Origin of the sequence: Dulcicalothrix desertica PCC 7102, from assembly GCF_003991905.1 — a bacterium.
Lineage (GTDB): Bacteria > Cyanobacteriota > Cyanobacteriia > Cyanobacteriales > Nostocaceae > Dulcicalothrix > Dulcicalothrix desertica.
The window spans coordinates 198,146-295,619 of record NZ_RSCL01000002.1 but is presented as its reverse complement, the minus strand read 5'-3'; the positions used below and the strand labels follow the sequence as shown (position 1 = coordinate 295,619).

The window sequence follows — 97,474 nt, the reverse complement described above, 5'->3', positions numbered from 1 at the left end:
ATAATAGCTCTAAGATAAGCACAGCAAAGATTTAAACCTGATTTTTCAACAGATTTAGCACGTAAAGTACGGAAGAGCCGTTACGCTCGGTGTAACCAGATGCATCTAATAATATGCGTAATTCCTTAAGTTGTGCCCTTGTAAGTTCGCGCGGGCGTTGGGTAACTACTATCAAAGCAGGTATTTTATTAAGGTTATCCCGCAGGAATGCTGTAAAGCTGTCTAGATAATCTTCAGGTTTCTGGGCGCCACCATAACCCCTTTCTACCCGTCTCAGTTCATCAGCATGTCGAGATATAAGTACAGGTTTTCTACCTCCATCCTTAGCATCTAGTATTTGAGCTATTCCTTTACGCTTGTTAAACCATTCTTTTAATTGCTGTGGTGAAGACTGGCGCCAGTAATTTATTAATTCTTCAAATAGCATCCCTGCCGAAATTTCTAATCGTCGTTGAATATCATCATTACCAGTTTGGTACATTACACCTTCTTCACCAACCTTCGCATTTTCCCCTCTCCTCGCAGGATACTGCTGGCGATTCGGGGGTGGCGCCCATCATTTCACACAAACAAAGGTGTAGAGACGCGAAATTTACCTTCGGTACACTCCGTGAACGCGTCTCTACATTCCTAGAAACAATGCAAAATCGTGATACCGAGGGGTAAGACCCACCATTCGCCAGCAGCATCCTCGCAGGAGAGGGGTTAGGGGTGAGGTTAGAATTAATCCGGCGCCGTAATTTAGCAATAAGCTGGTCAACAACAGTATTAGTATCTTCCACTGTAATAATCTCTTCTACCAATTGAGTAAAAGTAATATTCGGTCTTACCGCAACAGGTTTCATTGTAGAAACATCTTTCAATGCATCGTACAAATTTACAGCGTCATATATTCTAAATACTTCTTTACCTATATCATCACATCGTCGTGTAGCCCTTCCTAACATTTGTTCGTACAATATCCGAGAATTAACACGACGAATAAACATTAAATTACATATAGCTGGAACGTCTATCCCAGTGGTGAGTAAGTCTACTGTAACGGCTATTTTGGGATTTTGTTCGTTTCTAAAGCGTCTAATTAATTGTAGTGGTTTATCTGCGGCGCCTGTTATTTTAATAACGGCATCATCTTCAACGCTACCATATTGATTTTGTAGTGCTAGTTTCAGCAAATTAACTACTATATCCGCGTGGGAGTCGGTGACACAGAATATTAATGTTTTCTCTGGTTGTAACGGGTCGATATTAAGAGCCAAATATTCACACACTACCCGATTAAACTCTTCAGTTACAACCCTTCTATTAAAACTTTCTACCTCAATTCTGACTTCCGGAAGGTGCATGAACCAAATCAATATTACCTGTCAACGGGTCAAAATATTCCATCTCCTGACCAGCTTCCCAAACAATACCATCCTCTGAAAGCGCAGTAGTAATTTTGTATGGTGGTTCATAATCTATTAACCAACCTTCTAAAACTGCTTCTCTATAAGAATATGTATATACAGGTTCACCAAATATTTGTGTGGTGTGGAGTGCGGGTGTAGCAGTCAAACCAATTTTGACAGCATCAAAATGGTCTAACACCCTCCGGTATTTTGATACATAGTCATTAAAGTCTCTAAACGTTAACTCGCTGTCGCTAAGTTCTTTATCCAGTAAATAACCCCTATGGCGCTCGTCAACTACTATACAATCATATTGGTCAGCCGTAGGTATGGAACTGTCATCACTAGGATATAGAATCCGTTTTACAAATCCTTGAACTGTGGATATGTGTACCTTTGTATCACGGTCAGGCGCCACCGAATCCAAATCTTTCAAATCAAATATATCAGCAAACGTTTGTAAGTTCTCTATGCGAGTTTCTTTGATCAGATTTGATGCTTGCTCTCCCAATGCAGTGCGGTCAACTAAGAATAAGACACGACGGAAACGTTTTGTTTTAAGAAGCCTATAAACCAGTGCAATAGTAGTTTTAGTTTTACCCGTCCCGGTTGCCATTGCAATTAATATTTTTCTAGCATCATCTGACAATGCAGCTTCTACTTTTTGTATTGCCTTAATTTGGTAGTCACGCAGTGTCAAATTATAATTAAAACCTTCCTGCTGTAACTTCTGATGTGCAGTTTCGGTATCAACAGCCAATAAATCTTGTAAACCCTGTGGTGAATACCATGTACTCAGGGAACGGCGAAGATCTGACGGTTTGCGTACATCACAAAACCATATCCCACTCTTTGTTTCCAACTGTCTTAAAAACGGGCGCCCATTGGTTGCGAACACAAACGGCACTTTATATTCCCCCCACGGACTACCTGGTAAAATCTCATTACCTCTAACTATGTAACCGCGACTATAACGCTTCGCTTGGTCAATGGCGCCAGATACATCAGTACTTTGGCGTTTAGCTTCAACGACTGCTACTACCTGTAAACCCACACATAATATATAGTCAGCGCGACCATCACCAGTAGGAACTTCAGCAATAGCCAGATTTTTACCCTTAGTCGGACGAACACCTTTACCGTAGGTGATATTCTCCGAATCTGCTTCCCATCCAGCTTGTCGTAACTGCACATCGATGAGGCGCCGAGTTTCCCGCTCATCCAGGTCAATATTATCAGAAGCAACCTGCGCCCTTTCTATAATTTCCTGAATATCTTGTTTAGACTCGTTTTGTGCAGCCGCTTGACGACAACTCCCGCAACGCCCATAACGCCCATAACGCTCACACGCTTGAAGCCTGGGGCTTTGTTCAATTAGCCGCACCATTTGGTGTGGCGGGTTTCGGGGTTTTGCAATGACTCGGTATCCTACCTGGAGAGGACTATTAAGGGGACTAAAACCACTCTTCCCCCTTAGTAACTCTGGCTAGGGGGGATTAAATAAGGCTATAATTTAATAGTATACTTCTCAAATATCCTCTAAATAGTTAGTTCGCGATTAAATAAATCAAGCGCGCGCTGGCACTGCATAAAAATATAGTTAAGTGCTGCAAATAATTTGTCTATATCAGATAATGTGTATGATTTGATTTCTCTGGTGTAGATATTGCCCTTTAATTTACCAAATTGCCAAAATTGTCCGTTGGATACAATTCCATATATATCTTGTTCTAAATTTTGATTAATTTTTTGAATTGCTACCATTTCAGCTAAACACTGTCCCCACCCTTTAATAAAATCATCGCGTTTAGCTTCAACGGCAATTAAGAAGGGTTTTTCAAAAACTTCCTTACCTAATGGTGATTTATTAGCCAGAATATAATCAGGTATTCCAGTAAGATTTACATCATATGTAAGCGTTTTATGACTCCATAGTGTAAAATTTTCTCGGTAATTACGGTAGACTTCTCTCAAGATTGGAAAAACTACAGCTTCACAGATCGCATACTCTGAGTCTTCAAAAGTAAACTCTCGTAGAGAAAAGCTTAATTCTTCCCTAAAAGTTTCTCTAATATCAAATTTAGTTTCAACAAGAAAACTTGCTTCCGATGATGTTATATTAAATTCCTGTAGAACTTGAGCGATGTTTCTGTATGACTCGAATGACATAATTTTTCCTTATTATTTAGTGATTATGGTATTTTTGATTAATTAGTGAAAATGATGTTTATATGATTAACCACAAAGGCACATTATCCGTTAACGAAGTTTTCCCGCAGGGTAGGATTTCCCGAAGGGTAGGGCACAAAGGAAGAGAGGAAGAGTGTCATATTAATGATTTTCATGTAACTTAATGCTTAATAAGTACATTTGGTTGCCTGTTATAAAGCTATTATAATGCTAAGACTAGATACGTTATAAAGCAGTCAGGTATTTATGAAAATCGCAGTATTTAGTACTAAAGCATTTGACCGTCAATTTCTCGAAGCTGCAACTTCAGACAAGCAACATGATTTAATCTTCTTTGACCCGCATCTAAACAAAGACACAGCTATTCTTGCAGCAGATTTTCCTGTTGTTTGTATTTTCGTTAATGACCAAGCTGATGCAGCGACTCTCGAAGTTCTTGCTTCACGTGGAACTAAGTTACTTGCTCTTAGATGTGCTGGTTTTAACAATGTTGATTTAAAAGCTGCTGCTGAGTTGGGAATTTCTGTGGTGCGGGTTCCTGCGTATTCACCAGAAGCAGTTGCTGAGTATACCATTGCGATGATATTAACGCTTAATCGTAAGCTTTACCGTGCATATAACCGTGTTAGGGAAGGTAACTTTTCTCTAGATGGTTTAATGGGGTTTAATTTACATGGACGCACTGTTGGTATTATTGGCACAGGTAGGATAGGCGCCATTGTTACTCAAATACTCAAAGGATTTGGGTGTAATTTATTAGTTTACGATGTTTACCGAAATCCTGAAATTGAAGCACTGGGAATAAAATACGTTGGGTTATCAGAAATTTTTACAAAATCTGATATTATCTCGTTGCATTGCCCGCTAACTTCCGAAACGCATCACCTTATCGATGCTGATGCAATCGACCAAATGAAATCTGGGGTAATGTTAATTAATACTAGTCGAGGCGCCTTGATTAATGCCAAAGCCGTAACTAGGGGATTAAAATCGGGTAAAATCGGTTCTCTAGGTTTAGACGTGTATGAAAAAGAATCCGATTTATTCTTCGAGGATTTATCAGGAACTATTATCCAAGACGATGTTTTTCTGCGTCTCACAACTTTTCCCAATGTGCTAATCACTGGACACCAGGCATTTTTCACAGAAGAAGCGCTTCGCAATATTGCCGAGACAACGATAACCAATATCACTGAGTTTGAACAAACTGGGGATAGTAAGAACTTAATCAAGTAAAACCACGACCAAAATTCCTAGAGGATAAGTTCGATACATATATATCCTCTAGGAAAATTCCCATATGGTGCCGAAATTAAAGCGAAGATAATTTAGATACATATATATCCTTGCTTGTAAATCTCAAACTGTTTCCAAATATTGAGTTTTAACGAATATTCTCTGTAGAGACGCGATTAATCGCGTCTCTACGTGTGTATGTGGTAAAAATTATGTGTACAAAGCTATTTCTGTAAAGCTCCTTGTAAAAAATACTGTCGAATCTCTTGAATAAATTCAAACAAGGATTTTCTTCGAGGTTCATTCACAAACACAACCGGAATTAAAGCAACCAGTCGGAAAATACACGAAAGAGCAAACAAACCTGGTAAACCGCCAAAGATGTTATTTTGTACAATAAACCCACCAATTGTAGTACCTAAAGCACCACAGGCGCCTGCAACTGCTGCGGCAATGGCAAAATAACTTGATTGGTTGCGTATTGGCGCCACTCCTATTTGTAAGTTATTGTTACATAAATCAATTGCTGCCCAAGTTCCACCAGTAAGGATATGTAAAAGCGGTAGCCATAACCATAAATCTATATTATGAGTACCTACTCCTAGCCATAATAAAGGTGTTATTGCAACTAAAATTCCTACTAAAGCAAGAATTGGACGATTTCCAAATCGGTCTGCTAAACGTCCCCAAAGTACCATTAAGAACAGATTGGCGCCTGCTTGAATACTACCGTAAAATGTTACCCAGCTAACATCTAATGCCAGTGTATCCAACATATAAAGGTTGAAAAACGGCATACTTAAATTAACAGCGAACATCCATAAACCAAAGTACAGTATGAAAGTTAAGAAATTTGAGTCTTTAAAAATACTTAAAACCGAAAATTGGGGTGGAGCAGTATTTGTTACTGTACTAATGGGTTCTTGCTGTGATGCTGAAACACATGCAGACACTATACTGTTTTGTTCTTGCGGATTAATATCTACTTTAAAACACTGACATGCGAGACTTATAAAACCGAATAAAATCCCAATTGACAGTACAACACCGTAACCTTGTAATGTTCCACCACTCCAAGTCGATACTATAACCCCTGCTATAGGAACACAAATCAAGTTCGTTAAACTAGATACGCTATTACGAATACCAAAGTATCTACCTCTTAGGCGCCTTGGTACAATCATAGCTAACCAACTTAACCAAGAGGCGCCTCCAAATCCTCCTAACAAGTTTGTAGCTAAAACTATAAGTAAAGTTAAATTTATAAGTTGATGTGAATCAATCAAACCCCCATAAGCCATGAAGACTCCCACTGCTAGCACTGCCCACAAGCAACGTGAAGTTCCGTATATCCACATTGAATAACGAAAACGACTCGTTGTCTGTTCGCTAAGGTAGGCGCCTAGTGGTTGAATTAAATTCACTAACATTGGAATTGAAGAAAGCATCCCAAAGGCTACAGCGTCAGCTCCCAATTGCACTAAAAAATTACTTAGTAAAATTCCAGTAGTTGTGATTGAGAAAATTGTTGCAAAAACAGAATCCACCGTAGAAGCTCGCAGAGAAGTGCGAATTTTATCTTTAGGTATTTTAAGATTTTTATTTGTAATTTGGTTTGTAAGATTTTGATCAGTTGTAACTTCTAAATCAATAACGGAACTTGCAGGTGCATCAGTTATCGTGTCCAAAGCAGGGATTTCAAGCTGAATGGAGTTCATGGGGGTATTGGTCGGTGGTGCTTAGATATTATTTTGAAGTAGCCAAGGATTTCGTTTTATTGTCGTAGCATCTAATAACAATCAAACGTAGTAGGCGTGTAGCTGAGGTATTCCGCATTACTTCGTTTCCCCACGAATCGCTTCGTTTTGTTAGCTAGCCACGCAGAGTGCCAAGTTATTGTAATATTAACTTATATTCTTAAATAATTCTTCATACTTAGTGAATATATCTTAATCAGTCTCGACTTGTAGCTCTTACTAAAATTCTATGGCTACCATAAGTTTATGCGCCACGTAAGCTTACTGTTAGTGTTACAAATTTTACTATGACAAAAAAATGACCATTACATTAGTTTGTACAAAATCTTTCAGTTCTCAATAAAATTTTACACTTTCAAGTTATTTATCTAGCTTCCTTAACGCTATATGTAGGTTAAGAGATAGTCTTTTGTCTTACTAGAATGAGAAAAACTGTGTTCAACTTTTTAGGATTAGTAGTTGCAATCGCAATTAGCATGGTAGGGTGTCAAAGTTTACCGACACTAACAGCACAGAATGCACCTGTTGCGACTACTGTAAAACTTAGTGGTTGGGGAGCTTCTCCTGCTGAACAAAAGCTGTTAACAGGTGTGTTACGTGACTTTGAAGCACAGCATCCTACGATTAAAGTTAAATATGAGCAAATCGCAGACCAGTATATGGATGTGATGAAAACCCGTTTGGTTGGTGATGCTGCTCCTGATGTCTTTTATCTCGATGCACTTGAGGCGCCTTTTTTAATGAGTCAAAATGTGCTAGAACCTCTTGATGGTTATATTAAACCTGAATTTGAGTTAACAGATTTTGAACCAACCTTACTTGATACGTTTAAATATAGGGCTACTATTTATGGTTTACCTAAAGATTATTCGACGTTAGCACTGTTCTATAACAAACAAGCTTTTGCCAATGCTGGTCTAGAAAATCCTCCTCAAACTTGGGAAGAACTACGGGCATATGCGAAAAAACTAACTATTGATGCAAATAAAGACGGTAGAATTGATCAATACGGCTTTGGGGAAAACCCAGAATTAGCTCGACAAGTTTATCAAATCAAAGCTTACGGTGGTCAAGTTGTTGACCGTGAAAGTCGCGCGGCATTTGCAGAACAAGCTCGTTTACAGGGTTTACAATCAGTTGTTGACCAGTATAGAAACGAACGTTCATCTGCTCAAAAATCGGATGTTGGCACAAATTCAGGCAGCGAAATGTTTGGTCAAGGTAAAGCTGCAATGGTTATTGAAGGTAACTGGGCAATTCCTTATTTGAGAGATACATATCCTAAACTAGACTTTGCCACAGCAGAAATACCTACTATCAATGGTCAACGCAGCACAATGTTGTTTACCGTTGCCTATGTCATGAATAAACAAAGCAAACATAAACCCGAAGCTTGGGAGTTAATTAAATATCTAACAGGAAAAGAAGGAATGCAAAAATGGACTGGTACAGGTTTTGCTTTACCCACTCGTAGGTCTGTAGCTACTAATTTAGGATATGACCAAGATAACTTACGGTCTTCATTAGTAGCAGGTGTCAATTACGGTATACCTTGGCAAGTAGGTAAATATCCTGCTGCTATTATGAATAATTTTGACAATCAATTTGTTAGCGCGTTACTAGGTGAACAACCTTTACCTCAAGCAATGCAACGCGCACAAACTCAAGCTAATCAACTTATTCAAGCACTCGATTAACTAGTAATTCTTGATACGCTGTAGCACAGGCCGGAAAGCCTGTGCAGTATATTCAATCCCCAGCCATTTGCAAGTGCTTAGAATGAATCCAACCAGGAGCATCAGCAAGTTTTACCCAATCGCGAGAAGATTTCCTCACCCTGACATTAACATCGTATTGATAAGGAATGGTGCCAATTTTTTTATAGTTAGAACCAGGGCCAGAGCGGATGTTAACTCCAACTCGTGCAGTTACTAATACAGTACAAACAGGATTAATTCCTGGTCGTAACCGACATAGCTTCTCGGCTGGGGTTTGAGCTTGAGCCGCAACAACTGGTAAAGTTCCACCAGTTGCGATTAGTGTTGAAAATGCTATAGCTGTTAGTTTTTTGTTAAAGTTGAACATAATTTTACGTGAGTTCGATTTGAATTTATGCAATTGCACAAAAGAATGCACTTAATTCTTTCCTAAGCGCTTGACATAATTTCATTATTTGTATTTATTAATTTATATTCAATTTTTGCGTCAGTGTCAAATGTAATTAATTACACACTCGCGTTAAATATTGCTGGCGCCATATGTTAGAACAGATATGCTATTATATGCCAAAACTAATGACATAGACCACTAGTAATTTGTTAACCTTGCTTCAATCCAATCTTTATCAGCTTGACTCAATGCAGGTGGAGGCGGTAGTTGATGATAATCTATAGATAAATCATACCCTGCTTCATCATAAATTTTATTTAGAGCATTTTGTAAATCTAAAACTGCATCAGGGTCTGGTTCTTTTAAAGGAATAGGAATTATTGGAAGTGTATCTTGTAACTTCAAAGGCCACAATTCAATAACTCCTGAAGCAGCACGAGTAAGTGTTATTAAGTAACTCACATCTGGAATACGGGGATGATTAAAAGGACGAGTTCCCCTGCGTAGCAAATCAATTTCGATTAAGTGAACATTCGCGTTATATAAGCGTTGACGTTTTTTGCGGTACTCGCTTAAATTGGGTTCTCGCTTGTTTACAGGTGAAAGTATTTCAATACAACTTACGAGCGTATTACTTGCTACATCCCTAATTTCGATGTTAGGTATTCGTACTTGAATCGGTTGAATTACTGGTAGAGTGAGCGGCGCCGGAGTTGTAGCAATATTAGATGATTGACTGGATAATTTTATTGAATCTCTTGTGGGGTAGGCGTCCTCGCCTGCCCTGTATATTATATATGAGAATATGAGACGGGCAAGGATGCCCGTTCCACAAGATATTTCCACAAGATATAAAGATATCTTTGTTTTATATTATAAGCATCTACACTACTTGTATCTGTTTGCGTTTGCGCTTGTAGAACGAACTTAATCCGAAAGCACTTAATAGTAAGGCGCCTATTATTGTACTTGGTTCGCTGACTTTTGCTTTCGATTCAATTCGTAAAACTTGACCAAGTGAAGCTCTATCACCTTTATTGGCAATATAAATCGCACCATCGGGACTAACGGTAAGTGCAGTTGCTGACTCTAATCCATTACCACTAGCTAACACAGTTCGGGCGCCATTTGGAGCAATTTGAATTACTGAAGCATCGCTAACACCTTCCCATTGTGGCGAGTTGCCATATTGTAGAGCATATAAATTGCCTTGTTTATCAAATTCTAAATCTGCTAATTGTGTAAAACCATCAGCATACACAGTTGTGGCGCCATCCAAACCAACTCGAAAAATACGCGCTTTACCTTCAGGGAAAGGAAAACCTGTAAATTCACTCACATATAATGCACCATCAGGGCCAACAACAACACCTGTGGGAACTGATTCAATTTGTAGTACATCGGGAATTTGACCTGGTGGTGGTGCATCTGGGGGTAGTACTTGTCCTGGTGCAGGAGTCGGAAAAACAGGATTCGTTATTGTTTGCGTAGGAAGTACTACAAACGACTTCAAGTTACTACCATCGAGTCCTACACTTAAAATATTGTTTGCTGCTGCATCAACAACATAAGCTGTATTATCTTTGATTGTAAAAGCATAGGGGTTGCTAGCAATTTCACCACTAACATCAAGCGTTTCTTCCCCGTCAGCATTATTTGCCAATTCATATTTTCCAAAATCAGCAATGCTTGTGAGGAAACCACTATTAAAGTCTACCTTATAAAGTTGTCCCCAACTAGGTGAGTTTTCACCGAAATCGCGAATAGTTGGATGACCAGCATACCCAATTAAAAGATAAGCATTTCCTTTCTCATCAAATTGAATATCTTGTGGGCCTGTACCTGTATCACCAGTTGGTCTTAATGCAATAGATGGTAATCCTGTTAGCGCTTGCTCAATTTTACCATCTTTCACACGGGTAACGGCACCGCTTGTACCAGCACATGATAACAAACCCTCCAAAGAAGGGCCTGGAATACATCGTCCATCACCTCCAACACCTGACTCGGTAATATATAAACTACCGTCTGGAGCAAAGTTCAAACCTCGAACATTATTAAGACCATCGGCTACTACACTTAATGAAGCTGCTGTTGCTGGTTGTATTCTTGCTCCAACAGTTAGACAAAGACTCAGAACTGAAAGATGAAGAAAGGATTTTGAGAGCAAATGTGAAGGCATGGTATAAAAAATTAGGTCACGAACACGTGTTTATAACCACAGCCTATAGAATTATGAGGGGCGATAGCAATTAGTAATCTTTCGCTCTTGTTTGACATTTATTTCGCCATTAGTAGACTTTGCCAAAATCCTTGAATTAGCTCAATAAAAGCGCCTGCAACCGCTGTATTAATAGCAAAATAATTCGCGAATGTTACGTATTAGGTTTCGTCCTATTTCTGATGACCCCAATGGCTACATTAATGGGCATATTACCAATTGCACTTGGAGTGAGTGCAGGTTCGGAAGTTAGGTGCCCATTTAATACTACTCGGCGCGCGAATATTTGTAGGTTGGGTTCCGCACTCGCGCTCCACCCAACCTACGAATTCTCATATTTTTAGCTTAACCGAGCAGTATTGGGCGCCCATTAGGTATTGCTTTAGTAGAAGGATTAGTATTTTCAAAAATATTAACGCTATATATAACACCCGTATTCTTTACTTACATGGAAGCGACACGTAAGTATTTTATTAAGAGGAATAAACAGCTGCATGACGCTGCATAGTATAATGATAAGTAATTTTATTAAAAGGTAGAACTATGACTTTACACGAACAAACTGTATCGAAACTGCAAGAGTTACCAGAATCTTTAGTTAAAGAAGTTAGTGATTATATTGACTACTTACTTTGGAAACATGATAGTCAAAATTCATTTTCATCTCAAGAATCCTTAGAATTAGTTAATTCAGACTTTTCTAACTATTTGTCAAATTTAGAAGATTATGAAAATCGCTTAGTTCGTGGAGAAATTAAGTGGTAGAGATTAAACGTGGAGATATTATTTTATGTGACTTAAATCCTGTTATTGGTACAGAACAAGCAGGTATTAGACCTGTAGTAGTTTTACAAATAGACCGAGCAAACAATGCAAGTCTTCATACAATTATAGCACCATTTACTTCTAAAATTAGACGTGCGCTGTTACCATCTCATGTGTTTGTCCCATCTGGAACTGGTGGGTTAAGTCAAGACTCTGTATTACTTTGTGAACAAATACGAGTTATTGATAAATCTAGAATAATCAGAGTTATTAGTCATCTTGATAATGATTATATGACGCAAGTGCAAGCAGCTTTGTGTAATATTTTAGGTTTATTCAGTGCTAATGATACTGAAAATTAGCTCTGTGTTCTCTGCGTCTCCGTGGTAAATATCTTTTTTTCACCACAGAGGTACAAAGTTCGCAGAGAGAGGAGAATAATAATAATGAACATATCAGAATTATTTGTCCTGCACCCAGTGATGACTGATGACGATACTCACAATGGTAGGTATTGTCATCTTTGGGTTCTAGCTTTCAACATATTTTTCTGCGCCTATCTTAGCTCGGAAACGTTTAATCTTTGCCAAAATCCTTGAATTAGCTCAATAAAAGATTTCCGACGTGGTTCGTTAATAAATACCAGTGGAACTAAAGCCACTAATCGAAAAATGCTAGAAATAATAAATAAACCAGATAAACCACCAAAGTAACCATTCTGAACAATAAAACCGCCAATAGTTGTACCCAATGCTCCACTGGCGCCTGCAACCGCTGCACTAATAGCAAAATAATTCGCTTGGTTACGTATCGGCGCCACTCCTAATTGCAAATTATTGTTGCACAAATCGCTTGCTGCTGAAGTTCCACCTGTTAAAACATGTATCATGGGCAACCACAACCACAAGTCTAAATTACTAGTCCCAACTCCCAACCATAAAAATGGTATAATTACTAATATAATTCCGACAAAAGCTAATATTAAACGATTGCCAAAACGGTCTGCTAAACGACCCCAAATTACAAAAAATAGTAGATTTATCGCCGCTTGAATACTTGCATATATTGTTACCCAACTAACATCTAATGATAGTGTATCTAACATGTAAAGATTAAAAAATGGTAAACTTAAGTTAATGGCGAACATCGATAAGCCAAAGTAAAATAAAAACTTTAAAAAGTTAAAATCTTTAAATATTTCCAAAATCGAAGAGGGTTCTGCCGTTGATGTCACAGCTTCTTTATTTCCATGCTCTGGCGCCCAGTTATGATGCTGTGGATTTATATCATACTTAAAATATTGACACCCCAAACTAATATATCCAGATATTATTCCCACAGCCATTGCAATACCGAAACCTTGAAGTGTTCCACCATGCCAAGTTGAAACTGCAATTCCTGCTAGCGGTACACAAATCAAATTTGTAAGACTTCCCACACTATTGCGAAAACCAAAATATCTACCTCGTAAGCGATGAGGCACTATTATTGCCAACCAACTTAACCAAGATGCACCACCAAATCCTTCGAGTAAGCGCGTTACTAAAACTATTACTAATGTTATATTAACCAAATCATATGAATTTATTAAACCCCTGTTAGCCAAAAATATTGCAATTGCTAAAATGACCCAAAGAGAACGAGCAGTCCCAAATATCAACAGTGAGTAACGAAACCTACTCGTAGTCTTTTCAGAAAAATAGGCGCCTAATGGTTGAACAAGATTTACCAGCATTGGAATTGACGATAGCATTCCAAATGCTATGGGACTAGCACCTAATTCTACAACAAAATTACTTAATAAAATTCCACTCGTTGGAATAGCAAAAATATTAGCAAAAACTACATCTATCGTTGAAGCACGTAGCGATGTACGAATTGCCTCTTTCGGTATTTTAAGCGGAGAATTTAACGTTACTTTTGTTTTATCAACAATAACTATTTCGGGTATATCTGCTAAATCTAAGTTTTTTAATTCGGTAGAATCCATAGAGAATACACAGCTTTGTGTTGTTAATCTTACACAGTGTTAGTATATTCTTGGAGTATAAAAAAAGCTTGTATACTTTAATACGATAATAAAATAAATGAATTATCTTTTGATTAAATTGACTTTTATTTTGCTTAACCTGTTATTTTGAGTTAAAAGCATCATTTCTCATTACTATAAAAAATATTTATTAATACATCTATCTAAAGCAGTAAAATATATAATCATGCATCATCGTTAATTAGATTAAAAATGATGTGTGATAGACCGGAGGTTATGTAGTGGTTCAATTAAGAAAACAGCGTACTTTTGCAGGCTGGTACCTTTCAGAAAATTTGGCGGGCTATATATTTATGGCGCCGACTATATTAGTGTTAGGGGTTTTTGTTGTATTACCCATTCTTTTTGCTGTGTACCTGTCGCTGCACAAGGTTCGACTATTGGGTGGTATTGAGTATCGATTTGTAGGTATAGAGAATTTTGCGAATTTGGGTACCGATGAAAGAGTATGGATAGCACTGCGAAATACACTTGAGTATGTAATCATTGTTGTGCCATTACAAACTATTTTAGCTTTGATTTTGGCGGTAACGCTTAATTCGGGTATTCACGGTAAAAATTGGTGGCGAATTCTTTACTTTTTACCGACTGTAACTTCTTCTGCTGTACTAACGCTAATTTTCATGTGGATATACAACAGCAACGGACTCTTAAATAATGTTCTGGCATTCCTTGGACTGCCTACTTATAACTGGTTGGGAGACCCTGCTGTTGCACTCAAAGGTATTATGTTAATGAATATCTGGTCAACGGCGCCGTTCTTCATGGTAATTTATTTGGCAGCGTTACAAGATATCCCACAGTCACTATACGAAGCCGCCGAACTCGATGGCGCCAACGGTTGGCAAAAGTTTATAAATATTACAGTCCCCATTTTACGTCCAGTAACATTTTTCGTATTATCAATGGGAATTATTGGTACGTTTCAATTATTCGACCAATCTTATATTTTCTCTAATGGTACCGGAGGACCCAACAACGCTACACTCACCGTTGTATTACTTATATACCAATCTGTGTTTCGTTACTTACAAATGGGTTATGGCGCCGCTATCGCATTTTTACTTGCTATCGTTATTATTATGGCTACATTAATTCAACGTCGCTTCTTTGGAGAAAAAGCGTAAGGTTTAGTTTGCCCGATTACCACGTATCATTCCTTTGGCAATAGCTATTGTTACAGCCTCGGTGCGCGTACTAGCTCCAAGTTTGTGTAAAATAGCGTGGACATGTACTCTCACTGTTCCAGGTGTGATATAAAGTTTATCGGCTATTTGCTGATTCGTTTGATTTGCTGCGATTAAAATCAAAATTTCTTGCTCGCGTTGGGTAAGTATATTTTGTACTGGTGAAGATTTAATTACATCAGGTTGTGCCCGCGCTGCAAACGCAAAACGTATTTCTTGAGTAGCTTTTTCATCCCACCATGAGGCGCCACTTGCTACCGAACGCAACGCTAGTACTAACTTTTCTGGATTTATACCTTTAAGGCAGTATCCTTGGGCGCCTGCTTCAATAATTTGCATTAGCAGTGATTGTTCGGAGTGGGAAGATAAAATTAATACTGGCAATTGAGGATGATTTTGCTTGATAATCCGACATGTTTCCATTCCTCCAATTCCAGGTAAACCAATATCTAGCAAAACAACATCAAGCTGGTAAGAATTTACTAGTTCAATGGCGGTTTCACCATCAGTAGCTTCAGCAACAATTTCTAAATTTTCTTCTTGCTGTAACCTGACCTGTAATCCCAGACGGAATAACTCATCGTCTTCAACCAAGAGAACTTTTATTTTTAAAGGCGCCATTTGATGAAAAGGGTTCACACTCCCCCATTTTACACTTTTTGAGAACGCGAACGATTATTGGGCGAGCTTGCTCTAAAACAGCTAAAAAGCATAAACTGGTAGTTTGAAACCAAAAATAGCTCCACTGTTTGTACTACTTGCACTAAAGGAACTAATTTTTGCTGACTCACGGTTTTCAGCCCAAATTATACCGCCATGTGCTTCGACTATTTGACGCGAAAGATAAAGTCCTAGCCCAAACCCTTTCGCACGTCTGTCGCTGTTACCTTGGTAAAACCGCTCAAATAAATTTGGAAATTGTTCTGGTTGAATTCCAGCACCTGTATCTAATATCTTCACGACTTGGTAAGATGGTTGTGGCTCTAAAACAACTTCTACAATACCACCTCGCTGCGAGTGATTAATTGCATTGACTAATAAATTGGTAAAAACACGCTCTAATTGTAAAGCATCACCTTTGACCCATAATGATGAGCGAAAATCTGAGTCTCCATGCCGAAATGAAATAAATACACGACGTGAAGCTGCTAAATCTGTCAAAGTACTAGTCGCTTGCTCTGCAATAGCAACTAAATCTAATACTTCTAAGTTAAGTTTTAACCCTTCTGTGTCATTGCGATAAATATCGAGTAATGTTTCAAGCAATTGCAGTGAACCATCATGACTACGCACCATTGTCGCTAAAACTTTCTGTTGTGGTTCGGAAACGGCGCCAAATTTTTCTTGCTGAAAGGCTTTTAACGTTTCGATTGCTCCTAAAAGAGGTGTTTTTAAATCGTGGGTAAGGGTACTCGCAAAGTCTTCACGCAATTGTACCAGTTTTTGCTGTGCTTCCAACTTCGCTTTGGTTAAGTTAATAGCTTCTTCTGAACGTCGCAACCGTTGACTAAGAAAACCCGTAACTATTAACGATATCGATGCAATAATTCGGTTTGTAAGGGTAGAAGTCGTGATCAGACTTCCTACAGGTATCCACACATTTAACATCGTTAGAAAGACTGCAACAAATGTGGCTTTAAACGTGGCACGAGAACCAAACCAAGACCCAGCAAGCAAAATTGGTACTGTATAAACATATCCAAAAACGAAGTCTGGTGGTGTAGCAAACTCAAATATAAATAGAATTAAGAATAGCGCTGCGATAATTAAATAACTACCGTTACGTAAATATTTTGATTTTGCTCTAGCTTGAGATGATGTCATTGTTGAAACTATCCTACATATGTTTGACAAAGAGATGTTATGAGTTAAGAGCGTCTATACAACAACTTTACTATTTTTCTTCTGACTGCGGTATATAAATGCTGTTTAAGCTTGCGTTTAGCCAAGTTTAGTATATCTAAACAAATTAAACGTTTGTGTTTAGTTGTTCTAAACGCTTCTATATCTTCGCTTTATTTTGTTTAAGGCTAACTGAATTGTGTCCCCATCACAATAACAGCTTGGTCTAGTAAACGCTAAATTATACCTACTATATCTAGCTATATTTTCAAAAAAAAATCATAATTTATATATTGATTTATTTGATTCATACTCTATTTGGAGTAAAATTAATTCATGTTAGAAGGATGGATTCAAATTGCCTTAACGCTACTTATAGTAGTGGCAATAACTCCCTTTTTTGGTAAATATATTGCGCGCGTCTTTTTGGGAGAAAGCACAATTCTCGACCCAATTTTAAATCCGCTTGAACGAATAATTTTGTCTTTGATGGGTGTTTCAATTCGAGAAAATATGACGGGTTGGCAATATGCACGCGCCATCATTTACAGCAATATTGTAATGGCACTGCTGATATTTTTCATCATTCTGAATCAAGGTTGGCTACCTTTCAACCCAACAAAAGTTCCGGCGCCAACTTGGGATACAGCATTACACACCACAATATCTTTTATCACCAACACCAATCAACAGCATTATTCTGGTGAAACATATTTAAGCTATGCTAGCCAAGTTTTTGGACTCGGTTATCATATGTTTGTTTCTGCGGCAACTGGTTTAGCTGTGGGAATTGCTTTTATTCGCGGGTTGACTGGTCGGTCGTTGGGTAATTTTTACGTTGATTTAACTCGTGCGATTACACGAATATTATTACCCATCAGCATTGTCGGCGCCATTGTCTTAATTGCTGCTGGTGTTCCAGAAACGTTAGCAGGCCCTGCAATAGTTAGCACGTTAGAAGACCCTAATATTAGCCAAGCAATAGCACGCGGTCCCGTTGCTCACTTCGAGATAATTAAGGAATTAGGTGAAAACGGTGGTGGCTTTTTTGCGATAAACTCAGCACACCCCTTTGAAAATCCTAATGCTTTTACAAACTTACTTCAGATAGTCGCAATATTATCTATCCCCACTTCCTTAATTTACGCTTACGGTGTATTCGCCAATAATATTAAGCAAGCTTGGTTAGTATACGGCATGGTATTCACCTTGTTTGTAATATTTATTGCAGTAGTAGGTGTAGGAGAATATAACGGTAATCCTGCTGTCAATGCATTACTAGGTAGTCAGCAACCAAACTTAGAAGGTAAAGAAGTCAGATTTGGATGGGCACAGTCAGCATTGTATGCTGTAGCAACAACAGGCACAATGACAGGCGCCGTTAATAGTTTGCATGATTCATTCATGCCAAATGGCGGTTTTATTACCTTGTCGAATATGTTCTTACAAATTATGTGGGGTGGACAAGGTACAGGAACTGCTTACTTGTTTGCGTACTTAATATTGGCAGTATTCGTTACAGGTTTGATGGTAGGACGTACACCAGAATTTTTAGGACGCAAAATCGAAAAGCGTGAAGTTGTCTTAGCAAGTTTCCTAATTTTACTCGTTCACCCAATTGCCATTTTAATCCCCGCAGGTATTACGCTTGCATTTCCTGACCAATTAGCTGGTATTAGTAACCCAGGTTTCCACGGGTTTTCACAAGTAATCTACGAATATGCTTCTGCCGCAGCTAATAATGGTTCGGGTTTTGAAGGTTTAGGTGACTCTCAACCATCTCCAATTGCTATTGCCACAGGTGCAACGACAACCGCAACTGCATTGTGGTGGAATTTAAGCACATGTTTCAGTTTACTTGCAGGACGTTATGTTCCAATTACGGGTTTACTGTTCTTGGCTGATAGTATGTCTCGCAAACAACCTGTACCAATGAATGTAGGTACACTCCGTACCGACACTGGATTATTTACAGGTGTAACAGCAGGTGTAATTTTAATTTTAGGCGCCTTGACATTTTTCCCAGTACTAGCTCTAGGTCCCATTGCCGAAGCATTTCAAATAGCTAAATTCTATGCAAACTAATATTAACCCATCTTCAAAACCTGCATCGCAAGGCACTAGAGATTCGCGCAGGCACACGCCTAAAGCTGATATGCGTGGACTGTATCAAAGGGCGATCAAGGAGTCATTCATAAAACTTAACCCAAAAGTCGCCGTCAGAAACCCAGTTATGTTTATTGTCTGGGTCGGCACAATTGTTACTTTACTCGTAACTATAAATCCGAATTTATTCGGTACAGTGCAAGCGGATATTAACCAACAACGCTTATTAAACGGAATTATTACTTTCATTTTGTTTTTCACCGTTGTTTTTGCGAACTTTGCAGAAGCAGTTGCCGAAGGACGAGGTAAAGCACAAGCAGATTCGTTAAGGTCAACTCGTTCTGATACCGTCGCTAAAAAAGTCTTACCTGATGGCACAATTGTAGATACAAATTCAACCGAACTTAGACGCGGAGATATTATTCGAGTTTCAGCCGGTGAAATGATTGCTGCTGACGGTGATGTTATTGCTGGTCTTGGTTCAGTTGATGAATCGGCAATAACAGGAGAGTCGGCGCCTGTACTTAAGCAACCTGGAACAGATATTGCAAGTTCCGTCACAGGTGGTACACGCTTACTTTCTGATGAACTAACTGTTCGTATTTCTGCTGACCCAGGTCAAGGTTTTATTGACCGAATGATTTCTTTAGTAGAAGGCGCCGAACGTTCTAAAACACCAAACGAAATCGCTTTAACTGTATTACTCGCCGTACTAACACAAGTATTCTTAATCGTAGTTTCCACGGTTCCACCTTTTGCCGGCTACATTGCTAACTTTGTCAGCACAATATATGGTGAAGCAGCAGCAAACAACTTACGCACAGGCGCCAGCATTGCAATCTTAATATCATTATTAGTCGCCCTAATTCCTACAACTATTGGTGGTTTACTAAGTGCAATAGGTATCGCGGGGATGGATAGAGTCGCACAATTTAATGTTGTTGCCACCTCTGGACGTGCAGTAGAAGCTTGTGGTGATATCAATACTCTAGTACTAGACAAAACAGGTACAATTACATTAGGAAATCGGTTAGCGAATGAATTTATTCCCGTAAACGGTCACTCAGTTCAAGAAGTTGCACAAGCTTCATTAGAAGCTAGTTTGTTCGATGAAACACCAGAAGGTCGTTCGATTGTAGCGTTAGCAGAAAAGTCACAAGCGACATTAGATTTTAATACAAAAAGTGCAGAAGGGATAGAATTTTCTGCCAAAACCCGAATGAGCGGAACTAATTTACCCGATGGTCGTGAACTTCGTAAAGGCGCCGTTGATGCAATTAAAGGATTTGTACGTTCGCGCGGTGGTAATGTACCTGCTCAATTAGACGAAGCTTTCGAGCGTGTATCTCGATTAGGAGGCACACCACTAGCAGTTTGTCAAGATAACGATATTTATGGTGTAATTTACCTCAAAGATATAGTCAAACCAGGTTTACGTGAACGTTTTGACCAACTGCGACGCATGGGAGTAAAAACAATCATGCTCACAGGAGACAACAGAATTACAGCATCGGTTATTGCTGAAGAAGCAGGAGTTGATGACTTTATTGCAGAAGCAACACCCGAAGACAAAATTGACGTAATTCGTAACGAACAAAGTCAAGGTAAACTCGTAGCCATGACCGGAGATGGAACAAACGACGCACCTGCACTAGCACAAGCAAATGTTGGTGTAGCGATGAACTCAGGAACACAAGCAGCCAAAGAAGCAGCCAACATGGTGGACTTAGACTCCGACCCCACCAAATTAATAGACCTAGTAACTATTGGTAAACAGTTACTAATTACTCGTGGCGCCTTAACAACATTCTCAGTAGCCAACGACATCGCCAAATATTTCGCAATTATTCCTACTATTTTTGGTGCCGCAGGAATAGGCGCCTTAAACATCATGCAATTAAAAAGCGCACAATCAGCAATAGTCAGTGCCCTAATTTACAACGCCTTAATTATTCCAGTACTAATACCCCTAGCACTAAAAGGAGTAAAATTCCGCCCCCTAACCGCCGACCAACTTCTAAAACGTAACATTCTCATCTACGGACTAGGTGGTATCATCGCTCCCTTTATTGCTATCAAACTAATCGACATCATTTTACCTTTATCATGACGAATCCCCCCTAGCCCCCCTTAATAAGCAGGGCCGTTTCATTCCCTCTCAAACCGGATTTGTCAAGATGGTTAGCGAGAAAAATCCTAAGTATAGGTAACGATGAAACACACTTTTAAGCACACAGGTATAAGTGTGATTGTTCATTTTATCGGCGCCTTGGTAGCAAAATTACCAATAAAGATTTGCGCGAAACCCTTGATTTTTCAAGCTTTTTAGGGAATGAATCAGCCCTGCCTTAATAAGGGGGGAACAAAAGGCGGGATTTAGCCCCCTTATTAAGGGGGGTTGGGGGGATTAAACCAAGAAATAATGTTAATTATCAAAACCCAAACACCGATGAAACTAACACACAAAAAATCCCAAATTTACCCACGCACCGTTGAAACAGTAATAGAAATCTGGACTACTTGGCGCCGTCAAAAATTCCCGTTATACATATTTATCGCCATGTGCCTCAACGTAATAGTGGCGCCAGTAGTATACGCAGCAACCGATGAAAAATTCTCTCATGTTCAAGCATGGTCATTAGGACTATTAGGACTAACAGCATTAGGACTTTCTACATATCTATTTTTTGTAATGTTTGTACCCGAAAGATTTTAAAAGGAAGGATTATATATGAGTTTTGCACGCGAAGCTAATCGAGCCATACGTTCTACAATTGTATTATGGGTACTAACAGCAGTAATTTACCCTTTTCTCATGATTGGCATAGGACAAGTAGTATTTCCATCACAAGCAAACGGTAGCCTAATTCCAAATGCCCAAAATCAAGTAGTTGGTTCAGCCTTAATAGGTCAACCTTTTACATCCGACCGTTATTTTAACAGTCGTCCTAGCACCACCAGTTACAGTACTGCCGACCCTAAAAAAGACGAAGCTAAAGTATTACAAACAGGAGTTTCTGGCGCCAGTAACCTTGCCCCCAGTAACCCAGCATTAATGGAACGCATCAAAGGAAAAACAGACCCAGACCCAAGCAAAAATATCGAAGGTGACTACAACCGTTTGAAAAAAGCAGGAGTACAACCTACAGCAGACTTAGTATACACCTCCGGCTCCAGCTTAGACCCCCATATAACCCCTCAAGCCGCTTCTTCACAAATAGCAAGAGTCGCCAAAGTGCGCGGACTCCAACCAAACCAGCTAGACTCACTCATTGCCCAAAACACCGACGGTCGCTTTCTAGGTATCTTCGGTGAACCAGGAGTAAACGTCTTAAAGCTAAACATCGCCCTAGACAAACTAAAACCAGCCACATAAAATCATTATCTTGTACATCTTGTGGAACAGGCATCCCTGCCTGTTCTTAATAACTGGACAGGCAAGGATGCCTATCCTACAACAAACAAACAACTCTATAATAGATAAGCTGCTGTTTAATTAGCCACAAAAACCTGCTAATATATATAAACATATACTAAAAATTAGCAGGTTTTTAGAAAAACTTACAAGTATTTATAAGGAAAGGAGAAAAACTGAAGCGTACAGTTAAGTAGGTGGGCGGAAATAAAGCACACTTGTTTTCTTCTGATTAAGAGCGCTAAAGTCAAACTGTGAGGGGATTACAGTAGTTTTACATTTCGTTACATAGCGGTAAATTTTTCCGTTCACCTACTTAAAACGCTCAGATTTTAGGACTCTAAAGGTATTTTACCAACGTAAACAGCTAGTAGTGGTCATCATTTCTAATTTCCCTAAAGAGCGGGAAGACATAAAGCTCTACGATACATGTACATATCTCGCTTGTGCAGAGCGTAATGTACCGCACTATAAACGCAATTTGGTTACCTACTTAATAAATTTTATAATATCTAATGTATTTGATACATACTTTCAGTTACAGATTTTTGGGTTTGATGAAAATATAATTAACAAATTTATCTGCCGAATTTAATGATAGAAATACTTGTCATCGGAGAAAATATTATGATAATATTATAGTGATAAACTCAGAGGTGTATCATGATTAAATTTAGCGATTTAACTAGAAAAAGTACATCCAAATCTGGTGGCGTAGAAACTAGACGATTTTTGGTAGGAATTGAAACTAAAATTAAAAGTGTTGAGCCTCAAATTTTAGATTTTTTTGAAGAGTGGGGGGCTTTGTATCAAAAGATAGTTAGATGGTGTACTAAAAGACTTTTACAGGGTAGATGTAAGAATGAATTGTTACCAAGTGTCCAATTTACATTTAATATAGATTGGGCATGGGCAGACAGTATTTTAACAGATGCTTGTGCAACTATCAAGTCAGCAGAAGAAATACGTAAACTAAATATAGAGAACATCGAATTAGATATTAAATCTGGTATAGAAAAAGTTGAAAATATGATTGATGAATACAATCAATTCATACTTAATGATGAGCATTATAAAGCGAAAAGACAAGCATTTCAAATAAATAATAAGTTGGCACGTCTAGAAAGACGTACCGAAAGGCTAGTTCAGCTAAAAAACTCCAAATTGAGTATAACTTTTGGTACTAAAGAGCTTGCAACAAAACAGCACTTTTTATCAGAAAATAATTTTTCAAATCATTCCGAATGGCTGAAAAAGTGGAGATTAGCTAGAAGTGGAAATTTTAGCTCTGTAGGCAACGCAAACTCTACAGGTAAAAATAGAGTTATGAAAACTTTCCATAAACAAGATAATATTTTTATATTAAAAATTATTGTACCTAAGTGCTTAACTAAAAAGTACTCTCAAGAACTAAGCTTAGAATTTAGTGTTGCTTCAAGAAGATTACCAGACCTACTTTATGCTGTAGACCCTAAAAATTTGCGTGCGTCTGAATCAAAGCAACCAATAACGGTTCGTTGTTTCATCCGGGAGCATAAAAAGAATGCTTGGTATTTGCACTTCTCAACTTATGTCCCAGAAGTGCCTAGCTTAAACCAGAATAATGGAACTTTAGGTATAGACTTAAATGCAAATACAATAGATATTGCTTACGTTTCTCAAGATGGGAATATCAAGAAGTCATTGGTTAAATCATTTCCTATCCCTGTAGGTACAACTGGACAAGTAAATGCTTTGATGAGAGATATTGTTAATGATATAGTTAGTGTAGCATCTGATATTGGATGCTCTATTTCTATAGAAAATTTAGATTTTAAGGATAAAAAAGCAACATTAAGGCATTCAGGCTCAAGAAATTATAATCGAATGTTATCTGGTTTTGTCTATTCTAAGTTTCGAGAATTCTTAGTTGTTTGTTGCGAAAAAAAAGGCATCAGAGTTAATTTAGTTAATCCAGCATTAACAAGCACAATAGGGCTTTTCAAATATACAAAATCTTATGGATTAAGTAGTGGTTTCGCAGCAGCGCTAGTAATAGGTAGAAGAGCATTAGGTTTTAATGAGGCATTAAACACGGATTCTAAAACGTTGTTAACTTGTTCTGGGAAGAAAGAAATTATTCCTAGAGATAAGTCGAAAAATTTGAAGCTTTGGAATAAGGTTCATAGAAAAATGAAAGAATCTAAAATAGGTAGAACTCGATTTTATGAGCCAAGCATTTCAACCATAATTATTGCTGAAATTAATAGCTTACAAAAATCAAAAAAAAGAAGAAAGGCTATTTATAACTAATAGAAAATATGTTAGTATTTATATATGAGGGAAACAACCAGAGCGATTGCCAACCTCATACTCCCAGCACGTAAACTAAGTAGGGATTGCAAGAGCATTTCTTCAGTACGAAAAGGTTGATTTAAAAATTAACTCAAGTAGGAAAGAGAAGGACAACCGCTCGAAAGAGAAACGTGCTATGTACAAAGAGTCGAACGGGTAACACTCACCGGACAACCCCGACTTCTGCTACTTGGTACTAGTTATCAGATATTAGCAGTTTATTTGTAGGTGATGCGCTTACTCAATCACATCGATATTCATATTATCTCAGCAGAACAATAGCTTGGAGATGGATAATCAAAAAATCTCAATCTGGAAAATATTGTTATATGTACTGCTGACAGTCTATGCAGTTATTACGCTGATACCTTTTTTATGGGCACTTTCTGCTTCATTTAAAACGCTTGCAGAAATTAGCAGTGGTGAAGCAAATTTTTTACCCAAGAACTTTACCCTAGATAATTATAAGCAAATATTTTTCCAGCAGCCGTTATTCTTTCGCTGGTTGTTCAACAGTATATTTATAGCATTCAGCGTTACAGTCTTAAACTTGCTTTTCAACACAATGGCAGGTTATGCCTTAGCAAGACTAAACTTTGCAGGTAAACAATTTTGGTTTTTGCTGATTCTGGCAGTACTAGCGGTACCCTTACAAATAACGCTTATCCCGACTTTTTTGATATTAAAAGCTGTTGGTTGGCTAAATTCCTATCAAGGAATGATAGTCCCAAGTATGGTTAATGCCACATTCATCTTTATGATGCGGCAGTTTTTTGTTAATTTTCCTAAAGAACTTGAAGAAGCAGGCGCCCTTGATGGGTTAACTCAATTTGGTATTTTTCGGAGAATAGTATTACCACTGGCAAAACCCGCACTCGCAGCCCAAACGATATTTGTATTTATGGGTAGCTGGAATAATTTTTTACTACCCGTAGTGATTCTATTTAATCCAGAAATGTTTACATTGCCTCTAGGTCTAAATACCTTTAAAGGTCAATACATCAGTTACTGGAACTATATCATGGCAGCATCAATGGTATTCACTCTACCTGCACTGTGTATTTATGCCTTCTTCAACCGCTACTTCATCCAAGGTGTCACATTTACAGGTGGCAAAGGATAACCACTCACCACTTTTGTAGTTTTGGCGACCATTTGCACTCTCTTCATGATATTTGTATAACAGTAGCTCAATTGAGATTGAGCGCGACATATTACCTAGCTGTGTTGAGCGTCGAAATCTTTAAGGGGAAAGATGTTAAAAAGATTTATTGGCATATTTGTGGCAACTGTGTTGCTAACGTTCCAATTTGTTATCGGCAGTGCTAATGCGGTGGAACTATCTAAAGAAGTTCGTACCGTAGCTGCTAACGATGCGGGAGATACCACAGTTCTCAGTCTTAAACAAATAAAAGAAGGTAAACGACTATTTCAGTATGCTTGTGCCCAATGTCATGCTGGTGGTGTTACTAAAACTAACCAAAACGTTGGTTTAGAACCAGAAGCTTTGGCAGGCGCCACACCTAACCGCAATAGTATTAGTGGCTTGGTGGATTATATGAAGAATCCTACTACATACGATGGTGAGGAAGAAATTTCTGAATTACACCCTAGCACCAAAAGCGCTGATATCTTTACTGAAATGCGGAACCTTACCGACAAAGACCTAGAAGCTATTGCTGGATATATCCTCCTACAACCCAAGATTGTTGGTTCTCAGTGGGGCGGCGGTAAAATTTACTACTAATTTTACTTGTGCCTGTTTATATAAGATATAACTTTATACAGCAGAGGATAAGAAGATATTTCTTCCAAAGGCGCCTCTGCTTTTTTGTAGAAACCAGAAACCTGGTTTCTACCCATAATCGTTGTTTTTATTTCAGTCTCGATAAAGAAACCAGGTTTCTTCCGGTTTCTAAGTAAAACTTATCATTTAACACATTAGCTATACTAATTAGTAATATAAAACTCAAAAAATTAAATATGACAAGCTGTCGTATTTCGTCGTAAAATGAAAGAACATTAAGAATAAAGTAATTTTTCAGGAGATAGCCATGAAGTCTATAGCAGCAATTCTGCGACGCTTTAGCTTGGTAGCAGTAACATTATTTTTGGTTGTAAGCAGCTTTGTTGTTTTTGCACCTGGCGCCTCAGCTGAGACCGTTACGATTAAGTTAGGTAGCGATAAAGGTATGCTAGCGTTTGAGCCAGCCAAGGTGACAATCAAACCTGGTGACACCATTAAATGGGTTAATAATAAAGTGCCTCCCCACAACGTTGTGTTTGATGCGAGCAAAAATGCTGCGAAAAGCGCTGATTTTGCAAAAGCATTATCTCACAAACAATTAATGATGAACCCTGGTCAGTCAACTGAAACAACTTTCCCCGCAGATGCTCCTGCTGGTGATTATACTTTTTACTGTGAACCTCACCGTGGTGCTGGCATGGTTGGTAAAATTACCGTTGAAGGATAATTCTCTATTACACAACGGCGCCGTTTGGCACATGTATTTTTGGTAATAACTCGATAAATTTGATATCGAGCAATCTTAAAATCAAGGTGGTTAGTTTGTTTAGTTACGTGCAAGACAAACTAACCACCTTAAACTTTTATGCCGTGTAAATATACTTAGTAATTATTAAAAACGCTTAAATTTACTCAAAAATGTTTGATACAACTCCCGCAAAGCTTTGCTGCAACTTTAGAATAGTTATAATCGTGCTTGATTTATAGTTATATGCTAATTTACAGGGAGATTGATAATTGAGATTTATTCATAAACTACTATTAGCAGTAGTAATAATACTGCTTTCTTTCGCATGGACAAGCCCAGTATTTGCCGATAATAACGGAGATAGAATTTTTACAAATAATTGTTCTTCTTGTCACCTTGGTGGTGGGAATATATTGATAGCCAATAAGACTTTACACAAAGAAGCTTTATCTCAGTACTTAGATAATTATAATACTGAATCAATACAGGCAATTATACACCAAATCAAAAATGGCAAAGGCGCCATGCCTGCTTTTAAAAATAAGTTGAACGAGGAAGAAATTCTAGAAGTCGCTGCTTATGTTTTTCAAAAAGCCGAACAAGGATGGTAATATTCAACCTTTAATTTTTATAAAAGACGTGCATTTAATGTGCGCGTCTTTTATTTACTATTAAATGTCAAATCGATTTACTTATGGATTAGCATTTTCTCGGTTTGCATTTTCACGCTCTTGTTTAACTTTACGTAATTTCTCAATAACAGACATTTTACTGTCATCTGTAGATGATTCAGTATTACGTAATTTGGTAACTAAAGCATTTCTTGATGGTTGAGATGTTGTATTATCAGCTTGCGTTTCGCGAGCTGCTATACTCGGTTTCACTTGGGGTGCTGGCTGAACATTACGCAGTGTTTGAGGTAAATCAGTTGTCGAAGCTGGTTTTTGTAAAGGCAACTTCGGTAAAACTGTTTGTTGTCCCTGTGGTAGCGTTCCACCTGCTGGTTTTAGAGGCCCAGGTAGTGATGGAGGTAATACTGGTAGTTGGGTTGAATTTGTGGTTCTATTTATATTGTTTGTTGGACTATTAGTTGAACTATTAGTTGAACTATTAACTGTTGGGTTATTAACTACGGGCGCCGTAACCGCTTGATTCGCATTTGGCTGCGTACCCGATAAACGGTTGAAAATGTTATTGGTTGTTGCAGTTGGTGCCGCAAGTGGGGTTTGATTATTTTGCAGTGCGTTATTATTACTCAGTTGAGTTGAATTTACTGAACCGGGTGAAACTACAAAACTGAATAGCGCACCCTTGCCTCTTGTAGAAGTTGGATTTTCTTTAAAATACTGCTGTAAGCGTTCGCGAATTGCTTGTTGAGATGGAAATGGCAGTTTTGCTGCATCACCTAATAGTTTCAAATCAGCAATTTTATTTTCTCCATCCATTACCAACGAAACTTTCACGTTGCTATCAAGCTTCGCTGTGTCCATCGTCAAATTAATAGGCGCCCGCAATTCTCCTTGTGGAAATTCTTTTTTGAAATCCCCAAATATTCTTGCGTCAGAAAGCTTGTCATCGGTATTTTGCTGTGTTGCACCACCAGTTGGCGCCACACTTGTTCCAGGTATGTTAGTCGGTCTATTTAAATTATCTAATGGTCCACCAGGTTGTGGCTGATAAGTTGGTAAGGGTGTACCTGCCGCCAGATTAAACTTCTGATTCCCTACAGTCTGATTTTGGTCGATTGGGGCAATATACTGCCCACCTGTTGGTTCTACTCGCTCGTTTCCTGGCTGTGCTGCGCTTACGTTACCGTAATTATTACCGTAATTACCTGTGTTACCCATTGGTGGAGATGCCATGTCTGTCGGTGGCAATGCTGGTGGATATACAGGTAAATTTGTTGGCGCCGATACAGGTAATTCACTTAATCCAGACGGACGCGATGCTTGAAGTTGTTGCCCAGAATATCCAGCACCAATGTTATAGTTCCGACTTGCTGCATTATTTCTTCCCAATGAAAGTTCTGGTGTAACTCTAGAACTCATCGTTGGTGCTGAACTAAATCTTGAAGTGTCTGTCTTAAACAAGTCATTACGAAATCTCTGTACAGAACTTCCTCCCCTTGGTAGTCCTGCAATGCTCAACCCAGAAGCTCTTTCTAAAGGTGTAAACGCCGAACTATTAGAACCACCCGGTAGCACTAATGAACTACTAGAACCGAGAGGAGGTGAAGGAGGTAAACCTGTTGGGGCGCCATTAAGGTTTAAAGGAATTTGCTGCTGTGCAGGAAGTCCTGATATTTGACTGGGTAATGGTGGCAGTTGTGATTGAACACCAGGTTGATTTGGCAATTTTTGAGGAATGCGACTTTGCTCACTGCTGCTCAATTCCGACAAACCAATTGGCTTTGTTGGTGTCGCTGCTTGCTTATTACTTTTAGCAGACTCAACTGGCATTAACGGCAGTATAAATGCAATAGCACCGTGAATACCAAGCGATGCTAACGCAGCAATTCCAGTTGGCTGACTTAGTATTTCTGGCACATTTTTCAGAAACGATGCATAAGACATAGCAATTTTCACTCACTCAGAAGACCGTTTATATAGACTAGCAATTTTATTGTTTAAAGTTAAATATCGTAGCTTATATTATTACCTCTACAAATCATAACTTCCTGACAAACGGAGCTATAACAGGAAAAGTCTTAAATCTTCAACGATACTTCATCTTTTTTATCATGTGTATTATATCCACGACTTTCTGGTATATAAATTACATTTGCAAATCAATTCATTTTAATTTTATTTACTGTATATACTTTAATCGCTATTTAATACCATCTTTTGCTCAAAACATGTACGATTTCACCTTTTTCATTTAGACGAAAGTCTACATTTTGAGTTTCCCATCTCACTATTTGTGTCACTAAATACACATTCACACTGTTATCTCTATTAATCGCATATAGTACTAGTCAGTACAATTTATAATTTTATAATTTTGACCAATCTGGTGTTACCCATAATTATCGTACCAGGATATTGAGAAAGTGGCGCCATCATATATGTTGGTGTTTTGCCGAACTTGTCTACTTTTTGATTTAAACTCTGGGAAATCTTAACATTTCTTAGTTAAAATGTAATAAAAGTATACATATTATCTTCAACCGTTATGCTGACCACTCAATTCGACAAGACTTTACGGCGAGTAAGCACTATATTATCTGTAGTACTTCTGACTTTGTTTTTTATCGGCGCCAGTACAGGAATTTTGTTATCTTTCTACTATGAGCCTGGAGCAGGTGCTGCATATACTTCGCTTTCTAAAATAAATACGTCCGTCGGGTATGGATGGTTATTCCATAAAGCGCACAGCATTGCTGGCAACGGCATGATAGTTGTGAGTTTGGTACAAATCGTAGTAATGTTTTTGAGCAGACAATTCCGCAAGAGTTGGTTAATTGCTTGGGTCAGCGGAATATTTTTGACTTTAGCTGCAATTGGACTTGATTGGACTGCGATAATTTTGGGTTGGACTCAAGATGGTTACTGGCGCTTTAGTATTGAACTTGGCACTATTGAATCAATACCCCTCGTTGGTCATTTGCTACGTGATATTTTAACTGGTGGGGGTGCAACGGATAGCGTAACCGTACAGCACCTATATACAATACACAGCTATATTGTTTCAGTCTTTGCTCTCGTATTTGCCATAGTGCATTTAGTTGGTGTCTTAAAGCAAGAAAAAGAAATGTATGCAACAAGCACCAACGAAGCTACAGAATTACAACCACAAGCGTTAGAAGTTGGCAACGGATGATAAACGGATGTAACGGATAAATTTTGTTTACAACGAATAAGTCATCCGTTATATCCGTTCTATCCGTTGCAAGTTAGTTGCTGAAAGTTGAGCTAGTCTAGAAAGTGGTACTTCTTCAACTTCTGGGAGATTAGTTAGTGTCAAACGAGTTGACTCTTTAGCATCTGACAACCTCTTGAGTAAATTTGGTCTTGGGTCATGCAGCAAGTAAATAATTCTGTCGCCAATTTCCCATTCTTGTGCTGCGGGTATTACCTGTAAATTATCATCACGCTCAAATAATAATGGCACTAATTCACCTGTTCTAATTAGTGCTTGTAAATGTATTTGCTGGTTACTAAAATCGACTTCGTTCAAAGTTGTTTTTCCTAATTTGACCTGCCCATCGTTAAGGTACTCATTCCAATTCTTTATAGTTAATTCTGGAATAAATGCTTGGCTGACTTTTTGGTTAGTTGCACCGTTTATTTGTGCGATACGTGGGAAAACAGCTAAAACCCTTGGTGGATTAAATTCTTCTGCTGCGCGTTGTGCTAATACATAATTCACTTCACCGTTATTTGTCATTGCCAAGAAAGTACCTACTGAACTCAACCCAGCTTCTTCTAACACTCCTGTATCAAGCGCACTGCTCGCAATAACTTGTAAATTCTCAGCTTCAGCAGCTTGGCATGATTCGGGGTCTGTATCAATCATGACAATTTTTTCACCTCGTTGCTGGAATAAACGGGCAATTAACAAGCTCAAAGGGTTACAGCCAACAATTACTGCTCCTTTCGTTTCTTTGGAAGTAATTTGTAAAAAGTTTGCCACCCATCCAGCAGTTAATCCTTGGCAAACTACAGTCATAATAATTGTCAAAAAAACCAGCGCTTTGATTGCTTCTCCACCGTTAACACCATGCTGCGTTAAAGAAATTGCAAATAACGAAGCTACCGACGCACAAACAATTCCTCTTGGTGCTATCCAACTTAAAAAGATTTTTTGGCGCCAGTTAAGGTCACTATTCCAAGTACAGCATAAAATATTAATCGGTCTTACTACAAACATTAGTACTAAAACTGTAAATAAACTACCCCAACCAAGGGCAAATACGCTTTTTAGAGATAAGTCGGCGGCGAGTAATATAAATAGAACTGATACGCTTAAAATTGTGAGTTGTCCTTTAAAGCGTCGTAATAACCGTTCTTCTGGAACTGATGAATTGGCAAAAACGGCGCCAGCGACGACTGTGGTCATAACTCCTGATTCAGTACGGATAGTTTGTGCTAAAACAAACAATCCCCATAGAACAGCGAGGACAACAAGATTTTTGAGTTCATAAGATAAAGAGTTAGCGTGCTTAAAGATTAAGCTCATTAAGTAGCCACCAAAGGCACCAATTAAAGCTCCAATAGAAAGACGGACGAATAAACCAATAATTGCGATTTTGGGGTCAGCTTCGCCGTCTAATATAGTATCGAGAACGACGAAAGCCAAAATGGCGCCAACTGGGTCAATAAGAACTCCCTCACCTTCGAGTAGTGTGGCAACTTGCCTATCTACGTTGATTTGTTTGAGTAGAGGACTAATGACGGTGGGACCTGTGACTACAATGACAGAAGCGTACAGAAACGCGATAGCCCAAGGAAACTCGCCAAGCCAATGAGCAGCAAGAGTTCCACCCACGAGTGTAATGAGTGTTCCTAGAGTAACGAGTAGTTGTAAGGTTAGGGAGACTTTGCCCAATTCACGCAAATCTAAATTCAGCCCACCTTCAAATAAAATTATTGCGGTTGCCAAGCCAACAATCACTTCTAACCCGGTACCCAGAACATGCGGATGTAATAACCCAATTACATCTGAACCTAATAAAATACCGAACAGTAATAAAAACACAATGCTTGGTACCTGACTGTAAGCAGCCAACACCTGGGCGCCAATTCCGGCAATAACGGTAATCACCATTTGAAGGGTGATATCAAGAGATGCTTCCATGTTATAGATTTTGAGTGAACGGTTTCAAAATCTGGAGTAAAGAATAGTAGTTACTAAACTTATGCCAGCGAACATTACACCCAACTATTTTTACCAAATAGATACTTATTTCCATATGTAGTTAACTATCTTACGATATTTACGCTAATCTGCTGTGGAAACTCTGTAACACTCTCAAGAGTAATAAATGTACTAACTTTTACGCACGCGTTCTGGTGAGTGACATTTTCTCGTCCCCTACCATATTGCCTTGCAAAACTTTTTTTGTCCAAAGGTATTGACATCTTTTAGAGAAACCGTTAATTTATATATTGTTGAGTCCAATGCGCCCCCATCGTCTAGAGGCCTAGGACACCTCCCTTTCACGGAGGTAACGGGGATTCGAATTCCCCTGGGGGTATATCAAAAAATGTAGAGACGCGATTAATCGCGTCTCTACTGCTATTTACAAAAAAAAAGGCGCCACACACATTCGAGGCGCCATATATATATTATGTTATTCAGATTCAACATGCTTTTTAATAGCGTGTAAATTGACTCTTAAACCTTTGCCTAAGCGTTGTTCAATAAGGCTTACAGGCATTAAGCGTTTAGGATGGACAGTAAGGGTATAGCACAGATTAGTAGTTGATTGGTCATTATCACACGGTTGTAATACCCAGCTCCCCGAATATTCCTTAAAATCTCCTTCAACCATTTGGAAACTAATTTCTGTAGGGAAGGACTCGAATAAGTCAAGGACAACACGCGCATTGAAGTTTAACTTTAATAACCGTTCTCGACCAATTTGTTCAACACGAATACCTCCAGGTTGTGGATGTTCGAGTCGTTTACTCGAATGTAGACTTGGAACAAATTCAGGTAGTGCTTCGTAATTAGTCAAAACCTTCCAAACAATTTCTGGTGGTCGTGAAATTTCTACCTTAGCAGTTATTTGGCGCCTGCGTTCAGCAATTTTCTCGACGACTACCTCAATGGCTTCCAATTCAGGTTCAGGTGCCATATCTTGTTCGTAATGGTCATTCGTATCCTCTTCGGATGCTGCGTTGTATTGTTGAGTCACTGTTTCAGTGTTATGAGTTAATATCATCAGAAAATTGAGGCAAATTGAGAGTAAAACAAATTTCGCTCATGTCAGAACCCTCAACAGTATTGCTAGTGACAGCAATATCTCCATTTAAGTGCTGCACCAAGGACTTGACGAGTGCGAGTCCAAGACCAGTACCGGGAGTCCATCGTCCTCGACCACGACGGAATTTGTCGAATATATAAGTTGCTTCTTCTTGTGAGATGCCACGTCCGACATTAGTAATTTCTATAATAACCCGGTCAATTTGCTCTTTAACTGTTTGGCTAACTCTTAAATTAACTGTGGTGTCGGGTTCAGTATATTTAGTTGTATTAGTAAGTAATTCCTGAAGAATTCTATCAAAGCTTTCGATTTCGGTTTCGAGTGTTAGTGGTATATCGGTTAATTCAACATTTATGCTGATATTTTTTTCAGACAGCTTTTTCTCAAACGGACTGATTAAGCTTTGCAGTCGATTATTTAAATCTATTTTTTCCAACTGTGGACGTGAGGAATGTGTCTCTAGTTTTTGGAGTGTGAGTAAGTCGTTAATCAAGTTAATTTCTTTATCACATTCTTGTTCAAGAATATCAAGATACATTGCTTGACGTTCGGGTTTAATTTCCGGTCGTCGTAAGTTACGCATTGCCATTCGCATGTTGGTGAGGGGATAGCGAAGTCTATCGCTCATGTTACTCAAAAATTCGTCTTTGAGTTCATTGAGTTCGCGTAACTGTTCAACGTATTGACGTGTTTTTTCGTACAATTTTGCTTGTACTTCTAAACTTCGCTGTAGTTGTGCTGTGCGTTCATCAACTAGCGTTTGCACTTGCCGCAATGTTTGAGATTGAATAATGGAGTTGCTAAGTTGCGCGCAAACCATTTCGACTATATTTGTTTCTGCGGTTTGCCAAGACCGTGGTGCTGCTTGTTGAAGCACCACAAACCCTAATATTCTGCCTTGACTTTCTAAAGGCATCATTAATATAGCTGGTAATCTATATACTTCAAATAAAGGCGCCGCAGTTGTAATTTCGGCAATTTCAGCAATATCTTTAATAATAATAGGTTTACCAGACTCAGTAAATATACGCTGGCATAATCCACAGTCGGATGTCATGAAATAATCATCTAACTGCGGCTGTGTACTATTAGGAAATTCAGCCTCGTTTATCCACTTAGAGTTTACAGTGGCTTTAGCGTTGGGAATTTGTCTTCGTTGTCGAATTCTAAATAAAGGGTCAGTATATTTAAGTAATATTAATAAAGCGCGGTCAACTTGAAGGGCTTCAGCAGTAGAAGTAATAACAAGCTGAAGAGTTTGGTTTAATTCTAAGTTGCTACGACCTAATATAGATAATTGTTTAATTAAACTTTGATGTTGGGCACAGGTTTGAACGTATTGATGCTGTGAAGTAATAACCAACTGCTGAAGAAGAACCGAAAACGCAATAGCACATGAAGGTTCAAGGTCTTTGAGCATTTGCTTTTCGCTATTGCCCCACTCGTGCTGCTGTAACTTGACCAAGGTAACTACACCGTTTTTCTGACCACCAAACTTGATAGGAATAGCTAAAACGGTTTTAATACTGAGATGTAAATTTTGAAATCCAGCTATTAAACTTTTCTCTATAGTCGAAATATCATCGATTGTCAATGTTTCGGACGCGCATTGAATAACAGGCAAATTAACCTGTTCCATTGATAGCATCTCCGAAGAGTATGCAGCTAACTGTTCGGGGTCTTCTTTGAACCAACTGTTGCTAACTGGTTCACTTCCTTTACCCAATAGCGTTACCAAGCAGCAATCTACATCAAATGCAGCTCCTAGAACCTGAGCAATCAAATGCAGCATGTCTAAAATAGGTGAGACGCTTGACGGTGCGAGCTTTTGACCCGTCATATCGAACCCAAAGGATGCATGATTGGCGACGATTTGATTTATTTGTTGTGCCAGTTGATGAACTGGCTGTTCTGACTGCTGCATCAGCTTTGTATACGGGTTATTACTTATTCGGGCAATTTCGTCTAAATCTTGTAAAGGCGATGAAAAACGCTTTTTCATCCCTGATGCGCTGTTAAATATCGAACCCATTTTCTTGTTAACCACCCTCCTGACATATGGTTCACCCTATATCGTCTGTTGCACCCTTTTGGAAAATGTATGAGCGTATAAAACTTTCTCTCACCTGTTATAGCCCCTTTTTTTCAAGATGACAAAATATCATAAGCGTTTTTGGTAAACGCATTAAAGATATAAGGCCACAATGCGTGAAAGATAATCGTGACTCAATTTAAGAGAATCGAAGTAAAGGTTTTACGCTTTTGACTTACATACTCTGACTTAGAATATCCTTTCTAAAACTCTACACAAACCGTAATTATGCTATATTTCAGACGAGTAACTCGTGAACTATATCCGCGTTAATACTGAGGAATTACAGAATGTACTGAGCATATTTGGAACATTATGATCAGTGGTGCCGTTGGAGGGATTGTCGAGACCCGAAGTAAAGCTGATGATAAAGCTAATAAATTTTAATCAGTGCTTATTCTAATCAGTGTTTACCCTTGGTACCAAGAAAATATTTATCTGAATTTCAAGAATAGGTTAAGAGAGATTAGGGTATAGGTTTACTCCTTGTGTGTAACATTACACTTACTTTGTTAAATATAAGACTATTGAATGTCAAGAGGTGTGTAGCCCTCTGCTTGAGTAAAAGTATATTAGTCCTAGAGCTATATAGGATAAATGAAAATTGACCAAAAAAACATTTAATTAACTAATATTAACTTAAATTAAATATTATTTCTTCGTATAAAAATAAGGTGCGCGCAGTCTTGGTAGAATCAAAGACTGCTGACTGCGCGCGGGTTTTCGATACTAATCGGCTAAACTCTCGGCACTTAGCGGTACCATTTCGCCATTTCTTGTCAAGCCCAGCAGCATAGGTTGTTGTGGTTGAATAAGTTGACCTGTAAGTACGCAGCGTTCTTCTTGCTGTGCCGTAGCGGCGATGCTAGCTCGTATATCAGTACGCGAAAATCTCGGTTTCCACTCACCTGATTTTTGCTGGACGTAATTCCATAAAATGTCCCGAATAAGCGCCTGATATCCTTGATTCCCTGATAGGTCTTTGAGTTTCTCTTTGAGTTCTCGCTCTAAACGGATGCTGGTAACTTCCATATCGGTGGTTGGGGTGCGAGCGATAGTATGCATGATTTTCTCCTTAAAAGTATAGACAGGATAGTATTACAAGTGTAGTATGTTTATAGGAATGTTCAATAGGTGAAATTTTCTGTGATTACTTTTTCCCCAAACTCTACTTCTACGCGCGGCTGTGGCGCCCATCTAAATTGGGAATCATGGTGTGTGGAGGTGGAGTATTTATTTATGGGCACATCCCATAGATATCAGGAGCGGAACACAGATAGTAATCGAGATTATGGATATGCCCGAATTAGCATATTTAGTCAAATGTTGGATTTAGCTATAAATCTAGTTTTCAATCTAGGGTCAAAACCGAACAATAGAAGCGGGAGGTACAGGAATAACAGTGCTGTACCAAAATAGGGAAAGAGACAACAACGTCAACCTTTAACCCCCGCTTCACCAAATACAGGAGAAGCGGGGGTTAATTTTATGAGGAGTCAAGCTGTGACGAACCCGACAAGTAGGCAAGTGTTAGAACAGTCAGTGGTAGTATTTTCGCAAAACTACCTACCACTATGTCGCGTCAATATTAAACGTGCGATTGTGTTGCTGGTTACAGAAAAAGCGGAACCTCTCGATATGCTTTCTGAAGTTGGTTGGATGGTGTACTCTCCGAGCTTAGTACTTCATGTACCGAAACACATTCGCTTGAAAATAGCTTCTTTTGAGAGAACATGGAAAGTGCCACCAGTAAATCGACGAGAAGTTTTAAAACGCGACCACTACACTTGTCAATATTGCGGTAGCAGCAAACATTTAACGCTAGACCACGTAATTCCTCGGTCGCGAGGTGGTTTACATACATGGGATAACGTAGTAACTGCATGTGAGAGATGTAACTCTAAGAAGGGAGACAAAACACTTCACGAAGCAGGAATGCAACTGCGTCACAAGCTAAAAGCACCAATCCATCCAACAATAGCTTTTGCCGAAAAGTTTTGGACGGAACAACCTAAAAGCCTGGAGTAACGGGAGCGCATGGATAATGCTGAAATTAACGTACACGGAAACTGGCTTTCACCTTGAATGTATAAATCAGTCTATCGAGGACTGGATACAAACGCGCGTGCTTTTATCACTTCGCGCGGGTCAAAGCCTCTGCGTCGAACCCAGCACCGCATCATTTTTGCTTCCTGTTGATTTACCGGGAGTAGAGGTGCTAAAAGCTCAAACCAAATGCAGCGACAAAGAAATTATCACCGTCTGTGTTTGCGACGCTGAATATTTAGAAGTCACGCTACGCGGTTCATGGATGTCTAGCACTTGCGACGAAGCAACAGGCATTTTTGTAACCACAATTAGCGACCGCATCGAGTTCTTTTTGCACAAACTCTGGCAAGAAGCGCAAGCTTGTATTAGTGCTGAGTGCTGAGTTGTGAGTGCTGAGTAGGAAATTAAGAGTTAGGAGTTAATAATTAGGAGTTAGGAGTTAGGAGTTAGGAGTTAAATGTCTTTTTCCTCAGCACTCAGCACTCAGCACTCAGCACTCAGCACTTTCAACTCTTTTCTAAAATTTCTGGAACGGTGACAAACCTATAGCCTTTTTCTTTTAACCCGCTAATAATTTTTGGCAACGCTTGTACTGTCCGGCGCCTGTCACCTCCTCCATCATGCATTAGCACAATGGAACCTGGTTTGGCATCTCGAAGTACATTCTTGACAAAAACTTCATATTTAGCTTTTGGGTCAGTATCAGCAGAGGTTTGTGACCACATGACTACAGTGTAATTTTGGCTCTTAGCATAAGCTGCTAATCCGTTATTTAAATAACCACCGGGTGGACGAAATAATGTAGTTTTGGCGCCAGTGGTTCTGTAGATTAAATCTGCGGTTTTATCGATTTCGCTTTTTGCTGTGGCTGTATCCATTTGTTTATACCAGTGATGCCATGTGTGGTTGCCAATAGCGTGTCCATCTGTCACAACCTTTTTAGCCATTTCTGGATTTTCTTGAATCGATGTTCCTACCCAAAAAAAAGTAGCTTTTATATTGTTTTGCTTGAGTATATCTAGCATTTGTGGTGTGGTTTCTTTCCAAGGTCCATCATCAAATGTCAAAGCTATAACTTTTTCGTTATTAGGAACTTCCGATTTATATACTGTCTTTCCTTGGAATTGGGCAGGAGCAGAAAAACTCAGATTTTGCGGTTTGGGTGATGGCGCCGGATTTGCTGTTGTGTTCGCTGCTAAAACTTTACTTTGGGGCGACTGTTTGTTAGAAGTCTCTATTTTTGAGTTACCACTACACGCCGTAATACACATACATATAGTAATTAAACCCCAACCAATCCCAACATTTTTACCCTTTCGCATAAACATACCTTTCATGCCACTCCTCGCTTTTACTCGCGTCAATCATAAATCAAGTTACTCAACCTACAGACATAATACATGACCCAAATTCAACTCCCGCAAGCTTTTCCAAGAATATCAAAAAATTTTTCCAAAACCCCTTGACACCTTTTGTAGTATTAATGTAGTATTATTGTAGTGAGGCAAAAGACAAGCCTCAAAGGAGGATTAAGCAAATGTTCTACATACAAGTAGCACACGCGCGCTCTTACAAACCAGTTTCTCCAGACAAACGAAAGCCTCGTAATTCCAAACCATCTGAAACCGAGGCAAGAACTGATAAAAGTTCACAGTTTGCACAAAATCAAACAAAAGAATATATCCGCAACGCGCAACGGGTTTACTTCTACGAGCGTCGGACATTTTCTTAAGACTTTTCAACAGTTATATCAATAGTCATTTTAATAGTTGAAAACTAGCTAAAAGTAGTTTTGCTGAACCTTGAAAACTGAATAAGACGAATATTTAATGGGAAAGTTCACCACAAATAATTGTGCAGCATCTCAATTTAGAAAAATTATTATGTCATGAGTCGCGAACGTTAACGTAGTTTTCCCGCTTTCTTAGCATCTTAAAAAAAGTTAAATTTATCAAGATTCTTCGCTGCGCTCAGAATGACAGTTAATATTTTACCAAAATTGCGATGCTCACAATAATCGTGCCTAATTTGATATTAGATTTTAGATGAAATCTTTAAATGTCTGAATCTAAATATCTCAAAATTAAACAAATTAGGCATAGTTTTCTCAAATTTTCGGGGTGTAGCTCAATTGGCTAGAGCGTTCCGTTGTCTGCGGAAATGTTGGGGGTTCGAGTCCCCTCATCCTGGCTCCATTCAATAAATATGGCGCCATCGACCAATGGCTAAGTCGTCGGTCTTTCAATCCGAAAATGCGGGTTCAATTCCCGTTGGCGCTTATTTATGGCTGAGTAGCCAAGTGGAAAGGCGCCGATCTGCAAAATCGGTTAGCGCGAGTTCGATCCTCGCCTCAGCCTTGGTAAATTATGGCAGTGTAACCTAATTGTTAAGGTCGCCATCTCATAAGTGGTTTAATGCGGGTTAAAATCCCGCCACTGCTACCAAATGCAGCGATGGTGTAATTGGCTAACACGTCGGTCTCCAAAACCGAAGAATCTAGGTTCAAGCCCTAGTCGCTGCGTTCTACTATATGCTTCTTAAACTTGCATGAAGTAGATATTTGCCCCTGTGGACTAATGGTTAAATCACTGCTCTTTCAAAGCGGAGATGCGAGTTCAATTCTCGTCAGGGGAACATGGGTCGGCTCGCCTATTGGTGTAGGCAACTGTCTGTAAAACAGCCGCGTTTGCGTTGAAAGTTCAACTCTTTCCCGACCTACTTTTAGAGAAGTGACAGAGTGGCTTATTGTACTCCCCTGCTAAGGGAGAGCGGTTTAACACCCGCCGAGGGTTCAAATCCCTCCTTCTCTGAATAATTGCCCAAATTACAAACATGTTGTAGAGACGTTACATGTAACGTCTCTACAATCCAAAATCCCAAATCGATTCATTGTCGTTAACGAAGCTATCCAGAAGGGTAGACAAATCCATAATCTTTATGAGTGCGTAGTGTAACTGAATAACACGTCAGTCTACGAAACTGAAGATTCAAGGTTTGAGTCCTTGCGCGCTCATTACATAGGAGGGATGGTAGAGTGGCTGATTCGACGAGTTAAATAAAACCAGTCCACGGCAGTAATTCCCATCTCTCCTCAATTATCCCCCGATAGCTCAGATGGTAGTAGCGTCTGTTTGAAGCACAGAAGGTCGTCAGTTCGATTCTGACTTGGGGGGTTTCGTTGCCCTGTAGCTCAGTGGTAGAGCAAACGGCTGTTAACCGTGAGGTCGTAAGTTCGATACTTACCAGGGCAGCTATTTATTATTCCCCAGTAGCTCAATTTGGTTAGAGCGTTCACTGTTTATAAAGTGAAAGGTCGTTGGTTCAAGACCAACTTGGGGACTGCCGGATGGACGATTGGGTAAGTCGCCATGACTCTGAATCATGGAGAGGTTAGTTCAAACCTAACTCCGGCATCCATATATTGCCCTGTGGTGTAATTGGCAACACGCCTCTTTTTGACAGAGGTATTCTGGGTTCAAGACCTAGCGGGGCAGATTTGGTTTTTAATAGTTGTAAACTTACCCTGTAAAGTTTTGGAAAAAGATTTTAAGTATCAGTTAATTATCAGTACTAGATAAATCTTTTCCAAGCACTTTTATTAGTTAGTATGCTTGATTTAATGTGAATACTTAGTTATTATATTTATAATGCGTAATTCACATTATATGAAATATACCAAAGAGCTATTAGAGCCTTTAGTAAAAGAATCTTTGTCCGTTGCAGAAGTTTTAAGAAAACTTGGGAAACCACAATCAGGCTATCTACATTTTTATGTATCTCAAAAAATTAAACAATATGGGATAGATATGTCCCACTTTTTAGGGAGAGGTGCAAATCAAGGTAAAAATTATAAAGGAGGAAAAACAAAGAGAAGTTCGGAAGAAATTTTGATTTTACAAGAGGATAGAACTCTCAGAGAGACACCTTATATTTTAAGGAGGGCACTTATTGAATTTGGTCGAGAGTATAAATGTGAGAATCCTGCTTGTTCTATTCAAGATATTTGGCTAGGTAACAGCATTACATTACATGTTGACCATATTAATGGAAACTGGAAGGACAATAGACAGGAAAATTTGCGATTTCTTTGCCCAAATTGTCACATTCAAACTCACAACTATTGTGGTTCCAAAGGTCATACAAGTAGAACTATGATGCTAAGTCAATTTAGAAAGAATCAAAAAATCAGAATAAGAAAAATCAACTTCAAAAATGAAAAAAATGAAAATAAGGTTTTTATAAGCTCCACGAAACACAATAAATGTTTACAATGTGACAAAATCTTAATTAATATAGGTCAAGATACTTATTGTTCTCAAAAATGCTCTCAGCTAGCATCTAGAAAAGTAGCAAGACCGTCAAAAGAAGAATTAGAAAAATTAATCTGGGAAAAGTCAACTCGACAATTAAGTAAGGAATTAGGCGTGAGCGATAAAGCAATAGAGAAATGGTGTAAATATTATGGAATAGAAAAACCCCCAAGAGGTTATTGGGCAAAGAAACAATATTCCAAACTTTAGATTTTTAGTATCTAAAAATTTTACAATCTAGCCCCTGTAGCCCAATTGGAAGAGGCACTTTACTTAAGATAAAGAACGTACAGATTCGAGTTCTGTCAGGGGCATTAGTGAAAAAACTGGCGTAAGTTAATTTTTCACTATAGGCAAAAAAAGCATTAACGGGATGTAGCGCAGTTGGTAGCGCGCTTGCTTTGGGAGCAAGATGTCACAAGTTCGATCCTTGTCATCCCGACTTTACCCCTGTAGCCCAATTGGTAGAGGCGCCTATCTCAAAAATAGGAGGATGCAGATTCAAATTCTGCCAGGGGTATTAAAAAATACACATTTTTAAGGAGGTTATTGTCTTAAATTAATTCACTTTTTATAAAGTTTTCGCCCGCCCCTGTAGCCCAATTGGAAGTAGGCGCTTCACTTAGATTGAAGAGGTTGTAGATTCGAGTTCTACCAGGGGCATTAGTAAGAAAAATTGCGTAAGCTGTTTTTTTACTATAACCAAAAACAAATGTTTTAAATTCTGCCCCTATAGCCCAATTGGAAGAGGCACTAGGCTAAGAACCTAGTTGTTACTGGTTCAAGTCCAGTTAGGGGCATTTGGTAATATGCGGGGATGAAGAAAGAGTGTCTTGGAGGTCTCATAAGCCTCACATCGGCAGGTGCAACTCCTCGCCCCCGCGACCAAATTATGCTGGTGTAGCTCAATTGGTAGAGCATCCGACTTGTAATCGGAAGGTTAGGGATTCAACTTCCCTCTCCAGCTCCTTAAAATTCCGTCATTCTAAAAATTATTGTGCCAAAGTTATAAAGGCAATATTAAGGAGGTGTATAAAATCAAATGGCTGTAATGACGGTAACTGATGCTTTGGCAGAGTTGACACTATTGCAAAAACGTATTGATTCAGCTACTACGGCTTTACAAAACGGCGCCCTAGTCACAGTCGTCGAAGTTGGTAAAATTCCTACTGGCTATAGAAGCAGAGAAGAATACGAAGTTAACGCAAGGGCACAATTACAAAGGGTGAATGCACTAATTGACCGCAGGCGCCTAATTAAAAGAGCAATTGTACTTGCTAATGCTTCGACGCGCGTTACTGTTGCTGGGCAAGAGATGACTGTGGCAGAAGCGATAGAAATGAAAAATTTCATTGCTTACTATGAAAAAGTTCTTGCGACTATGCAGTCAGCTTATAACCAAACTCGTAACCAGTATGAGAAAGGGCAGGCGAAGGTAAAAGAAAGACTTGATAAACTAGCGCTGGAAGTTTTGGGTAAAAACGAAGCTGTTAATTCAGAGCAATACCAAGCTTTAACTGATAGCTTTATGGCACGTGAGGGTGTGGAACTGCTTGACCCAACTAATATAGCCAGAGAAATTGAGCGTAGACAAGAATTTATTGAAGAGTTTAAATCAAGTGTGGATAGAGTTCTTTCCATCAGCAATGCCAGAACTAATATAGAAATTCCCGATTAGAATAGGTAAACGCTGGTCACTCGAAAATCTCTCAATTTATGGACTTGCAGACTGTAAATCTGCCACGGACTGATAAGCCGTACATGAATGTAACTTTAAAGCTTAACGGTTAACGCTTATAGGTTAAACCTCAATGCTTAAAGATTAACTTCTTAAAGTTCACGCGCTCAAAGTACAAAACTCGATGAAATCCAGGTTTCTGGTTAATGGCGCCATAAAGCCATGAGATTTCCCACCTGGCTGAGTGGTCAGCACAATTTTACACAGTAAAAATGAAACGAACTGCAATAGCTCAAAACACGCTTTCAATTCTGGAAGCTAGTTATTATGTTCTAGAAAATGGTAATCAAATAGATATTACGCGAGAGCTAGCATTTTGTTTAAGTAACACAAAATGCTACGACCCTGATAATCTCTGGGAAATTCAACAAAAAGTTCTTTCTACTGCTCCTCAATTTTTAAATACTGAATTTGAAGTCAGGAACGAAACAACTTTAATGGGAGCAAAACGTCTTGCACTAAGCCAAGAATATCAAAAAATTGGTGTTCTCAATTTTGCTTCTGCTAAAAATCCTGGTGGTGGTTTTCTTAAAGGCGCCCAAGCACAAGAGGAAAGTTTAGCACGTAGTAGCGGACTTTACCAAAGCCTTTTAAAATGCCCTGAGCATTATAATTTTCATCGGGGTTATAAATCACTTTTATACACTGATAGAATGATTTATTCTCCTGGTTGTCCAGTTTTTAAAGATGATGAGGGAACGTTATTAGAGCAGCCTTATTTCGTTGATTTTATTACAAGTCCGGCGCCTAATGCTGGAGAAGTAAAAAGAAATCAGCTGCAGGATGTTAATAAGATTCCTGAAGTGCTTCGAGTTCGCGGTAGTAAGTTATTAAGTTTAGCTGCTAATAATGGTTGTGATGCTTTGGTGTTAGGCGCCTGGGGATGTGGTGTATTTAGAAATGAGCCATCAATGGTTGCCCAAATGTTTGCTGATTTACTGTTACCCAATAATCCATTTTGGGGCAGATTTAAAAGCGTAGTTTTTTCAGTTTTTGACTCAAGCAAACAACAAGAAACATTTAAAGAATTTAACTCAAAAATCCTAGAAACCGGGTTTCTTTGTTGAAATCTGTGATAAAAATGACGATTTGTCTGCGACAATGAATGCGTAGAAACCCGGTTTCTTTTACTAAATACGCGGATATGGTGTAACGGTAGCATGTGAGTCTTCCAAACTCTTGGTACGAGTTCGATGCTCGTTATCCGCTTTGTGGGAGTATAGCTTAATGAATAGAGCATCCGGCTTCTACCCGGACGGTTGTAGGTTTAAGTCCTACTACTCCTGCTTTCATATACTATATTTGAGGAAAACCAAAATGAATGGAATTACAACGAAAGCCTCTAGGTACTAAAAACTACGGTCATATCCCACACTTGCCTGGTTCTCGGATGGGTCCTAGTGACTATAAGTGCAACGAAGGTCAAAACCGTATCTCTACTGAAAAAGTGCGCGATAGACATGATAACGTCATTGTTCAAGAAAAGCTCGATGGTTCAAATGTGGGAATTGCCAGAATTGATGGCAAAATTTATTCTCTAACACGCGCAGGATATTTAGCTGATACATCTCCTTTTGAACAGCATTGGTTATTTGCCAAGTGGGTATATAAACAAGAAGATAGGTTCTTAGCTGTTCTTAAAGATGGCGAACGATTATGTGGCGAATGGTTAGCACAAGCTCATGGTACTAGATATAACTTGCCACACGAGCCTTTTGTTGCATTCGACATTATGCAAGGTAAGCAAAGAAGTACTCTTGCAGAAGTAACCGAGCGTATAAAAGATTACGGCTTTATTCAACCACGCTTATTACATACTGGTAGTCCTTTTACTATTGAACAAGCTATAGAAGCAATTCAAGTTTCTGGACATGGCGCCGTTGACCCTGTTGAAGGTGCAATTTGGCGGGTTGAAAGAAACACACTAATAAGTCCAGGTAAAAGTTCCGAACGTGTATGGAAAGTTGACTTTCTAGTTAAATATGTCCGTCCCAACAAGTTAGACGGAATCTACCTACCAGAACTCACAGGAAAAGAAGCTGTGTGGAACTGGCGAGGATAGTAAGGGCGGCTAACAAATGGCACATCAAGTAAGGGCGGGTTAACAGATATCCTACAACCAAATCGAAAATTCATCTAAACCCGCCCCCCAACAATATCACGGGGTCATAGCTCAACTGGCTAGAGCGCTAGTCTTGCAAACTAGAGGTTAGGGATTCGAGTTCCCTTGATTCCATTGTGGCGCCAAAAGCCAAAGTGGTCGAGGCACTTGCTTGTGGAGCAAGTAATTAACGGGTTCAAGTCCCGTTTGGCGCCCATTACACGGAAGTTGTCCGGCACGGACGAGGACACCGTTTTGAACACGGCTGCGGTTTATACCGTCGAGAGTTCGATTCTCTCAACTTCCGCTTATCCACCTAAAGCCGAAAAGCGAGGCGCTGTGCTGATAACACAGAGTTAGAAGGGGCAGTACCTTCTAGGTGGACTGGTAATGGAAGATACTGCTCACTGGAGGGCAACCAGCCTCGAAAACTGGAGCAGGGTAATACCTGGGGGTTCGATGCCTCTATCTTCCGTTTTGTAAAACTTGGAAGGTGCTGCTATGTGGATGGCGACTGGTTTGGAATACCAGAGTGCAGTAGAGATGCTGTAGAAGTTCGACTCTTCCACCTTCCTTATTTTTCTTATGGGCGGGCAGGGATGCCCGCTCCACAAGAGAAAGATAAATACAGATATTTTGGGTGGTTGGCAGAGTGGTTATGCAGCTGACTTTTAATCAGCACCATAGAGGTTCGATTCCTCTACCACCCACTTAACCTATATAAAACTAAAAGGAGTAAATAATGCATGGCGCGCGCTAAGTTTAATCGGACTAAACCCCATGTAAACATTGGCACTATTGGTCATGTTGACCACGGTAAAACTACGTTGACGGCGGCTATTACAATGACTCTGGCCGCGCTTGGTTGGTCTAAGCCTACGGGATATGACCAAATTGACTCGGCGCCTGAAGAAAAGCAGCGCGGTATTACAATTAATACTGCTCATGTTGAGTATGAAACAGCGTTGCGTCACTATGCCCATGTAGACTGCCCAGGTCATGCTGACTATGTAAAAAACATGATTACAGGCGCCGCGCAAATGGATGGGGCAATATTAGTAGTTTCTGCTGCTGATGGTCCGATGCCCCAAACGCGCGAGCATATTTTGCTAGCTAGACAAGTAGGTGTACCGAAGTTAGTAGTTTTCCTTAACAAGGAAGATATGGTTGATGACCCAGAACTTCTTGAACTAGTTGAATTAGAAGTTCGGGAATTACTAAGTGAATACAATTTCCCTGGTGATGAAATTCCTATCGTTCCTGGTTCAGGTTTATTAGCGCTCGAAAAAATGACTGCTAACCCTAAAACTATACGCGGTCAGGATGTGTGGGTTGATAAAATCTATAGCTTAATGGATGCCGTAGATTCTTATATCACTACACCCGAACGAGAAGTTGATAAACCTTTCTTACTCGCAGTTGAAGATGTGTTCACAATTACTGGACGTGGTACGGTTGCTAGTGGTCGAGTTGAACGCGGCAAAGTTAAAGTTGGCGACACTGTGGAATTAATAGGCGCCACTACTCGCACTGCTACAGTTACAGGTGTGGAAATGTTCAAGCAAACACTTGATGAAGCAATAGCTGGTGACCAAGTAGGTTTATTACTACGAGGTGTGCAAAAGCATGAAATTGAACGGGGAATGGTTATTGCTAAACCTGCTTCAATTACACCACATACCAAAATGGAATCAGAAGTTTATGTGCTTACAGAAAAAGAAGGTGGTCGTAAAACTCCTTTCTTTGCCGGGTATCGTCCGCAGTTCTTTGTACGCACGACAGATGTAACTGGTACTGTCCAAGCTTTTACCGCAGATGATGGTAGTGAAGCACAAATGGTTATGCCTGGTGACAGAGTACAAATGACCGTTGAACTACTTGAACCTATTGCAGTTGAAGATGGTATGCGCTTTGCTATCCGTGAAGGTGGTCGTACTATCGGCGCCGGTGTTGTTTCTAAGATTATTAATTAATCGTAGGTGAGGCTATGCCCCACCTACCATTTCTGGAAACTTTAAAATACGCTTGTAGTATATAAGTAGTATATATAAGAAAAATACTATGCAAGCTATAAAAAGGCGCCCTTTACAGAATGATGAAGATTTACTAGCTATTACAAATCTTATCAACGCTTGTAACGAAGTTGATAAATTAGATGATGGGGTTGATTTACATAATAATTCTTTTATCGACCATTGGAATTTTCATCCAGTAACGGTTGAAATGCTAAAACACTGGCTTCAAGAATCTTCATATCGACGTGATTTAGATTTAGTTGCTGTTACAGCAGATAATACTTTTGTTGCACAATGTTATTGCCATATCAACCCAGAAAGCAACGTGCGTACAAAACGTAACGAAGGTAATGTTGGTATTTTAGGTGTACGACGCGGTTTTAGAAAAATTGGATTAGGTTGAGCAATGTTACTATCTGGGTTACATTGTCTGAAACAAGCTGGTGTAGATACTGTGCGACTTGGTGTTGATGCTGATAACCCTAACGGCGCCTTGCGTTTGTATGAGTCCGTTGGTTTCCAAAAAGTTTATACCAGTATTAACTTTCTACGTGATGTGTAGAGACGCGATTAATCGCGTCTCTACATTCGCGTCTCTACATTTGTATTCTCTATCGGAAGAATGACGTGGTTCTAACTATAGATAAGTCAATTTCATTCCGCAGGTTGATTCATATATGAACAGATAATTAGTAAAAGAATATTAGGCTGAATTTGAGTGAACTACAGTTAATTAGATTTTAGAAATTTATTTTCTCTATTTTGTTGCAAAAAGCGATAGTTAGTAAATTACTGATAATAGTTAATACTGCAACAACACTGTAGTTTTAGTATTTTTGCCGTTTTTTATCTAGAGAGTAGTTTGATGATGAAGAATTTTGTACGTACTATCGTTATAGTTTTTACCTGTGCTTTCATATTTTTGACAAATGCGGTTCCTGCGTTTGCAATTGAAAGCTATCAAAGCAACGCCAGAGAAGGTGAAACACAGTTACTAGAAACTCAAAAGTTAACTGACGAAGTTTCGAGATATGCACCTGGTGGCCCAAATTTAGAACAAACTCAAGAACGCACAAGCCAAGGTGGTTTGAACGAAGTTCAGGGTACCGCTGATATTGATCAGATGAAGCGTCCTGAAAATTCTACTGAAGCAGTTTCTGTTGAAGATGAAATCAATAATTTGCTCGGTAAGGTAACTGGCAAAAAGTAAGAAATAATAAATGTAGAGACGTAATATATTACGTCTCCTATAATTCTGTAATTGAATCATAAATGCTGTTGTAAACAATCTTGATGGCAAAAATAAGCTATCAAGATTTTTTGTACCATAAGATAATTTCTTCATTAATCATAATATTACCTTTGGTTGATGTTCTTTACCGCTTTATAAGCGAACCTAGAAACAGGAAAGCTAAGGAACGAAAAAAACATGCGTAAGCTAAATATTGGTTTAACCGAAGAACAACGTAATGGTGTTGCCAAACTATTGAACGAAGATTTGGCAAATTCTTATCTATTATTGGTGAAAACCAAAAAATTCCACTGGGATGTAGTAGGCCCTCAATTCCGCACACTGCACCAGCTTTGGGAAGAACAGTACCAAGCATTAACCGAAACTATTGACTCAATTGCAGAGCGTGTTCGTACTTTAGGTGGTTATCCTGTTGGCACGATGGAAGGATTCTTAAAAGTCGCAACTCTCAAAGAAGACCCAGGTGATATTCCTGTCGCAACTGAAATGGTCGCACGCTTGGTAGATGACCACGAACAAATTATTCGCGGTTTGCGTGAACACATTGACCAATGTAGCGAAAACTTCCATGATGAAGGTACTGCTGACTTCTTAACTGGTTTGATGGAAGGTCATGAACAAATGGCTTGGATGTTGCGTTCATTCATCGAAGGACAAGCGCTTCAACCAGATGGCAGTCAAGTTAACAAAGCAATGAAGACTCCTGCTAACGTTTAAATTTTACCTCTATAGAATCCTGGTTTTTCACAGAAACCAGGATTCTCAATTTCAAGGTAATTTATAACTTGCCACACGTATCTTTAATTCACCTTTATTTGGGTCTGTGTCAAAAATAAAGGCGCCCTCTTCTTTTTCTTTACTTGACAAAAAATCGATTTGCTGTTCACCAGTTTGTTCAACCTCATTATTAACTTTTAATTCAGCTAGTATTTGTACTGATTCGGCGGTTTTATCACCGTCGTTTGTTATTTCAAATGGTACTTGGTATTTGCCGTTCGTTTGACGAATAACTTCTTTTGTTTGCACTGAAAGTATAGGCACCTGTTGTTTATCTGTAAGTCCTGTATATATAACTAAACCTACAATTCCTGATAAAATGCATGTTGCGGCGCCGAAAGTTATCCATTCAGCAATTGTACGTTTCGGTTGTTCGTTTGTATTATTAAATTCTTGTTGAGCTTGATTCATATCGTTAACCTACCTGCTGCACCACCAATACTTGCTGGTAATCCTAGTAACAATGCATGGTCTAACCACATTGTCCAAGGGTCGCTAAACGTCAACTTCTGGAAAAACCATAGCATAAATATACTAGCTATTAATGATACTAAGTAAGCCATGATTGTTTCACCTAATGGTCGCTGAAAAATTCCGCGTTGACGAAAACGTTTTTGCTGATTAGCAAATCCTGCTTCAAATACTATTCCATAAGTCAATAATAAAGATGTGGCAATCACCGCTAATAGCCAATTTGGTGAAACTGCTGCTGCCAACATTGGTATTTCGTCTGTTGGTGCAATATTAAACGCTATTACTGTGGCGCCTATTAATGTTCCACCAATATCACTTAAAGTAGCATGTAATTCATCTTGATTATTCGTTTGCTTATTTTGTTCAGCAGAATTACCTTTTTTATCTCCTGCTAAAAACTGATTTGATAGTGCAACACCAAGCGTAAATGGAACACTTTCATATACAATTTTACCAATAGACTCTTTGAAAAATGTATTAAATGTTAATTCGCGCAATAGTATTAACATAAATGTCGCGCAAATTATGCCAATAGCCATTGCTTCAACTGTATCTATAACCGCTTCATAAGGTCTGTTACTTTTTGGGTACTTACGGAAACCTTCGGTACGGTTGAGCAAATATACAACGAAAAAAGTTATAACAATTGCCACTAATATCATTGGCGGTTGTGCTAATGACCCTATCCACCAAACTTCCATTGTATAAAGCAACGGAATACCAAATAAAAACCCACCGCAGGCGCCTCGAATAATGTCATTTAACTCGTTTGACCATATTCCTTTTTTTGATTTTTCTATTTTCATATTCGGTTTTTGCTACAAATAAAATGATGGGTACAACGGTTAAGCTGTACCCTGTTGTAATATTTCGTTCTGTTAACAACCGCTTATCTCGCTTTAGGGACGTTCATCAATTTCTATTATCGCTTAAAACTGTTTATTACTTATTATACTGCATTACTACGAGTAAATAGACCCCAAAGGAAAATTGCAACCAAGGCGCCGATTACTGCTACTACTAAACCAGGTATACTGAGTGTTGCGGCTGTTAACTGTAGCGTCCCTGTCTCGAAAAAGGTAACTAAACTACCTCCTATAAATGCACCTATTATACCCAAAATCATTGTTGTAAGTATATTGCCACCTTGGCGCCCTGGATAAATAGCTTTAGCAATCGCACCTGCAATAATACCTAATACAATCCATGCTAAAAGATTCATTTCTTTTTCCTCTAAAGTTCTGTGTTCCTCTACCTTGATTTAATAATATCAACTGCAAACATTATATGCGTCTATCAACAGTGATAATGTAGAACAAACCTTTAGAGATATCCAGCCAGTCAAATTTAATAAACATATTGATATAATCCCATTAGGCGCCAATTATAAATGTGTAAATATAAATGTAGAGACGTTACATGTCACGTCTCTACAACAACATCTGTGAAGAAATATGTTTATTATAAATAGCAAAAAACGATGTTATTTAAGTTTTGGTTAAATCTCCCTTCATACAACATCTATGCTACTAAACCAGAACGTAATGCACGCACTGCTGCTTGTGTACGGTCATCAGCGCAGAGTTTATTGAGAATATTACGAACGTGAGTTTTAACTGTACCTACGGTAATGTATAGCTTTTCGGCAATTTGCCCGTTGCTACATCCAGCTACAATCAACTCTAATATTTCTAATTCGCGCTGTGTTAATGGGTAAGTCTCTAGTACTTGCTCGTATTCACTATCGAGTGCTTCTATTTTAACTGTCTTTGTTTGGCTCGCTACTTCGTTTTCGGGTAATACATGACGCATTTGCCGTAGCACCACGTTGGCAATTGCTGGATCTATCCATGAGTTACCTGAATAAGTCGCATGAATTGCTTCTGTTAACTTATCAATGCTAGTGTCTTTCATATAGTAAGAGTCTGCACCCGCTGCAAATGCCGCTAATACAGTATCTTCGCTATGATTCATTGTTAATACTAAAATTTTTGTCGAGGTATCTCCACTTTCGTGTTGAAACGCACGAAATCTTCGCGTTAACTCTATCCCGTCCATGTCGGGCAACCCAATATCAACCACCGCTACGTCAGGTTTCGCTGTCTCTAATAATTTTAAACCTTTGGTCGCATTGCCTGCTTCACCAATGACTTGAAGTCCACTGTTCGACTGAAGCGCGGCCTTTAACCCCATGCGGGTTAAATCATGGTCTTCGATTAATACTATACTTATTTCGCTCATTTCTATACTCTCTCTAATTTAATGACATCAGCTACAAACTGATTTTTGCCCTATTTCTTTTATGATTTTTCAATCCTAAAGATAGATGATATTCTCCCTATAAAGCATCCACCAATGGAAGTAACGGGCATTTGCCACTATTGCTACTCTCGATAATGCAAATCTAGCTCTAGGTATATGGTAATATCCCTCATATTTATGATTTAATAATGCAGCTCTTTATTTACTTCTTCAGAAACCGGGTTTCTTTGTCATAGCTTGTAATAGAAACAACTATTTTACACGAAAAACCGGGTTTCTTTGTCATAGCTTGTAATAAAAACGACTATTTTGCACGAGAAACCGGGTTTCTAGCTTGCACTATCGAATGAAGCCAAAATAAGCATAAATCAATTATAATTCGTTTATAACTAAAATATATGTATTGAATTTAACACTTTTTAGCGTGTATACTGATAAGTACAAATCTGTGGAACTAGGTACGATAGTTGAGTCAGCTAAAACTAAATGACTTTGTATCAGTGTTTGCTAACATTATCTACGAAAAGCAGAATAATACTATTTTGAGTTGAAAGACCATGCCAGAACAAACCATCAATGTACTACTCGTGGAGGATGACGAAGTTGATGTAATGAACGTAAGACGGGCATTTAAGAAAGCAAATATCAAGAATCCTATTTTTACAGCCAGCAATGGTTATGAAGCTCTTGAAATTTTGAGGGATACTAGCGACACCAAAATGCCTACTGAAAGGCGCCTAGTATTACTCGACTTGAATATGCCTAAAATGGGTGGCATCGAATTTTTGCAGGAATTACGGTCTGACCAACAACTTCGTGCAACACCTGTAGTAGTAATGACGACTTCAAATCAAGACAAAGACCGATTAGAAGCATATAACTTGAATATCGCTGGTTATCTTCTTAAACCAGTGACTTTCGCTAGTTTCACTGAACTAATGGCTACATTAAATAGTTACTGGATGCTATGTGAGATGCCTTAGTAGTAATAATTAATTTATTAATTAAATTATATTAATGTAAATGAGTCAACCAAGTAAGAATGGAAAAAACGCTAAAAATACTAGTCGTAGATGATGACGAAGTTGATCGCATGACAGTACGTCGCGCACTTTATAATGCTGGCGTACTAGCTGTTTTGTCGGAGGTAGACACTTGCTCCGAAGCGATTAAATTAGTTCATACTAACTCATACGACTGTGTTTTTCTCGACTATCGCTTACCAGATGGAGATGGTTTGACGCTAATTTCTCAACTGCGTGCAGAAAATATCAAGGTTCCTTTGGTTGTGCTAACTGGACAAAGTGATGAACTTATTGCAGTTGAGTTGATGAAGGCAGGCGCCAATGATTATCTTTCTAAGTCACAAGTGTCATCAGAAACGTTAGCTCAAGTGTTACGGAATGCGATTCGAGTTTATCGCGCCGAAATGCAAGCAGAACAAGCAATGCTACAACTACGCGAAAGTAATAAAATATTAGTTCAGAAAAATCAAGAGTTAGAACAACAACAAAAGCTGATTCAACAGCAAAATATTAAACTAAAAGAAGCGTCGCAACTCAAGTCCAAATTTCTCGCCACAATTTCGCACGAATTACGCACACCAATGAATGCCATTATTGGGTTTTCACAATTCTTACTGCGTCCCAAGTTTGGCACACTTTCTGACTCTCAACGCGATATGGTTCAACGTATCCTCAATAATGGTAAGCATTTGTTAGGTTTGCTGAACGAGGTGTTGGATTTTTCTAAAATTGAATCAGGGCAACTCGAATTGAAGCCCCAAATATATGATATATTAACCGTGGTTAACAGTACAATTGGAGAAATGACGGCGCAAGCTTCCATGAAAAAGCTGTCTTTGTCTGTTACAAATAAACTAGATGATTCAATTGTTTATAGCGACCCGCTTCGAGTCAAGCAAATCGTCGCGAATTTACTCTCCAACGCCATTAAATTTACAAAAGTTGGAGCAATTAACATTGAAGTTGAAGCTGTCAACGAAAACAGAATTGCAATTTCGGTTCATGATACAGGTATTGGCATAGATAGTAACGAAACAGATAATATATTTGAGGTGTTCCGGCAAATAGACCAAGCTATTAACAGAGAATATCCAGGTACAGGTTTAGGATTAGCAATTGTGAAAGCGCTTGTTAATATGATGTCAGGTACAATTCATGTTGAAAGTGAGTTAGGAAACGGGTCTACATTTCGTATTGAAATACCTCGTCAAGTTTGTAGTGATGGCGCCGAGGATACCAAATTAATGGATAATTTTGTAACAAAGAAAAACATCTCCACACAGTCAGATGTTTTATCCCGTCCTTCCGACAGAGGATAAATAAAAAGGCATAAGCCATTTGATAGAAGACATGACCATAGGTTTACGCCTAAAAATAAGGCAATATTTAAAAATATTATTTTTTGTTAAAAAATCAAGTGATAAATTATGCTTTCTGATGATACAACTAAAGACCGCATTCTCGCCGTCGATGACACTCCCGATAACCTCATCTTGCTTCAAACGATTTTAGAAGTAGAAGGTTATGAGATTGACTTGGTAGCTGATGGTGCTGCTGCGCTTCAATATGTCGAAGAATCACCACCAGATTTAATATTGCTTGACGTGATGATGCCATTAATGGATGGTTACGAAGTTACACGTCGAATTCGTAGTAGTTCAACACCCTACATTCCAATTTTGCTATTGACTGCATTTAACGATGCTAGTGTTGTAGAAGGACTCGATGCTGGCGCCGATGATTTTATTCGCAAACCATTCGACCAAGATGAGTTAATGGCAAGAGTCAGGTCTTTGTTGCGTTTAAAGCATAGTTTAGACGCACAACGAGCAATGTCACGCGCACGCGAAGATTTTGTATCACGTTTGACTCACGATTTACGAACACCGCTCGTTGCAGCCGACCGAATGCTAAATTTATTTCTGCAAGATATATTTTGTCCAACATCGGATGAAATGAAACAAGCAGTAAGTGCAATGGTTCGCAGCAACCATAATTTATTAGAGATGGTAAATACCCTTCTTGAAGTCTCACGCTTTGAAGCTGGGCAAAAGACCATGAGGTTTGAAAGCTATAACCTCTTAGAAATAGTTCAAGAAGTAGTACAAGAACTTAATACACTCGCACAAGAGAAAAATTTAACTATCAAAATAGACACTGGTACAGAAAAAGAACATCCTGTTAATGAACTATCTGTTATTGGTGACCGTTTGGAACTGCGACGAGTTGTTGGTAATTTAATTGGCAATGCCATCAAATTTACAGACCTAGGTAGTATTGATGTTCGCCTTTATCGTAGTAAATCTAGTGGTCAATCTAAGAGTGAATCACCTGATGATAAAGAATGGGTAGTACTGGAAGTTTCAGATACTGGTTATGGAATTGCCGAAGAAGACCTTGCACACCTTTTTGAAAGATTTCGACAAGGAAAACACAAGCGTGCAGGTAGCGGTTTAGGGTTACACTTATCGCGTCGCATTGTTGAAACCCACGGTGGAAAAATTGAAGTAGTTTCCGAATTGGGTAAAGGTAGTACTTTCACCGTTTATTTACCTGCTGGTTGATATAGAAACCTGGTTTCTTCAAGAAACCAGGTTTCTTTTAACCAAGTGACTCCCCTACAAGTTGATAAATTTCTTTGAGTTGTTCGGTATCAATATATTTAACCAAAAGTTCTGCTGCTTTTTTGGAGTTGCTGCGGGGAATAGTTAGCCACAATTCTTTACCCGTTTCCAATGCAGCTTTTTCTGCCCAATCTTTCAGTCGCAGGCGCCCTTCTTCTGTAACCTGGTAACAACCCCTCTTTTTGTCGGGAGTTGGTTCTATCCAACCCAAATTCAGCCACCGTTTTCTCCAGATATGAGCGTTACTTTCAGTAATACTCAGCGATTGGGCAATTTGACTTGCATAAATAGGCGCCATTTCAGAGGGTGAGTCAGTTTCGGTTAGATTTGCCGCTTCCGTAACATTTTCAACAAGTTTAGAAAATCTTCGCAGGTAATCTTCTAAGTTACCCCAAATTTTACCTTGTTGTTCTTCGACATCAAGGTCTTCAACTTCTGTTGATTCGAGTTCTTTAGCAATATCAGAATTCACAGGCTTTTACAGAAAATAAAACTAATGTACTTAATTTATAATATTTAGCACTTTAGTTACCATACCTGAGACTTTGCCATCAATCAATATGAGTTAAGAATTTTGTTGCAAAGTCGCTGTAATATTCTACTACTATCAGGTTGGTACATGCGGTCATGAAAAACATGGTTGACATTAGATGCAGGGAAGTCACCTTCACTAATATTCAGGCAATTTTATTTGATAAGAACGGCACGTTAGAAGACTCCGAGTCACATTTATTACTCTTGGCAAAACGCTGTGCGCGTATTATCGATGCCCAAATACCTGGCACTGGGGAACCATTATTAATGGCATTTGGTGTTAATAATAATACTCTTGACCCCGCAGGGTTAATTTCTGTTGCAAGTAGACGCGATACTGAAGTTGCCGCAGCAGCTTACATTGCAGAAACGGGTAGAAGTTGGCATGAGTCTGTTTCTATCGCACGTTCTTCGTTAGATGAAGCTGATAGATATATGGGGCAAACAGCTTCACCCTTATTTCCAGGTAGTTTAGAAGTACTACAAAAATTATCGCAAGCGGGTTTAAAGCTTGGTATTCTTTCAGCAGCAACAACCAAAGAGGTGCGTGAATTTGTAAAAGCTAACGAGTTGAGTAAATATATTCAGCTTTCTATGGGTGTAGATGGTGGAGTAGGCAAACCCGACCCCAGGTTATTTTTACAAGCTTGTGAACAACTGGAGGTAGAAAGCAGTGCGACTTTAATGGTGGGTGATGCAATAGGTGATATGCAGATGGCAAGAAATGCTGGTGCTGCTGGATGTATTGGTATTACCTGGATAAATAAACCCGACCATGTAAAAGGCGCCGATGTTATCATAAACCAACTAAACGAAATTACAATAAATGCATAATTGATGTAGAGACGTGACATGTCACGTCTCTACAATGTGGATTTTTTACCACAGAGACACGGAGACACAGAGTTCATAGAGTTATTGAGAGCGATGATTAAACTTGACCAATTTTTAAAGTTAATGGGTGTAGCTGCGACCGGAGGACAAGCTAAGGTGATGATTCAAGGTGGTGAAGTCGAGGTTAATGGAGAGCTTGAAACTCGACGTAAGCGCCAATTGGCTGAGGGTGATAAAGTTACAGTGGATGGACAAACTTTTGAAGTTAATTATGATGAATTAAATGATGATTAATAATATCAAATATGTGATGCGCCATTTCTAGTTTGGAACAAGATGGTATTTCTATTTGGTTGTTTTTATCTATATACATAGCTTGATTGTTATCGCTCCCAAATCCGCTGTCTTGTTTGTCTACCGGGTTGGCAATGATAGCGTCTAAGTTTTTACGATGTAATTTATCTAATGCTGGAGTGACAATATCGCCTGTTTGTGCGGCAAATCCTATCAACTTTTGATGTGGTTGTTTGTGACTAGCTAATTCTGAGATGATATCAGGTACTGGCGCCAAAGCTAGATTTTCTGGTAGTGCTTTTTTGGGTAGTTTTTCAGGATTATAATCGCGTGGTTTCATATCAGCTACGGCGGCTGACATAATTATTACATCATAATTCGGTAATTCTTGCAGCATTACTTGCCGCATTTCCTCTGCTGTCACTATTGGTATTGCTTTTATTTCTGGTGGCACTTGTAAAGAAGATACTCCATGTACAAGCGTAACATTGGCGCCTCGATGTAAAGCCGAAACAGCTAAACTTAACCCCATTTTGCCAGTAGAGGGATTACCAATAAATCTTACTGGGTCAAGAAACTCACGTGTACCACCCGCACTAATTAAAATATTTTTCCCTACCAAGTCACGTTTGCCAAAGGTATGTAACAAAGATTGAATGTAAGAAACTATTTCTTTCGGTTCTGCCATCCGACCCTTACCAACTCGGTCACAAGCGAGTAACCCTGATGTGGTATCTATACTGTGATAGCGTTGGTCAGTTAAAAGCGTTTGCCAATTTCTCTGTACAGCAACTTGTTCCCACATGTCGGTATTCATGGCAGGCGCCAATAATATGGGACACTTGGAAGCAAGTACAGTGTTGGTCAGCAAATTATCCGCCATTCCTTGAGCTAACTTCGCGGTAGTATTGGCAGTTAAAGGTGCTATTAAAAAAATATCTGCCCACTCCCCTAGCTCGATATGTAAGGGACGTGGGTTGTAAGAAAGCCAAAAATCATCATCGGTGTAAGCACGATGACGTGATAGCGTTGCGAATGTTAATGGTGTAACGAACTGCTGCGCGGAATTAGTAAGAATGACTCTTATTTCTATACCTTGTTTGAAAAGTGTAGAAACAACTTCGCAAACTTTGTAAGCAGCAATACCACCACCAACACCAATAAGGACTCGACGTTGAAATTTTGGTTGCATTATAAGATGGGAGACGCGATTTATCGCGTCTCTACATTATTACGCTTCGTCGTAGGCTTCTAAATCTAAAAGGTGGACGTAGGATTCGACCAACTCAGGACGCTGAAACGCAACAGCACGTAGTAAGTGCCAATCGTTCAACCCCTCGAAAGCGTTACCATAGTTATCTTGTTCAAGACGTGTAGCTAGTGTTTCCACATCTTGTGCAGTCATGGTAGCAATTTGATTTTTAGAAATGCTTAAAGTGTTCATTATGCTTGCCCCTCCCAGTTTCTGCATTCGCAATCAGGAAACGGTTGGTTACTTTAATTAACCCACCCAATATATATTACTCACTCAATGCGATGATTTTCGTGAATTTTATCCGGATTTGTACGCGATTTTGTAAAAATTCTGTAACTACGATAGCGGAAGTGTTTTTAAAATAAAGTTCCGTAATACCTCTAACATTTCTACATTGATTTCATGTTCGGCATCAAACTCTTTATATTCTACCTCAATACCTAATGTCAGAAGGGCTTCCCGCGCTTTTACTGCCGCAGCAAGTGGAACTACAGAGTCCTGCTTACCGTGCATTATTAAAGTCGGCGCCCTATTCATATCATTAATATCATTACTACTGGTTTTCATCTCATGCCAATAACCGCTTATCGACACCAAACCAGCTAGAGGCAAATTTGAGCCTACATCCAAAGTCATCGCACCCCCTTGTGAGAAACCACTCAAAATTGTCCGCGATAACGGCACCTCAGTACTTCCCTCTAAAGAGAGTATCCACTGTCTTAATATTTCTTCACACTCCGGTAATCCTTTATACATATTATCTGACCTTAAGTCGTACCACGCTCTACCACCAGGGGAATAGGGGTAAGGAAATGGTGCCGAGGGAAAAATAAATTGGTAATCAGGTAAATTGAGATAAGGCGCCAACGATACTAAATCTTCAGCATTGGCGCCCCACCCGTGCAGCATAATAATTTGTTGCCTAGGACTTTGTTTCGTTTGTGGTGGAACAGTAATAGCTTCTAATGTCATTTTACGTTCTGAGGATTTGTTTTGCTAACTCTTCTAAAGAATAAACAATTTTGATTTCAGGACGTACTAATTTCGTTTGAATTTCAACATCTTGCCTTCTTGGGTAATTTGGATGCATTCCAATAAATATAGGTTTATCGGTCATTGACCAGGCGCCTAACTCATAAAGTGCAATTGGGCATATACTTTCTTGGGGGAACCAAAAGAGTATTGTGTGTGCGAGTCGCAGGTGTTTGTGTTCCCACTCTATTTGTTTAAGAGAAGCATCTGGGTCATGAATAGGAAAATTATGGCGCCGAGGATTTAATATTGTCAAAGAATTAGGTTTAAGTAATTCTACTATTTCTGCTTGCCAATCCGGACAATTACTTATACCCCCGGCTAAAAATATTGCTTTATTTTCACCACTGTATTCTTCTAATGGTTCTATATACTTATTCATTGATTTTTTATTTTCAACATAACTCTTGTGGAACGGGCATCCCTGCCCGTATTCCAACTTTACTGATAATAATCAACACCCGCAATTACAGATAAGGCAATGGCATATTCCTCTAAATCTTGCCTCAGCAATTCTAACTCGTGTCGTAATTGTTCTTCTTTTTCCCAACTACGCTCATATTCTACAGGGTTAACATCCGGTGCCCTCAAAGCTTCCCAAGCTTGTAATAAAGGATGCCATTTAGATAAAAAAGGTCGCAAACCTCGGTTGAGTACGGCAATAGCAATGGCGCCTACTGACTGTTTTGAGGCGCCAACACCAGGCCCAGCTTCACGTAAAATTTGACGTGTAGTCGCAAACAAGCTGTGTAAAGAAGTAAGCGCTTCGCGAAGCAAACCCTGGTCTTGTTCAATACTCAAAGGTTGAATAGCAATGCGTGTAACGAGTTCAACATATAACGACCAAGCAGCTTTCGCTTCGCTGACATCTGGTTCCCATTCTGTCCCCCCAATACCAAAAGGCAAGTTGACAGATATTTTCTTTAACTTGGGTGCGTCGTGTTTAGCCATAAAAATAATTATTGGTAGAAGTTATAGAAACCTGGTTTCTCGGATTTTAGTCTTTAATATAAACCTTTAATTCCCTGTATTAACTTTTCCAAGGGTTCTAGCTCGTCAACATTTTCATTAAAATTAATCCAGTTTAATTCACTGAAAAATAGTAGTACATCTGGTTCGTCTGGTATTACATTGAGACCTGGTAATAAAACAGGAATAATAGGTAGATTTTTTTTTACTCTACGGTTATTGAGAATTAGTAGCTCTTGCTCTTGCCAATCTCCTAAGCTGTTAGTACTAATGAAAACAGCCGCCGATTTTGATTGTTTAATTCCATTTATTATATATTTTTGAAATGACATTCCTGGAGGAATTTCTGCTTTATCTAGCCAAGGGTTTAAACCACGCTGCCGTAAAAGCTCGGCAATTCTTTCTACAAAAGGTTTATCTTTACTATTGTGAGATAGAAATACATCAAAATCATTTGTAGCTTCTTTGCCTTTAATTATAGAAGTTGCCGTTTCAATCTCGCGCCCTTTATCAGCAGCTATATCCATTTTTATAATTTGTGGAATTTCAGCACGTTGACTATTTAAGCTACTATCACCATCAAGTAAAGATATTCTGACATCGCAGACGCTACAATTAATCCAATCGAAACCACGTTTTTTTCTTAGTATTACATGCGATTCATTTACAGAGGCGCCACATTCAGTACATACTAGTATTCGTCTACGCTGAATAGTTTCTGGTAATGCGCGACGCTTTAAATGGGTATATACGTACTCTTCAAATTGTAGTCGTGTTTGTTCGCTTGCTTCTGGTTTAAAGAAAAGCGTTAATTCTGCTTTGCCTTCATCTACATTACCAATGTGTCGTAACCATATTCCACACTCTCCACCAACTTGCGCTTCAAAGATGGCGGCATTTTTCCACATTTCTTTACACTTAAAAAATGCGCTTCTTGATAAACGTACTGTTAATGTCGTGTATATACCTATTATTGCTCCCTCAAATCCTAATATTACAGCTTTGCCTTCAGGGTCAGGCGCCTCCGGCCATTCGCGAGTCATTTGAGAAGGAAATACTAATAAAGGGCCTGTGTCACTTTGTTCGCGTAAAGCTATTTCACGAGCAAATAATTCTTCAACTGTGGCAATTAACAGTAATTTTTCTTGTTGTTTATCTTTTATGCGCTCTGCATTAGGCATCCGAAACTTGCCTGCAAGAACATCTTCTTCAGCAATACAACCTAAACCTTCTGGTTGCTCTTTGGCAGCGTTAATTATTGCTGAGGCATAAGCGTCTAATAATTCTGGCTGTAGTAGTATAAGATTACCAAAACTTAGTCTCCGAATTAAATCGCGTGACTCAACGAGTCGTATACAAGTATCAAATTCTTGACGTGTTTGTTTAGAATTAGAGTCATCTAAAGTTTTGACAAAAGAACGAAATAAATCATCTACCTGAGATAATAATCTTTCTTCCTGTTTTTCTTGTATCAAAAAAACTTTGATTCGTTGAAATAATTCTGTAGAAATTACTTGTGGTAGATTGTCCCATTCAACAGCTTCACAAATTGCCTGTGCTAGTTCTTTAATGTTCCATCCCTCTTTGGCGCTAGTTTCAAAATGACCATCTAATCTCAGCTTTTCAACTACTTCATTGATACGTGCAGGAGTTACGCTAACGCTACCTCTATCTGCACGAGCAGTAACCAAAAACTTTTTCAACTTCGGCGCCGAATCTCCCTGTAATTTTTCAGCTTGCCGTAATGCACGGTTCCAATAGTATACTCCAGCAAAGGGGTCTGTTTCGCTACGGGCATCACAAACTATCAGCGCTACTGCTAACTCATTCAAATATAGTTGATGAATTAAACGATAACCGGGTTGTCCTGCTAAGTCCCACAATAATATTTCTCGTAATTCTTTACGATTGTCGCTTAGATTTAATTCTTTTCGGTTAAAAGTCCAAACATAACGACCATGAGTAGATTCGGTGGGACGAAACTGTTTATTTGTCAACACCAAACTTAAACCAGATTTACCTACACCACTTTCACCGACTAATACGACTTTGGCATTTCTATATAAATCAGAGGGATTTGCAGGAGACTGATTAAGTAAAGCTTCTTCGTCAAGTTTCCAAATCCTAATTGCTACATCAGCTTCTCCTAAAGTTGCCAATATTGGTTGCGTTGGGTGAAAAGCGAGTCCAAACGGCAAAGACTTAAAAGTTTCTTCAGATAATATTGTCACTGTCTCCCACGTATCGCATCGCCATAAACGCACAGTGCCATCAGAAGATTTAGAAGCCAAAAACTTGCCATCATAGGAAAATTCAACGCAGTTAACTGATGCTGTATGTCCTTCTAATATAAATATTGTTTGCCCTGTGTGCGGATTCCATAGACGAATAGTGTTATCAAGTGAAGCGGTTGCTAGCAGATTTCCATCAGGCGCCCAATTAACACTATGAACATCAGCGTCGTGTCCTGTCAAGATTTTTTTAAGCTCTAAAGTGTCTCTGCTCCACAAACGAACCGTCGTATCGTGAGAAACAGATGCCAGTATACTACCATTAGGAGACCATGCCACACTATTAACCTGTCCAGTGTGTCCTTCAAGAACTTGGCTTTTTTGCGTTTTGACATGCCCAATTATTATCGACCAATTGTCTCCTATTCCACCAGCCGCTATTAACTCGCTGTCAGGAGACCATGCCATATTTAAACAAGTACCACCATGTACATCAAACTTGTGCCTTAGTTCACCCGTACTTGTATGCCACAATCGGACAGTATTATCAGTTGACCCAGAAGCTATAAGTTTACTATCTGGAGACCAAGCTACAGCCCATACTCGTCCATCGTGACCCTTGAGTGTGTGGATGCACTCACCAGTATCTAAATCCCAAAGTTTTATAGTTCGGTCAAACGACGGTGAGGCCAACATCTTACCATTAGGCGCCCATTCAACTCGACTAATCAATCCATTGTGCCCCGTCATGGTGCGTTCTAATTGCCAACCGGGTGGAGTCGTGCGTATATCTTCCTGGTTGCTCATGGTTCTTACAGGTAACTATACTTCTTATACTTCTAAACTTCACACTCTTATGCAGTAATTACTGATATTTACCTGATAAATTTAATACAAATGCCTATTTAACCATAGAGGCGCCGAGATGTAGAAACAGGGTATGTGGTATATGTATTTAATATAGCAATTTATTTTATTGATTCAAATTATAGATATAATCAATTTTTATAGTTTTTACAAATAGCTTTTTCAATATTAAAAGTAATTAACGGCAATTAGCGGCATTCTGCGGCAATTTGAGATATTGTCACATTTTTTGGCTACAATATGAGATTAAGAAACCGGGTTTCTCAGGTTTCTATAGTTAATTGTATTGCTTTATATAGCTTGAAGTCCTTTCGATTATTTATATTGGGTTAATAACTATGCTAAAAACACAGGAGTTAGAAATGGCAGCTATTCCAGTTCATCCGGAAATTTTTAAGCTGTTAAAGCAGGCGTACTCAGAAAAGTTTGGTAGTTCGCCTCGTTCGTTGATAAATAGATTAAATAATGCTTTTAAACAAGAAATTGATAGTGACTCAGAAAATTTAATAGCTGAAAGAACAATAAGGTCTTTCTTTAATAGTACAGAACCACCGAAAACTTTAGAAAAAAATCTTAATTATTTTTGCCAAGTTTTATTAGAACAGTCTTCTTATCAAGAAGCTGTCAGACAATTTGCTCATACAGACTTAGGGCAAGATTGGCTAGCACCCTACTGGAATCATTTAGCTCGAAAATGTAGCACAATGAGGATATTGGATATGAACGAACCAGTATCAATAAATAATATTTATGTAAAATTTCAAATACTCAAAAATATTCAAGGGCGCCGACAACAAACAATAAATTTCTTACTAGATGGTTTCGACTCAATTCCAGAAGAAAACCCCAGCTATAGGCGATTACCATTTTCTGGCAATGAAACGCATATTCCAGCATTAGAAGCTGTAATGCGTTACAGAAAGCTAATGGTACTTGGTAAACCAGGAGCAGGTAAAACTACATTTTTAAAATACCTGGCAATGAATTTCTCTACAGGGGAATTGGAAGATAAAATTATACCAATATTTATTCGTTTACGAGATATTTATGATGAGCCATTTGGTAGTTTAACAAACGTAGTTATCAAAGAATTTACTGACCGGATAGCAAACTCAGAATCTAGGGTGCGTGAACTTTTGCTTCAGGGACAGTGCTTTATTTTGCTTGATGGTTTAGACGAGGTAAAAGCTGATAAAAATAACGAAAATATTTACAATATATACAGAGAGATTGATAATTTAGTTAATACATTTCCCGATAACCGTTTTATAATCACCTGTCGTACCACAGCTTCAGATTATGTATTTCATGACTTTACCGAAGTTGAAATAGCTGATTTTGAGCGCGCTGAAATAGAAGCGTTTACTCGCAACTGGTTTAGAGAAAGAGGTGAAGCAGAAACTTGCGATGTGTTTTTAAAAAAGTTGCAAGACAACGAAGCAGTCAAAGAGTTAGCAACAAATCCCTTACTGTTAACAATTCTGTGTTTAACTTTTGAAGACACTTATGACTTTTCATTAAACCGCTATGCAATATATAACGATGCTGTAGATACACTATTAAAAAAATGGGATGCTAGTCGTAGAATTGAGCGTAGAACCAGCTTTAATATATCTCGGCAACGAAAAATTAATATGTTCAGCCAAATCGCTTACCAAGGTTTAGATAATAAACCTTCAAAAGTGTTATGGCATCAGTGGGAACTGCTAGAGCAAATTTCTGACTTCATGCAAAATATTACCACTGAAATAGACTCACAGCAAATATTAAAACTGATTGAATCTAACTATGGATTATTAATTCAGCAAGCTAAAAATATATATTCGTTTTCACACTTGACATTTCAAGAATATTTTGCTGCGGAATATGTAGTAGAAAATCGTGAGCAAGAGTTTCTAAAGAACTTTGTAGAAAAAAATCTCACAGCAAAGCAATGGAGAGAAGTATTTGTTCTGGTTACGGAACGTTTAAGCAGTGCTGATGAATTTCTCAAACTCATGTTCAAATGCGTTAATAATATAGTCAAAGACAGTCCGGGTTTGCAGAGTATGCTAACTTGGTTAGATAAAATCACAACTGCATCGGGTATTGGAACGAGTGGTTGGAGAGCTTACTATTTAGCAATTGACTTAGATGTAGACTTATATATTAGTCGCGATATCGAAATTGAACGTGCGCTTTTTGCGAAATTTGCAACTGACATCAGAAATTTTAATATTAAACGGCGCCAAGTAACTCCTCCACAACCAAGAAGTTTACTTATTTCTCGACTAGCAGCAATTCATGCGTTAGCTGAAGATATGTCAAACGAAGCGACTCGTAACTCGTATATAAGTCTTAGTAAAAGAAACTTTAGCAGTAAAATGCTCAAAATTAGCGAAGATATAGAAGTTGACATTGCTGAGAAACTAAACGATGCAATCGAAAAAGCACAAGAAATAAATGATACTTTATTAACTGAAGCTTTAATCGAATTTCAAAAAAGCTGTCCATCAAGTACAGCATCTGCTCACGACTGGCAAAAATGGTCAGAAGATTTACGACAAGCAATGTTAAATCATCTTGACGTAGGTTATCAAATAGACCTTGATGAACAAGATATCAAACTTTTGTATGATTACATCTACGCCAATCATCTATTATTAGAGTGTATATCTGGCGAAAACTATTCTTCAAAAGAATTACGCGAACAAATAGTTGATAATATGTTATTGCCTGCAAATAAATTGTAATCCCCCCCTACCCCCCCTTAATAAGGGGGGGGGGGAAATTTTTAAGCCCCCCTTAATAAGGGGGGTTGGGGGGATTCTATATACAACAAATAATGGTAGAATTGAAATTGTTAAAGCTGGTGTATTAATAATGCTAATAAGACTCAGCATTATTTCGGCGATTTTAGGACTAACATCCTACTGGTTAGGCGCCTTATTCAATATCGATGCTGCTCACATTCCTTATCTACAAACATTGATGAATATTGCCATCATAATTGGACTATATATCAATGTATTAAGTATCGACACAACCTTATTAAAAACCTGTTTGGGTTCCGTTATTACAGTTATATGTATAGGAGTACCCATCAAAATATTTTTACCTGGTTTTCTTCTAGCTTCATTTTCTCCAAAACTGGCGCCTATCGCGTACTTATGTGCTACAGTAATAGCTCAAATCGACCCAATTGCCGCATCAAAATCGCTTCAAACAACCAAAGTTAGCCCAAAATCTGAAACAATCTTACGAGCATGGTCAAGCTTCGATGACCCAGTAACAGTACTATTCGCATTTTATATATTCCTTCCTGCACTAATTTTTCAAGATTCCAACATCAGTCAATACGTAGTCAAAATAGCTACTGATATATTGAGTTGTGCATTAGCTTACTGCTTGTACAGACTATATATAGATAACAGACGAGTAAGTTTATTGAGTGACAGTGTAAAAACCACAATCGAAGTTACTTGTCTAGTCACCATAATGATTTACAGTCTCATCACTGGGTCTTTCCTTTTACCTGCATTCGTAGGATTTTTCCTTAAACCATTTGCTCCAGAAAAACTAGAACCAGTAATTTCAGTAATCTTTTACTTTAGCGTCGTAGTTATAGGTCTGTTATGCACTAACATCAGCTTAAATTGGTTATCGGGTGGAATATTAGCGTTTTCCATGTTTTTTATCGCTCAAGTACTGGTTGCTGTACTCTTTTTAAAAGACTCAATGGCAGATAAGCTCAAAGTTATGTTTGGTCATCAAAACGGGATGACCGCTATTTTGCTAACTGTAGCAATAGAACTATCAGGGTTTGATAAAACTGGAGATTTATTAGCGGTGACATTACCCGCAATTATTTTGATTGCACTGTTTTACTTTAGTACCAATTTTCTACTAGACCGTAAGCTATTCTTGCAACGGATATAACGGATGTAACGGATAAGTAGGTGGGCATAAATATTTATCGTTGAAACAAGCTAGGACGCAGAAGTTAGAAGGTAAGAGCAAGGAGGCTTTGGAGCAACTTTACTTTTCGTTACATACTTCCATTTTTTCTAGAACGGCAAAACTAACTTGAGAGGTAAAATTAATGGCTTAATTATGTAGGCGCCATAGAAAATATCCAACGAGTTTATTATGCTTACAGCCTACGTGTAGCAAGTTTTGCCGCTCTAGTTTTTTTGCGCCTTCCTACTTAGTTGATTTCACGAGTAATTCATCCGTTACATCCGTTCATCATCCGTTGCCAGGTTGCCGCTGATTGCCGCTAATTGCCGTTTATCGTTTATACTTGGCATTGTGCATCTCAACAGTAGGTAATACTTAGCCATGTCTGACATCGACAAAACAGCTAAAGGGAACGTTAAGATTTGCAACCGTAATCATAATCATGCTGATGATTGGGATGATGGTGGTTGTTGCCAAGACGCTAAAGCAACAAATGATGATAATGTCGGCGCCAAGAATCAGCAAAAAAAGCCACAGTAACCTAACTTCTGTAAAATATTCTTTGCTCCTAATTTAAATTTGACAAAGGAAGCTTGAGAATTATGGCGCCTCTAGCACTGCTGAGTGTATCGAATAAAACAGGTTTAATTGACCTAGCAAAAAGTTTAGTGGAAGAATTTGGCTTTGATATAGTTAGCAGTGGAGGAACCGCTAAAGCTTTAAAGGATGCAGGTTTACCAGTAACTAAAGTTGCTGATTATACTGGTTCACCCGAAATTTTAGGTGGAAGAGTCAAAACTTTGCATCCACGTATTCACGGTGGAATATTAGCACGTCGTGACATTCCCCAAGATGTAACAGATTTGGAAGAAAATCAAATTCGTCCTATTGATTTGGTTGTTGTAAATCTTTATCCTTTTGAAGAAACCATTGCAAAACCGGGTGTAACTCTAGGAGATGCTGTAGAGCAGATTGATATTGGTGGCCCTGCAATGTTGAGAGCAGCTTCTAAAAACTTTGCCCATTTAACTGTATTATGTGACCCCGCTCAATATAATGAGTATCTACAAGAATTGCGACAAAATGGCGCCTCATCGTTAGAGTTTCGGCAAAAATGCGCGCTCAAAGGATTTTTACATACTTCGAGTTATGACCAAGCCATATCAGAATATCTTGGTAGTCTAACTTCTACAGAGACAGTACCACAACAATACAGTATTTCTGGCAAGCAAATTCAAGCTTTACGTTACGGAGAAAACCCCCATCAACAAGCTGGGTGGTATCAAACTGGTAGCACAGCAACTGGATGGGCAGCAGCGAGTAAACTTCAAGGAAAGGAACTTAGCTACAATAATTTGGTGGATTTAGAAGCTGCACGCCAAATTATCGCTGAATTTACCGATAAACCTGCTGCGACAATTATTAAACATACAAATCCTTGTGGTACCGCGATTGGAAATACAATCCACGAAGCATATACAAAAGCTTATAACGCTGATGCAGTATCGGCTTTTGGTGGAATTGTCGCACTCAACCAACCAATTGATGCAGCAACGGCTACTGAGTTAACAAAGATATTCTTAGAATGTGTAGTTGCACCAGGGTGTAATAATGAAGCACAAGAGATATTGGCAAAAAAAGCAAATGTGAGGGTATTAATTTTACCTGACTTGCTCACAGGACCGAAGCAAAACATCAAAGCTGTTGCAGGTGGCTTTCTTGTTCAAGGTGCCGATGATATTATTGCGGACACAAGTAAATGGAATGTCGTCACCGAGAAAAAACCATCTGACACAGAACTCGAAGAATTATTATTTGCCTGGAAAGTTTGTAAACACGTTAAGTCAAACGCCATCGTGATCGCACGCGACTATACTACCCTTGGTATTGGCGCCGGACAAATGAACCGTGTTGGTTCTGTAAAAATTGCTCTCGAACAAGCGAACGGTGGCGCCGAAAATGCATTCCTTGCCAGCGATGCGTTCTTTCCGTTTGATGACTCGGTGCGTACTGCTGCTGCTGCTGGAATTAAAGCTATTGTTCAACCGGGTGGCAGTGTTCGCGATGAAGATTCTATCAAAGCCGCTAATGAACTGGGTTTGATAATGGTGTTCACAGGAATTAGGCATTTTATGCACTAGCCAATTTTAAAACTGTCATGTACAGCACTTGCGGTTTGAAAAAAAGCAGAGTATTCTATAGGGGTGTGTGAGGAGTAAGTTGAAAATACATAAAGCGTCTGGAGTGGAAACACGGTCACACGTCCAGGCGCTTTTTGTATTTTATTTAAAAGTGAAAAATGAGAAACCGGGTTTCTGTTGAGAGACTTGGTTTTTTAGTGTTGGTTGTCATAAGAAACCCGGTTTCTTTTTGAGATTTGAGTTTTTAGGTTGTCGTGAGAAATGAGAAACCAGGTTTCTGTTGGGAGACTTGGTTTTTTAGTGTAGGTTGTCATAAGAAACCTGGTTTCTTTTTGAGATTTGAGTTTTTAGGTTGTCGTGAGAAATGAGAAACCAGGTTTCTGTTGAGAGACTTGGTTTTTTAGTGTAGGTTGTAACAAGAAACCAGGTTTCTTTTTGAGATTTGAGTTTTTAGGTTGTCGTGAGAAATGAGAAACCAGGTTTCTGTTGAGGGACTTGGTTTTTTAGTGTAGGTTGTCATAAGAAACCTGGTTTCTGCGGTTTCTAGAGTGTGCAGTTAGGAAAGTGTCACCAGCATTACTTGTTTTATTTTAAAAACACTCTATTATATAGGAGTGTGTGAGGAGTAAGTTGAGAACAGAAAGCGCTTGGAGTGGAAACACGGTCACACGTCCAGGCGCTTTTTGGTTTCTACAAATATAAAAATCTTATATTTAGTAACTTATTTGTATAAAATATATCTTGATGATTGAGGACGTAATATCTCTACATAAAGTTCCCAATTCTGAAAAAAATCTTAAAGTTCGATATTCCAGGCGTATTTGATGCGAATCTAAAAGCTAGTTAAAAACTCTGCACTCAAACGGGTTGCTTTACATAAAGACTCGGAGTTTGGAATTTTATCAATGAATGCACCATATTTTCTAGCGTTAGCCTTAACCAAAAGCCTAGCGCTTTCTTATGGCGCCTATCCAACAAAATTTTTACTAATTATTGCGATTCACAAATCTACACCTTTCGTGGAGTAGCTGTAAGGCATGAGTTACATTCATTTAATTTGCCAATTTTGGGCGCATCGGTTTCCTTTTTGGGGTATTTGTCAGCTACAATTTGACCCGAAGCAAAAAACTTTATATTTTTATTGTCAGACTCCAGCCAAGAGGACGACTATTTCTAAGGATGCAGATGCCATCGCGAATTTGGATATTGGGATTGAACAGTTTGTAGTAGTGCAGCAAGGTTATCCTGATATTGTTATTCAGAAACGATAAACGGCGCCTATCGTTACATAATTATACAGTGGTTTGAAAGATTTTACAAAAAGTTGTCAGAAACACTTGCCATATTCGACAACAAGGGATATTCTTTAGGAGTGTGTGAGGAGTAAGTTGAAAACAGAAAGCGCTTGGAGTGGAAACACGGTCACACGTCCAAGCGCTTTTTGCTTTTCCCCCCCTTTTTTGTAATAAGGACTTCAGTCCTTACCTACAAACCAACCCGCTCAACCTCTTGCCCCACAACAACCGGACTACGCTTCAAAGTAAACAAAGCCAAAACAATCCCCAAAACCGCCAAACCCGCAGTAGGGTAAAAGAAATTACTATAACTACCAAAAATATCTCTAATTCTACCAGCGAGTAAAGTCCCACCCAAGGCACCCACTCCATACGCGGTAAAAACAATACCATAATTCTTGGCGTAATTCTCAGGATTAAACAAAGTTAACGTAGAAGTTGGTGCAATTGCTAACCATCCTCCTAACGAAAAATAAAACAGCGCAAAAGCGACCTTATAAGTCAAAGCATCACCAATTCCAACCTTCAACATCATAATCGAAGCAATTAATATTAGTACAAACGCTAATATAGCTCCATATTTAGCACTAAAACGGTCAGTGAACCAACCAAAGAAAGGTCTACCGGCGCCGTTAAAAATAGCAAACAAAGATACTAACGAAGCAGCAGTTGCCGCATCGAGCTTGACAATTTCTTGTGCGAGGGGACTAGCAATACCAATTGCAGCAAGTCCAGCGAAAGAACCGATCGCATAGCACAACCATAACCCATAAAAAGAGCCAGATTGCAGCATTGGTACTCTTTCATTAATAGAAGTTGCGGTTTTAGCAGAAGCATGAAAACCTTGAGGTTTCCAACCTGTGGGTGGTGTTTGTAAAAGCGTTGAGATAGCGAGAATAATTATAGTGAAAGCAATGCCCAAAGTCAGAAAGGTTTGTCTAACACCATTCGTGTCAATAAGTGATTTCGCTAAAGGTGCTGTAATTAATGGAGACAAACCAAAACCAATTACAGTTAACCCAACAGCCAAACCCTTTTTATCAGGAAACCATTTAGCTACAACCGCTAAAGGTACACCATATACAATCCCAACTCCTACACCAGCAATTACACCGTAAGTAAAAGTCAGCGTAGTTATATTACCTTCAAAACTAGAGAGAATATAACCCAACCCAGTTATAATTCCTCCAACTGCTGTAATTAAACGGGCGCCAAAGCGATTGATGTAAAATCCTGTAATTGGCATTAATATTGCAAACACTACCAATAGCACAGTAAAAGGTAGCAAACTCTCAGTGGCGCCAATGTTAAGTAATTTTTCAAGAGGTTTTCTGAAAATACTCCACGAATACACCGTACCCAAACACAATAGTACCGTTAAACCAAGAGGTATAAATAACCATCTACCTTTTTCAGCAGGCAGACCAAAAAGTTTGATTTCCATAATGCTTTGAAAGTAGTTTTTTGAAGTATCGCACCTTTACAAGCTAGGTACTAGTACTTGACTGCACAAAATCCTTAGAAAGTGTAAAAACTTTACAAACAAATATATATATAAAATTTAATATTAATTTAATCTTTACGAAAATGATTTAACATTTATTTAATAAAAAAAATAAGTAATTTTGCGCTAATGTGACAAATCTTATGTATTGTCTTAGTAAAGACATCATGAGATTCGTATCTTTTGTATTTATGGATATCAATCAAATTGGTACAGTGGCTGTTTCACTATTGACCACGTTTGGACTGAAAATTTTAGGTGCCATCGCACTGTGGATAGTAGGTCAAAAGCTTATAGACTTTGCGACAAGACTATTACGGCGAGTATTCCGCAATCAACATGTAGATGCGACACTCATTAGTTACCTAACTAACATCATCTCCGTAACATTACGGGTGATATTAATTGTCGCTTTACTAGGTTTTTTCGGAATTGAAACCACATCATTTGCCGCATTACTAGCGGCAGCAGGTGTAGCAATTGGCGCCGCATGGGGTGGACTACTAGCAAACTTTGCTGCTGGTGCATTCCTGGTAATCTTCCGTCCATTCAAAGTAGGTGATTTTATTTGTGCAGGTGGTGCAACGGGTACTGTCCACGAAATTGGACTGTTTGCCACGAGTATTAATACCCTTGACAACGTGATGACAATTGTCGGTAATAACAAAATTTTCTCCGACAACATCCAAAACTTTTCTACCAACGCCTATCGACGTGTTGATTTAGTAGCTCAACTAAACCATAGCGTAGATCATAACGATGCAATTCGGCGCCTGAGAGACCGAGTTAGCGCTATTCCAAACGTTCTTAGCTCTCCTGCACCCGACATCGAAATTCTTAAATTTGAGGCAGCTGGTCCAGTCTTGGTAGTACGTCCTTATTGCAATAATGACCATTACTGGCAAGTGTACTTCGATACCAACAAGACAATTCGCGAAACATTCACTCAAGCTGAGTATCCGGTTCCTGTTGAAGCGTTTAGCCTGAATGGACTAACTAAAGGGTCTAACGGCGCCGCATTAATACCGTCATAATTATTATCATTCACATTAGAATCCCGGTTTCTTGAAGAAATCGGGATTCTTTTTATACTCTTCATATTGAAACTGCAATTACATACATATACTTAATAAATTTGATTCGATAATAGTGAATCATTATATTTACGGGCATATTTAATTGCTCAACAAATGAATATTCTTTTTATCTTATGAACGTATTATCGGGTGCTAGAAATGCTTACGTCGATTGGATTTATTATCTTTATTGGCTTATTAATCTTTATATATACATATCGTCATCAAATTCGTGTCTGGTATAAACGAACACGTATGCTAAAAGATTAATTGCGCTAGCAAAAAGAAAAAATCCTGGTAAACCTGAACGTTGGTATGTAGAAAAAGTCCTGTATGACTTACAAAGAAGAAGATAGATGAATATTCAACAGCGAGAGCAATTTAACGTAATAGTTCAAAAAATAGAGAAATATGCTCGGCAAAACCCTTCTTACTATAAGCTGCGCGTTTTTTTGCTAGCAATACTAGGGTATGCTTACATTACATTTGTATTTTTATTAATGTGTGGTGGAATATGGACTTTAAGAAATTTTATAGTATCAACGCAATTAGATTATTTAGTTAAACGTATTGACTATGTAATTATTATATTAATAATTGGGATTATTCGATTATTTTGGGTAAAGTTTCAGCGTCCAAAGGGTTTAGAATTATACCGTCAACAGGTACCAGACCTATTTGCTATTATTGATGAAATTAGAGAAATATTAAAGGCGCCGCGAATTCACCATATATTATTAACTTATGAGCAGAATGCGGGTGTTTTACAAATACCGCGTTTAGGTTTTCTGGGTTGGCAGAAAAATTACTTATTATTAGGGTTGCCGTTATTACAATCATTGAGTGTTGAACAGTTTCGTTCGACAATAGCTCATGAGTTAGGACATTTATCTGGAAACCATAGTCGCTTTTCTGGATGGGTTTACCGAGTGCGACGAACTTGGTATCAATTAGCTTCGACTGGCGACTTTTTTCTATTTAAGTATTTTTTCCAATGGTACGAACCATATTTTAACGCTTATTCTTTCGCACTCGCACGCGCACAAGAGTACGAAGCAGATAGACGTTCGGTTGAAATATGTGGCATTGAAACTTCAGCCGAAGAGTTAATTAATATATATATACATAACTCGTTTTTACATGAAGTCTTCTGGAAAAATATTTATGACAAAGCAATTCATAGCTCTGAGGCGCCGAATGGTACAATAACTAAACTACTGCAAGCTTTGAGAACAGATATCAAAACTCACGACGCAGTTAAATGGTTAGGATTAGCTTGTTCAGACATTACCAATAATGATGATACTCACCCTTGCTTATCAGAACGTCTTGAAGCAATGGGATATCTCATCAATTCAAATAATACTAATAAACTACCTAAATATATTGAAGAAACAGCAGCAGAATACTTCTTTGACGAGACATTATTTAGCTTTGCTGCATATCTAGATGAGCAGTGGAAACGAGAAATTGCTTCATATTGGCAAAAAATGCACGTTAGACTACTGTACCAACAGCAAAACTTAACGGCATTAGAAGCAAAAGCATATAAATATACTTTAACTCCCGAACAAGCTTGGAAACGGGGTGTTTTAACAGAAAAGTTTCAATCTCAAGAACCTGCTATAAAAATATTTTCCTCATTGTTAGCAGCTGACCCCAACCATGCTAAAGCGAATTACGACTTAGGGAGAATATTACTGCAAAACTATGATGGTAAAGGTATTGACTACCTGAACAAAGCTATAGACCTCGACCCAGAGTTAGTAATACCAAGCTGCGAAATACTTTACGGTTTCTATATGCGCTGTTCACAACCTGAACAAGCGAACAAATATTTATTACTTCGTCAACAGTATCAACCATCATTCAAACTATTCCAACTCGAACGTCAGCACATCAACCACATCGGTAAATTCATTCCCCATGACTTATCACCAGTTGAAGTGCAGCAAATTACTGAACACTTATCGAATTATTCATCTGTGGGTAAAGCATATTTAGTTATAAAGCGAACAAAAATCTTTCCAGATAAACCTTTATATCTACTTGGTATTATACGTTATTTTGTTCGAGGAACAGGCGCCGACTACCAACCAGACGCAGAACTAATAGAACAAATCAACTCCGAAATCAACCTCAGAAGTCAAGTGCATGTAATAATTTTTAACCAAACTAACATGAAATTATACGGCGCCGTTACCCGCGTTCGAGATGCATGTATATTACAATACAAGTAGAGAGGCGATTCATCGCGTCTTTACACAGCATATAATACAAACATATATATAATTTTCTACTAATTATGGTACAAACAATACAAGCGCGCGATATAAGTCTTTACGATTTAGAAGAAAAATTTGGCTTAGAATTAATTACAAACCCAGACTTTTTCACAGAATGGGTAGATAACTTACCAACACTAACAAACGAAGAAAAACTAGCATTAGAACGAATTAAAAGCAACTACTTAAATTTAACAAAACGGCGCCCAATGTCAGAAGAAGCCGTTAAAATGGTAGTACTATCAAGGCTATTAGATTTAGCAGGATTATATCAGGCGCCTTACGAAATAGAAACAGAAACCTCCACTCAAATATCTGCTGAAGATGAAGGCATTATAGTTAAAGGTAATATTGATGTATTAGTTATACAAAAGCGTCTCTGGGTTTTGGTAATAGAATCAAAAAGTACCAAATTTGACGTAATAACCGCATTACCCCAAGCATTAGCTTACATGCTTGACACTCCGAATGCTGAAAAGCCTACTTTTGGTTTACTAGTTAACGGTAGAGAATTTGTCTTTATAAAATTGATTAAACAACAACCAAAATACGCACGTTCTTATGCTTTATCAATAGAAAAAGAACATGAACTACAACAGGTATTAAGCATCTTAAAACGTTTGAGTGAATTAATAGGCGCGTAAGTAGAGACTCATATGAAATAATCATTCATACGGTAAATAATTTTATGACAGCACTTACATTAAACTTAAATTCTGTAATTAGACTAACAAGAGAGCAGTTTTATCAACTGTGTGAAGAAAATCCAGATTTAAAATTAGAACGCAATGCTGAAGGAGAATTAATTATAATGCCACCTACGGGAGGAGAAACAGGGAGAAGTAACGTTAATTTAATTCTTCAACTAGCATCATGGAACGAGCAAAACCAACTGGGTGAAGTTTTTAATTCTTCTACAGGATTCACATTACCAAATGGCGCCGACCGTTCGCCAGATGTATCTTGGGTAGAAAAGTCTCGTTGGAATGCTTTAACTAAAGAACAGAAAGAAAAATTTATACCTCTTTGCCCAGATTTTGCCATTGAAATAATGTCACCATCCGATACTCTGAAAAAAGTTCAAGCCAAAATGCGAGAGTATATAGAAAATGGGTGTCGTTTGGGTTGGTTGATAAATCGAAAACAACAGGAAGTAGAAATTTATCGTCCTGGACAACAGATAGAAGTTGTAAAATTACCTCAAACTGTTTCCGGAGAAAGTATTTTACCTGGATTTACACTTAATTTACAAAAAATTTGGGGATAATTTGTATGCTGGCTTAAGCTACCATACCATATTACCCCACAGTCGAGGAAGCCTGTGCTACAAAACCGACCTACTTGTATATTAATCGTCCCTCAATATGGCTATTAATAAGTTGATTAGAGGTAAAAAATTCTTCAATGACATCTTGGGCAGATGTTGTGATTACCTTTGGGGCGCCTAATTTAGTAAATTCTTCAGGCATGACACCTAAAGTGCGTTCTGAATTCTTACAATAATATTCTTGCAAACAGATGGTGTATTGATGGTCTTTTTGTACTGGTTTCTCATGAACGCTCAAAGATTCCAGCCTTTGTTCACTCTCGTTGTAAATAGCCTGAATATTTTTGTTCACCTGAAAACAAGTGCTGCTTTTACCTGGCATTCTGTTTTCTGGTCTCATAATGTGTGTAAATATCTTGGTGAGATGTGTACCAGTGACTTTAACTTTATATAGTGGACTGTCATAAGGAAAAACTTCTTTAAGGTTACCCAATGTAACTACAGGGCCTAATTGTGTTCCACGTATTGAACCACTTCCAACAATAGCGACATCACACGTATCAATTTGACCAAAAATATCGGCAATTAAATTACCCAATTCAGTTTCTTGGTCACGTCTGGGGTGTGTAAGTTGACGTGTTAATCGAGAAACAAGACGATTATACTTGCGGTCTACGGCATCTTTGAAGGTGGCAATTAACTCTTCAATTTTAGTATCAGGTTCTGCAAGCTTACTATCTACAGTTAGGAGTTGCCACTTCCATTCCACAATGCTGTTAGTATCATCGTCCACTGTAATATCAAAACGTCCAATTTGGTCAGTTCCTACCCCAGCTTGTGCAATCAAAATGTCATTTATTTGGGCTGGTTGCTCTAAAATTGTATGGGAGTGTCCGCCAATTATCATATCTACTCCCCATTCTGGGTCTAGCATCGCCGCTAATTTTTTATCTTCTTCAAAACCAATATGTGTTAAGAGTACTGTTAAATCAATATCCTCATTTTTGTACGCATTGCAAATCTTACCTACTTCTGTAGCAGCATCTTCGAGACTAACAAATGTGCCAATACTAGTATCAAGTTTTAATGATTTAAGAGCTTCTTGAGTAATAATACCAATAAACATAATATCAAATCCATCTACATTAAGAATAACGTAGGGATTCATTAACCTTTTATTATACTTTTTAATATATAAGTTGGCATTAACAATCGGGAAATTTGCCAGCTTTTCCAAAACAAGTAAATGAGGAAACCCATAATCTAATTCATGGTTTCCCAAAGTTACTACATCAGGCGCCAGGTAATTCATAACTTCTATCGTCGAAATACCTTTATATTCACTATCAATAATAGAACCCTGAAGCATGTCGCCAGAAATAACAAAAAGCGTGTTTTTTTCTTCAGAGCGAACTTTATTTAAGTATCCAGAAAGCAACGACAGTCCACCAATAAGATGACCCTCGGCGCCCTTTGCCTCTGCCAGAAAGTCACCATGTATATCGTTTGAGTGCAAAATAGTAAACTTCTTAAACCGTTCAGTCATCGTCTTGTATTAGGAGCAACTGTATACTTTTATACTTTATGTCTGAGAATACGTCAAATTATTGGCGGTTTAGACTTTGAAGATATTTTTAATGACGAGGAAGATTAAGTAGATTTTTAGCGCCCCAACTATCCCTCTTTTGGGGAAATCATCTGGGCTACAATTTTACTCGAACTCAACACCCCAGGAATTCCGGCGCCTGGATGTGTACCTGCACCAACAAAATATAAATTAGATATATCCTCACTTTGGTTATGGGGACGGAAGTAAGCAGATTGAAACAAAGTAGGTTCAATTGAAAACGCACTTCCCAAGTAACTGTTCAGGTCGAAGCGAAAATGTAACGGGTCTATATAATGTTCTGTAACGATATGCTGCGATAAATCGGGTAAATATTTTTCTTCGAGATATTTAACTATCCTATCGCGGAACGGTTTTGCCATAGTCTTCCAATCTACATTGCCACCCAAGTGAGGTACTGGCGCCAATACATAAAAACAATCACAACCAGATGGTGCCAGTGAAGGGTCAGTGGCAGTTGGTCGATGCAAGTATAGCGAAAAATCATCAGGTAAGTATTTTCGCGTAAATATATCTTCAATCCAATCTCGATAGCGCTTACCCATCAGAATCTCATGATGCGCCATATGTTCATATTGGCGATTAGTTCCAAAATACAGCACAAACAACGACATCGAGTACCGCAGGCTTTTAATTCTCTTATCGCTCCATTTTCTACGGTACTTTGCTGGTATCAAATTTAAATATGTAAATGCAACATCAGCATTACTAACAACTGCATCGGCGCCAATATAGCCATGATTATTTGTATTGACACCAGTTGCGCGCTTAGTTTTAGCATCAATAACAATTTCTGTAACTTCAGTATTGAGTAAAACTTTACCACCTATATCTATAAATAACCGTCGTAAACCTTCAACTAAGGCACCAGTACCACCCATTGCAAACCAAATACCAAAAGCCTGCTCAAGCTTATGAATCATCGCATAAATAGAAGTACTCTGAAACGGGTTGCCACCAATTAACAGCGGATGAAAACTAAATACCTGTCGTAGTCGTTCATCTTGAATATATTGATTAACAAACCCTGCTACCGATTTAAAAGACTGTAATTCCACCATATCAGGCGCCACTTTCACCATATCAGTAATATTACCGAAAGGTTTAGTCATTAAAGGCAAACCCTTATTAAAAACAGCTTGACTCGCTTGGTAAAAACGTTCGTAACCAGCCACATCATTCGGGTTAAACGCGCGGATTTGTTCAATTAGATAATCAGCGTCGTTATTATAGTGAAAAACAGAACCATCTTCAAAGCGAATATTATAAAACGGGTTGAGTTGTACAAGCTTGACGTAATCTTGCATCGGTTTACCCGACACGTCAAACAGTTCCTCAATTAACCACGGCGCCGTAATAATAGTAGGACCACCATCAAATTTAAATCCGGAAAGCTCATATACATAAGCACGTCCCCCTAACTTATCACGTTTATCAATCAACGTAACTTGATGCCCACTTGCTTGTAAACGTATCGCTGTGGCTATTCCACCAAACCCGGCGCCTATCACTACAATATTCATTGATTACTTGTACCTACACCCAACCTATAATTTCATTATTACTCAATGAATGACCTATGATGCTCTCGTTGAAGTGAAAATAGCTATCATATAATATATTTTGTAAATACCTTAAGCAGCTGTATGCAAACAATCGCAACAAAAGTCAATGTTAGTGAAGACCACAAATTAACAATTCAGCTACCTACTAACATTCCGGCAGGTGAGTACGAGGTCGTTTTGGTTTTCAACAATTCTTCACCTCAGCCTTCTGTAGAAGCATTGATTGCCGAAGCACAAGCTCTTGTACGTCAGTTTGTTCCCGCCGAACGTTCGCTCGCAACAGAACTTATTGACGAACGTAGAGAGGAAGGTCTCTGTGAGTGAGGTAGTTTTGGATGCTTCTGCTGTTTTAGCTCTTCTTAAGCAGGAGACAGGTAGCGAGCAAGTAGCTACTTACATACCACAAGCAGCAATTAGTTCTGTAAATTATTCAGAAGTTGTTGCTAAACTCGCAGACGCTGGTGTGCCAGAATTAACAGTTCAAAAAATTCTTGGTAACTTAAATCTTGAAGTTATTGCTTTTGATTTAGAACAAGCAATAAAAGCAGGAATGCTTAGACCTTTGACAAAGATTATTGGGTTATCGTTTGGAGATAGGGCTTGTCTTGGGTTAGGGCTTTTCCTTAGTCAACCAGTTATAACGGCAGACCGTCAATGGCAAAACCTTAATCTAGGTATTGATATACAAGTTATACGTTAGTCATCGATTTTGTAATTAAATATTCTATATCTCCTAAAAATCCTGATTTATTTCCCAATCATCTGGGGAAATAGCAGGTTCCGACGGGTCTGCCAAATAAGAATATGGTCGCATTTCTCTAAGAGGATTAATTGGATATTCAGCTTGGGTTTCCGAATTGCTAATTTCACCAAACCTTTCTTGGATACTTTCTCTCAACAGTGAGGAAGCTAACTCTTCTATAGACATTTCATTTAAAGCAGCGGCTTGAATTAGAGATTTTTGAGTTGCTTGATTAATATAAATATTAATACCAATCATAGTTAGACCACTCTAATTTTCTATATTATACCAGATATTATTAGCAAAAGTTAGAGATGCGTATTTTGGGAAAATACGCCATAATTTTCTGAGTCCACCTATTAATTCATCAAATTGACCATTTCACGCACGTTACCATGTACACCACCTACACCTTGACAAAATTGACGGTCTTGTTTGTGAACTTTCATAAACATTCCATTTTCAGGCGCCATCACAATTAAACCTTTGGCATTTATTGGTTTTTCTGTAATTAATTGCAAGCGATAACGCATCAGCAGCATTGCTAAAATAATTTTGATTTCCATTATCGCAAACCCGGCGCCGATACAAATGCGTGACCCTGCACTAAAAGGGTTATACTCATACATCGTCGGTTGAATTGTTTCCCAACGTTGAGGATTAAACCGTTCTGGTTCAGGATAAATTTCTGGCATGTGGTGTGTCTGATAAATACTCACAAATACCTCTGTCCCTACAGGTAATTCATAACCACCCAAAGTGGTTGGTTGTGAGGTAACGCGACCGTTCCAAGGTATTGCTGTAAGTACCCGCATACCCTCTTTAACAACACGGTCTAATAAAGGTAACTTTTGTAACTGCTCAACAGTTGGCGCCTCACCATGTAACACACTATCAAGTTCATCAACTAAGTCAGCAGTAATATCCGGATGTTGTGAAAGTAGAAATAGTATCCAAGCTATAACATTTGTACTGCTATCATGCCCAGCAGCAAAAATAGCCGTTACGTGTCCGAGTAATTCGTCTTCGGTTAAAGTTAAACCACTATCTGCATCTTTAACTTGAACGAGCATTGAAATAATATCACCACCATCAACGCTACTTGCATATCTTTTACGGATAATAGAACGCATTTCCTCATCGAGTGCAATTAATGCGTCAAGCAAGTTATGGTAAGGTAAACCAGGAAAATCTATTGGTAATAATACAGATGCCGGGTTTGTTAGTTGTGCGCCAAATTCTTGTAGTAGTCTAATTAAGTTGCTGCTATCTTCGTTAACATCTTTACCAAAAAGGGTTTTTGTAGCAATACTCATCGTTAGGCGCCGCATTACTTCAACTATATTTACTACCTCGCCAACTTTCAACTGTGAAAGCGAAGATTCGACGATTTTTACCATATCATTACGGTAAGATTCAATACGTGATTTGTGAAAAGCGGGCATTAAAAGCTGCCGATGTTGACGATGTGAGTCATTATTAATACCAAATAACCCAACTAAAAAATGACTGAAAGGTGTTGTACGTTCAGAATCATTACGCCTACGGTAAAAGCTACCAATAAGAGGGCATTTATGATAAATATCATGCTGACTCGTAACTTCACGGACAATATCTGGGCCATAAGCTAACACAGTACCAGGACAATTCGCGTGAGGTGAGTAAATATTAGTACCCCCACCTTGAGCTAACGAAACTACTGAACCGTAAGTTTTAAATAATTGACTCGATATACCAATAGAGTCACTAACAAAGTTTAGAGTTTGGGTAATGCGTCCAAATACCGGAGCAACACGTGGGCCAGGTACTGTTAATTTTGATTTGGTAATTGTAATCATTATCTTAATTATTCTACTAAATCGACCATTTCACTGACATTCCCACTTACACCACCAACACCTCGATTAAATTCGCGGTCTTGTTTGCATACTCGCATAGATAATCCATTTTCAGCACACAACACAATTAATCCTTTGGCATTAACTTGTTGTGGTAAAAACTCTAAACGGTAACGCATTAACAGCATTGCCAAAATAATTTTGATTTCCATCATGGCAAACCCGGCGCCTATACAAACGCGCGACCCAGCACTAAAAGGATTATATTCGTATATACTCGGCTGAATTTGCTCCCAGCGTTGAGGAATAAAACGCTCCGGGTCGGAATATATTTCAGGCGCCCGATTAGTATGATAAATACTGACAAAAACTTCTGTACCCTTCGGCAAATCATAACCACTGAATGTAGTATCCTGCGAAATCACACGACCATTCCAAGGAACAGGAGATAGTACCCGCATACTTTCTTTAATGACACGCTCTAATAAAGGTAACTGTTGTAATTGTTCAATACTAGGCGCCTCACCATGTAACACGCTATCAAGTTCATCAAGTAAGTCAGCAGCAACTTGCGGATGTTGAGAAAGTAGAAATAAAGTCCAAGTTAATGCATTTGCACTTGTATCATGACCAGCAAAATATATGACACCAAGATGTCCAAGTAATTCATCATCAGTTAGTGTTATCCCAGTTTCGGCATCTCTAGCTTGAATAAGCATAGATAGAACATCACCGCTATCAATACCAGCAGAGCGCTTTTGCTGAATGGTATCCCGCATAGTAGCATCAAGCTCAACCATGTCGTTGAGCAGTTTATGAAAAGGAAAACCAGGAACATCAAACGGAAGGGCAAGAACTGCTGAACTACCAAATTTACCAAAAACTTCTTTTAACAGCGTTGTAAACCTATCACCATTTTCACTGAAATCCATTCCAAATAAGGTCTTAGTAGCAATACGCATCGTTAGGCGCCGCATCAGTTCAAGAGTATCTACAACCTCACCCACCTGTAGTTTTTCAAGCTCAGAAGAGGTAATTACCACCATCTCGTCACGGTAAGCTTCGATACGTGATTTATGAAAAGCAGGCATTAATAATTGTCGGTGTTGACGATGGTCGGCGCCGTTCACACCAAATAACCCAACCAGAAAATGCCTAAAAGGTTGAGTACGTGCTGAGTCATTGCGCTTACTGTAAATTCGTGCAGTCAGAGGACACTTATGATAGATATCATGCTGAGTTGTCACTTCACGAACAACATCGGCACCGTAACCCAACACCGTACCAGGGCAATTTGGATATGGTGAGTAAACATTAGTACCACCACCAAGAGCTAGGCTAACAACCGAACCATATTTATCAAACAACTGACTCGACAACTTAATAGAGTCGCCGACAAAATTTAAAACCTGAGTAATGTGTCCAAACAGTGGAGAAACACGTGGACCAGGTACTGTTATTTTTCGTTCAATGGTATTTGCAATCATGATATATATTTTACAATCTTGTTTCGCTACAGCTTTAAAGCCATACAAATAAATCTGTTTTAGGAGGCGCCAAACTTCATTCCATATAAGTTTTCTAAGTAAGAACTTCATATTAATGTTTTTATAATTACATTCAAATAGAAAATATATTTAGAGCAAAAAGAGTATGGAATGCTCTTATTCGACGTTGTAGTTAAACTTATACTTATATTCTATGTATAAAAAATGCAGTACTTAACTTTGGATAGCAAGCATTTACTCACGCAGCTAACTTCATTATCTAGCTTGCGCTGCTTGGCTACAATTGCTTGTGTATTAGCAGCTACCTTATTAGCATCTTGCGAAAATGGGGTTGACTTACAAGACGATGTAATTTCCTCTTCACAAGTACCTCAAGTAGTTCAAAGTGCTTTCGCAAAGAAATATCCAGGTAAAACACCTAACTGGAAATTACAACCTTATGGTTATGAAGCTGTTTTCGTCGAAAATGGCATAGAATACGAAGCAGAGTACTCATCTAATGGTCAATGGTTAGAAACAGAATACGAGCTATCATCAGACAATGGGTTTTCATCTGTAGTACTTGATAAAGTTAGAGCGCAATACCCAAGCGGCACAATTAAAAAACGAGAGATTGAAATTACACCGCAAGGTATTTTTTACGAAGTGGAAGTTGTAAATAATGGTAACGAAGTCGAATTATATTTTGATGGTCGCGGAAACGAGGCGCCAAATTCACATGAAGATGCTTGATATTTAAAATCTCTCTTCCACGTGGGGGGATTTAATCATTCAACAAGTTGACTAATTACTTCCTCTTTTACACTGATAATATACTTGTAGCTTATAATTGTGGCAGGCAGGGATGCCTGCTCCACAAGAGTTATCATAATTAAAGTGCAAATGTTATCAAGATTTATTAAAACAGCAGTATCTTTGATTCTGGTTTGCTTGGTGCTATTGGGCAGTTCCGCATCTGCTTTTGCCATAACTATTCGAGAAGTTCCTAACCCTCGTGTTGTTTACGGTGGTTGGGTTACGGATATGGCAAATATTCTTACCTCTGAAGATAAAAGTACAATCAATGAAATTCTAACTGAATATGAGAAGAAAACAGGTACTGAAATTGCTGTAGTTACAGTTGAAGATACTTCACCTAGCTTAACTCCCAGATATTTTGCAACACAACTATTTAAATATTGGGGAATTGGCAAAAAGAGCGTTAATAATGGCATTTTGCTTTTAGTGTCTCAAGCAGAGCGGAAAGTAGAAATAATTACTGGCTATGGCATTGAAGCGATACTGCCAAACAACAAAGTCAAGCAGATTATTGACTCTAAAATCATTCCTTCATTCAAGCAGCATCATTTTTCTGAAGGAACCTTAATTGGTACACAAGCTTTAATTCAAGCTTTATCGGAAGATAAAACTTTTACTGCCGTTCATGCGACTATAAAAATTTGGGGTAAGCCTATACACCATCCAGAATATACATTTTTTGGACTGCTCGGAGGATTGGTAATTGCTTTTTCTTGTATTATTGCATTAGCTTTGCGTCCAATTCGTTTGGCGCCTAATGGCAAATCTCGTATATATGATGGCACAATAGACGGCGCCGCAACATGTAGTGAATGTGGTCAGTCAATGGAAAAGGTTGACCCACAATCTTTAATTTCATATTTAAACCCACCAGAACAGGTAGCTCAAGAACTACGTAGTGTACGCTTTGATGGTTGGAGATGTCCAAAATGCCATCCAGAAATTCCTCCTACAGCTATTCATATACGTGCGTATGTACTTAATTACAGAAAATTTTTAAATTGCCCTAACTGTCAAGAATTAACCGTGCAACGTAGATACAAAACTATAAAACCTGCGACTATTTCAAAAAAAGGTGAAGAGTCAGTAACAGAAAAGTGTAACTGCTGTAGTTATTCTCATACAACAATTCAAGTAATACCTTCTAGAGGCTCAAATGACTCAAATGGTTATACTGATGGGGGAACAGGAGGAGGCAGTTACGGAGATAGCGGTGGTTTCGGTGGTGGTGACTGTGGGGGTGGTGGCGCCGGAGGAGGATGGTAATTTGATAAACTAAGATAATCTGGAAACTGCGTAAGCTAATAGTAAGCGCTCTTGAATATTATGTTTTGTACTAGGGCAAGGCGCCATACCTTCAAGCCAGCTTTTTGGACAGGCGCCACCACAAACTGGTAGCATTGGGCAAGTTGCACAATCAAATTCTCCTTTTAAAACTCGTTGATTGAAATTTCCTAAGCGTTCGCGTTTACCAGGCATGGGTTTACCGAGAAGGTGGTCTATGGCATATTCGTTTGGTGTACCATAGGTTGGTACATAAGAAACTTCGCTACAGTTGAATATATTCCCGTAAGCGTCAACAAGTTCTGCGTCTGGCATTACAGCCATACAAACTAAAGGTTTCTGTTCCGGAATAAAATTTGTTTTGAAACCTAGCTCTAGCATCTCAACGAACCAGTTGATTTCTAGAGAGGCAAATTCTTCTTTGGAAAGGGATTTTTTATGAGCATCATTTCCCCATGAATGAATAGGCGCCACATAAAAGCTTATCTTATCTTGTATACCTGCTGCCGCTAATTCGTGCAATAATAAAGATACTGATTCATAATTATCATAATCAACATTGCAGCGAATACTTAAATTAAAATCTAAATCTTGACGGTTTGCTAAATTAACTACATTCGCAAAAATCTTATCAAACGTTGGCAAACCATTTTTTTGCATCCGACGCATGTCATGGTATTCAGCAACACCATCAAGGGTAATTTCAATTGCTGAAATACCTAGCTCCTGAACTAGTTCTGTTGCCACATTATTAGTTAACGCTAAACCATTTGTAACAATTTTGGCGTTATAACTACAATTATAACTTGCAGCTAAAGCTTTTAATTCTGATGTCAAAGCTTTCATCACAGGCAAACCAATTAAAGGTTCTGCTCCAAACCAGCCAATTGAAAGACTTTTAAACTTCTTTGTTTCTAACTTCTGTCTAGCTCTTTCAATAAATCTTTGCTGGTCTTCCTCGCTCATCATTATACTTCTATGTTCTTGCCCACAATAATGACATCCTAATTGGCAATAAGCAGTTGGTTGTACAACCAAATATAAATCATCGTCATTGATAGCGGCGCCATTATTTCGGTTAAGAATGGTTAATAACTCCGAATCATCATTAACAATTAACTTAATATCTAGAAAGTCTTGAAAAATTTCTTCTGGAAGTAAATCAAAACGTTCGGACACAAGTATATTTAAAATTTCTTCATCAATCACTCTAACATTTGATGTTCGAGAAGCAAAAATAACTACCTTATTTTTAGACTCTAGCTCATCAAATATAGCCTGTGTTGCGATATAATAATTAGTAAATTTCATAATTGCACGTTAGTTACTTCAACAAATTAGCCAAATTTAAATCCAAGCAATAGCATGATTTATTGAAGTGAGCAGGCGCCTACTCACTTACAATAAAATATAATGTTAACGATTTACAGGAGCAGGTTGAATATTAATAGGATTTAATTTGTTATTTGCAGGATCAGTAACTAAATCGCGAACTTTTTGTTGTCCCGGACGTTTGCTACAGGTACCATTACAAACAAAGTTGCCAGCAGCTTCTTGACCATTAGGAATTTTGAGTTTTTCAGACACTACTGGTAATTTATTCACATTTCCCTGTTGAACCGTAGCCGGACTAGTATTTAACTTTGCTTCACTCAATAAAATGCCAAATTTATTAGAATTAGATACAACTTCCGCACTAGCAGGTGTTACAACAGCCGCAACACTACTAATAGCTAGTAAACCAAGAAAGAATTTGATTGCACTATTTTTACGAGTAAACATGTAAGTTATCCTTTAAATTACATCGAGTTTTAAGGTTAATTCAAGCGTTAGAGAACTTGACGCGCGCTTTGTTTTAACCCCTTCACTCGCTTATATGTTTACTCGCAATGGTTTATGCAGCAGTTTGAAAAAATTGTCCAAAAATCTTATGAAACTAAGGGACAGGCAAGATGCCTATCCCATAAGATAAATAATTAACCGCAGCGTTCTACGTTTTCTACTTCTGGTAATCTACCAGCACGATACTGTGTAACTCGTTTGCCATCTGTTTCAAAGACTATGCGATAATTTTTATACTTTGATTCTTTTGGTGTGAAAGTTAAATAATGTCCACCTTGAACGTATTTATGTGGTGTGACTGTAATTTGTCTAGGGTAAAGTGATTTGATGCGGGTTTCTGTATCTCCTATTTTGGCGCCGCTTGCTGTTGCAATTTTAGTGTTTTTGGCTACGTCAATCCTAGAAATAATTCCATCGGTAAGCATAAACTCTACACCAGCAGGCGCCTTTTGTGGTTTAACGTAAAAACAGCCTTTACTTTCAATCGGCGCCCCTGATAATGACACTAGACGGGTTCCGGTGGCTTGGGAAGCTTTCTTAACAGTCATACCAACTTTAGCACCCCCAAACCCATCAGCAGTTACTTTAGACGCTTGTGTTAATTGTGCCACTGCTGTACCTGCTGCAACTGAAGAGAGTGTCAGTATTGCTGCGGCGCCTGCGATTGTTTTTATATTCATGTACTAAATCGAAATATACTATGACTATACTTACATCGACAGTATATTCAATTCCAGAAAAGGTGCCATCGTCTTTGCCGATAACATCTTCACATTTAAAAAAACCCTATAACCACCTTTCCAACCAGGCGCCAAAATTTCTAGTGGTCTGTGTCATAAAATTTGGTAGGTTGACTTCTTAAAAAATCTTCCTTTGCGTACTTTGCGTCTTTGTGGTTCGTTCTTCCTACCCCTCAAAATTAATGACACGAACCACGCTTTAGTTAGTGTAATAAGTCCTATATAAGTGAAATATTCTTTATATATTCACTGCCGCATTAAATCAGCAAACCGTTTTAAAATACTAGCAACACAGTACAAATCATTTTGGCGCCGTTGCAGCGTTAATAAATCAGAAAATCCATACTCTGGTGTGGGTTGAGCTAACAACTTTATGAACCGAAACTCAGTACCATTAGTAACAAGACCAAATGTAGGACGTTCAGGAGTAGGAGTTAACATCATATAAGTCAAAGCTTGAGGGATTGCTTGTTTTAATGAAAATCCTGCTTCTTTAGACTCAATTACCAATATCCATAGCTGTTCTCGTACAACCAAAATATCGATTCTTCCTCGCACCTCTTCATTATTTTGTTCTAAACTGATTTTTACTGGCACCTCTGTACGAATGCGAAACGGAGGGCTGTAATAACCAGCTATCGACAGTAGCGGAGATATAACCACTAATTTTACGACTTCCTCCGATACTGGATATTTACTGAGATAAAGAAAATTTGTTTTAGTTTGGTCAAGCGTCTGTTTTTCCGTATCCGTCAGTTCAGGTAAATTTCCTTGCCATTCAGGAAAGAAAGAATCCTCTTGATTTTCTCGCAAATTGAATTTGGTTTCGACTTCATGTAGAGTCAGTTCGCTAGCTTGAACTACTTGCAGCATAATCAATGTTTCAAATATATGTATCAAATTTTACTCAATTATAATTCATTTGCGAGTAAATAAATCCCAACTTTTTCAAAAAGTCGGGAATCTTAGTATTACTTAATAATTAACTGCTCGGTATTGTGTAACTCGCTTACCATCAGTTTCAAAAACAACCTTTATTCTGAATTGGTTTCCCAGATGATGATACTAAACGGTTGGGGAGCCATCTCCGTGCGGAGGTTTCCCCGTTGAGGAGAATGGCGTTGGAGGCAATAGTTTACGTAGTATGCTGGAGGCACAACCCAACACCATCACAATTTCAAATTATGCTACTTCAAAACAATTATTCGATGATTTTATAGGAAAGAATACAGCAGGTGAAACCTTGAATAGTTCAGCAAGTTTTTGAATATGCTCCACTGTTAATTTACGCTTGCCATTTAGCACATCAGAAACAATCGATTCAGTTTTGAATATAGGTACTAAATCTTTTTGCTTCAGGTCTAATTCTTGAATTAATACTTTCAGAAGCTCTACACCATAAATATCTGGAACTTTCATGTGCGTAGCACCATTATTGTGAAGACCATTGGGAAATACGACCAAAAGTGATTGAGTTAATTAGAGAGTTGCCATTTAAAGCATATATTGGTATTTTGCCAATTAGGCGCCGTGGATTTGTTTCTAGTGTTTCCAGCTTTCGCCATATCCAAGCACACGTAAATAAATAAACAAAAATTCCTAAAACTAAGTATATAAATGGGTCTCTAATATCAAATTTGCGATAGTTGGAAAACAACATTAGTTGCAGCGTAACTCCAAACGCAAATAAAAAGAACCATCCTAATGTATGGCGAAATTTAATTTTGTAAAATGGGTTTTCTTCGGGAAAACGAATATTACGTAATCACATAATTTTAATTTAGTATTTAATAAATCCCCCCTAGCCCCCCTTAGTAAGGGGGGAATAAGAGTTATAAAGCCCCCCCCTTATTAAGGGGGGTTGGGGGGGATTAAAACTCAGCATTCTCTGGTGTTCTTGGGAAGGGTATTACATCGCGAATATTAGCCATTCCCGTCATAAATTGCACGATTCTTTCAAACCCTAAACCAAAACCAGCATGGGGAACTGTGCCAAATCTTCGTAAATCAAGATACCACCATAAATCTTCTTCTTTCATTCCTTGCGCTGCCATTCTTCTTTGCAGCACATCTAATCTTTCTTCCCGCTGTGAACCTCCTATTATTTCCCCTATTTTCGGCGCCACTATATCCATTGCCGATACAGTTTTTTCATCTTCGTCTAAGCGCATATAAAACGCTTTGATTTGCGCGGGATAATTAGTAATGATTGTTGGCTTTTTGAATAGCTGTTCGCATAAGTAACGTTCGTGTTCTGATTGTAAGTCTGTGCCCCAACTAACTGGATATTCAAATTGAACGTCAGCTTTTTCGACGGCTTTTTCTAAAAGCTTGACTGCTTCAGTATATGTAATACGTTCAAACTGATTATTAATTATATTTTCAGCAGTTTCCAATACAGTCTTATCTATACGCTCGTTAAAAAATTCCATGTCTTCTCGGCATGTTTCCATCACATATTTAAAGATGTGTTTCAAAAATGCCTCGGCTAAGTCCATGTCCTCCTTGAGGTCACAAAATGCCATTTCTGGCTCTACCATCCAAAATTCTGCTAGGTGACGCGATGTGTTCGAGTTTTCCGCGCGGAATGTTGGCCCAAATGTATAGACATTACTAAATGCCATTGCCATTACTTCTGCTTCGAGTTGTCCGCTTACAGTTAGATATGTTGGTCTAGCAAAAAAATCTTTACTGTAATCGATGGCGCCTTCTTTATTACGAGGTATTTTATTTAAATCAAAACTCGTAACGCTAAACATTTCTCCGGCGCCTTCGCAGTCACTCGCTGTGATAATGGGAGTGTGTACCCACAAAAATCCACGTTCTTGAAAAAATTGGTGAATTGCTGTAGCTACTGCATTACGAACACGGAACATGGCGCCAAATGAATTTGTACGCGCGCGTAAATGTCCAATTGTTCGCAAAAACTCAAACGAGTGACGCTTTTTCTGTAAAGGGTAAACTTCTGGGTCAGCATCGCCGTACACCTGAACTGACTCAGCTTTAACTTCAATACGTTGCCCTTTACCCTGTGATGCTACTATTACACCATCAACCTCTACCGAGGCGCCTGTATTTACTTTTTTTATAATTTCACTGTAGTTCGGTACGGTTTCGTTTATGACGACTTGTAAAGAAGCCATCGATGAACCATCATTCACCTCAATAAAAGCAAAACCCTTGAGTTCACGCTTAGTACGTACCCAACCTTGTACCTTTACTGTTTCATCTGGTTGTCCACTACGTAATATTTCAGCAATGCGTTTTTCTATCATATGTGTAAGTATGTCCCAACTCTAAGAAGCAAATGACTTTAATAACCAGCCTATAATAACGCCCAATCCACTGAAGCGGACAATCTGCCAAAAGGGGTCTTTAAAACTACGCCAGTTTAATAACCTACTTTCTAAGTTAATCTCTAATACTTCCAACTGTTGCTCTATATGCTTTAACTCCGCTTTCATTTCTGGTAGTTTGCTATGAAGGAGGGATGAGCGGCGCCTATTCAATTCATTTTGTAAAGTATAATCATTCTCAACCTGTTTGTAACGTTCTTTTAGCGCAATTAATGCTTGCTCAACATCATAGAGTCCTTGTTGAAATTCCTGGGACTGCGAATCTTCACCCGATGGCTCATTTTGTTTTTTCGACGGCTTCATGTACAGGCTGTAAACTAAAGTTAGATATAAATCCGGTTATATTACAACAAACAGCCATTAGTCATTAGCTAACCACTCAACCGAGACGCGACATGTCTCGTCTCTACACTACTATGCTTCCAACTAAACAATTACAAGAATTTAGCGACTTAGAACTGGCGCAAGCGCTTTTGGAAAGACTTGGTATTTCGCCAAATGACTGGCATCGACTCAAATCTAATCGTAAAGCGCGTGCTTCGGAACAAATTGCCGCCGCATTAGTATATTTACTGAAAGACGAAAAAGAAGAAGCACAACAAAGGCTACAACAAGCTGTTGGCTGGCTCGACCGTTCAATTTCGGCGCCACCCTGTCCAACACACGGAACCAAATAAGTGCTGAGTTATGAGTGCTGAGTGCTGAGTTACTACTCATAACTCAGCACTCAGCACTCAGCACTTTCAACTATTTTCTTAATAGTCGTGGTCGTGTTTCTACTTGTTTACAAAGCCGTAGCTCTGTGCCCTTGCGATTCCATTCAACTTGGTCAAAAATTTGATGTAGAATACATAGACCCCGACCACTTTCTGCTTCGTCTGGAGGCAGATATTCTGTATGATCATCATCACAATTTAAGGATGTTTCAAATGGGTCTGCGTGTACATTAGCAGGAGTTGACTTAACGTCAAAACCTCCACCTTGGTCTGATATGACCCACCAGTATTGATTATCAATAAGGGAAAAACGAACTATAACTTTTTTACTAGGGTCTAAATTATTACCATGTTTAGCTGCGTTGACTAGAGCTTCTTGAAGCCCTAATCGTAATTCGGCTTGCATTTTCGCGGGAATCTCTGCCAGGAGTAAATCTAATATAGGACAGAGATATAGAGTGGAGGCGAAACTAATCGTTCCCCAATTGCGTCCAATAGGACGGAGCGAGATAGTAATCACAAGTAAACCCCGTAGCTTTCGTTCGGTCTTCTAGACATCAGTTTGCGTTACACAGGCACCCTGATTATATTGAGACGGTCGCACTGTCAAACTTGCGTCTTTAAAACTAAATTTTGAAAATAGCTAGGGAGCAAAGTCTCTCCTTAATATTAATGGGTTGCAACATTTAACTATATCACCAACTGAGTACCCATATTTAATCACTAAATTTTTAGAGCTATTAAATACTCGTATTCAACTAGTGTATAAGCATTTTTATATGCTTTTGAAGTTGACCATTAGCAGAAGTACATTTGAATGGAACCGATACTGAACCAAGCAACTGTCACAGGCGCCAGATGGAAAACCGATTTATAGTTGTTGACAACTTCATTCATATGTGAGAAGTAACAATGCCACTTCAATTTCTTTAATTAAAAGGAATTATATTTTTAGCTTAATTCAATTTTAGCATTTTTACTATGCGCTAGACTACAAATTTGAAATTCGGACGATTGTTGTTTAATCCCTAACTGCCTATATCTAACTGTGATAACACAAGATATGCTGCAGCTTCCACATGTGCGGTTTGAGGGAAGAAATCGGCGGGAGTAACGCGCATCAACGTATATACTCCATCTTGACAGAGTATTTTTAAGTCACGTGCCAATGTGGCAACTTTACAGCTAACGTAAACAATACGTTTTGGTTTCAAGTCAAGCAAAGCTTGTATAACGCTCTTGTCACAACCTTTACGAGGTGGGTCGAGAACAACGATATCTGGTTTAACATCTATTGAAAGAATCAGTTTTTCAACGGTTCCAGCATAAAACTTGACGTTATCAATGCCATTGTGTTGAGCATTTGTACGTGCTTGTTCTATAGCTTCTGGTTGTACCTCTATACCAATTGCTTGACCAACATGCTTTGCTAGTGGAAGAGTTAAAGTCCCAATTCCACAATAAGCATCAAGTAAAGTTTCTTCACCCTTAAGTCCCAATTCCATCTTTATTTGCTGTACCAACGCTTCTGCCGTTTCTGTGTAAACTTGAAAAAATGTGTCGGGACGTACCTGAAATTCCAGCTCAGTAAATTTTTCTAGCAAGAAATTTCTGCCAGCAACTAGACGACTTTCCCGTCCAAAAATGGCATTAGTACGCTCGCCATTCAGGTTTAACATCACTCCGACAAGTGGGGGTGTGCTGTCTAACCACTCTTGCGCTACTGCCTCAATTCCTGGTATATTCCATTGACTAATCACTAAAGTGATTAATACTTCTCCTGTCCGGCGCCCAATACGCAAGCTAATATGGCGAATTAACCCAGTATGCAGCTTTTCATTGTAAGGTTGCCAACCATTAGACTGTATATCTAGCTTGACTTTATGTAACAGCGGGTTTAAACGCTCATCTTGCACAGGACACTGATTTATATTGACGACTTGATGACTATTTTTTTGGTAATAACCAGCCACAAAGTTACCTGTTGCGGATATTCCAACCGGATAAGTTGCCTTATTGCGATACCCTAGCGCTGTTGAATGTAGTACTTCATCTACATGTGGCGCCACAAAACCCCCAATTCGCTCTAAAGCTTGAACAACTTGATTACGTTTCGCTTCGAGTTGATATTGATAATCAATATGCTGCCAACTACACCCCCCACACTTATTTGCCACAATACAACTCGGTCGAACCCGATGAATTGAAGATTTTAATATTTTCTTTAGAATTGCGTGCCCAAATTTCGGTTTAACGAAAACCAAACGCGCTTCTACAATATCACCTGGCACTGTGTCAGGCACAAAGACTACTCTATTAAATGCCCGTCCAACTCCATCCCCATCATCATTAAGGTCAGTAATTTCGAGTTCAATTAATTCACCCTGCTGCCAATTAGTCATAAATACCTACTACGTACTACTTTTACCCATCACTAAACGTATAATTTCAATAATCACTTTTTGCTTTGACTTCACTTGTGTACTCAAGACTCGTTAAACTAGCTAATAATATTTCATGCTGCATTAATCATGACTGTAGTAAGCCAAGTTATTCTCAAAGCCGACGACGAACTGCGTTACCCTAGCAGTGGCGAACTCAAAAGTATCAAAGACTTTTTGACAACAGGTGCTATTCGGGTACGCATTGTTTCTACCCTCTCTGAAAACGAAAAGAAAATTGTGAGTGAAGCAACTAAACAATTATGGCGTAAGCGTCCTGACTTTATCTCTCCTGGAGGTAATGCTTACGGACAACGTGAGCGCGCTCAATGTATCCGCGATTTTGGCTGGTACTTACGTCTTGTTACATACGGTGTTCTTGCTGGTGACATAGGGCCAATCGAAAAAATTGGTATTGTTGGCGCCCGCGAAATGTACAATTCCTTGGGTGTACCCCTACCCGGAATGGTAGAAGCGATAGGCTGTCTTAAAGCTGCGTCTCTCGACTTGCTTACTGCTGACGATGCGACTGAAGCAGCACCTTACTTTGATTACATCATTCAAGGAATGTCATAATCAAACGTCTTCTTCAGTAGCGCACTAGCTCGAAGCCTCAATATAAATCATCTATTAAGATTGTAACTCCCCACAGCTTGTTGGAAAGCTTGGCATTAGTGTCGAATTACCAACGAGCTGTGGGGAAATTTTATGTGCCTATCTGTAAAAACAAAAAACCGACAGTCTCT

General features: G+C 38.6%; 93 protein-coding genes and 28 tRNA genes. 77 read left to right on the top strand and 44 right to left on the bottom strand.

Annotated features, from left to right (window positions below; all coding sequences use genetic code 11):
- Positions 1-31: 31 nt before the first annotated feature.
- The 4 genes from DSM106972_RS05520 to DSM106972_RS05510 form a co-directional block, all read right to left on the bottom strand.
- Positions 32-481: a type I restriction-modification enzyme R subunit C-terminal domain-containing protein gene (locus DSM106972_RS05520; protein ID WP_233787227.1), complete on the bottom strand. Its 450-nt coding sequence runs from the start codon at positions 479-481 to the stop codon at positions 32-34.
- 10 nt (positions 482-491) lie between these two features.
- Positions 492-1,346: a helicase-related protein gene (locus DSM106972_RS53130; protein WP_233787226.1), complete on the bottom strand. Its 855-nt coding sequence runs from the start codon at positions 1,344-1,346 to the stop codon at positions 492-494.
- Positions 1,321-2,778, bottom strand: coding sequence for a DEAD/DEAH box helicase family protein (locus tag DSM106972_RS05515; protein ID WP_233787225.1), 1,458 nt, complete (start codon positions 2,776-2,778; stop codon positions 1,321-1,323). The genes DSM106972_RS53130 and DSM106972_RS05515 overlap by 26 nt, the downstream gene beginning before the upstream one ends.
- 152 nt (positions 2,779-2,930) lie before the next feature.
- The gene (locus DSM106972_RS05510; RefSeq protein WP_127079592.1) at positions 2,931-3,560 is read right to left on the bottom strand and encodes a hypothetical protein; all 630 of its coding nucleotides are present in this window, start codon (positions 3,558-3,560) and stop codon (positions 2,931-2,933) included.
- A 267-nt stretch (positions 3,561-3,827) separates the two neighbouring features.
- On the opposite strand from DSM106972_RS05510, the gene DSM106972_RS05505 reads away from it, so the two are divergent.
- Positions 3,828-4,817, top strand: coding sequence for a 2-hydroxyacid dehydrogenase (locus tag DSM106972_RS05505; RefSeq protein ID WP_127079590.1), 990 nt, complete (start codon positions 3,828-3,830; stop codon positions 4,815-4,817).
- Between the two features lie 224 nt (positions 4,818-5,041).
- Here the strand turns inward: DSM106972_RS05505 and DSM106972_RS05500 are convergent, their stop codons facing one another.
- Positions 5,042-6,535, bottom strand: coding sequence for an MFS transporter (locus DSM106972_RS05500; RefSeq protein WP_127079588.1), 1,494 nt, complete (start codon positions 6,533-6,535; stop codon positions 5,042-5,044).
- A gap of 461 nt (positions 6,536-6,996) precedes the next feature.
- Between DSM106972_RS05500 and DSM106972_RS05495 the strand changes: the two genes are divergently transcribed.
- Entirely contained in the window at positions 6,997-8,271 is a 1,275-nt protein-coding gene (locus DSM106972_RS05495) for an ABC transporter substrate-binding protein (protein WP_127079586.1), read from the top strand.
- A gap of 52 nt (positions 8,272-8,323) precedes the next feature.
- On the opposite strand, the gene DSM106972_RS05490 is transcribed toward DSM106972_RS05495, so the two are convergent.
- The 3 genes from DSM106972_RS05490 to DSM106972_RS05480 form a co-directional block, all read right to left on the bottom strand.
- Positions 8,324-8,659 (bottom strand): SH3 domain-containing protein, encoded by a 336-nt coding sequence (locus tag DSM106972_RS05490; protein WP_127079584.1) that lies wholly within the window; start codon positions 8,657-8,659, stop codon positions 8,324-8,326.
- A gap of 222 nt (positions 8,660-8,881) precedes the next feature.
- Positions 8,882-9,529: a DUF4058 family protein gene (locus DSM106972_RS05485; RefSeq protein ID WP_233787224.1), complete on the bottom strand. Its 648-nt coding sequence runs from the start codon at positions 9,527-9,529 to the stop codon at positions 8,882-8,884.
- Positions 9,530-9,566: 37 nt separating this feature from the next.
- A complete protein-coding gene (locus DSM106972_RS05480; protein WP_127079580.1) occupies positions 9,567-10,865 on the bottom strand; it encodes a ScyD/ScyE family protein in 1,299 nt (432 codons plus the stop codon).
- A 582-nt stretch (positions 10,866-11,447) separates the two neighbouring features.
- Between DSM106972_RS05480 and DSM106972_RS05475 the strand changes: the two genes are divergently transcribed.
- Both DSM106972_RS05475 and DSM106972_RS05470 read left to right on the top strand, forming a co-directional pair.
- Positions 11,448-11,669 (top strand): DUF2281 domain-containing protein, encoded by a 222-nt coding sequence (locus DSM106972_RS05475; protein ID WP_127079578.1) that lies wholly within the window; start codon positions 11,448-11,450, stop codon positions 11,667-11,669.
- Positions 11,663-12,031: a type II toxin-antitoxin system PemK/MazF family toxin gene (locus tag DSM106972_RS05470; protein ID WP_127079576.1), complete on the top strand. Its 369-nt coding sequence runs from the start codon at positions 11,663-11,665 to the stop codon at positions 12,029-12,031. Before DSM106972_RS05475 ends, DSM106972_RS05470 begins: the two co-directional genes overlap by 7 nt.
- A gap of 194 nt (positions 12,032-12,225) precedes the next feature.
- Here the strand turns inward: DSM106972_RS05470 and DSM106972_RS05465 are convergent, their stop codons facing one another.
- The gene (locus DSM106972_RS05465) at positions 12,226-13,659 is read right to left on the bottom strand and encodes an MFS transporter (protein ID WP_127079574.1); all 1,434 of its coding nucleotides are present in this window, start codon (positions 13,657-13,659) and stop codon (positions 12,226-12,228) included.
- A 281-nt stretch (positions 13,660-13,940) separates the two neighbouring features.
- Between DSM106972_RS05465 and DSM106972_RS05460 the strand changes: the two genes are divergently transcribed.
- Complete coding sequence (locus DSM106972_RS05460; RefSeq protein WP_127079572.1) at positions 13,941-14,846, top strand: carbohydrate ABC transporter permease; 906 nt, start codon at positions 13,941-13,943, stop codon at positions 14,844-14,846.
- Between the two features lie 3 nt (positions 14,847-14,849).
- Here the strand turns inward: DSM106972_RS05460 and DSM106972_RS05455 are convergent, their stop codons facing one another.
- Positions 14,850-15,527 (bottom strand): response regulator transcription factor, encoded by a 678-nt coding sequence (locus DSM106972_RS05455; RefSeq protein ID WP_127079964.1) that lies wholly within the window; start codon positions 15,525-15,527, stop codon positions 14,850-14,852.
- Positions 15,528-15,608: 81 nt separating this feature from the next.
- Entirely contained in the window at positions 15,609-16,730 is a 1,122-nt protein-coding gene (locus DSM106972_RS05450) for a sensor histidine kinase (RefSeq protein WP_127079570.1), read from the bottom strand.
- Positions 16,731-17,084: 354 nt separating this feature from the next.
- Between DSM106972_RS05450 and kdpA the strand changes: the two genes are divergently transcribed.
- The 9 genes from kdpA to DSM106972_RS05405 all read left to right on the top strand — a co-directional run bounded on the left by kdpA (position 17,085) and on the right by DSM106972_RS05405 (position 27,709).
- On the top strand, positions 17,085-18,833 hold the full coding sequence (gene kdpA, locus DSM106972_RS05445; RefSeq protein ID WP_127079568.1) for a potassium-transporting ATPase subunit KdpA: 1,749 nt from the start codon (positions 17,085-17,087) through the stop codon (positions 18,831-18,833).
- Positions 18,823-20,964, top strand: coding sequence for a potassium-transporting ATPase subunit KdpB (gene kdpB / locus DSM106972_RS05440; protein WP_127079566.1), 2,142 nt, complete (start codon positions 18,823-18,825; stop codon positions 20,962-20,964). The genes kdpA and kdpB overlap by 11 nt, the downstream gene beginning before the upstream one ends.
- Positions 20,965-21,303: 339 nt before the next feature.
- Complete coding sequence (locus tag DSM106972_RS05435) at positions 21,304-21,570, top strand: potassium-transporting ATPase subunit F (protein WP_127079963.1); 267 nt, start codon at positions 21,304-21,306, stop codon at positions 21,568-21,570.
- Between the two features lie 15 nt (positions 21,571-21,585).
- Positions 21,586-22,230 carry a K(+)-transporting ATPase subunit C gene (kdpC, locus tag DSM106972_RS05430; protein WP_127079564.1) on the top strand — a complete coding sequence of 215 codons (645 nt, stop codon included), beginning with the start codon at positions 21,586-21,588 and terminating at the stop codon, positions 22,228-22,230.
- Positions 22,231-22,932: 702 nt separating this feature from the next.
- Positions 22,933-24,561 (top strand): IS200/IS605 family accessory protein TnpB-related protein, encoded by a 1,629-nt coding sequence (locus tag DSM106972_RS05425; protein ID WP_127079562.1) that lies wholly within the window; start codon positions 22,933-22,935, stop codon positions 24,559-24,561.
- A gap of 331 nt (positions 24,562-24,892) precedes the next feature.
- Positions 24,893-25,726 carry a carbohydrate ABC transporter permease gene (locus DSM106972_RS05420; protein ID WP_019492698.1) on the top strand — a complete coding sequence of 278 codons (834 nt, stop codon included), beginning with the start codon at positions 24,893-24,895 and terminating at the stop codon, positions 25,724-25,726.
- A gap of 132 nt (positions 25,727-25,858) precedes the next feature.
- Entirely contained in the window at positions 25,859-26,350 is a 492-nt protein-coding gene (psbV, locus tag DSM106972_RS05415) for a photosystem II cytochrome c-550 (protein WP_127079560.1), read from the top strand.
- A 307-nt stretch (positions 26,351-26,657) separates the two neighbouring features.
- The gene (petE, locus tag DSM106972_RS05410) at positions 26,658-27,077 is read left to right on the top strand and encodes a plastocyanin (RefSeq protein ID WP_073619508.1); all 420 of its coding nucleotides are present in this window, start codon (positions 26,658-26,660) and stop codon (positions 27,075-27,077) included.
- A gap of 290 nt (positions 27,078-27,367) precedes the next feature.
- Positions 27,368-27,709, top strand: a complete 342-nt coding sequence (locus tag DSM106972_RS05405) for a c-type cytochrome (protein ID WP_127079557.1) — start codon at positions 27,368-27,370, stop codon at positions 27,707-27,709.
- A gap of 81 nt (positions 27,710-27,790) precedes the next feature.
- Here DSM106972_RS05405 and DSM106972_RS05400 read toward each other — a convergent pair whose 3' ends face one another.
- Positions 27,791-29,671, bottom strand: a complete 1,881-nt coding sequence (locus DSM106972_RS05400) for a hypothetical protein (RefSeq protein ID WP_127079555.1) — start codon at positions 29,669-29,671, stop codon at positions 27,791-27,793.
- 601 nt (positions 29,672-30,272) lie between these two features.
- Here DSM106972_RS05400 and DSM106972_RS05395 point away from each other — a divergent pair.
- On the top strand, positions 30,273-30,920 hold the full coding sequence (locus tag DSM106972_RS05395; RefSeq protein WP_127079553.1) for a cytochrome b N-terminal domain-containing protein: 648 nt from the start codon (positions 30,273-30,275) through the stop codon (positions 30,918-30,920).
- Between the two features lie 48 nt (positions 30,921-30,968).
- Here the strand turns inward: DSM106972_RS05395 and DSM106972_RS05390 are convergent, their stop codons facing one another.
- Positions 30,969-32,897 (bottom strand): cation:proton antiporter, encoded by a 1,929-nt coding sequence (locus DSM106972_RS05390; protein ID WP_127079551.1) that lies wholly within the window; start codon positions 32,895-32,897, stop codon positions 30,969-30,971.
- A gap of 327 nt (positions 32,898-33,224) precedes the next feature.
- Here DSM106972_RS05390 and DSM106972_RS05385 point away from each other — a divergent pair.
- Positions 33,225-33,297, top strand: a tRNA-Glu gene (locus tag DSM106972_RS05385).
- Between the two features lie 96 nt (positions 33,298-33,393).
- Here DSM106972_RS05385 and DSM106972_RS05380 read toward each other — a convergent pair.
- From DSM106972_RS05380 to DSM106972_RS05370, 3 genes are all read right to left on the bottom strand, one after another.
- Positions 33,394-33,987 carry an SRPBCC family protein gene (locus tag DSM106972_RS05380; protein WP_127079549.1) on the bottom strand — a complete coding sequence of 198 codons (594 nt, stop codon included), beginning with the start codon at positions 33,985-33,987 and terminating at the stop codon, positions 33,394-33,396.
- Positions 33,971-36,061, bottom strand: coding sequence for a sensor histidine kinase (locus tag DSM106972_RS05375; RefSeq protein ID WP_127079547.1), 2,091 nt, complete (start codon positions 36,059-36,061; stop codon positions 33,971-33,973). The genes DSM106972_RS05380 and DSM106972_RS05375 overlap by 17 nt, the downstream gene beginning before the upstream one ends.
- A 789-nt stretch (positions 36,062-36,850) precedes the next feature.
- Positions 36,851-37,186, bottom strand: a complete 336-nt coding sequence (locus DSM106972_RS05370) for a ribbon-helix-helix domain-containing protein (RefSeq protein WP_019492689.1) — start codon at positions 37,184-37,186, stop codon at positions 36,851-36,853.
- A 423-nt stretch (positions 37,187-37,609) separates the two neighbouring features.
- Here DSM106972_RS05370 and DSM106972_RS05365 point away from each other — a divergent pair, with 423 nt between their 5' ends.
- Entirely contained in the window at positions 37,610-38,149 is a 540-nt protein-coding gene (locus DSM106972_RS05365) for an HNH endonuclease (RefSeq protein ID WP_127079545.1), read from the top strand.
- 16 nt (positions 38,150-38,165) lie between these two features.
- Positions 38,166-38,552, top strand: a complete 387-nt coding sequence (locus DSM106972_RS05360) for an alr0857 family protein (RefSeq protein WP_127079543.1) — start codon at positions 38,166-38,168, stop codon at positions 38,550-38,552.
- A 124-nt stretch (positions 38,553-38,676) separates the two neighbouring features.
- On the opposite strand, the gene DSM106972_RS05355 is transcribed toward DSM106972_RS05360, so the two are convergent.
- Positions 38,677-39,507: a polysaccharide deacetylase family protein gene (locus tag DSM106972_RS05355; protein ID WP_127079541.1), complete on the bottom strand. Its 831-nt coding sequence runs from the start codon at positions 39,505-39,507 to the stop codon at positions 38,677-38,679.
- A 200-nt stretch (positions 39,508-39,707) separates the two neighbouring features.
- Here DSM106972_RS05355 and DSM106972_RS05350 point away from each other — a divergent pair, with 200 nt between their 5' ends.
- The 38 genes from DSM106972_RS05350 to DSM106972_RS05190 all read left to right on the top strand — a co-directional run bounded on the left by DSM106972_RS05350 (position 39,708) and on the right by DSM106972_RS05190 (position 50,303).
- On the top strand, positions 39,708-39,902 hold the full coding sequence (locus tag DSM106972_RS05350) for a hypothetical protein (RefSeq protein ID WP_127079539.1): 195 nt from the start codon (positions 39,708-39,710) through the stop codon (positions 39,900-39,902).
- A gap of 384 nt (positions 39,903-40,286) precedes the next feature.
- A tRNA-Asp gene (locus tag DSM106972_RS05345) sits at positions 40,287-40,360 on the top strand.
- Between the two features lie 17 nt (positions 40,361-40,377).
- Positions 40,378-40,449: transfer RNA gene (locus DSM106972_RS05340), tRNA-Glu, on the top strand.
- Between the two features lie 6 nt (positions 40,450-40,455).
- Positions 40,456-40,527, top strand: a tRNA-Cys gene (locus DSM106972_RS05335).
- A gap of 11 nt (positions 40,528-40,538) precedes the next feature.
- Positions 40,539-40,614: transfer RNA gene (locus DSM106972_RS05330), tRNA-Met, on the top strand.
- A gap of 3 nt (positions 40,615-40,617) precedes the next feature.
- Positions 40,618-40,691, top strand: a tRNA-Trp gene (locus DSM106972_RS05325).
- Between the two features lie 42 nt (positions 40,692-40,733).
- Positions 40,734-40,804, top strand: a tRNA-Glu gene (locus DSM106972_RS05320).
- 3 nt (positions 40,805-40,807) lie between these two features.
- Positions 40,808-40,888: transfer RNA gene (locus DSM106972_RS51205), tRNA-Tyr, on the top strand.
- 5 nt (positions 40,889-40,893) lie between these two features.
- Positions 40,894-40,980 (top strand) — tRNA-Ser (locus DSM106972_RS05315).
- A gap of 129 nt (positions 40,981-41,109) precedes the next feature.
- Positions 41,110-41,183 (top strand) — tRNA-Arg (locus DSM106972_RS05310).
- An 86-nt stretch (positions 41,184-41,269) separates the two neighbouring features.
- Positions 41,270-41,343, top strand: a tRNA-Phe gene (locus DSM106972_RS05305).
- 6 nt (positions 41,344-41,349) lie between these two features.
- A tRNA-Asn gene (locus DSM106972_RS05300) sits at positions 41,350-41,421 on the top strand.
- An 11-nt stretch (positions 41,422-41,432) separates the two neighbouring features.
- A tRNA-Tyr gene (locus DSM106972_RS05295) sits at positions 41,433-41,510 on the top strand.
- A tRNA-Gln gene (locus tag DSM106972_RS51200) sits at positions 41,511-41,587 on the top strand.
- A 5-nt stretch (positions 41,588-41,592) separates the two neighbouring features.
- A tRNA-Gln gene (locus DSM106972_RS05290) sits at positions 41,593-41,664 on the top strand.
- A gap of 171 nt (positions 41,665-41,835) precedes the next feature.
- Positions 41,836-42,690, top strand: a complete 855-nt coding sequence (locus tag DSM106972_RS53125) for a hypothetical protein (protein ID WP_233787223.1) — start codon at positions 41,836-41,838, stop codon at positions 42,688-42,690.
- 30 nt (positions 42,691-42,720) lie between these two features.
- A tRNA-Leu gene (locus tag DSM106972_RS05275) sits at positions 42,721-42,794 on the top strand.
- Positions 42,795-42,849: 55 nt separating this feature from the next.
- Positions 42,850-42,922, top strand: a tRNA-Pro gene (locus DSM106972_RS05270).
- Positions 42,923-42,926: 4 nt separating this feature from the next.
- Positions 42,927-43,000 (top strand) — tRNA-Leu (locus DSM106972_RS05265).
- A 68-nt stretch (positions 43,001-43,068) separates the two neighbouring features.
- Positions 43,069-43,143: transfer RNA gene (locus DSM106972_RS05260), tRNA-Leu, on the top strand.
- Between the two features lie 63 nt (positions 43,144-43,206).
- A tRNA-Leu gene (locus DSM106972_RS05255) sits at positions 43,207-43,280 on the top strand.
- A 94-nt stretch (positions 43,281-43,374) separates the two neighbouring features.
- Positions 43,375-43,447: transfer RNA gene (locus DSM106972_RS05250), tRNA-Thr, on the top strand.
- Positions 43,448-43,522: 75 nt separating this feature from the next.
- Positions 43,523-44,158, top strand: a complete 636-nt coding sequence (locus DSM106972_RS05245) for a hypothetical protein (RefSeq protein ID WP_127079537.1) — start codon at positions 43,523-43,525, stop codon at positions 44,156-44,158.
- A gap of 272 nt (positions 44,159-44,430) precedes the next feature.
- Positions 44,431-45,285, top strand: a complete 855-nt coding sequence (locus DSM106972_RS05240; protein ID WP_127079535.1) for a TIGR02452 family protein — start codon at positions 44,431-44,433, stop codon at positions 45,283-45,285.
- A 71-nt stretch (positions 45,286-45,356) separates the two neighbouring features.
- Positions 45,357-45,427: transfer RNA gene (locus DSM106972_RS05235), tRNA-Gly, on the top strand.
- 4 nt (positions 45,428-45,431) lie between these two features.
- Positions 45,432-45,504, top strand: a tRNA-Arg gene (locus tag DSM106972_RS05230).
- A 35-nt stretch (positions 45,505-45,539) separates the two neighbouring features.
- Positions 45,540-46,280, top strand: a complete 741-nt coding sequence (locus DSM106972_RS05225) for an RNA ligase family protein (protein ID WP_127079533.1) — start codon at positions 45,540-45,542, stop codon at positions 46,278-46,280.
- A 100-nt stretch (positions 46,281-46,380) separates the two neighbouring features.
- Positions 46,381-46,454: transfer RNA gene (locus tag DSM106972_RS05220), tRNA-Ala, on the top strand.
- A gap of 5 nt (positions 46,455-46,459) precedes the next feature.
- Positions 46,460-46,534 (top strand) — tRNA-His (locus tag DSM106972_RS05215).
- 8 nt (positions 46,535-46,542) lie between these two features.
- A tRNA-Ser gene (locus DSM106972_RS51195) sits at positions 46,543-46,626 on the top strand.
- A gap of 85 nt (positions 46,627-46,711) precedes the next feature.
- Positions 46,712-46,794, top strand: a tRNA-Ser gene (locus DSM106972_RS51190).
- Positions 46,795-46,822: 28 nt separating this feature from the next.
- The gene (locus tag DSM106972_RS53120; RefSeq protein WP_186538492.1) at positions 46,823-46,987 is read left to right on the top strand and encodes a hypothetical protein; all 165 of its coding nucleotides are present in this window, start codon (positions 46,823-46,825) and stop codon (positions 46,985-46,987) included.
- A tRNA-Lys gene (locus tag DSM106972_RS05210) sits at positions 46,958-47,029 on the top strand. Before DSM106972_RS53120 ends, DSM106972_RS05210 begins: the two co-directional genes overlap by 30 nt.
- Before the next feature lie 36 nt (positions 47,030-47,065).
- Positions 47,066-48,292: an elongation factor Tu gene (tuf, locus tag DSM106972_RS05205; protein WP_127079532.1), complete on the top strand. Its 1,227-nt coding sequence runs from the start codon at positions 47,066-47,068 to the stop codon at positions 48,290-48,292.
- Positions 48,293-48,380: 88 nt separating this feature from the next.
- A complete protein-coding gene (locus tag DSM106972_RS05200; RefSeq protein WP_127079530.1) occupies positions 48,381-48,737 on the top strand; it encodes a hypothetical protein in 357 nt (118 codons plus the stop codon).
- A gap of 3 nt (positions 48,738-48,740) precedes the next feature.
- Positions 48,741-48,896 carry a GNAT family N-acetyltransferase gene (locus tag DSM106972_RS51185; RefSeq protein ID WP_158632769.1) on the top strand — a complete coding sequence of 52 codons (156 nt, stop codon included), beginning with the start codon at positions 48,741-48,743 and terminating at the stop codon, positions 48,894-48,896.
- Positions 48,897-49,199: 303 nt separating this feature from the next.
- Positions 49,200-49,544, top strand: coding sequence for a hypothetical protein (locus DSM106972_RS05195; RefSeq protein WP_127079528.1), 345 nt, complete (start codon positions 49,200-49,202; stop codon positions 49,542-49,544).
- A 219-nt stretch (positions 49,545-49,763) separates the two neighbouring features.
- Entirely contained in the window at positions 49,764-50,303 is a 540-nt protein-coding gene (locus tag DSM106972_RS05190) for a Dps family protein (protein ID WP_127079526.1), read from the top strand.
- A gap of 51 nt (positions 50,304-50,354) precedes the next feature.
- Here DSM106972_RS05190 and DSM106972_RS05185 read toward each other — a convergent pair whose 3' ends face one another.
- The 4 genes from DSM106972_RS05185 to DSM106972_RS05170 form a co-directional block, all read right to left on the bottom strand.
- On the bottom strand, positions 50,355-50,774 hold the full coding sequence (locus tag DSM106972_RS05185) for a TIGR02588 family protein (protein WP_127079524.1): 420 nt from the start codon (positions 50,772-50,774) through the stop codon (positions 50,355-50,357).
- Positions 50,771-51,643, bottom strand: coding sequence for a TIGR02587 family membrane protein (locus DSM106972_RS05180; RefSeq protein WP_127079522.1), 873 nt, complete (start codon positions 51,641-51,643; stop codon positions 50,771-50,773). The genes DSM106972_RS05185 and DSM106972_RS05180 overlap by 4 nt, the downstream gene beginning before the upstream one ends.
- Positions 51,644-51,786: 143 nt before the next feature.
- On the bottom strand, positions 51,787-52,059 hold the full coding sequence (locus tag DSM106972_RS05175; protein WP_127079520.1) for a GlsB/YeaQ/YmgE family stress response membrane protein: 273 nt from the start codon (positions 52,057-52,059) through the stop codon (positions 51,787-51,789).
- A 299-nt stretch (positions 52,060-52,358) separates the two neighbouring features.
- Positions 52,359-53,078 (bottom strand): response regulator, encoded by a 720-nt coding sequence (locus DSM106972_RS05170; RefSeq protein ID WP_127079517.1) that lies wholly within the window; start codon positions 53,076-53,078, stop codon positions 52,359-52,361.
- Positions 53,079-53,656: 578 nt separating this feature from the next.
- Between DSM106972_RS05170 and DSM106972_RS05165 the strand changes: the two genes are divergently transcribed.
- The 3 genes from DSM106972_RS05165 to DSM106972_RS05155 all read left to right on the top strand — a co-directional run bounded on the left by DSM106972_RS05165 (position 53,657) and on the right by DSM106972_RS05155 (position 56,688).
- A complete protein-coding gene (locus DSM106972_RS05165; RefSeq protein ID WP_127079515.1) occupies positions 53,657-54,082 on the top strand; it encodes a response regulator in 426 nt (141 codons plus the stop codon).
- 59 nt (positions 54,083-54,141) lie between these two features.
- Positions 54,142-55,443: an ATP-binding response regulator gene (locus DSM106972_RS05160; RefSeq protein ID WP_127079513.1), complete on the top strand. Its 1,302-nt coding sequence runs from the start codon at positions 54,142-54,144 to the stop codon at positions 55,441-55,443.
- A 108-nt stretch (positions 55,444-55,551) separates the two neighbouring features.
- Positions 55,552-56,688, top strand: a complete 1,137-nt coding sequence (locus DSM106972_RS05155; protein ID WP_127079511.1) for a sensor histidine kinase — start codon at positions 55,552-55,554, stop codon at positions 56,686-56,688.
- A 37-nt stretch (positions 56,689-56,725) separates the two neighbouring features.
- Here DSM106972_RS05155 and DSM106972_RS05150 read toward each other — a convergent pair whose 3' ends face one another.
- Entirely contained in the window at positions 56,726-57,220 is a 495-nt protein-coding gene (locus tag DSM106972_RS05150; protein ID WP_127079509.1) for a hypothetical protein, read from the bottom strand.
- Between the two features lie 164 nt (positions 57,221-57,384).
- Here DSM106972_RS05150 and DSM106972_RS05145 point away from each other — a divergent pair, with 164 nt between their 5' ends.
- Both DSM106972_RS05145 and DSM106972_RS05140 read left to right on the top strand, forming a co-directional pair.
- The gene (locus DSM106972_RS05145; RefSeq protein ID WP_127079961.1) at positions 57,385-58,116 is read left to right on the top strand and encodes an HAD family hydrolase; all 732 of its coding nucleotides are present in this window, start codon (positions 57,385-57,387) and stop codon (positions 58,114-58,116) included.
- An 18-nt stretch (positions 58,117-58,134) separates the two neighbouring features.
- Positions 58,135-58,410, top strand: a complete 276-nt coding sequence (locus DSM106972_RS05140) for an RNA-binding S4 domain-containing protein (RefSeq protein ID WP_267901060.1) — start codon at positions 58,135-58,137, stop codon at positions 58,408-58,410.
- Here the strand turns inward: DSM106972_RS05140 and coaBC are convergent.
- The 6 genes from coaBC to DSM106972_RS05110 all read right to left on the bottom strand — a co-directional run bounded on the left by coaBC (position 58,382) and on the right by DSM106972_RS05110 (position 64,704).
- Positions 58,382-59,602, bottom strand: coding sequence for a bifunctional phosphopantothenoylcysteine decarboxylase/phosphopantothenate--cysteine ligase CoaBC (gene coaBC, locus DSM106972_RS05135; protein ID WP_127079507.1), 1,221 nt, complete (start codon positions 59,600-59,602; stop codon positions 58,382-58,384). The genes DSM106972_RS05140 and coaBC overlap by 29 nt on opposite strands.
- 39 nt (positions 59,603-59,641) lie before the next feature.
- Positions 59,642-59,854, bottom strand: a complete 213-nt coding sequence (isiD, locus tag DSM106972_RS05130) for a protein IsiD (protein ID WP_127079505.1) — start codon at positions 59,852-59,854, stop codon at positions 59,642-59,644.
- Between the two features lie 147 nt (positions 59,855-60,001).
- Positions 60,002-60,637, bottom strand: coding sequence for an alpha/beta hydrolase (locus DSM106972_RS05125; protein ID WP_127079503.1), 636 nt, complete (start codon positions 60,635-60,637; stop codon positions 60,002-60,004).
- Between the two features lies 1 nt (position 60,638).
- Positions 60,639-61,079 carry a nucleoside 2-deoxyribosyltransferase domain-containing protein gene (locus tag DSM106972_RS05120; RefSeq protein ID WP_127079501.1) on the bottom strand — a complete coding sequence of 147 codons (441 nt, stop codon included), beginning with the start codon at positions 61,077-61,079 and terminating at the stop codon, positions 60,639-60,641.
- Between the two features lie 59 nt (positions 61,080-61,138).
- Positions 61,139-61,648: a hypothetical protein gene (locus DSM106972_RS05115; RefSeq protein ID WP_127079499.1), complete on the bottom strand. Its 510-nt coding sequence runs from the start codon at positions 61,646-61,648 to the stop codon at positions 61,139-61,141.
- Positions 61,649-61,701: 53 nt separating this feature from the next.
- Complete coding sequence (locus tag DSM106972_RS05110) at positions 61,702-64,704, bottom strand: WD40 domain-containing protein (protein ID WP_127079497.1); 3,003 nt, start codon at positions 64,702-64,704, stop codon at positions 61,702-61,704.
- A 398-nt stretch (positions 64,705-65,102) separates the two neighbouring features.
- Here DSM106972_RS05110 and DSM106972_RS05105 point away from each other — a divergent pair, with 398 nt between their 5' ends.
- From DSM106972_RS05105 to DSM106972_RS05090, 6 genes are all read left to right on the top strand, one after another.
- A complete protein-coding gene (locus DSM106972_RS05105; protein ID WP_127079495.1) occupies positions 65,103-67,496 on the top strand; it encodes an NACHT domain-containing protein in 2,394 nt (797 codons plus the stop codon).
- Positions 67,497-67,626: 130 nt separating this feature from the next.
- Complete coding sequence (locus DSM106972_RS05100) at positions 67,627-68,682, top strand: hypothetical protein (RefSeq protein WP_127079493.1); 1,056 nt, start codon at positions 67,627-67,629, stop codon at positions 68,680-68,682.
- A gap of 402 nt (positions 68,683-69,084) precedes the next feature.
- Positions 69,085-69,243 carry a hypothetical protein gene (locus DSM106972_RS51180; protein WP_158632768.1) on the top strand — a complete coding sequence of 53 codons (159 nt, stop codon included), beginning with the start codon at positions 69,085-69,087 and terminating at the stop codon, positions 69,241-69,243.
- Between the two features lie 62 nt (positions 69,244-69,305).
- On the top strand, positions 69,306-70,844 hold the full coding sequence (gene purH / locus DSM106972_RS05095; RefSeq protein WP_127079491.1) for a bifunctional phosphoribosylaminoimidazolecarboxamide formyltransferase/IMP cyclohydrolase: 1,539 nt from the start codon (positions 69,306-69,308) through the stop codon (positions 70,842-70,844).
- Between the two features lie 905 nt (positions 70,845-71,749).
- Entirely contained in the window at positions 71,750-71,872 is a 123-nt protein-coding gene (locus DSM106972_RS54775; RefSeq protein ID WP_267901059.1) for a hypothetical protein, read from the top strand.
- A gap of 9 nt (positions 71,873-71,881) precedes the next feature.
- Positions 71,882-72,115 carry a hypothetical protein gene (locus tag DSM106972_RS05090; RefSeq protein ID WP_127079489.1) on the top strand — a complete coding sequence of 78 codons (234 nt, stop codon included), beginning with the start codon at positions 71,882-71,884 and terminating at the stop codon, positions 72,113-72,115.
- Between the two features lie 214 nt (positions 72,116-72,329).
- Here DSM106972_RS05090 and DSM106972_RS05085 read toward each other — a convergent pair whose 3' ends face one another.
- Positions 72,330-73,583, bottom strand: a complete 1,254-nt coding sequence (locus tag DSM106972_RS05085) for an L-lactate MFS transporter (protein ID WP_127079487.1) — start codon at positions 73,581-73,583, stop codon at positions 72,330-72,332.
- 251 nt (positions 73,584-73,834) lie between these two features.
- Between DSM106972_RS05085 and DSM106972_RS05080 the strand changes: the two genes are divergently transcribed.
- From DSM106972_RS05080 to DSM106972_RS05065, 4 genes are all read left to right on the top strand, one after another.
- Entirely contained in the window at positions 73,835-74,677 is an 843-nt protein-coding gene (locus DSM106972_RS05080) for a mechanosensitive ion channel family protein (RefSeq protein ID WP_127079485.1), read from the top strand.
- A gap of 398 nt (positions 74,678-75,075) precedes the next feature.
- A complete protein-coding gene (locus DSM106972_RS05075; RefSeq protein ID WP_127079483.1) occupies positions 75,076-76,959 on the top strand; it encodes a M48 family metallopeptidase in 1,884 nt (627 codons plus the stop codon).
- A gap of 65 nt (positions 76,960-77,024) precedes the next feature.
- On the top strand, positions 77,025-77,648 hold the full coding sequence (locus tag DSM106972_RS05070; protein WP_127079481.1) for a type I restriction endonuclease: 624 nt from the start codon (positions 77,025-77,027) through the stop codon (positions 77,646-77,648).
- A gap of 44 nt (positions 77,649-77,692) precedes the next feature.
- Positions 77,693-78,271, top strand: coding sequence for a Uma2 family endonuclease (locus DSM106972_RS05065; protein WP_127079479.1), 579 nt, complete (start codon positions 77,693-77,695; stop codon positions 78,269-78,271).
- Between the two features lie 70 nt (positions 78,272-78,341).
- Here DSM106972_RS05065 and DSM106972_RS05060 read toward each other — a convergent pair whose 3' ends face one another.
- Together DSM106972_RS05060 and DSM106972_RS05055 are read right to left on the bottom strand one after the other, a co-directional pair.
- Positions 78,342-79,817 (bottom strand): bifunctional metallophosphatase/5'-nucleotidase, encoded by a 1,476-nt coding sequence (locus tag DSM106972_RS05060; protein WP_127079477.1) that lies wholly within the window; start codon positions 79,815-79,817, stop codon positions 78,342-78,344.
- A gap of 128 nt (positions 79,818-79,945) precedes the next feature.
- On the bottom strand, positions 79,946-81,421 hold the full coding sequence (locus DSM106972_RS05055) for a phytoene desaturase (protein ID WP_127079475.1): 1,476 nt from the start codon (positions 81,419-81,421) through the stop codon (positions 79,946-79,948).
- A gap of 123 nt (positions 81,422-81,544) precedes the next feature.
- Between DSM106972_RS05055 and DSM106972_RS05050 the strand changes: the two genes are divergently transcribed.
- Together DSM106972_RS05050 and DSM106972_RS05045 are read left to right on the top strand one after the other, a co-directional pair.
- Positions 81,545-81,787 (top strand): hypothetical protein, encoded by a 243-nt coding sequence (locus tag DSM106972_RS05050; protein WP_127079473.1) that lies wholly within the window; start codon positions 81,545-81,547, stop codon positions 81,785-81,787.
- On the top strand, positions 81,780-82,163 hold the full coding sequence (locus DSM106972_RS05045) for a type II toxin-antitoxin system VapC family toxin (protein WP_127079471.1): 384 nt from the start codon (positions 81,780-81,782) through the stop codon (positions 82,161-82,163). The genes DSM106972_RS05050 and DSM106972_RS05045 overlap by 8 nt, the downstream gene beginning before the upstream one ends.
- Before the next feature lie 33 nt (positions 82,164-82,196).
- Here the strand turns inward: DSM106972_RS05045 and DSM106972_RS05040 are convergent, their stop codons facing one another.
- The 3 genes from DSM106972_RS05040 to DSM106972_RS05030 form a co-directional block, all read right to left on the bottom strand.
- Positions 82,197-82,463, bottom strand: a complete 267-nt coding sequence (locus tag DSM106972_RS05040) for a hypothetical protein (RefSeq protein ID WP_127079469.1) — start codon at positions 82,461-82,463, stop codon at positions 82,197-82,199.
- 101 nt (positions 82,464-82,564) lie between these two features.
- Positions 82,565-84,043: a cytochrome P450 gene (locus tag DSM106972_RS05035; RefSeq protein ID WP_127079467.1), complete on the bottom strand. Its 1,479-nt coding sequence runs from the start codon at positions 84,041-84,043 to the stop codon at positions 82,565-82,567.
- Between the two features lie 8 nt (positions 84,044-84,051).
- Positions 84,052-85,641 (bottom strand): cytochrome P450, encoded by a 1,590-nt coding sequence (locus DSM106972_RS05030; protein ID WP_233787222.1) that lies wholly within the window; start codon positions 85,639-85,641, stop codon positions 84,052-84,054.
- Between the two features lie 114 nt (positions 85,642-85,755).
- On the opposite strand from DSM106972_RS05030, the gene DSM106972_RS05025 reads away from it, so the two are divergent.
- Positions 85,756-86,283: a PepSY-like domain-containing protein gene (locus DSM106972_RS05025; protein WP_127079465.1), complete on the top strand. Its 528-nt coding sequence runs from the start codon at positions 85,756-85,758 to the stop codon at positions 86,281-86,283.
- A gap of 150 nt (positions 86,284-86,433) precedes the next feature.
- Complete coding sequence (locus tag DSM106972_RS05020) at positions 86,434-87,615, top strand: TPM domain-containing protein (protein ID WP_127079463.1); 1,182 nt, start codon at positions 86,434-86,436, stop codon at positions 87,613-87,615.
- 9 nt (positions 87,616-87,624) lie between these two features.
- On the opposite strand, the gene DSM106972_RS05015 is transcribed toward DSM106972_RS05020, so the two are convergent.
- From DSM106972_RS05015 to DSM106972_RS04980, 8 genes are all read right to left on the bottom strand, one after another.
- On the bottom strand, positions 87,625-88,944 hold the full coding sequence (locus DSM106972_RS05015) for a radical SAM/SPASM domain-containing protein (RefSeq protein WP_127079461.1): 1,320 nt from the start codon (positions 88,942-88,944) through the stop codon (positions 87,625-87,627).
- Between the two features lie 105 nt (positions 88,945-89,049).
- Positions 89,050-89,415: a hypothetical protein gene (locus DSM106972_RS05010; protein WP_127079459.1), complete on the bottom strand. Its 366-nt coding sequence runs from the start codon at positions 89,413-89,415 to the stop codon at positions 89,050-89,052.
- 194 nt (positions 89,416-89,609) lie between these two features.
- The gene (locus tag DSM106972_RS05005; protein ID WP_127079457.1) at positions 89,610-90,155 is read right to left on the bottom strand and encodes a hypothetical protein; all 546 of its coding nucleotides are present in this window, start codon (positions 90,153-90,155) and stop codon (positions 89,610-89,612) included.
- Positions 90,156-90,461: 306 nt separating this feature from the next.
- Positions 90,462-91,088, bottom strand: a complete 627-nt coding sequence (locus tag DSM106972_RS05000; protein ID WP_127079455.1) for a type I restriction enzyme HsdR N-terminal domain-containing protein — start codon at positions 91,086-91,088, stop codon at positions 90,462-90,464.
- A gap of 309 nt (positions 91,089-91,397) precedes the next feature.
- A complete protein-coding gene (locus DSM106972_RS04995) occupies positions 91,398-91,634 on the bottom strand; it encodes a helix-turn-helix domain-containing protein (RefSeq protein WP_127079453.1) in 237 nt (78 codons plus the stop codon).
- A gap of 13 nt (positions 91,635-91,647) precedes the next feature.
- Entirely contained in the window at positions 91,648-91,875 is a 228-nt protein-coding gene (locus DSM106972_RS04990) for a hypothetical protein (protein WP_127079451.1), read from the bottom strand.
- Positions 91,876-92,086: 211 nt separating this feature from the next.
- Complete coding sequence (asnS, locus tag DSM106972_RS04985) at positions 92,087-93,490, bottom strand: asparagine--tRNA ligase (RefSeq protein WP_127079449.1); 1,404 nt, start codon at positions 93,488-93,490, stop codon at positions 92,087-92,089.
- Positions 93,491-93,511: 21 nt separating this feature from the next.
- The gene (locus tag DSM106972_RS04980; RefSeq protein ID WP_127079447.1) at positions 93,512-93,874 is read right to left on the bottom strand and encodes a sll0565 family protein; all 363 of its coding nucleotides are present in this window, start codon (positions 93,872-93,874) and stop codon (positions 93,512-93,514) included.
- Positions 93,875-93,966: 92 nt separating this feature from the next.
- Between DSM106972_RS04980 and DSM106972_RS04975 the strand changes: the two genes are divergently transcribed.
- Entirely contained in the window at positions 93,967-94,248 is a 282-nt protein-coding gene (locus DSM106972_RS04975; protein WP_127079445.1) for a DUF6439 family protein, read from the top strand.
- A 70-nt stretch (positions 94,249-94,318) separates the two neighbouring features.
- Here the strand turns inward: DSM106972_RS04975 and DSM106972_RS04970 are convergent, their stop codons facing one another.
- Positions 94,319-94,807 carry an ATP-binding protein gene (locus DSM106972_RS04970; RefSeq protein WP_127079443.1) on the bottom strand — a complete coding sequence of 163 codons (489 nt, stop codon included), beginning with the start codon at positions 94,805-94,807 and terminating at the stop codon, positions 94,319-94,321.
- A 508-nt stretch (positions 94,808-95,315) separates the two neighbouring features.
- Positions 95,316-96,689: a 23S rRNA (uracil(1939)-C(5))-methyltransferase RlmD gene (rlmD, locus tag DSM106972_RS04965; protein ID WP_127079441.1), complete on the bottom strand. Its 1,374-nt coding sequence runs from the start codon at positions 96,687-96,689 to the stop codon at positions 95,316-95,318.
- 129 nt (positions 96,690-96,818) lie between these two features.
- Here rlmD and DSM106972_RS04960 point away from each other — a divergent pair, with 129 nt between their 5' ends.
- Entirely contained in the window at positions 96,819-97,304 is a 486-nt protein-coding gene (locus DSM106972_RS04960; RefSeq protein WP_127079439.1) for an allophycocyanin subunit alpha-B, read from the top strand.
- Positions 97,305-97,474: the final 170 nt, after the last annotated feature.

Coding starts and splice junctions, on each gene's coding strand:
- DSM106972_RS05520 (WP_233787227.1), bottom strand. CDS start 481: ATGTACCAAACTGGTAATGATGATATTCAACGACGATTAGAAATTTCG.
- asnS (WP_127079449.1), bottom strand. CDS start 93,490: ATGATAGAAAAACGCATTGCTGAAATATTACGTAGTGGACAACCAGAT.
- DSM106972_RS05155 (WP_127079511.1), top strand. CDS start 55,552: ATGCTTTCTGATGATACAACTAAAGACCGCATTCTCGCCGTCGATGAC.
- DSM106972_RS05510 (WP_127079592.1), bottom strand. CDS start 3,560: ATGTCATTCGAGTCATACAGAAACATCGCTCAAGTTCTACAGGAATTT.
- purH (WP_127079491.1), top strand. CDS start 69,306: ATGGCGCCTCTAGCACTGCTGAGTGTATCGAATAAAACAGGTTTAATT.
- DSM106972_RS05075 (WP_127079483.1), top strand. CDS start 75,076: ATGAATATTCAACAGCGAGAGCAATTTAACGTAATAGTTCAAAAAATA.
- DSM106972_RS05515 (WP_233787225.1), bottom strand. CDS start 2,778: ATGGTGCGGCTAATTGAACAAAGCCCCAGGCTTCAAGCGTGTGAGCGT.
- DSM106972_RS05370 (WP_019492689.1), bottom strand. CDS start 37,186: ATGCATACTATCGCTCGCACCCCAACCACCGATATGGAAGTTACCAGC.
- DSM106972_RS05000 (WP_127079455.1), bottom strand. CDS start 91,088: ATGCTGCAAGTAGTTCAAGCTAGCGAACTGACTCTACATGAAGTCGAA.
- DSM106972_RS05105 (WP_127079495.1), top strand. CDS start 65,103: ATGCTAAAAACACAGGAGTTAGAAATGGCAGCTATTCCAGTTCATCCG.
- DSM106972_RS05070 (WP_127079481.1), top strand. CDS start 77,025: ATGGTACAAACAATACAAGCGCGCGATATAAGTCTTTACGATTTAGAA.
- DSM106972_RS05435 (WP_127079963.1), top strand. CDS start 21,304: ATGAAACTAACACACAAAAAATCCCAAATTTACCCACGCACCGTTGAA.
- DSM106972_RS04990 (WP_127079451.1), bottom strand. CDS start 91,875: ATGTTGTTTTCCAACTATCGCAAATTTGATATTAGAGACCCATTTATA.
- DSM106972_RS05040 (WP_127079469.1), bottom strand. CDS start 82,463: ATGATTGGTATTAATATTTATATTAATCAAGCAACTCAAAAATCTCTA.
- kdpB (WP_127079566.1), top strand. CDS start 18,823: ATGCAAACTAATATTAACCCATCTTCAAAACCTGCATCGCAAGGCACT.
- DSM106972_RS05185 (WP_127079524.1), bottom strand. CDS start 50,774: ATGAATCAAGCTCAACAAGAATTTAATAATACAAACGAACAACCGAAA.
- DSM106972_RS05115 (WP_127079499.1), bottom strand. CDS start 61,648: ATGGCTAAACACGACGCACCCAAGTTAAAGAAAATATCTGTCAACTTG.
- DSM106972_RS04960 (WP_127079439.1), top strand. CDS start 96,819: ATGACTGTAGTAAGCCAAGTTATTCTCAAAGCCGACGACGAACTGCGT.
- DSM106972_RS51185 (WP_158632769.1), top strand. CDS start 48,741: ATGTTACTATCTGGGTTACATTGTCTGAAACAAGCTGGTGTAGATACT.
- DSM106972_RS05375 (WP_127079547.1), bottom strand. CDS start 36,061: ATGGGTTCGATATTTAACAGCGCATCAGGGATGAAAAAGCGTTTTTCA.
- DSM106972_RS05355 (WP_127079541.1), bottom strand. CDS start 39,507: ATGAAAGGTATGTTTATGCGAAAGGGTAAAAATGTTGGGATTGGTTGG.
- DSM106972_RS05465 (WP_127079574.1), bottom strand. CDS start 13,659: ATGGATTCTACCGAATTAAAAAACTTAGATTTAGCAGATATACCCGAA.
- DSM106972_RS05350 (WP_127079539.1), top strand. CDS start 39,708: ATGTTCTACATACAAGTAGCACACGCGCGCTCTTACAAACCAGTTTCT.
- DSM106972_RS54775 (WP_267901059.1), top strand. CDS start 71,750: ATGAATGCACCATATTTTCTAGCGTTAGCCTTAACCAAAAGCCTAGCG.
- DSM106972_RS51180 (WP_158632768.1), top strand. CDS start 69,085: ATGTCTGACATCGACAAAACAGCTAAAGGGAACGTTAAGATTTGCAAC.
- DSM106972_RS05090 (WP_127079489.1), top strand. CDS start 71,882: ATGAGTTACATTCATTTAATTTGCCAATTTTGGGCGCATCGGTTTCCT.
- DSM106972_RS05455 (WP_127079964.1), bottom strand. CDS start 15,527: ATGGCGCCTTTAAAAATAAAAGTTCTCTTGGTTGAAGACGATGAGTTA.
- DSM106972_RS05475 (WP_127079578.1), top strand. CDS start 11,448: ATGACTTTACACGAACAAACTGTATCGAAACTGCAAGAGTTACCAGAA.
- DSM106972_RS05450 (WP_127079570.1), bottom strand. CDS start 16,730: ATGACATCATCTCAAGCTAGAGCAAAATCAAAATATTTACGTAACGGT.
- isiD (WP_127079505.1), bottom strand. CDS start 59,854: ATGAACACTTTAAGCATTTCTAAAAATCAAATTGCTACCATGACTGCA.
- DSM106972_RS05120 (WP_127079501.1), bottom strand. CDS start 61,079: ATGAATAAGTATATAGAACCATTAGAAGAATACAGTGGTGAAAATAAA.
- DSM106972_RS05060 (WP_127079477.1), bottom strand. CDS start 79,817: ATGACTGAACGGTTTAAGAAGTTTACTATTTTGCACTCAAACGATATA.
- DSM106972_RS05035 (WP_127079467.1), bottom strand. CDS start 84,043: ATGATTACAATTACCAAATCAAAATTAACAGTACCTGGCCCACGTGTT.
- DSM106972_RS05395 (WP_127079553.1), top strand. CDS start 30,273: ATGCTGACCACTCAATTCGACAAGACTTTACGGCGAGTAAGCACTATA.
- DSM106972_RS05145 (WP_127079961.1), top strand. CDS start 57,385: ATGGTTGACATTAGATGCAGGGAAGTCACCTTCACTAATATTCAGGCA.
- DSM106972_RS05025 (WP_127079465.1), top strand. CDS start 85,756: ATGCAGTACTTAACTTTGGATAGCAAGCATTTACTCACGCAGCTAACT.
- DSM106972_RS05165 (WP_127079515.1), top strand. CDS start 53,657: ATGCCAGAACAAACCATCAATGTACTACTCGTGGAGGATGACGAAGTT.
- DSM106972_RS05425 (WP_127079562.1), top strand. CDS start 22,933: ATGATTAAATTTAGCGATTTAACTAGAAAAAGTACATCCAAATCTGGT.
- kdpA (WP_127079568.1), top strand. CDS start 17,085: ATGTTAGAAGGATGGATTCAAATTGCCTTAACGCTACTTATAGTAGTG.
- DSM106972_RS05050 (WP_127079473.1), top strand. CDS start 81,545: ATGCAAACAATCGCAACAAAAGTCAATGTTAGTGAAGACCACAAATTA.
- DSM106972_RS05030 (WP_233787222.1), bottom strand. CDS start 85,641: ATGAAGTTCTTACTTAGAAAACTTATATGGAATGAAGTTTGGCGCCTC.
- tuf (WP_127079532.1), top strand. CDS start 47,066: ATGGCGCGCGCTAAGTTTAATCGGACTAAACCCCATGTAAACATTGGC.
- DSM106972_RS05400 (WP_127079555.1), bottom strand. CDS start 29,671: ATGTCTTATGCATCGTTTCTGAAAAATGTGCCAGAAATACTAAGTCAG.
- DSM106972_RS04980 (WP_127079447.1), bottom strand. CDS start 93,874: ATGAAGCCGTCGAAAAAACAAAATGAGCCATCGGGTGAAGATTCGCAG.
- DSM106972_RS53130 (WP_233787226.1), bottom strand. CDS start 1,346: ATGCACCTTCCGGAAGTCAGAATTGAGGTAGAAAGTTTTAATAGAAGG.
- petE (WP_073619508.1), top strand. CDS start 26,658: ATGAAGTCTATAGCAGCAATTCTGCGACGCTTTAGCTTGGTAGCAGTA.
- DSM106972_RS05195 (WP_127079528.1), top strand. CDS start 49,200: ATGATGAAGAATTTTGTACGTACTATCGTTATAGTTTTTACCTGTGCT.
- DSM106972_RS05125 (WP_127079503.1), bottom strand. CDS start 60,637: ATGACATTAGAAGCTATTACTGTTCCACCACAAACGAAACAAAGTCCT.
- coaBC (WP_127079507.1), bottom strand. CDS start 59,602: ATGCAACCAAAATTTCAACGTCGAGTCCTTATTGGTGTTGGTGGTGGT.
- DSM106972_RS53125 (WP_233787223.1), top strand. CDS start 41,836: ATGAAATATACCAAAGAGCTATTAGAGCCTTTAGTAAAAGAATCTTTG.
- DSM106972_RS05500 (WP_127079588.1), bottom strand. CDS start 6,535: ATGAACTCCATTCAGCTTGAAATCCCTGCTTTGGACACGATAACTGAT.
- DSM106972_RS05110 (WP_127079497.1), bottom strand. CDS start 64,704: ATGAGCAACCAGGAAGATATACGCACGACTCCACCCGGTTGGCAATTA.
- DSM106972_RS05010 (WP_127079459.1), bottom strand. CDS start 89,415: ATGTTTACTCGTAAAAATAGTGCAATCAAATTCTTTCTTGGTTTACTA.
- DSM106972_RS05360 (WP_127079543.1), top strand. CDS start 38,166: ATGCTGAAATTAACGTACACGGAAACTGGCTTTCACCTTGAATGTATA.
- DSM106972_RS04995 (WP_127079453.1), bottom strand. CDS start 91,634: ATGAAAGTTCCAGATATTTATGGTGTAGAGCTTCTGAAAGTATTAATT.
- DSM106972_RS05055 (WP_127079475.1), bottom strand. CDS start 81,421: ATGAATATTGTAGTGATAGGCGCCGGGTTTGGTGGAATAGCCACAGCG.
- DSM106972_RS05490 (WP_127079584.1), bottom strand. CDS start 8,659: ATGTTCAACTTTAACAAAAAACTAACAGCTATAGCATTTTCAACACTA.
- DSM106972_RS05020 (WP_127079463.1), top strand. CDS start 86,434: ATGTTATCAAGATTTATTAAAACAGCAGTATCTTTGATTCTGGTTTGC.
- DSM106972_RS05495 (WP_127079586.1), top strand. CDS start 6,997: ATGAGAAAAACTGTGTTCAACTTTTTAGGATTAGTAGTTGCAATCGCA.
- DSM106972_RS05015 (WP_127079461.1), bottom strand. CDS start 88,944: ATGAAATTTACTAATTATTATATCGCAACACAGGCTATATTTGATGAG.
- DSM106972_RS05505 (WP_127079590.1), top strand. CDS start 3,828: ATGAAAATCGCAGTATTTAGTACTAAAGCATTTGACCGTCAATTTCTC.
- DSM106972_RS05420 (WP_019492698.1), top strand. CDS start 24,893: ATGGATAATCAAAAAATCTCAATCTGGAAAATATTGTTATATGTACTG.
- DSM106972_RS05100 (WP_127079493.1), top strand. CDS start 67,627: ATGCTAATAAGACTCAGCATTATTTCGGCGATTTTAGGACTAACATCC.
- DSM106972_RS05390 (WP_127079551.1), bottom strand. CDS start 32,897: ATGGAAGCATCTCTTGATATCACCCTTCAAATGGTGATTACCGTTATT.
- DSM106972_RS05065 (WP_127079479.1), top strand. CDS start 77,693: ATGACAGCACTTACATTAAACTTAAATTCTGTAATTAGACTAACAAGA.
- DSM106972_RS05140 (WP_267901060.1), top strand. CDS start 58,135: ATGTCACGTCTCTACAATGTGGATTTTTTACCACAGAGACACGGAGAC.
- DSM106972_RS05480 (WP_127079580.1), bottom strand. CDS start 10,865: ATGCCTTCACATTTGCTCTCAAAATCCTTTCTTCATCTTTCAGTTCTG.
- DSM106972_RS05180 (WP_127079522.1), bottom strand. CDS start 51,643: ATGAAAATAGAAAAATCAAAAAAAGGAATATGGTCAAACGAGTTAAAT.
- DSM106972_RS05080 (WP_127079485.1), top strand. CDS start 73,835: ATGGATATCAATCAAATTGGTACAGTGGCTGTTTCACTATTGACCACG.
- DSM106972_RS04975 (WP_127079445.1), top strand. CDS start 93,967: ATGTCTCGTCTCTACACTACTATGCTTCCAACTAAACAATTACAAGAA.
- DSM106972_RS05365 (WP_127079545.1), top strand. CDS start 37,610: ATGAGGAGTCAAGCTGTGACGAACCCGACAAGTAGGCAAGTGTTAGAA.
- DSM106972_RS05085 (WP_127079487.1), bottom strand. CDS start 73,583: ATGGAAATCAAACTTTTTGGTCTGCCTGCTGAAAAAGGTAGATGGTTA.
- DSM106972_RS05190 (WP_127079526.1), top strand. CDS start 49,764: ATGCGTAAGCTAAATATTGGTTTAACCGAAGAACAACGTAATGGTGTT.
- DSM106972_RS05175 (WP_127079520.1), bottom strand. CDS start 52,059: ATGAATCTTTTAGCATGGATTGTATTAGGTATTATTGCAGGTGCGATT.
- DSM106972_RS05225 (WP_127079533.1), top strand. CDS start 45,540: ATGGAATTACAACGAAAGCCTCTAGGTACTAAAAACTACGGTCATATC.
- DSM106972_RS05245 (WP_127079537.1), top strand. CDS start 43,523: ATGGCTGTAATGACGGTAACTGATGCTTTGGCAGAGTTGACACTATTG.
- DSM106972_RS05240 (WP_127079535.1), top strand. CDS start 44,431: ATGAAACGAACTGCAATAGCTCAAAACACGCTTTCAATTCTGGAAGCT.
- DSM106972_RS05160 (WP_127079513.1), top strand. CDS start 54,142: ATGGAAAAAACGCTAAAAATACTAGTCGTAGATGATGACGAAGTTGAT.
- DSM106972_RS05200 (WP_127079530.1), top strand. CDS start 48,381: ATGCAAGCTATAAAAAGGCGCCCTTTACAGAATGATGAAGATTTACTA.
- DSM106972_RS05170 (WP_127079517.1), bottom strand. CDS start 53,078: ATGAGCGAAATAAGTATAGTATTAATCGAAGACCATGATTTAACCCGC.
- rlmD (WP_127079441.1), bottom strand. CDS start 96,689: ATGACTAATTGGCAGCAGGGTGAATTAATTGAACTCGAAATTACTGAC.
- psbV (WP_127079560.1), top strand. CDS start 25,859: ATGTTAAAAAGATTTATTGGCATATTTGTGGCAACTGTGTTGCTAACG.
- kdpC (WP_127079564.1), top strand. CDS start 21,586: ATGAGTTTTGCACGCGAAGCTAATCGAGCCATACGTTCTACAATTGTA.
- DSM106972_RS05380 (WP_127079549.1), bottom strand. CDS start 33,987: ATGATATTAACTCATAACACTGAAACAGTGACTCAACAATACAACGCA.
- DSM106972_RS05005 (WP_127079457.1), bottom strand. CDS start 90,155: ATGAATATAAAAACAATCGCAGGCGCCGCAGCAATACTGACACTCTCT.